Source organism: Minwuia sp., assembly GCF_048007105.1.
Lineage (GTDB): Bacteria > Pseudomonadota > Alphaproteobacteria > Minwuiales > Minwuiaceae > Minwuia.
The window spans coordinates 3,984,867-4,094,477 of sequence record NZ_CP180352.1 but is presented as its reverse complement, the minus strand read 5'-3'; the positions used below and the strand labels follow the sequence as shown (position 1 = coordinate 4,094,477).

Here is a 109,611-nt window from a genome sequence, read left to right as displayed (position 1 = left end):
GCGCCATCGTGCGCGCCTTCGACACCCGGCCAGAGGTGAAGCAGCAGGTCGAGAGCATGGGCGCCGAGTTCCTGGAACTCGACTTCGAGGAAGAGGGTTCTGGCTCCGGCGGCTACGCCAAGGAGATGTCGAAGGAGTTCATCGACGCCGAGATGGCGCTGTTCCGGGAACAGTGCAAGGACGTCGACATCGTCATCACCACCGCCCTGATCCCCGGCAAGCCTGCGCCGAAGCTGATCCTGGCGGACATGGTCGAGATCCTGAAGCCGGGTTCGGTTGTGGTCGATCTGGCCGCGGAGCAGGGCGGCAACTGCGAACTGACCGAACCGGGACAGGTCGTGGTCAAGCACGGCGTCACCCTGATTGGCCATGTCGACCTGCCCAGCCGGCTGGCGGCGCAGTCGAGCCAGCTCTACGCTTCCAACCTGCGGCACTTCCTGGACGATCTGACGCCCGAGAAGGACGGTCAGATCAACGTCAACATGGAAGACACCGTCATCCGCGGGGCGACCGTGATCAAGGACGGCGAGATCACCTGGCCGCCACCGAAGATCGAGGTTTCGGCCGCGCCGAAGGCGGCGCCGCCCAAGCCGAAACCCGAGAAGGACGAGAAGGCCGAGGCGCGCAATCGCGGCATCACCTCGCTGGCCATCATGGGCCTCGGCGCGGTTGCGATGATTGCGCTTGGCTCGGTCGCGCCGCCCGACTTCATGGCGCATTTCACCGTGTTCGTGCTGGCGTGCTTCGTCGGCTACCAGGTGATCTGGAACGTGACGCCGGCCCTGCACACGCCGCTGATGGCCGTGACCAACGCCATCTCCGGCATCATCGTCATCGGTGCGTTGCTGCAGGTCTCCAGTCCTTCATGGACAGTGACCGTTCTCGCCTTCGTCTCGGTGCTGATCGCGACGATCAACATCGCAGGCGGCTTCCTTGTGACCCAGCGGATGCTGGGCATGTTCCGCAAAGACTGAGGCGAGGGGTAGGACAGCATGGCTCAGGGTCTTGTCACCGTCGCCTATATCGCGGCGAGCATTCTCTTCATCCTCGCGCTGGGCGGCCTGTCGAAGCAGGAAACCGCGCGGCGCGGCAATGTCTACGGTATCGTCGGCATGGCGATCGCGATCATCGCGACCATCGCCGCACCGGAGGTCGTGTCCTACGGCGTTCTCGTACCGGCGATGATCATCGGCGCCGTGATCGGCGGCTATGTGGCGAAGAAGGTCGAAATGACCGGCATGCCGCAGCTGGTCGCGATGCTGCACAGCTTCGTCGGTCTTGCCGCGGTGCTGGTCGGTATCGCTTCCTACATCGACCCGCGCAGCGTCTTCGTCGGTGTCGAGGCGACCATCCACGAGGTCGAGATCTTCCTTGGCGTGTTCATCGGCGCCATCACATTCACCGGCTCGATCATCGCCTTCGGCAAGCTGGACGGCCGCATCGACGGCAAGCCGCTGATGCTGCCCTTCCGCCACGGGTTGAACGCCATCGCGGTGCTGATCTGCCTCTGGCTCGGCTACATGTTCCTGGGCATTCCCGACCATGGTGGCCTGTGGGCGCTTCTGATCATGACCGTGATCGCCTTCGCGGTCGGCGCACACCTCGTCATGGGCATCGGCGGCGCGGACATGCCCGTCGTGGTCTCGATGCTGAACAGCTACTCGGGCTGGGCGGCCGCTGCGACCGGCTTCATGCTGGGCAACGACCTGCTGATCGTGACCGGTGCGCTGGTCGGCTCCTCGGGTGCGATTCTCTCCTACATCATGTGCCGCGCCATGAACCGGCACTTCGTCTCGGTCATTCTGGGCGGCTTCGGCACAGGCGGCGGTTCGGCTGCTGCGGTGGAAGGCGAGGCGGTTCCGACCAGTCATGACAACGTCGCGGAGATGCTGTCGGAAGCCAACGAGGTCATCATCATTCCGGGCTACGGCATGGCGGTGGCGCAGGCGCAGAGCACGGTGTCCGAGATCACCAAGCGGTTGCGGGCGAAGAACATCAATGTCCGCTTCGCCATCCATCCGGTCGCCGGCCGTCTGCCGGGCCACATGAACGTGCTGCTCGCCGAGGCCAAGGTCCCCTACGACATCGTTCTGGAGATGGACGAGATCAACGAGGACTTCGGCCACACCGACGTGGTGCTGGTGATCGGGGCGAACGACATCGTCAATCCGGCCGCCCAGGAAGATCCGGGCAGCCCCATCGCGGGCATGCCGGTGCTGGAATGCTGGAACGCCCGGACAGTTGTCGTGCTGAAGCGTTCCATGGCGACCGGCTATGCCGGCGTCGACAATCCGCTGTTCTACAAGGAAAACACGCGGATGCTGTTCGGCGACGCCAAGGAGAGCCTCGATACGGTGCTTTCGAAGATCGAGTCCTGATCCGGCGAGGGCACTGCCTCAGGCGGTGTCCTCCCGGACGGCCTGTTCCGGGGCGCTCATGCGGAACCGGACTTCCAGGCCGCCGAGGTCGGAACGTTCGACCGTGAACTCGCCACCATAGCTTGCGACGAGTTCCCGCGTCAGCGTCAGGCCGAGGCCGGTGCTGCCCGGCTTGCCGGAGAGGCTGCGGCCGCGCTCCAGCGCCTCCGCAATCTCCGCTTCCGAAAGACCCGGGCCGTCGTCGGCGATCGAAACGGTGCCGCCGCCTGAAATCGTGCCACAGACGCGGACCGTGGCGCCCGCATGGCCGACCGCATTGTCCAGCAGATTGCCGATGACGTCGTGCAGGTCCGCCTCGTCAATGCGCAGGGCCAGACGATCGTCGATGTCCAGCCGGACATCCAGATCCCGGTCCTCGATCTGCGGGCGAAGCACACGCAGGATGGCGTCGACGACGGGCCCGACCGGGACCGGAGCGTGGCGGACCCCGGCGCCTGCCGACCGGGCCAGCACGAGGTGGTGCTGGACATGGGTCAGTGCTGCCTCCGCCTGATCCCGGATCGAACGAGAAGGCACGGTATCTGACCGTTCCGTGGCCTGGATGATGACGCTGAGCGGGGTCTTGAGCGAGTGGGCGAGGCTGCCGGCCTGGTCGCGGGCCCGGGTGATCAGGTTGGTCTGCGCCGTCTTCAGCGCGTTGACCTCCTGTGCCGCGATGGCGACCTCGCTGGGGAAGTCCTCGCTGACTTCGGTGATGTCTCCGGCCCGGAGGGCGGCGATCTCTCGAGTAAAGCGGCGGAGCGAATCGAGGCTGAGCCAGGCCACCAGCGACGCGGCGAGCAGGGCGAGGAATCCCTCGGCGATCAGCGCCAGCATGAAGAGCCGGCCCATCTCGCCCTCGAAGCGGTCGAACTCCGCCGTGTCCATGGCCACGGTCAGCCGCGCCTGGCCGGCTTCGGTCGGCAATTCCAGCGACATCGTCCGCAACGCCTGTCCGGCCGGGCCGGTGGCATCTCCCCAGTCCGGCCGGTCCGGGTCGGGCCGGACATCGCCCAGCCGGGTATCCCAGAGCGAGCGGGACCGGAGCGGTTCGTCGTCGCCGGCGTCGATCTGCCAGTAGGCCCCGGAATAGATCTCGGCAAACCGTGGCGGACCGAATGCGGCCTCGGTTAGACCGGACTGCAGGCCGTCGCGCGCGTCGGCTGCGACATGTTCGGCCAGCAGGTTCAGTTCACGGTCGCGAAGGCTGGAGATTTCCCGGATCAGCAGTTCGCGGGCGATCAGTGTCGAAATCAGCGTGACCGCCAGAACGCCGAGCGCCGACAGCAGCGCGACACGGAATGTCAGCGGCCAGCTCGACGGTCCGCGCATCACCCCGCGCCGGACTCCGCAGGCTTGAAGCGGTAGCCGAGGCCGCGCACGGTTTCGATCCGGTCGCGGCCGATCTTCTTTCGGATCCGGCTGATCAGCACCTCGGTGCCGTTGGAGAGCGCCTCGCTGTCGAGGTCGTGGACATGATCCATGATCTGGTTCTTTGAGATCACCCGTCCGGTGTTGTGCGCCAGATAGTTGAGGATGCGGTATTCATGCGCCGTCAGGCGGGCGTCCTGACCGGCCACGAAGACGCGCTGCGCAGCGGTGTCGATCTCGACGTCGCCGAAACGCATCGACGACTCGGTCTGGTTGCCGCTTCGGCGAAGCTGTGCCCGGACACGCGCCAGCAGCTCCTCCTGATGGAATGGCTTGGTGATGTAGTCGTCGGCGCCGGCATCGATGCCGGACACTTTCTCCCGCCAGCCGTCGCGCGCCGTCAGCAGGACCACCGGGGTGGATTTCTGGTTCCGCCGCCAGCCCTTCAGCAGGCTGACGCCGTCCTTTCCCGGCAGGTTGACGTCCAGAAGAACCAGATCGTAGGGGGCGACGGCCATGTAGTCGTCGGCCTCCTCGGCGCTCTCGGCGGCATCGACAGCGTAGGAGGCGTGTTCCAGCATGTCGCGCAGCCCCTCGCGCAGATCGGCATCGTCTTCAACGATCAGGATTCGCATCGTCCTTCACCGCTTGCTGACCCGGCCGGATTTCGCATCGGCGACGTATCGCTGAAGCTGTCCGTCCGGTGTGCGCCACAGGATTGTGTAGGCGCCGTTGCTGAACTTGATCGAGACCGCCTCGCCGCCCTGCTGGCCACGGATCTGGTCCACGATCCGGGACAGGGGCACGCCGTCTGCGCGGTCGCCGCCCTGGCCCTTGCCGCCCTTCTGCGCCAGGACCGGCTGGGCGAGGGCGACAGCGGCCGCGAGGATGACGGCTATCGAGATACTGCGCAGCAAGCTTCTTTCCTTTCCAGCGCAAACGTTACCGGTTCCGCGCACACTCGCCCGCGAACCTGTCCGGTTCGTGAACGGATCGGAGTCTAGGCCTGTTGGCGCGGAATGTCAGTCCGAAGGAGGGCGGCGGCCGGGAGAAGCTCCCGGCCGCTGCGGTCCGGCTCTCAGAGTACCCGGCCGGTGTCGGCGTCCACCCGGACGACGGTCCATTCGCGGTTCCGTGTCACGCCCCGGACGTCATAGACGCCGTTGTTCAGCGAGATCTCGCCGAAGCTGACGATACCTTCGCGGCGGGCGATCTGCTTGGCAGCCTCGATGCCGATCAGGTCTCCATCCGCGACACTCAGGTTCGTCCGTGTGTTCGTGGCCGCGGCAGCGCTCGCAGCCGGCGTCGCCGAGTAGGCGTTGTCGACGCGATAGAGCCGGAGCGCCTTGCCGGTGACGGCATCGACCTCGATGGCGACATGGCGGCTGCCGCGCGCGACGCCGAAGACCGTGTAGAGATCGCCGGTCCGTTCGACGCGCTTCACGTCCAGGGCCGAATAGTCATTGGCGGCCCGGGCAGCCTCCGCCGACGAGATCAGGCGGTTGTCGAAGCCGTGGCGGCTGCGCGGATTGACGGTCTGGATCACGTTGCCGGTCCGGGCATCGACCTTGACCAGGCCGCCACGGCGGCCATTGACGTGCCAGACGTCGCCATGCAGCCGTGCGTCGGCGACGCGGATCCGGGTGTTGTTGCGGGCGATCTCGATCGCCTCGCTGCGGTCGATGACCCGGCTGTTCGTCGCGAAGGAACGGACGATGTTGCCGTTGTGCGCGTCCACTTCGACGACGACTTCGCCGCGCGCATTGTTGATCCCTGTGACGCGGTAGAGGCCACGGTCCCGGTCGATGTCAGTGATGCGCATGTCGATGTGGCGCTGGGCGATCCGGCCGGCGCGTTCCGACGAGATGGCGCGTCCTGCATCGCGTCCGTCCAGATCCTCGACACCGACGACATCACCCGAAAAGGCATTCACCTGGACTTCGACCAGGCCCCGGCTGCGGCTTTGGCCGCGGACGAAATAGTGCGCGCGCTGGCGATCGATCTCGATCACGCGCATCGGCGTGTGCCGGCGCGCGATGTCGCCAGCGCGGGTCGGGGAGATGGCGTTGCGGCGATCCCTTTCGTCCTCGATGCCGAACAGGCCCTCGAAGAGCGGCGGCGCATCGCGGTCGAGCAACTGGACGCGGTGCAGCGTCGCGCCGGTTTCGATGGTGGGAAGTGCGGCAGCGGGTCCGGCATTGGCCGGCAGCGCCGTCAGGGCAGTGGTGGCGGTCAGCGCAAGCGCGGCAAGGGCAGTCTTTGTGTACGTCGACGACATGTTTTTTCTCCTCTCGGTACTTGTCGCTCCATTCAATCTGGATGCCGATGCTGAATGACCATTCAACCGGTCATTCAGAAAGCATTCAGGGATGACGGACCGGGGTCGTCTTTCTTTTACTCACACGCTAGATATGGGGCCGAAGACTTGGAATTCAGCCGGACGGGGGAGTGACTCAATGACCGAGGCCTTTGTATGTGACGCGGTACGGACGCCGTTCGGACGCTTCGGCGGCGGGCTCAAGTCGGTCCGTGCGGACGATCTGGCGGCGCATCCCCTGAACGTGCTGAAGGAGCGTCAGCCCGATGTCGACTGGGACAGCCTGGACGACGTGATCTACGGCTGTGCGAACCAGGCCGGGGAAGACAACCGCAACGTCGCGCGCATGGCGCTGCTGCTGGCGGGTCTGCCGGAGAAGGTGCCGGGGTCCACCGTGAACCGCCTCTGTGGCTCGTCGATGGACGCGGTCGGCACCGCGGCCCGCGCCATCAAGGCTGGCGAAGCCGATCTGATGATCGCCGGCGGCGTCGAGAGCATGACCCGCGCGCCTTTCGTCATGGGCAAGGCGGAGACGGCGTTCTCGCGTTCGGCCGACATCTACGACACCACCATCGGCTGGCGCTTCGTCAATCCGAAGATGAAGAAGCAGTTCGGTATCGATTCCATGCCGGAAACGGCCGAGAACGTGGCCGAAGAATTCCAGATCAAGCGCGAGGACCAGGACGCCTTCGCCGCGCGCAGCCAGCAGCGGGCTGCGGCGGCGCAATCGGCCGGCATCTTCGCCGAGGAGATCGCAGCGGTGTCGATCCCGCAGCGCAAGGGCGACGCCATCGTGGTCAGCGACGACGAGCATATCCGCGGCGACACCACTGCCGAAAAGCTGGCGAAGCTGCCGGCGCCCTTCCGCGAAGGCGGCAGCGTCACGGCCGGTAACGCCTCGGGCGTGAATGACGGCGCCTGCGCCATGCTGATCGCGAGCGAAGAGGCGGCCGCCCGCAACGGGCTCACCCCGCGGGCGCGGATTCTGGGCATGGCGACCCACGGCGTGCCGCCGCGGATCATGGGCTACGGCCCGGCGCCGGCTTCGGAGAAGCTGCTGGCGCGGCTCGGCCTGGAAGTCGGCCAGATGGATGTCATCGAACTCAACGAGGCCTTTGCAGCGCAGGCGCTTGCCGTCACCCGCCAGCTCGGCCTGCCGGACGACGCCGAGCATGTGAACCCGCATGGCGGCGCCATCGCGCTGGGTCATCCGCTGGGCGCATCCGGCGCGCGGCTGATCCTGACAGCGGTCAACCAGCTGCACCGCACCGGCGGCCGCTACGCGCTCTGCACCATGTGCATCGGCGTGGGCCAGGGCATCGCCGTGGTGCTGGAGAAGGTTTGAGGCCCGGGCTCAGCCCGCCTTTCCGGGGACGCCTAGTCCGATATCGACGTAGTCCCGTTCACGGACCTCGAAGATCGCGAGCGGCTGCGCGCGCTGATTGAGATCGGGCGCCAGCCGCTCGATCAGCTGATCGACGAACAGCATCATCGGCTGGCCCTTCGATCCGGTCAGCGGATATCCGATCGATTCAGCCAGGGTGCGCCGGCCGGACCGGTACCGAGCCTCGATGATGATCCGCATGCCGCAGGGGTGAGAAGCGGTGGTGATGAGTTCGCGGTAGGCCGACGGCCTGCGCTCCTCGGAGACGAACTCCATGTAGTCGCGGCCTGTCGGGTCGAGGCCGAAGCGCTCGGCGATTCCGGTGCCGCAGAGGCGCATGATCGACTTGCCCGGTTCGCCCATGTCGTGAAGCACGATGAAGGGCAGCGCCGCCTTGATCTCCGCAGGGTCGAAATCCCTGCGCGGCGGTACCCCGCCGCACGCGTCCCGCAGCCGCCACCAGTAGCTGTGGAACAGCCAGCAGAGTTCGCCGGTCAGCAGGGATTCCAGTTCTGAGCGGTTCATGGATCCGGCTTCAACTCCCGACGCCCGGGAACGCAATGCGGTTCGGCATGCACGAAGGACGTTCGGGATCGCCCATGCGCACAACCATCCCAGATTTCCGATAAAAGTTGAACAGCACCTTTGTTTCCGCTCAAATCCCTGTCGCAGACGCGCCGTCAGAATGTGCGTCGCAGGGAGGTAAGGTAATGGGTCGGAAAAAGGTGCTTCCGCGCTTGGCGGAGCGTCTTCGGTGAGCTTTTTTCTCCGGAAGCTGGGGCGTTTGCTCGGCGTCGTGTTCGCCGTATCGGTCCTGACCTTCATGATGGTGAGCTTCCTGCCGGGCGATGTCGCCTACGCCATTGCAGGCGAGGATGCGACACTCGAGGAAATCAACCACATCCGCGAACAGCTGGGTCTCAACGATCCCATCCTGATCCGCTACTGGGAATGGGTGACCGGCTGCCTTTCCGGCGATTTCGGCGAGAGCATCCGGACCGGCGAACCCGTTCTGGACGCCATCTTCAGCCGCCTGCCTGTGACCATCGAACTGATGATCCTGTCGCAGATCTTCGCCGTGCTGCTGGCGATCCCGCTGGGCCTCTACTCCGCCTACCGCGCCGGCTCGCCGCAGGACAAGTCGATCACCACCGTCGGTTTCGTCTTCGTCTCGATCCCGAACTTCGTCTTCGGCCTGATCATGATCTACTTCCTGTCGCTGAAGCTCGATCTCTTCCCCGTGTCCGACTACACGCGCATCGACGAGGGGCTCTTCGCCAATCTGCATTCCATGGCGCTGCCGGCGCTCGCCATCGCGTCGGCCGAGTGGGTCGTTCTGATGCGGGTGCTGCGCTCCGACCTGATCGGCGTGCTGAAGGAGGACTACATCGCCATGGCCCGTTCCAAGGGATTGCCGCCGGCCTATGTACTGTTCCGCCACGCGCTCCGGCCGGCCTCCTTCACCCTGCTTACCATCCTGGGGCTGCAGGTCGCGAACGTGATGAGCGGCGCGCTGGTTATCGAGACGCTGTTCGCGCTACCGGGGCTGGGGCGCCTGCTGGTCGAAAACATCTTCGCCCGCGATTTCATGATGGTGCAGGGCTGCGTGCTCTTCATCGCCGTCTTCTACACGGTGATCAATTTCACCGTGGACATGCTCTATGCGGTGGTCGATCCCCGCGTCAGGCTGGAGCGGCGTCATGGCTGAAGCGACCGTCGTATCCGCGCCGAAGCGCCGCCGCCGCCGGCTGGGCCTCACCTTCTGGCTGTCGGCGCTCTGGTTGTTCCTGGTCGGAGTCGGGGCGCTGACGATCGACTTCCTGCCGGTCGCGGAACCCAACAACATGGACTTCCTGGCGACTGCCGCGAAGCCGGGCGAAGTGGGCGAACAGCAGGTCCAGGGCACCGACGATTTCGTCGAGCACACCTACTGGCTGGGGGCCGACAATCTGGGCCGGGATATCTTCGCGCGGCTGCTGAAAGGCAGTCAGACCTCGCTGCTGATCGGCCTGCTGGCGCCGCTGATCGGTCTCGTCATCGGCGGCAGCCTTGGCATGATGGCGGGCTATTACCGCGGCTGGATCGAGGCGGCGGTCGTGGCGGGGATCGACGTCATTCTGGCGTTTCCGGCGCTGGTACTGCTGACGGCGGTGATTTTCTACGCCGGGGCGAGCACCTTCAATGTCATCGTATCGCTGGGGTTCCTCTCGGTGCCGGCGTTCACGCGCGTCGCCCGCGCGACGACGCTCTCCTTCGCCCAGCGGGAATTCGTGCTGGCGGCCCGGGCCAGCGGCGCCAGCGATTTCCGCATCCTGGTTCGCGAACTGCTTCCCAACGTCATCATTCCGATGCTGGTCTACGGTCTGCTGGTGACCGCGGTGCTGATCGTCGTCGAGGGCGTGCTGAGCTTCCTCGGACTTAGTGTGCAGCCGCCGGCCATGTCCTGGGGCACGCTGATCGAGGTCGGGCGCGATTATCTGGAAGAAGCCCCGCACATCACCTTCATCCCGGCCGCCGTGATGTGTCTGACCGTGCTCGCCTTCAACCTGATCGGCGACCAGTTGCGCAATCTCGGCGACACGCGGGAGAGCCGGCTGTGAGCGAACCTCTGCTGCAACTGGAGAATGTCGCGGTCCATTTCGACACGGCCCAGGGCCGGCTGCGGGCGGTGGACGGTGTCGATCTGGAGCTCGGCCACGGCCGGACGCTCGGCATTGTCGGCGAGTCGGGCAGCGGCAAGTCGGTGCTGTCGCGCATGATCATGGGGCTGTGGCCGTCCAACGCCCGGCTCGGCAAGGAAAGCCGGATCCTGCTGGAAGGGCGCGATCTCCTGACGCTGCCCGAGAAGGAACTGCGCAAGATCCGTGGGCCGGAAGTCTCGATGATCTTCCAGGACCCGATGACCTCGCTCAACCCGGTGATGACGGTCGGACGGCAGATCGCGGAAGGGCCGATCCGGCACCTGGGGAAATCCCGCGCCGAGGCCCGCGATCTGGCCGTCGAACTGCTCACCGCCGTCGGCATTCCGCAGCCCGAACAGCGGATCAGGTCCTATCCGCACCAGCTTTCCGGCGGCATGCGCCAGCGCGTCGCCATCGCCATGGCGCTCGCCTGCCAGCCGAAGCTGCTGATAGCGGACGAGCCCACCACCGCGCTGGACGTCACGGTCCAGGCGGAGATCCTCGACCTGCTGGCGCGCCAGACCCGTGACCGGCACATGGCGCTGATCCTGATCACACACGATCTGGGCGTCGTCGCCGGGCGAACCGACGAGGTCGCGGTGATGTATGCCGGCAAGGTGGTCGAGCGGTCCTCGACCCGCGAACTCTTCGCGGACATGCGGATGCCCTACACGGAAGCCCTGCTTCAATCGATTCCGCGCCTGGAGGATCCGCCGCACAAGCGCCTGAGCACTGTGGGCGGCCGTCCGCCCAACCTGGTGGCGCCGCCGCCCGGCTGCAGCTTTGCGCCGCGCTGCCCCTATGCCGACCGCAGCTGCGAGGCAGCCGAACCGCGGCTGGAGCCCGTGTCAAACGATCCGACCCACCAGTTCGCTTGCTTCAAGCCGCTCGAGCGAGGCGCGGCGGCATGACGGAGCCCGTGCTGGAAGTCGACGATCTGGTTGTGGAATTCGGCCCGGTCAAGGCCGTCTCGGGGGTCAGCTTCTCGCTGGCTGCCGGGGAGACGCTGGGGCTGGTGGGCGAATCCGGTTGCGGCAAGTCCTCGACGGCCCGCGCGGTCATGCAGCTGCCCCGGCCGACCAGCGGCTCGGTGAAGCTTCAGGGGCGGGAACTGACGACGGCGAAGGGCGAGGCACTGCGCGCACTGCGGCCGAAGCTGCAGATGATCTTCCAGGATCCGATCTCCTCGCTCAACCCGCGCCGGACCGTCCTAGAGATCGTCAGCGCGCCGCTGGAGGTCGTCGGCCGCGGCGACAAGGCGAGCCGGCGCGATGCGGTGATCCAGGCGCTGGAGGCGGTCGGCCTCGATCCCGACATCTCGCTCAACCGGCGCCCGCATGAGTTCTCCGGCGGCCAGTGCCAGCGCATTTCCATCGCGCGGGCGCTGGTGCTGGACCCGGAAATCCTTATCTGCGACGAGCCGGTCTCGGCGCTGGACGTGTCGGTACAGGCGCAGATCCTGAACCTGCTGCACGACATGAAGGCGCGCTACAGCCTGACCATGCTGTTCATCAGCCACGATCTGGCGGTCGTGAAGAACATCTGCGACCGGGTTGCGGTGATGTATCTCGGCAAGATCTGCGAGACGGCGGCGTCGGACGAGCTCTACCGCCACCCCCGGCATCCCTACACCCGCGCGCTGCTGGCCGCGGTTCCTGAGCCGAACCCGGAAGTGCGGCCCGAGCCGGTCAACCTGATGTCGGGCGAACTGCCGTCGCCGATGAATCCGCCGTCCGGATGCCGCTTCCGCACACGTTGTCCGAGAGCGGAAGCGAAATGCGCCGAAATCGAACCGCCGCTGACGGAACTGGCACCCGGCCACGGCGTCGCCTGTCATTTCCCGATTGCGGACGACGAGGCTGCCGACTAGGTCTCCGTGCCAGCAACGGAGACCGACAATGACCGAACGCCCGGACTTCCTGGACGACATCCTTTTCAATGCCGACGGGCTGGTGCCCGCCATCGCACAGCAGCACGACACGGGCGAGGTGCTGATGATGGCGTGGATGAACGCCGCCTCGATCGCCGAGACGATGCAGACCGGCCAGGTCTGCTACTGGTCGCGGTCGCGGCAGGCGTTCTGGCGCAAGGGCGAGAGCTCGGGGCATGTGCAGCGGCTGAAGGAACTCCGCTACGACTGCGACGGCGACACGCTGCTGCTGCTGGTCGACCAGACCGGACCGGCCTGCCACACAGATCGCCGCAGCTGCTTCTACCGGGCCGTGCGCAACGGGGCGGTCGAGGAAATCATGGCGCCCGAGAGGGCCTGACGGTTCACTCGGCTGCGGCGCGCAGGGTCCGCTCCGGCGGAAAGTGCAGCGTCACGGTGGAGCCCCGGCCCAGCGCCGAGCGGAATTCCAGGCGGCCCCCGTGCAGTTCGATCATCTGCTTGACCAGGGCGAGGCCGAGGCCTGTGCCCTGCTGTTCGGCCCGGTTGAGCGAGGATTCCACCTGCCCGAAAGGTCTGAGGATCTTCGGGATGTCCTCGGGCGCGACGCCGATGCCGCGGTCGATCACGCTCAGGGTGACGCCGCCCTCGTCATCGATGCCGCCGCGGACGATGACGTCGTCCTTGTGACGGGTGAATTTCACGGCATTGCCGATCAGATTGATCAGCATCTGTTTCATCACCCGCTTGTCGGCGAACAGCTCCGGCAGATCCGGCGGCAGCTCGACCTTCAGCGCGATGCCCTTCAGCGTCGCCCGTTCCAGCATCATCCGTACGGCGCTGCCGACGGGCGCGCTGACATCGACCGTCTCCTCCTGCAGTTCGAACTGTCCGGCCTGCACCTTCGACAGGTCCAGTAGTTCGTTGATGATCTGCAGCAGTTGTGTGCCGCTTTCGTGGATGTCTCCGGCATGGCGCTTGTAGCGCTCGTCCGAATGCGGGCCGAAGCCCTCGACCATGAACAGCTCCGAAAAGCCGAGAATGGAGTTCAGCGGTGTGCGGAGTTCGTGGCTCATCAGCGCCAGGAACTCCGACTTCGCCCGGTCCGCGGACTCGGCGCGGATCAGGGCGTCGTTCAGCCGGGTCTCCCGGTCCTTCAGTTCCGTCACGTCCAGGATAAGCGACACCACCCCGCCCTGGCGGGTCGGCGCATGGTGCAGGGCGATCCAGCGGCCGTCCTGCATGCGCACGATATCGCTGGCGTAACGCAGCTTCTGGTCGGCGACGGTGGTCCGGATCCAGCGCTCGTAACCGACCATGTCGTCGAGATAGTCCGCGGGGGTCATCCCCTGCCGCAACAGGCTCTCGAAGGTCTCCCCGGGGGTCACGTCCTCGGGGTCGAGCCCGAGCATGATGCGGAACCGGCTGTTGGCCACCTGCAGCCGGCCGTCACCGTCGAACTGCGCGAAACCCTCCGAGGTGCTCTCGATGGCGTCCATCAGATTGGTGCGTGCTTCTGAGAGGTCGGTCAGAAGTTCGTCATTGGCGACACGGGCGCGGATCATGTCGACGAAGGAGGCGTAGACGCTTCGGGCCATGACCAGCAGCACGGTGATGTAGACGACCGATATCGCGGCCAGCATGTAATAGAGGGGATCACCGACCGTGATGTAGCGGACGGTCAACGGAAGCACGCAACCGATGGTGAAGCCGATCGAGGCCGTCGGCACGGTCGCCAGGACCATCGCGCCGCCGGCACCCATCGCCGCAATGATCAGGCCGATGATCGCCTGTTCCGGCGACGCGCCCGCGGGCATCAGCCACGCGGCGCCGCAGCCCCATATCAGGCCCTGCACGACCGAGATCCGCGCCAGCCGGCGCGGTCCGCGCTTGCTGACATAGGTCGGCGTTTCCGACTTCTTTCGGGTTTGCCAGCGGATGAAGGCCAGGGCGGACATCAGCGTCAGCAGCCCGGCCCAGACGATCTCGAAGACGCGGTGGTCTTGGGTGTCGGCGATTGCCGCGGTCAGGATCGCATTGAATGCGACCGCGATGAACATGACAGGCGCGCGGCTGACGATAACGGCCATCTGCTGCACGCGGATCTGGACCGCTTCGGCGGTCTCGCCCTCGTCGTGTCTGATCCAGAATGTACGGTATCCCGCCATTCGCAGTTGCCGGCCCCCTGAACTTCAACCGCGAACAGCAGTCATCGGCGCACCGCTGTCCGGCCTGATCGCCTAGACCACCTGAAACCCGTGTGCGAAAGGATCGCGGCGGTCGATGAATATTGTGTTGAGCCCGTGAATTCTGGCCCAGCCCCGGATGCCGGGTCGTATCGTTATGATACCACCAATATCCCCTTCGTCTTCAATCGTCCCTTCGAACATGCTGCCGATGATGGATTCGTGGATGAACCGGTCGTCTGCGGTCAATGCGCCGCGGGCGTGCAACTGCGCCATCCGGGCCGAGGTTCCGGTGCCGCAGGGGGAACGGTCGATCGCCTTGTCACCGTAGAAGACGGCGTTGCGTGCCGTCGCACTCTTGCGCGTCGGCGCGCCGGTCCACATCACGTGGCTGACGCCGCGGATCGTGTCGTCCTCCGGGTGCACGGCATCGAACGTGGCGTTGACCAGATCGCGCACTGCGGGGCTCAGCCGCTGGATGTCGCCGGGGCTGAGGTCGGCCATGTCACGGTAGTTCTCCTGCGCCTCGATGATGGCGTAGAAGTTCCCGCCATAGGCGACATCGACGCTGAGCGGCCCCAGTTCCGGGCAGTCGATGGCGATGCCCGACGCGAACATGAAACTCGGCACGTTCACGATCTTGACCCATTCGACCATGCCGTCGCGCAGCACGTATTCGGCCTCCACCAGTCCCGCCGGCGTGTCGAGCGAGAGGACTCCTTCCGTCTTCGGCGCGACCAGCTTCCGTTCCAGAATAGCCGTGACGGTGCCTATGGTGCCGTGGCCGCACATCGGCAGACAGCCCGAGACCTCGATGAAAAGCACGCCGATGTCGCAGTCCTCGCGGCAGGGCGGGACCAGGATCGTGCCCGACATGACGTCGTGGCCGCGGGGTTCGTACATCAGACCGGTGCGGATCCAGTCGTAGTCCCGCATCAGATGCTGCCGTTTCTCGCTCATCGTCGCGCCGTGGAAGACAGGCGCCCCGCCGGTGACGACGCGGACGGGATTGCCGCAGGTATGTCCGTCGATGCAGAAGAAGGTGCCTTCGCCCTGGCTCAAGATGCGCTCCGGTGCTGCATGGCGTTCTGGGTTCGCGGACCCTATTCTGCACGGGGATCGAAGGGGGCCAATGACGAAAGACCGTCGATACGCGACCGAAACGGATCGCAAGCTGTTGTTGCGGCTGCTGGACGCGGCCATCGAGCGCGTCCGCCCGGCTCAATGTCTCGCCGGATTCATGCCCGGTCCGGTGGCGGGCAGAACCGTCGTCGTCGGCGCCGGCAAGGCGGCCGGCGCCATGGCCGAGGCGTTCGAAGCGGCATGGGACGGTCCGGTCGAGGGGGTTGTGGTCACCCGCTACGGCTATTCGAAGCCGACGCAGCACATACGGGTCGTCGAGGCGGCGCATCCGGTTCCCGACGATGCGGGGCTGGCTGCCGCGCGCGAGATCCTCGAGATGGTTCAGGGGCTTGGGCCGGACGATCAGGTGATCTGCCTGCTGTCCGGCGGCGGATCGGCACTGCTCACCTGTCCGGTCGAGGGCGTCAGCCTCGCCGACAAGCAGACGGTGACGCGGCAGCTGCTGCGTTCGGGGGCGCCGATCCAGGACATCAATGCCGTGCGCCGGCACCTTTCGGCCATCAAGGGCGGCGGTCTGGCACGGGCGGCCGCGCCGGCGAAGGTCGTCACCCTCGCGATTTCCGACGTGGTCGGCGACAATCCGCTCGTGATCGCCTCGGGTCCCACGGTGCCGGATCCCAGCAGCGGCGCCGATGCCCTGGATGTGCTGGCTAAGTGGAAGATCGATCCGCCCGATGCTGTCCGGCGGAAGTTGGCCGAGGACAAGGCGCAGCTGCCGGCCTTCGAGACCGACTACCGCCTGATCGCGGCGCCCAGGGATGCGCTGGATGCCGCCACTGAGGTTGCCAGGGCCGAGGGGCTCGAAGTGCTGGATCTGGGCGACGGGCTGGAGGGCGAGGCGCGCGACGTTGCCGCCCGTCACGCCGACATCGCCCGCCGCATGCAGCGCCGGCCGGGTGACAGGGTGATCCTTTCCGGCGGTGAACTGACGGTCACGGTAACGGGCGAGGGCGGGCTGGGCGGCCCGAACCGCGAATACGCGCTTTCGCTGGCCATCACGCTGGGCGGCGCGGGTGGAATCTCGGCTATCGCCGCCGACACCGACGGTGTCGACGGGCTGGGCGAGGCGGCGGGCGCGCTGATCGACCCGACGACGTGGATCCGGGCGCAGAAGGCCGGCGTCGATCTGGGCGCGGCGCTTGCCGCGAACGACAGCCACCGGGCGTTCGAGGCGCTGGGCGATCTTGTCGCAACGGGTCCGACCTTCACCAACGTCAACGACTTCCGTGCCATCATTGTCCGCTCACGCCATGAGAGGTTCCATGCACCGTAACCGCCAGACCAAGATTCTCGCGACGCTGGGGCCGGGCACTTCGACGGCCGCGCGCATCGCCAAGCTGTTCGACAACGGCGTCGACGTCTTCCGCTTCAACTTCAGTCACGGCAGTCACACCGACCACCGCCGCCGCCATGGCATCGTCCGGGCACTGGAGGAGGCGCGCGGGCTGGCAGATCGGCATTCTCGCCGATCTTCAGGGGCCGAAGCTCAGGGTGGGCGAGTTCAAGGATGGCGGCATCGAACTGAAACGCGGCCAGAGACTGAAGCTCGACCTGCTGGACCGGCCGGGCACGGACAAGCGGGTGCAACTACCCCATCCGGAGATCTTCGAGGCTCTGGAGCCGGGAGCGGCGCTGCTCTGCGACGACGGCCGGGTGCGGCTGAAGGTGCTGGACTGCTCGAAGCGGGGCGCCGAGGTCGAGGTCATTTCCGGGTCCCGGCTGTCCGACCACAAGGGGGTCAACGTCCCCGATATCGTGCTGCCGCTGGCGGCGCTGTCGGAGAAGGACCGCAAGGATCTCGACTTCGCCATTTCGCTGGGCGTCGACTGGCTGGCGCTGAGTTTCGTGCAGCGCCCGGACGACATCGCCGAGGCGCGCAAGCTGGCCGGCGGGCAGGCCGCGATCATGGCCAAGATCGAGAAGCCGTCGGCCGTCCGGCAGATCGACGAGATTCTGGAGATTGCCGACGGCATCATGGTGGCGCGCGGCGATCTTGGCGTCGAGACTCCGGTCGAGGGCGTGCCTGCGCTGCAGAAGGACCTTGTGCGGCGCGCCCGGTCCATGGGCAAGACGGTCGTGGTCGCGACCCAGATGCTGGAATCCATGGTCAATAGCCCCTTCCCGACACGCGCGGAGGTCTCGGATGTCGCAACCGCGGTCTATGACGGTGCGGACGCAGTGATGCTGTCGGCCGAAACCGCGGTGGGCGAATTCCCGAACGATGCCGTGGCCACGATGAACAGCGTCATCGAGGCGACCGAGGGCGATGTGCACTACCGTGCGATCATGGAAGCCGACCATGTCGTGCCCGAAATCGACGGCGGCCGACGCCATCACCGCAGCCGCGCGTCAGGTCGCCGAGACCATCAACGCCGCCGCGATCGTGACCTACACCACCTCCGGCTCCACCACGCTGCGCGCTGCGCGGGAGCGGCCGTCCATGCCGATCCTCTGTCTCACACCGAAGCTGGAAACCTCCCGGCGGCTATCGCTCGCCTGGGGCGTGCACCCGGTGCTTACCGAGGACGCGCGCGACATGGCCGACATGGTGGAGAGAGCCTGCCGCATCGCCCTGCGTGAGGGACTGGCCTCCGACGGCCAGCGGCTTGTGATCACGGCCGGCGTGCCCTTCGGTACCCCCGGCGCCACCAACATCCTCCGCATCGCCTGGGTCGACGGATAGGGCCATGCGTCGTCCCGGCCTTGATCCGGGACACCGGCCTGGGCTTCGCTGTGCACAGGGAGGAGGCAATTTGCCTCCGGAACAGGTGCCGGACAGTGTCCGGGGGCCGGTGCAACGTGGGAGGAGCATCATGAGCTGGAAGAGTGTCGAGATCGAACGACGGGACGGCATCGCCGTCGTCACCATGGACCGCAAGGAGAAGCTGAACGCGTTCAACCCGGCGCTGATCCGGGAAATGACCGCGGTCGCCAAGAGCTTTCATGACGATCACGAGACTCGCGCGATCGTGCTCGCGGGCAACGAGAAGTATTTCTCCTCCGGCGCCGACCTGACCGATACCGAGATGTGGCAGACCGAGGGCATGACGGATCTGCAGATCCGGGAACGCTTCTTTCTTGGCGGCAAGTTGTGCGACGCCTGGGAGAATTTGCCGCAGATCACGGTGGTTGCCATGGAAGGCCTCGCCGTCGGCGCCGGTCTCGCTCTGCCGCTGGCCTGCGATTGGCGGGTAATGGGGCGGTCCTGCTACTTCTATGTGCCCGAGATCAAGATCGGCCTGAACCTGCAGTGGAACGCCCAGCCGCGGCTGACGCGGCTTGTCGGACCGGCGCGGGCCAAGCGCATCATCATCCTCTGCGAGCGGATGCAGTCGGATCAGGCGCTGGACTGGGGCCTTGTCGACGAGGTCGCCGATGATGGCAAGGCCAAGGACAAGGCCATCGAGCTGGCCGAACGCGCGGCGGAGATGCCTGCCGTTGCGGTGCGCATGGTCAAGGAGGCGGTCAACAACACGGCCAACGCCTTCAACAAGGCCGCAAGTTATGCCGATGCCGACCAGAGCTGGCTGGCCGGCGGTCTGACGCCGGCGCTGGAAGCCCGGAAGACCTTCAGCAAGGGATGAGTGCGCCCTGCCGGATCGGCTGCGGCGCGGGCTTTTCCGCCGACCGCCTCGATGGCGCGGTGGATCTGGCGCGCGAGGGCGACCTCGACGCGCTGGTTTTCGAATGCGTCGGCGAGCGGACGCTGGCATTCGCTCACCGCGACCGGAAGGCCGATCCGGCGAAGGGCTACAACCCGCAGCTGGAGGCGCGGCTCGCCGCCGTCTGGCCGCTGACGCTGGCCGGCGGCTGCACCATCGTCACAAACATGGGCGTCGCCAATCCGCTGGCCGCGGCCCGCGCCGCCATGGGACTCGGTGTTGAGGGCGCGTCGGTTGCGGCGGTCACCGGCGACGACGTGACCGCGCTGATCGGACCGGAGACGCCGCTGGACCGGGGACGGATGACCGTCGCCGATGTCGACCGGGCGCTGCTCGGCGCCAACGCCTATCTTGGCGCGGACGCCCTGCTGCCGGCGCTGGAGACAGGCGCGTCGCTGGTGATCGGCGGTCGGCTTGCGGACCCGTCCATGTTCCTCAGCCTGCTCCGTCACCGCTACGGCTGGGCCGGGGACGACTGGACCCGGCTCGGGGCGGGGACCCTGGTCGGTCACCTGATGGAATGCGGCACCCAGATCACCGGCGGCTACTTCGCCGATCCGGGTTTCAAGGACGTGCCCGATCTGGCGCGCGTTGGCTATCCCGTCGCCGAGGTGGACGCGGACGGTAATGTCGCCATCACCAAGCTGGAGAGCGCCGGTGGCATGGTCACTGCGGCCACGGTTAAGGAGCAACTGATCTACGAGGTGCATGATCCCTCGGCCTATCTGACGCCCGACGTTACCGCCGATTTCAGCGGCGTGCGGATCGACGACCGGGGCGGCAACCGGGTGGCACTGTCCGGCGCGGGCGGGCGTGAGCGGCCCGAGACGCTGAAGGTCACGGTCGCCTTCGACGGGGGCTTCCTGGCCGAAGGCGAGGTCTCCTATGCCGGACGGGGCGCGGCGGACCGCGCCCGGCTGGCGGGCGAGGTGGCCGAAGAGCGGCTGCGGCGGGTACACGGTTTCACCGAGGAACTCCGCATCGACATGATCGGCGTCCGCAGCCTGCACGCCCATCAGGACTACGGCGTCCCGGCGGCGGAAACAGATGTCCGCCTGCGCATTGCCGGACGCTTCCGGGACAAGGCGCGGGCGGACCTGCTGCTCTGGGAAGTGGAATCCCTGCTCTGCTGCGGCCCGGCGGGCGGCGGCGGTTTCCGGGGGCGGGCGACGCCCTCGGTCGTCACCCATGATGCCTACCTGCCGCGCGGCGACGTTCCGACCGCCGTGGAGGTGTTCCGGTGAGCCGCACCATCCCGCTGCACCAGATCGCCCATGCCCGCGCTGGCGACAAGGGCAACACATCGAACATCTCGCTCTGGGTCCACGACCCCGCGGACTACGACCTCGTCCGCGAACAGGTGACCGCGGACGCCGTGAAGGCGCATTTCGGGGCGCAGGTTAAGGGACGCGTGACACGTTACGAACTGCCCCATCTGCACGGCCTGAACTTTGTGCTGGTGGACGCGCTGGACGGCGGCGTCAACGGCTCGCTGAACCTCGACGGCCACGGCAAGAGCTGGAGCGCCATCCTGCTGGATCTGAATGTCGAGGTCCCGCAATAGGCTTGCGGCCCCTGCGGCGATCTGCGTTCAGTCTGGTCTTTGAAACCTCGGAGACCTGCCATGCCCCTCGAGCTCTGGATCGCCTTCGTGCTCGCCAGTGCGGCGCTCCTTGCCATTCCCGGTCCGACGGTGACCCTGGTCGTGTCCTATGCGCTGGCGCGGGGGCGTTCGACCGGCTGGGCCAGCGTGCCCGGCGTGGCGCTGGGCGACTTCACGGCCATGACCGCATCGCTGGCCGGCGCGGGCGCGATCCTCGCCGCCTCGGCGACGCTGTTCACCGTGCTGAAGTTCGTCGGCGCGGCCTATCTGATCTGGCTCGGCATCAGGCTCTGGCGGGCGAAGCCGGATATCGGCGAACTGGAGGCCACAGCGGCAAGGGGCGGGCAGCGGGCGATCTTCTGGCACGCCTGGATCGTCACGGCGCTGAACCCCAAGGGCATCGTCTTCTTCGTCGCGTTCGTCCCGCAGTTCATCGATCCGGCGCAGCCCGTCCTGATGCAGTTCGTCATCCTGGAGGCGACCTTCGTCGTCATGGCGGCGGTCAACGTGGCGCTCTGGGTGGTTGCAGCGGGCACGCTGCGTCAGCGCTTCCGCAAGCCGCAGACGCTGCGGCTGGTCAACCGGATCGGCGGCGGCTTCCTGATCGGGGCCGGACTTGTGACTGCAGCGGTCAGGCGCGTCTGACCCAGGTCAGCCCTGAATTTCGTCGGTCCAGACCTGAAAGCCGATGAGTTCGTTCGGCCCGAAGGTGTGGACCAGCGGAACATCCGCGGCGTCGCGGCCGATGGCCATGAGCACACGGCCGATGCGCGGTTGGTTGTTCCGGGGATCGAAGACCCACCAGCGATTGTCGAGCCAGACCTCCATCCACGCGGCGAAGTCGCCGGGCGGATAGGGTGGCGGAACGCCGATATCGCCGAGATAGCCGGTGCAGTAGCGGGCAGGAATGTTCATGCATCGGCACAGCGCGATGGCGAGATGGGTGAAATCCCTGCAGACACCGACGCCCTCGGCCAGCGCCTCCGCCGCCGTGCGGGTGGCGCGGGAATGTTCGTATCCGAAGGTCAGGTGATTGTGGACGAAATCGCAGATGGCCTGGACACGGGGCCAGCCCGGCGGGGCGGTCTCGAACATCGACCATGCCTGATCCGACAGCCGGTCCGTTTCGCAGTAGCGGCTGCCGAGCAGATAGGTCAGCACTTCCGGCGGCAGGTCCTCGACGGCGTGTTGCCCGGCGTTCCAGTCGACCGGATCCGGCTCGCCCAAATCCCGGATCACCGTATCGGTCTGCACCGAAAACTCGCCGGCCGGCGCGACCAGCCGGCTGCACCAGTTGCCGAACCCGTCGCGATAGCTGCTGGTAGGGGTCGCCGGCTCGGTGATCAGATGGTCCGGCTGCTCCAAGGCTGCGAACACGTGAGTAGTGCACGTTCAGCAGCAATATCATCGGTACCGGCTGGGGCAGCCGGTAGGTCATTCTGGATCCGATATGTATGCGCAAGCTGCCCCCTCCCGCCCGGCTGCGGTTGTCTAGATCGCTCCTTCGTCAGGCGTGTACTTGCCGCCCTTTCGGAACGGCGAGAGGTCGGAGAGATAGTCGATCTCCCGCTGCACCTCGCGGCGTTCGTGTTCCAGATAGTCGTCGACCGCGCGCCGGAAGCCCGGATCGGCGATCCAGTGGATCGAGTGCGTGGTCACCGGCAGGTAACCCCGGGCCAGCTTGTGCGGGCCCTGCGCGCCGGCCTCGACGCGGCTCAGGCCGTGCCGGATCGCCCAGTCTATGGCGCGGTAGTAGCAGAGCTCGAAATGCAGGAAGCGGTGGTCCTCGATGCAGCCCCAGTAGCGGCCGAACAGCGTCTCCGAGCCGGCGAAGTTGAGCGCCCCGGCGATGTAGCGCCCCTCTCGCTTCGCCATCATCAGCACGACATTCTCGCCCATCCGATCGCCCAGCAGCGAAAAGAAGGTGCGGTTCAGATAGGGCCGGCCCCACTTGCGGCTGCCGGTGTCCATGTAGAAGCGGTAGAAGGCGTCCCAGTGATCCTCGTTAAGGTCGGCGCCGGTGATCTCCTCGACCTCGATATCGTTCTCCAGCGCGCCCTTGCGCTCCTTGCGGATGGCCTTGCGCTTGCGGGAGGCGAGGTCTTCCAGAAAGGCGTCGAAATCGGCGTAGCCGTTGTTCTCCCAATGGAACTGCTCGCCGGTCCGGAACAGCCAGCCCTCCGAGCGTCCGAGCCGCGCCTCGGCCTCGGTGGGGAAGGTGATGTGCAGACTGGAGACCTTCATCTGACTGGCGGCCTGCGCCGCGCCCTGTAACAGCATCCGCCGCGTCTGGACGAGATCCTCGCCATCGCGGACCAGCAGTCTCGGACCGGTGGCGGGCGTGAAGGGTACGGCGATCTGGAGCTTGGGGTAGTAGCGGCCGCCGGCGCGCTCCAGGGCATTGGCCCAGCCATGGTCGAAGACGTATTCGCCCTGGCTGTGCGACTTCAGGTACATCGGCGCGCAGCCGATCAGCCGCCCGGACGGGTCCTCCAGCAGCAGGTGCTGCGGCATCCAGCCTTCCTCGGCGCTGGCGCAACCGCTTTCCTCCAGCGCCTGCAGGAAGGTGTGGCAGACGAAGGGGTTCTCCTCGCCCGCGCAGGCATCCCAGTCTTCTGCGGCGACGGTCGAGATGTCGCCGCAGAGCTTCAGTACGTATTCGTCGGAGACGTCTTCACTCTCACCCATGCGGTCAGCCGACCATCCGTCCGCTATCCTTCCAGTATTGCGCGCGGATCGCCTTCTTGTCCGGCTTGCCGATCGGCGTCACCGGAATGGCGTCCACGAAATCGATGCTCTTGGGCGCCTGGTTGGAGCCCTTGCGGTCCTTCACCATCTGCATCAGCGCCTGCGGGTCGGGCGACTTGCCCTCGCGCGGCACGATCAGCGCCTTCACGGCCTCGCCCCATTTCTGATCCGGTACGCCGATGACCGCGGCCATGGCGACATCCGGATGCGAAGTCAGCACATCCTCGACCTCGCGGGGGAATACGTTGAACCCGCCGGAGACGATCATGTCCTTCTTGCGGTCGACGATATACAGGTAGCCCTCATCGTCGATACGGGCCACGTCGCCCGTATGCAGCCAGCCGCCCTTCAGCGTCTCCTCGGTCTGCTCCGGCCGGTTCCAGTAGCAGTCCATCACCTGCGGGCCGCGGACGCAGATCTCGCCGGGCTCGCCCTCGGGCACCTCGTTCAGGTCGTCGTCCAGCAGCCGGACCTGGATATTGGCCACCGGCCGGCCGCATGAGGCGAACAGGTCGGGCCGGCTGCTGTCGTGATCCTGCTTGCTCAGGAAGGAGACCGGATAGCCCTCGGTCTGGCCATAGAGCTGGCCGAAGACGGGACCGATTCGTTCCAGACCCTCCATCAGCCGGGTCGGCGACATCGGCGACGCGCCGTACATCAGATAATCCAGGCTGGAGAGGTCGAAGTCCTCCAGCTTCGGATGGTCCAGCAGCAGGTAGATCATCGTCGGGACCAGCAGCGTCATGGTGATGCGTTCGCGCTGGATGGTGTCGAGCACCTGCCCGGCGTCGAAGCCCTTCATGAAGGTGACGCGGCCGCCGCGGTGCAGTGTCGGCGGCAGCTTGGTGCCGCCGACATGGCTGATCGGGGCCACGGCGAGATAGTTGATGTCTCTCGGAAACTCGAAATCGGCCAGGATCGCCGTCACCATGCCGATATAGCTCGGATGCGTGCGCAGGCCGCCCTTCGGCTTGCCCGTCGTGCCGCCGGTGTAGCTGATCCAGACCGGATCCTCCGACTGCGCCTCGACCACCGGCGAGACGGCGCCGGCTGCCTCGGCTTCGGCGCGGATATCGACGCCGTAGTCCGCCGGACCCAGCGTGAACACGGTCTTCAGACGCTCGACGGTCTCGGCCAGCTGCCGTCCCCTGTCGGCGTAGTTGTCGACGTCGACGAACAGATAGTCGATCTCGGCGTCTTCCAGCGTGAACTGGTGGTCTTCCAGCGAGCCCAGCGTGTGCAGCGGCGTCATGGACAGCCCCAGCGCCTGCGCCGCCACGCCGGCGAGATAGGCCTCGGCCCGGTTGGCGTTGAGCAGCGAGATGCGCTCGTGCCGCTTCACGCCGTGCTTCTTGTAGACGGCCTGGTATCGCGCGATCAGGTCCAGCGCCTGGGCATAGGTCCAGGTCCCGCCATATCCGCTGAAGGCCACCCGGTCGCCCCAGCCGCGCATGTCGCGCAGCAGCGCCTCGGAAGCTGTCAGTCCTGCATAGGGCGCTGCCGTCATCGTTTCTCTCCCGCGTCTTCCCCGCGGCGAGTGTCGCAAGCTGCCGCGTCGCGGGCAATGGGCCGCGTCGGCCCCGCTCATCTGCCGGACGCCGGAATTGCCGTGACCTGCGCGCCGGTCTCACGCAAGAATGAACAAACAACCGGCCCCGGCGTTCATTCAAAGAGGGCGGGCGGCGCATCGGCGCCGCGTCAATTCGGCGTAGCGCAACTCGAAAGCGCCGGGCCTATGCCCGGTCAGTGACAGTCCGAACGCCGAACAATGCCGGGAGGATGGCATGAAAATCAGACGCATCAGCGCCCGCCCCGTTTCGATCCCGATGAACCGGCCGGTGATCACCGGCGGAGGCGCGGTCGAGGAAGCGGTCTTCGTGCTCATCGACGTGGGCACCGACAGCGAGATCGTCGGCCGGTCCTACGTCTTCGCGGTCTCGCCCTTGCTCGCGAAGGAACTCGTCGCCCTGATCGAAGGCATCGGCGGGCGGCTGACCGGCGAGGACATCGCGCCGCGCGCCCTGCACGAGAAGATGTGGAAATCCCTGCGCCTCGCCGGCGTCGAGGGGTTCATCGGCTGGGCGATCGCCGGGCTGGACATGGCGCACTGGGATGCCTTCGCCAAGCAAGCCGGCATGCCGCTCTATCGTGTGCTGGGCGGCCAGTCGCGGGAGATCGACGCCTACAATTCCAACGGTCTCGGCCTGATCGGTCCGGAGGCGGCCGCGAAGGAGGCCGCCGAACTGGCGAAGGGTTTTGGCGCGGTGAAACTCCGGCTCGGCTACGCGGATGTCGAGGACGACTGCGAGGTGATCGAGGCGGTGATGGACGCCGTGCCGCCCGAGATGCCGGTCATGTGCGACTACAACCAGTGCCTGACCCGCTCCGACGCCAAGGTCCGGATGGCCGCCATCGATGACATGGGTCTGGCCTGGATCGAGGAGCCGCTGGCCCATGACGATGTCGACGGCTACGCCTCGCTCTGCGCCTATACCGAGACTCCGGTCCAGCTTGGCGAGAACGCGCGCAGCCCGGCCGAGATCGCCCGGCTGATCGCCGCCGAGGCCGCGGACCTGCTGATGCCCGACGTGGCCAAGATCGGCGGCGTGACGCCCTGGATGAACGCGGCGGACCAGTGCGCGGCCTCCCATGTGCGCCTCTCGACGCATCTCTTCCCAGAGATCAGCGCTCACATGATGGCCGCCAGCCCCACGGCGCACTGGCTGGAATATGTGGACTGGGCGGAAGCGGTGCTGGCCGAGCCGCTCAAGGTCGAGAAGGGCAAGACCCGCCCCTCCGAGACGCCGGGCGCCGGCATCGACTGGAACGAGGACGCCATCGCGAAGTTCGCGATCTGACCCAGCTCCTGTTGCTGTGTGGGTCAGGGCTCACCCGAGCCTCCCCCTCGGAGGGGGAGGGACTTGGAGGGTTCTAACCGGAAGCCTGCATCCTGACGCGCTCGCGGCGGCGGCCCCAGTCGCCGGGCGGACCGGCGAAACGGCCGGGCAGGGGCGTGTCGCAGAAGGTGCAGCAGCCCCGGTGGTCCAGGTGCCAGTCCGACAACAAGTGCCAGTCGCGGCCGATCACCATCGCCCCGCAGCCTGAACAGTAGGTCGACTGCGCCGGCTTGTGGTGGATGTTGCCGACATAGGCGTGCCGGACGCCGTTCTTCAGCGCGATGGACCGGGCGCGGAACAGCGTGTCCGGCGGCGTCCGGTCCTTGTCGAGCATGCGGAAATCGGGATGGAAGGCGGTGAAGTGCATCGGCAAATCGGGCCCCAGCGTCCCGACGACCCACTGGGTCATCTCCTCGATTTCCGCCTCCGAGTCGTTCTCGCCCGGGATCAGCAGGGTGGTGATCTCGACCCAGACATCTGTCTCGTTGACGAGATAGTCGAGCGTCTCCTTCACCGGCTCCAGCGCCGAGCCCGTGACCTTGCGGTAGAAGTCCTCGGTGAAGGCCTTCAGATCGACATTGGCGGCGTCCATGTAGCGATAGAACTCGGCCCTCGGCTCGGCGCAGATGTAGCCCGCCGTCACCGCGACGTTCTTCACCCCGGCCTCGTGGCAGGCGATGGCGGTGTCGACCGCGTATTCCAGGAAGATCACCGGGTCGTTGTAGGTATAGGCCATGGAGACGCAGCCCAGCCGCTGCGCGGTCTCGGCCAGCATCCGGGGCGGGGCTGAGTCGGCCAGCGTGTCCATCTCCCGGCTCTTGGACATGTCGTGATTCTGGCAGAACTTGCAGGTCAGGTTGCAGCCCGCGGTCCCGAAGGAGAGGATCGGCGTGCCCGGATGGAAGTGGTTGAGCGGCTTCTTCTCGATCGGGTCGATGCAGAAGCCCGACGAGCGGCCATAGGAGGTGAGCACCATCTGCTCGCCCTCGCGCTGGCGGATGAAGCAGAGGCCGCGCTGGCCGTCGTTCAGTTGGCAATAGCGCGGGCAGACCTCGCAGCGGATGCGCCCATCCGGCTGCTTCGAATAGTACCGCCCGGGGACCGTTCCGACATGATCCAGCATGGCGCTATCGTGCCTGAGCGGCCCGTGTGGCACAATCGGGCGCAATACCTGAGGAGCGTTCCATGACCTCTCGATCCCCCGCCGTTGCGGGCGCGTTCTATCCGGCGGAACCGGAGAAGCTGAAGGTCGGCGTCGACGGGCTGCTGGCCGAGGCGAACCGGCGCATGGCGGGGCCGGTGCCGGCGCCCAAGGCGTTGATCGCGCCTCATGCGGGCTATGTCTATTCAGGCGCCGTGGCCGCCAGCGCCTATCAGCGCATCCAGCCGGCCAGGGAGAACATCAGGCGCGTGATCCTGCTCGGGCCGGCGCACCGCGTCGCGTTCCAGGGCTTTGCGCTGCCGTCGGTCGAGGCCTTCGATACGCCGCTCGGGCCGGTGAAGCTGGACCGCGCGGTGATCGACCGACTGGTCGAGGTCCGCGACGACTGCGCGCTGCGCGACGACGCCCATGCGCAGGAACACAGCCTTGAAGTGCATCTGCCCTTTCTGCAGCGGACGCTGCCGGACTTCACGCTGGTTCCGATCGTTGTCGGCGATGCCCATCCCGACCGCGTGGCGCATCTGCTGTCCCAGCTCTGGGGCGGGGAGGAGACGCTGATCGTCGTCTCGACCGATCTCTCGCACTACCACCCCTATGACGAGGCGCGGAAGATCGACGGCGACACGGTGAAGAAGGTCGAGCTGATGCAGGTCGGCAGCTTCGCCGGCCCGCAGGCCTGCGGCAGCCGGCCCGTGAACGGGCTGCTGAAACTGGCGGCACATCTGGGCCTGCGCATCACCGAACTCGACGTGCGCAATTCCGGCGATACGGCGGGGCCAAAGGACCGCGTCGTCGGTTATGCCTCATGGGCGCTGGAGCCGGCGGACACCGCGCGGCTGGCGGATGCCCACCGGACGCAGCTGATCCGCACGGCGGCGCAGGCCATCGGCATCCGCCTCGCGCGGAACAAGCGACCGGAGATCAATCTGGAGACCTTCCCCAACGAGGTCCGGACCATCGCGGCGACCTTCGTCACCATCAATCTGAAGGGGCGGCTGCGGGGCTGCATCGGGTCGCTGAAGGCCCACCGGCCGATGGCCGCCGACGTGGCCTGGAACGCGGTCTCCGCCGGGTTCGAGGACCCGCGCTTCAATACGCTGACGCCGGGCGAGTTCCAGGCCTCGGATCTGGAGATCTCGATCCTCTCCAACCCGGCGCCGCTCGCCTTCGAAAGCCAGGAGGACCTGCTGGCGAAGCTCCGGCCAGCACCGCGACGGGCTGATCCTGGAGAGCGCCCGCCGGCGCGGCACCTTCCTGCCCAAGGTCTGGGAAGGGCTGGAGACGCCGGAGAAGTTCCTGAACGGCCTGAAGGTGAAGGCCGGCCTGCCCCGCGACCACTGGGCCAGCGACCTGAAGATCTGGCGCTACACGACCGAAACCTTCGGCGCGCCGGTGCCGCAGGAGCTGTTCCGAAGGGCGGCGTGAACCGAGCAGGCGGGATGGGGATGGCTGGGTCGGCCATCCCGCCGACATCCAGAAGGTTTGATCCGAAACATTGAGCGGCGGAACCGCTCAGGAATGGGTCCCGGGTCAGGCCCGGGACGCCGTTCCGTGCTGGAAATCGGTCAGTCCGCCGCCTGATCGCCGATCTTGTCCTGCGTCTTCGTCTCGAAGTCGCTGGCGTCGTGGCGCTCGTGCAGCTGGCTGGCCGGGTCGCCCATGACCCGGTTGACCATGCGGCCGCGCTTCACCGCCGGGCGCGCGCCGATCTGGTCGGTCCATCGGACGACGTTCTTGTAGGACGCGCCCTGGATGAACTCGCCGGCCTCGTAGATCAGGCCCTTCACCAGCGCGCCGTACCACGGCCAGACGGCCATGTCGGCGATGGTGTATTCGTCGCCGCCCAGATACTCGCTCTCGGCCAGACGGCGGTCGAGCACGTCCAGCTGCCGCTTCACCTCCATGGTGAAACGGTTGATCGGGTATTCCATCTTGTAGGGCGCGTAGGCGTAGAAGTGGCCGAAGCCGCCGCCCAGATAGGGTGCGCTGCCCATCTGCCAGAACAGCCAGTTGATGGCCTCGGTCCGCCCGGCGTGATCCTCGGGCAGGAAGGCGCCGAACTTGTCGGCCAGGTAAAGCAGGATCGAGCCGCTCTCGAAGACCCGCACCGGCTTGTCGCCGCTGTGGTCGACCATGGCCGGAATCTTGGAGTTCGGGTTGGCGTCGACGAAGCCGGAGCCGAACTGGTCGCCGTCGCCGATCTTGATCAGCCAGGCGTCGTATTCGGCGCCGCTGTGACCGGTGGCCAGCAGCTCTTCCAGCATGACGGTCACCTTCACGCCGTTCGGCGTCGCCAGCGAGTAGAGCTGAATCGGATGCTTGCCGACCGGCAGGTCCTTGTCATGGGTGGGACCGGCGATGGGGCGGTTGATGTTGGCGAAGCGGCCACCGCTTTCCTTTTCCCAGGTCCAGACCTTCGGCGGTGTGAATTCGTCCTGCGCGCTCATCGGAGACTCCCCGTTCGAATGATTGGCTGAACCATGATCTAGGCAAGGATGCCGGATTGTCCATTCCGGGACGCAGCCCCTCGGTGTCCGGATGAAAACACCGGATGCCGTTGAAGCTGTCGGCCCCTATTCTGTCCGCATGGACGATCCGATTGCCAGCGACAGCGACACACTGCGTTTCTATGCCGAGGAAGCACCGGTCTACACGGCCAGCGGACCGGGCGGCGTCAGCCGGTTCCTTCCGCAGTTCCTGGAGCGTCTCGAGCCTGGCGCACGGATTCTTGAACTGGGCTGCGGCGGCGGACGGGACAGCGAAGAGATGCTGAAACGGGGCTTCGACGTCACGCCGACGGACGGGGTTGCCGAGATCGCGCGGCAGGCGGAACAACGGCTCGGCCGGCCTGTCCGTGTCATGGCCTTCGACGAGCTGCAGGATGTGGCGAAATATGACGCCGTCTGGGCGCATGCCAGCCTGTTGCATGTACCGCTCACGGCCCTCCCGGGCGTGCTGGCGCGCATCCACACGGCGCTGAGACCCGGTGGTCTGCATTTCGCCAACTTCAAGGCCGGCGGCGCGGACGGCCGCGACGAGTTCGGCCGCTATTACAACTACCTGTCGCTCGACCAGATGCTGGACGCCTACCGTGCATCGGCGGCGTGGGAAGTTGTCGAAAGCGACGAGTATCTCGGCGGCGGCTACAAGCAGGGCGAGATCCCCTGGGTCGCGATCACGGTCCGTAAGCCCACAGCACCGTCGTGAAGGTGGAAGACATCAAGGCGCTGCTCGGGTCGGACCCCGCATTCCGGCAAATGCTGGAAGCGGTCGCGGCGCTGGATCTGCCCGACGGCTGGATCGGCGCAGGCGCGGTCCGTAACCGGGTCTGGGATGCGTTGCACCGGCGCGATGGGCCGTTGCCGGATGCCGATGTGGATGTGGTCTATTTCGACCCGAACGTGCTCCTTCCGGACCAGGATCGACATCACGAGGCAGCGCTCGCGGGCTTGCTCCCCGGCCATGATTGGCAGGTCCGCAACCAGGCGCGCATGCATGCGGAAAACGGCGATGAGCCCTATCGCGACACCGCCGACGCCATGTGTCACTGGCCGGAGACCGCGACCGCCATCGGCGCGCGCCTTTCCGGCGTTCACATCGAGTTGCTGGCCCCGTTCGGCCTTTCGGACCTGCTCGGCCTGATCATTCGACCGACGCCGGCCTTCCGGGCGAAGCCGGAGATTTTCCGCGCGCGACAGGCGGCGAAGAACTGGCGCGAGCGCTGGCCGAAACTGGAAGCTGCGGCCTGACCGGCCCTACGCCGCCTGCAACTGCAGCGTCTTCGCCTTGGCGTAGGTCAGCTTGGCGACGATCTGGCCGTCTTCGTTGAAGTGCAGCAGATCGAGGCCGCGCCATCCCGTGCGGCCGCGTTTGGTGTCGAAGGAACAGAGCCAGCTGACCATGGTCTTGTTGGTCTCGGGATCGACGAAGATGTCCTCTTCGGCGAAGCGCATGGCGCCGAAGGAGCCTTCGAACTGCGGTCGGAAGGCCTCGCGGATGGCTTCCATGCCCTCCGCGGGCGAGCCATCGAACTGATCGTAGACGGCGCCGTCGGCGAAGTAGCTCATCACGCCGTCCAGATCGTCATTGTTGAAACAGGCGGTGAAGTCGAGTGTCAGATTCTTCAGCCGCTCGTAGCCCAGCGATTGCGTCATGGTGTGCTCCCTTGTCTCTGTCAAACCGGATCGTAGGGGAAGACGTCGGTGTAGTTGCCCAGATCGGTGAAGGCCGGGCGGAAGACCGGCATCGCATGATCCAGCACGGTGTCGACGGTCCAGCCCTCCAGCCGTGTCATGTTGCGGACCGGGCGCGGATGGCTCCAGACGAAGATCTCGTTGCCGCGGACCGAGAAGATCTGGCCGTTGATGTCCTTCGCCTCGTCGGCCAGCAGCGCCACTGTCGGCGGCGCGATCTGGTCGGGCCGCATCTTCTTCTGGATCATCTCCATGCGCCGCCGGGTGGCCTCGTCCTTGATCGGGATGGTGGCGATCATGCGGGTCCATGCCGAGGGCGAGATGACATTGCAGCGGACATTTTTGCGCGCATTCTCCTGCGCCACGATGTGCGACAGGCCGGCAATGCCCATCTTGGCGGCGCCGTAGTTCGCCTGCCCGACATTGCCGATCAGCCCCGACGTCGAGGAGAACAGCACGATCGACCCGTCTTCCTGCTCGCGAAAATGGTTGATGGCCGCGCGGCAGACGTTGAACGAGCCTTTCAGGTGCACCTCGATCACCTGATCCCAGTCGGACTCGGACATCTTGTGCAGCATGGCGTCGCGCAGGATGCCGGCTGGGCTGATGATCCCGTGCAGGCCGCCGAAGCTGTCCAGCGCCTGTTTGACCATGTCCTCGCAATGCGAAAGCTCGGAGACGCTGCCGCCGTTCGCGACGGCCTCGCCGCCATTGTCGCGGATTTCCTTCGCGACCTGTCCGGCGACGCTCTCGTCGCCCAGATCGCCGCCCTCGATCGAACCGCCGAGGTCGTTCACGACCACCTTCGCGCCTTCCCGCGCGGCCAGCAGCGCACATTCCTTGCCGATGCCGCGTCCCGCGCCGGTGACGATGACGACCTTTCCGTCCAGCTTGCCCATTGGCTCCTCCCCATGGCCCTGTCTATCGTCGGCAGTCTAGTGACCTTGGGGGAGGCGAAGCCATGTCCGAATTCGAAACCGTCCTATACGAAGAACCCGCGCCGCATATCGCGCGCATCGTGCTGAACCGGCCGGACGCCCGGAACGCGCAGAGCACGAAGCTGCTCTACGAACTCAACGCCGCCTTCGACCGCGCGGCCCATGACGACAACATCAAGGTGATCATGCTGGCCGGCGCCGGACCGCATTTCTCGTCCGGGCACGACCTGCGCGAGGCCGATCCCTACGACCGGATGGACGATTTCGAGACCGTCGGTACCTGGTGCGGCTGGCACTGCGCCGGGGCCGAAGCCCAGATGGCGAGGGAGAAGGAGATCTATATCGGCTTCTCCGAGCGCTGGCGGAACATCCCGAAACCGACCATTGCCGTGGTGCAGGGCAAGGTGATCGCTGGCGGGCTGATGCTGATCTGGCCCTGCGACATTATCATCGCGTCCGACAATTCCATGTTCCTCGACAACACGGTGGCGATGGGCGTCGGCGGGGTCGAGTACTTCGCGCATCCCTGGGAGGTCGGGCACCGCAAGGCCAAGGAGATGCTGTTCACCGCGGACTGGCTGAGCGCCGAACAGGTCGCGAAGCTGGGCATGATCAACCACATCGTCCCGCGCGACGAACTCGACGGATTCGCGCTCGGCATGGCGGAGAGGATCGCGCAGAAGCCGCTCTTCGCGCTGAAGCTCGCCAAGGAGGCGGTCAACGCCGCTCAGGACTGCTCGGGCCGCGAGAACGCCATGAAGACCGCCTTCGCCCTGCATCACGTGGCCCACAGCCACAACATGCAGGTGCACGGCATGCTGATGGACCCGAGTGGCGTCAGCCCGGCAGTCGCCGGCAAGGCGAAGAAGTAGCAACCTCGCGCTGTGGGCGGTCAGGCGGCGATGCCCGCCTTCCGGCGTTCGACCATGCCGAACAGGTCGCGGGGATCGTCCGGGTCGGCCAGCATGTCGAGCCGCTCGCAGAAGGGGTGCTCGGCGATGGTCGCGTGGATGTAGCGCAGCGCCGAGAAGTCCTCGATGGCGAAGCCGACGCTGTCGAACAGCGTGATCTGGCCGGTCGAGGTGCGGCCCGCGGCCTCGCCGCGCATCACCTGCCAGAGTTCGGTGACGGCGTGGTCGGGATCGAGTTGCTGGATCTCGCCCTCGATTCGCGTCTGGGGCGGGTATTCGACGAAGATGTCGGAGCGGAGCAGGATGTTGCGGTGCAGCTCCGTCTTGCCCGGGCAGTCGCCGCCGATGGCGTTGATGTGCACGCCGGCGCCGACCATGTTGTCGGTCAGGATGGTGGCGTACTGCTTGTCGGCGGTGCAGGTGGTGATGATCTCCGCGCCCTCGATGCAGTCCTCGGCGGTGGTGCAGGCGGTGACCTTCAGACCGGAACCGGCCAGGTTGCGCTTCGCCTTCTCTGTCGCCGCCGGATCGATGTCGTAGAGCCGGACCGCTTCGATCCCGCATAGCGCCTTGAAGGCGAGCGCCTGGAACTCGCACTGCGCGCCGTTGCCGATCATGGCCATCGTCTTCGCGCCCTTGGGAGCGAGATATTTCCCGACAAGCGCCGAGGTGGCGGCCGTGCGCAGCGCCGTCAGCACGGTCATCTCGGTGAGCAGCAGCGGATAGCCGTTGCCGACATCGGCCAGCACACCGAAGGCCGTGACCGTCTGGAAGCCCTGCTTCATGTTCTTCGGATGGCCATTCACATACTTGAAGCCGTAGCGCTCCTTGTCCGCGGTCGGCATCAGTTCGATCACGCCTTCCGCCGAGTGGGAGGCGACGCGCGGGGTCTTGTCGAACTCCTCCCAGCGCAGGAAATCGGCCTCGATATAGCCGGCCAGATCGCGGATCACGTTCTCGATGCCGATGGTGTTCACCAGCCGCATCATGTTGTCGACCGAAACGAAGGGGACATAGGCGAGATCGGAGGGGAGGGGGTGGCTCATGACGGTCTCCTTGTGCGTCAGAGATCGCGGCTGCGGCCGTCGAGGATGCGGCGGCCGAACAGGCTGGCGGTGAGGTCGGTCAGCAGGATCGCGGTCTTGCCGCGCTCGTCGAGGAAGGGGTTCAGTTCCACGAGATCGAGCGAAGTCACCAGACCGCTGTCGTGCAGGATCTCGGTGATCAGATGCGCCTCGCGGAAGGTCACGCCGCCGGGGACGGTGGTGCCGACGGCCGGCGCGATGCCCGGGTCGATGAAGTCGACGTCCAGGCTGACATGCAGGTGACCGTTCTCGGCCTTCACGCGCTCGATGAAGGCGTTCAGCGGCGCGACGATGCCGCGCTCGTCGATGGCGCGCATGTCGATCACTTCCATGCCGACCGACAGGATGCGTTCGCATTCGGCCGGATCGACCGAGCGGATGCCCATCATCATGACGTGCTTCGGATCGACCCGGGCTTCCAGTGCCGGATAGCCGTCGAAATCCTCCATCCCGGTGAAATAGGCGACCGGCGTGCCGTGCAGATTGCCGCTGGTGGTCGAGCCGAGGGTGTGCAGGTCGGGGTGGGCGTCGAGCCAGAGCACGAAGAGCGGGCGATCCTGATCGGCGGCGCGGCGCGCGAGGGCGGGCACGGTCCCGCCGGACAGGCTGTGGTCGCCGCCCAGGAAGATCGGCACGTCGCAGCCGGAAGCGACGTCATAGGCGACGTCTCCCAGGGTGCGGATCCAGTCGACGGTTTCAGCGAAATTGCGCAGGCGCGGGTTGGGATGGCTCGGCGCGGCGCCGCGTTCCGGCCCGATATCGCCGAGATCGTGCACATCGAGTTCCAGCTTCTTCAGCGTTTCGACGAGGCCGGCGGTCCGAAGCGCCGCAGGGCCCATCTGGCAGCCGCGGAGTCCGGCGCCGGATTGAACGGGCGCGCCTACGATCCTGCATGTCCTGGTCATTCCGGATCCTCCTTCTGGGTGGCTTCAATGTCGGTGTTTCCGCTGTTGCGCGGGAGTGAGAAAAGTGATCAATCTTCAAGGTCGATTGAGCATTTTGACAAGTGGAATGGTCAGAATGATGACTGATGCGCTGGAACTCACCGCGACCGACCGCCGCCTGATGGGTGAACTGCGCCGCAACGGCCGGGCGTCGATCACCGAACTCGCGGCGACGCTGGGCATCTCCCGCGCTACAGCCAAGGCGCGGCTGGAGCGTCTGATCGCAGGCGGCGCGATCCGCCGTTTCACCATCGAGACCGATCTGGACGAACGCGATCTCGTGCGCGCCATCACCACGATCGAGCTTCGGGGATCGATGTCGCAACAGGTGATCCGCAAGCTCCGGTCCCTGCCCGAGGTGGACCAGATCTACGCGACCAACGGCGCCTGGGATCTGGTCGCGGAGATTCGGGCCGATACGCTTGCCGCCTTCGACCGGGTGCTGCGGGAGATCCGCAACATTCCCGGCGTGCTGAACAGCGAGACCAGCCTGCTGCTCAACCGGGCCTGACGCCCGCCTCAGCCGGTCTGGTGTTTCCAGGGGCCGGAATAGCCCGTCGACCAGTCCGGCGGCAGTTCGCAGCCGCGCGGGTCATGGCTGGCCCAGCGCGCCGGTTTCCCGCGCACGATCTCGCCCTGATAGGGGCTGGGGATCGGGTTCACCACATAGGGCATGGAATCGGCCGAGCTGTAGACGTTGAGCAGCATGGGCCGCATCCGGCCGCTGACATTGGCTTCCGAACCGTGGATGACGCGGCAGTTGATCAGCACGGCGGATCCGGCGGGACCGGTCAGGCTGATCACGTCGTCGCGCCAGCCGGGCGCCAGGTCGTCCTCCGGGATGCGGAGGACCCAGTTGCCGTCGCGATCGTACATGGAGTGCATCGGCGGCTTGTGGCTGCCGCGGATCGCCAGCAACGGCCCTTGCTCGACGCCGCAATCCTCCAGATAGATGCCGACCGTGACGGGGCTGTAGTCGGTGTGCGGCCAAGCCGGAATGTCCTGGTGCCAGTCGAAGCGGTGGCCGCCGGAGGGCCATTTGAAGTTGAGCTTGGAGTGAAAGAACTTCACGTCCGGCCCGCAGACATCAGCTGCGACATCGGCGGATGGCGACTCCTTCGCGAAGGCCCAGAACTCCGGATGATGGCTGACGGGGCTGGTGAGGCGCCGGAGCCGCGGGTTGTCCGGGCCGTGCCCGTCTTCCAGAACGAAGGTGCCGTCGTCGGCGGAGACTTCGCGGCTGCGCTGCACCATCTCCTGCATGGCCGCCCGGAGACGGTGGAGCCAGCGGTCGTCGGCCACCCCTTCGACGACGAGGCAGCCATCCTCGAAGAACTGCTCCTGCTGCGCCTTCGTCAGTACGGTGGGCGAGTGTTTGAGAACGTCTTCTTCAAGCATGCCGGCCTCAGACCGCCGGGGGCCGGGCGCAGACCTGGTCGTAGGCGAAGCGCTGCGTCAGGCCGCCGGACTGCTGGTAGATGTCCAGCGTCGCCTCATAGGCCGCGTCGGTGATCTCGATATGCGGTGTCCAGTTGCCGAGCGCCTGATAGGTGGCGATGCACTTCGCCAGCACATCCTCGTCGGTGTCGGGGAAGTACGGCTTCTCGGCTTTCGCGACCTCGGCGGCCGGCGTCTCGTTCAGCCAGACCCTTGTCTTCCTGTAGGCGCGGGTGAAGGCCTTCGCCATGTCGGTTGCCAGCCATTCCGGTGTGGCGGCGAGACTGGAGAACCCGCAGGGGCCGACCTTCGGCCCGACCTGGGCGACGATATGACCGACGCCATCGGCTTCCAGCTGCTGCGGGAACGGGCCTTGCTGCTGCACGTACTGGCCTTGACCGTTACGGAAGGCCTCGTCGATGGCCGCGGCGCCGCCGGGCGTGATGGGCACCAGCTTGTCGAAATCGATGCCGGCCTTGTGGCAGCCGTAGCGGAACATGACCTGCGGCTGGCCGCCGCCGAACATCACCACTTCCGAGCCTTCCAGCTTCGACCAGGCGAAATCGGGATCGGGCTCCCGTGCGGTGATGAAGAAGCCGTCCATCTCGTTGACCTGAGCGAAGTGCTTCACCTTCGGCGTCTCGCCCATCGACAGCACGCCGAAGCCCTGGCTCAGCGCCGACTGCACGACATCGACTTCGCCCCGGCCGGCTGCCTCGATGGCGGATACGCCGGGCGGCGACACCGACCAGTCGGTTTCCAGCCCCTCTTCCTTGAGGAAGCCGCCGGCGAAGGTGGCGATCAACGGCGAATAGAAGGCCGAGAACAGCGTGAACTGTATGCGAATGGTGTCCATGGCCATGTCCTCCCCTGTGACCGGACCCGAGTGTGGCCCAGCAGACCGCCACGGTACAAGGCGGCAGGGCTTGGCGGCGGCGCATGGCAGTGCTGAAATGGGACCGGGGAGGACATGACAGTGACCAGTATCTTCAAGGCAGAACCGCTGCACCCGGAGTTCGGCGCCAGCTTGACGGGCGTCGATCTGAAGGGCGATCTCACGCCTGAGATCGTCGAGGCGATGCATGCGGCTATCGACGAATATTCGCTGGTGGTCTTCCCCGGCCAGTTCCTCGACGATAACGGCCAATTGCGGGTGACCCGTGCCCTGGGCGAGCCCGAAGCCGAACATGTCACGCTCGGCAACACCGGCCGGGTGGTCTATTTCGGCACCATCGGCAATGTCGATCCCGACGGGACCAAGCGCGGCAATACCGACCGCAAGGTCTTCTTCCAGACCGGCAACAACATGTGGCACTCGGATTCGTCGTTCCGTGAGGTGCCCTCCTATGTCTCGATCATGTCGGTGCACGAGGTGCCGGACGAAGGCGGCGAGACCCTTTTCGTCAGTCAGCGCGCCGCCTATGAGCGGCTGCCGGCGGCGAAACAGGCGGAGATCGATCCCCTGATCGCCGTGCACGACTACGTCTTCTCCCGCACGAAGGTGCATCCGGAGGCGGTATCGCCGTCGCATGCGGCCTCGCTGCCGCCGGTGCGGCAGAAGATGGTCCGCACCAACCCACGGACGGGACGGAGGAACTTCTATGTCGGCTCCCACGCCCGGGTCGTGGACGGCTGGGAAGATGCGCCCAGCCGCGCGCTGATCGAGGGCCTGCTCGAGGAGGCCATCGGCGAGGAACACATCTACAGCCACAGGTGGCAGCCGGGCGAGCTGGTGATCTGGGACAACAGGTGTCTGCTGCACCGCGGGGTCGGCTACGACGCGGACAAATACCGCCGTTACATGCGCCAGACCCGTGTTACCGGTGCAGGCAACACGCTGAGCGAGTAGGGGTCAGATTCCGAAGAGTTCGTTCAGCGTCAGGACGCGGTGCACGGCCATCGTCGAGGTCATCGGAAGATCGAAGGTGCCTGCCGGATTGAACTGTTCGAGCACCAGACGCGCGCTGTCGCGGCCGACCAGCTTCTTGCACCAGGCGGTGACTTCGCCCTCGGCGCCGGCCATCTGCACGACGACATAATCACCCGGACGGGCCGGCCGTCGGCCGGAGACGTAGATCAGTTCGCCTTCCTCGAACCGGGGCGCCATCGAGTTCGCCGACAACGTAGATGGCGTAGACATCGACCGCGGTGGCGATACCGGGCGGCCGGCGGACATGATCGATCGGCGTGTCCGATTCCAGCTGGAAGGCGCCGGTCAGGCTGCCGGCCGCCGTGCCCATGACGGGAATGTCCGCCGGCATCTGTTCCCTTGGCGGCATGCCGGGCGCATCCTCGGCCGACAGGGCTTGTTCGGGCGGGGCCATGGTGCCGCGCCCAGTGGCCAGCCATTCGAAGGAGCAGTCGAGGACGTTGGCCAGTTTTTCCAGCGTGTCGCGCCGCGGGTTCCTCGACAGGCCCCGCCTGATATTGCGGATGATCTCGGGCCGACCCGCCGCCAGCATGGAGGCGCGGTAGTCGGTCAGATCCATCGCCTTGAGGCGCTGGTCGATCCGTTCAAGCAATTCCTGATTCGCCATGATGGCACTATGCCACTACCGAACCGGTAACACCAGTATTGATACCGGTAACGTGAACGGAATGTTGCCGTATCTTTAGGCTCCGTTAACGAACCGTTCGCATGATATGCTGCAATGCACTCGGTGACCTGGCGGGCATGACCTTAGAACCGACATCACTGGACACGCTCTGGTTGGTCGTGGCGGCCGGCCTGGTGTTTCTCATGCAGGCCGGTTTCTGCGGCCTGGAGGCCGGTTTCGTCCGTTCCCGTAACACCATCAACGTTGCAGCCAAGAACCTCATCGACTTCTGCATCGCGGGCCTCGTTTTCTGGCTGGTCGGCTTCGGCCTGATGTTCGGGGAGAGCGGGCTGACGCCGGAAGCCGACGAGAACGGCTGGCTCTCCGCCTTCTTCCTGTTCCAGCTCATGTTCTGCGGCACCGCGACGACGCTTGTTTCCGGCGCGGTCGCCGAGAGGATCCGGTTCACCGGCTATGCCGTACTGGCACTGCTGATTGCCGGCCTGATCTATCCGGTCGCCGGAAACTGGGCCTGGGCGGGCCTGGACGGCGGCGAACCCGGCTGGCTCGCGGAGATGGGGTTTCTCGATTTCGCAGGCTCGACGGTCGTTCACTCCGTCGGCGGCTGGGTCGCGCTGGCCGCGATCCTGCTGATCGGTCCGCGCCATGGCCGCTTCGACCGGGGCGCCGAGGCGCCGCAGCCGCACAGTCTGCCGCTGGCTGCCGGCGGGCTGCTGTTTCTATGGCTCGGCTGGGTTGGCTTCAATGGCGGCTCGACGCTGGCGCTGAACGGCATGGTGGCGCCCATCATCGTCAACACCATGCTCGCGGCCTGCGCCGGCGGCGCCGCCGCCTCGGCGCTTTCGATGGCCCTTTACCGCCGGACCCGCGTCGATGCGCTGATCAACGGCATTCTGGGCGGTCTCGTCGGCATCACGGCCAGCGCCGACATCGCGAATGGCGGCACCTCGATCCTGATCGGCGCTGTCGGCGGCGCACTCGTGATTCCGTCGACCGAACTGCTGGTCCGGCTCCGGCTGGACGACGCCGTCGCCGCGGTACCGGTTCATCTGTTCGCCGGAATCTGGGGGACGCTCGCCGTTGCCCTTGCCGGGAACGCCGATGCCTTCGGCCAGGCCGTGGTACGAACAGCTCCAGATTCAGGCGCTGGGCGTCGCGGTCTACGGCGCTTTCGCCTTCGGCAGTTCGCTGGTTCTCATCTGGCTGCTGTCGAGGTTCATCCGCCTGCGCGCGACCGAAGAGGAGCAGCGCATCGGCCTGAACGCCACCGAGCACAACGCCGTCTCCGCCGCCCACGATCTGGCCATGGCGATGCAGGTGCATTTCCGCGAGGGGCAGGTCGGCGAGCCGGTTCATGTCGAGACCGGCAGCGATGTCGAGGTGGTCGCCCGCCAGTACAATCGCGTCGCCGCGCGTGTGAAGAGCGATACCGAACGGCTGGAGAAGACAGTCGAGCAACTGGCCGACGCGCGCGATCAGGCCGAACAGGCCAACCGCGCCAAGTCGGCCTTCCTCGCCAACATGAGCCACGAACTCCGTACGCCGCTGAACGCGATCATCGGTTTCTCCGAGATCATGACCACCCAGACCTTCGGGCCGATGGGCAATGAGCGTTACGGCGACTACGCCACCGACATCAACGAGGCCGGGCGCCATCTGCTCAGCCTTGTCAACGACATGCTCGATCATACCAGCATCGAGGCCGGCAAGATCGAGCTGAACGAGCGGGAGATCAATCTGCCCGGGCTCGTCGAATCGGTGTTGCGTAGCGTCCATACGCTGGCGGAGAAGTCAGAGGTGGAGATTTCGGCCGATTGCGCGCCCGGTCTGCCGGTGCTGATGGGGGACGAACGTATCGTGCGCCAGATGGCGCTCAACCTGGTCACCAACGCCATCAAGTTCACGGACCCCGGCGGACGCATCGCCCTGACCGTCAGGCTGGAGCCGGACCGCCGGATCGCGCTGGTCGTGGCCGATACGGGCATCGGCATGACCCGCGAGGAGGTCGAGCGGGCCATGGAACCCTTCACCCAGCTCAACCAGGACTACAACAAGTCCCAGGGCGGCACCGGTCTCGGCCTGCCGCTGGTCCGGTCCATGGCGCGGCTGCATGGCGGCTCGCTCACCATCGATTCGATGAAGGCGCACGGCACCACGGCGACCATCCGCTTCCCCGCCGACCGGACCCTCGACAATGCAGAGGCCGCCGACTGAGCCTCAGAGGCTGTTGGCGAACCCGATGACGGACTCGGCCAGACGTTCCGGTCGCTCGGCCGGGATCAGGTGACCGCAATCCGGCCAGTCCTGATGCCGCCCGTCCGGCAGCAAAGCCCGCAGTTCGGCGACCACGTCCGCGTCGTGGAAGACCCTGTCGCAGAGCCCGGTGATCGTCAGCACCGGCAGCCGCAGGTCCTGCCAAGGGACGTCCCAGTGGGTGCCGGCCTGTGTCTCCATCAGCCGGTAGTGGCCCGAAGACGGATCCTCCGGAATGTAGTCGGTGGTTTGTATGTGGTTCGGCCGGGCGGCTTCCAGGAAGTCCGGATTGGTCAGCAATGGCAGCATCATGTCGAGCATCAGCGGAAAACCGCCGACCCTGGCCGCGTGGAAGGTGGCGTCGTTGACCCAGCGCAGGCGCGGTCCGATCCGGCGCAGCGTGTTGAGCAGGATCAGCCCGGCGGCCTCTGAACCCTCCAGGACGGCGCGCGCGGCGTAGAGTCCGCCGATCGACAGGCCGCACAGGACCGGGCGGGCCGGCTTCAGTTCGGCGAGAATCAGCTTCAGGTCGTCGACGATGACCCGGTCGCTGAGCGTCACCTCTGCGGATAGCGGGCTGTCGACCTGGCCGCGGAAATTGTAGCAGAGCGTGCCGAACCCGGCAGCGCGGCAGGCCGGCGCCACATGCCCTTGCCAGGCGCCGGTGCTGCCGGTCAGCGCGTTGACGAAGACGATGGTCGGCGCGCCGTCCGGCGCCGGATCGTGCTCGTAGTAGAGGCCGTCGTCCGGGCCGATCTTCAGAAGTGCCATTTCCCCTCCCCGGAGACGGCCTGCATCCCGTCAGCCGCCCAGTTCGCGCTCCACGGCCTGCCGGACTTCGTCGGACATCGGCTCGGTCCGGTTGCTCCAGTTGGCGACGATGTTGCCCTCGCCGTCGATCAGATACTTGTAGAAGTTCCAGCGCGGCTGCCTGGCCGGGCCCAGCTGCTCGCCGATCCACTGATAGAGCGGATGCGCGCCGCGGCCGCTGACCACCTGCTTCTCGGTCATCGGGAAGTTGATCGAGAAGTTCACCTCGCAGAATTCCTTGATTTCCTTCTCGCTGCCCGGCTCCTGGCGGCCGAAATCGTTCGACGGCACGCCCAGAACCACCAGACCCTTGTCGCGGTAGGCGTCGTAGAGCGCCTGCAGCCCGTCATACTGGTAGGTGAAGCCGCACATCGAGGCGGTGTTGACCAGCAGCACCGGCTTGCCGCGGAACTGCGCCATCGGCAGCGGTGTGCCGTCGATATCGGTGAAGTCGAAGTCGTGGGCCGTGCCCGCGCGCGCTGGCTGCAGGGCGGCCATGGCCGCCAGCATCAGAAGCATCACACCGAGGGCGATGGCTTTCGCGGTCAGGCGTCTCATACCGGTCACTCCGCGTTGATTGGGTCCACACTACCATTACGGAGCGTCCGGCAGAACGGACTTCCCGCCGCAGTGCGTTAACCGATCGAAAAGGTTCCTTGGTTAATGATTCATGAGAGTAGTGCTCACAGGGATCCGGAACACCCATGCCATTCGCCGCGCTATCGATGTTTCATGTCGCCAGCGTCCTGTTCGCGACCGCCGCGGGAATCGCCGCTTTCCGCCTGATGCCGGACGCCGGTATCGAGAAGGCGGCGTTCGTCGGCGTCTGCGTTCTGCTGCTCGGCGTGCTACTGGCCGAGGGCGCCGCGCGCCGCATGGAGCGGTCCCATCTGCTGCAGCGGATCGACGAGGAGCGCCGCGAGCGCATTCTTCAAAGCCGCGTGATCGAGGCGCTGAACGAGCGCATTTCCGAGATCGGGGCCGGCGCGCCGGACGAGGCCCTGGTGGCGGAAATGCGGCTGGTCAGGTCCCAACTGGCCCGGCTGGCATTGCCGTCCCGTCGGGCGCCCGAACTGCCGCCCGCCGCCGTTCCGTCCGCTTCGGCGGCGCCAGCACCCCGCTCGGTCGCCGATCAACGTCTGACCGGTGAGCCCCTGCTGGCCGCCACGACCGAGGCGCTGAAGGAAAACCGTATCGATCTCTACCTGCAGCCCGTCGTCCGGCTGCCGCAGCGCCGCACCATCTTTCATGAGTGCCTGACCCGCCTTCGGGACCGGGAAGGCCGTATCATCACGCCCGACCAGTACCTGCCCATCGCCGAGGACGCGGGGATGACAACGGCGATCGACAACCTGTCACTGTTCCGCTGCATCCAGACGCTGAAGGCGCGGCGCGGCCCCGACTTCGCCGACATCGCCTTCTTCTGCAACCTGTCGCCGGCGACCCTGGGCGACGTCGAGTTCTTCGACCAGTTCACCGAGTTCCTGTCCGGCAACCGCGAGATGGCCGAACGGCTGGTGTTCGAGGTCGAGGCCCGGCATCTGCTGAGCGCCGAGGGCGAGGCCCAGAGCCATCTGGACACGCTGCGCACCATGGGCTTCCGGCTTTCGGTCGATCACGTCGATACGCTGGATCTCGACATGGCCGAACTGATCCGCCGCGGGGCGCATTTCATCAAGGTGGATTGCGATCCGCTGCTGAGCCAGGGCACCGGTTCTGCCGGGGATGTCAGGGCCATGCTCTCATCCTCCAGCGTCACGCTGATCGCGTCCAAGGTCGAGACCGAGGACCAGGTGGTCGAACTGGTCGAATCCGACATCCGCCTCGCCCAGGGCTACCTCTTCGGCGAACCGCGCCCGATGCGGGACGACGTCTGAGACCAAGGCGTTAAAACCTCAGCGAAAATGCCATGCGTATTCTGCATGGCTTGGTGTGATGACCGTCCATTGTGCACCTGCGAAATAGCGCTACCTTCGGCGTCATGGCTGACCTTTCGCTCAATCCCGCTCCGGCGCCCGTTGCCGCCCCTTCACGGCGTTTCGGGCTCAATCTTGACCCCACACTCCGGGGTATCGGGCTCTATTGCATTGCGCTGGTGCTGTTTACCGGGATGGGCGTGACGGCCAAGTCGCTCGCTGCCATCTACCCGATCGAGCAGGTGATCTGGGGACGCTATTTCTTCCACGTCCTGTTGATCGTGATGCTGTTCCCGACCCGGATCCTGTCGCTGTTCCAGACGAAGCGCGTCGGGCTCCAGATCTCGCGGTCGGTGCTGGTCTTCGCGGCGACGGTCTGCGGCTTCACCTCGCTTTCGGTGATGCCGATGGCCGAGGTATCCGCGATCGGCTACGTCGCGCCGCTGATGGTCACGGTGCTGTCGATCTTCGTCCTGAAGGAAAAGGTCGGACCCCGCCGTCTCGGCGCGGTGCTGATCGGCTTCGCCGGCGTGTTCGTCATCCTGCGCCCGGATCAGGCCAACTTCTCCTACTGGTCGCTGCTGCCGCTCGCCATGGCCGCCTGCTACGCCAGCTTCATGATCATGACCCGGATGATCCGGGACGCCGCGCCGCCCATCAATTCCCTGTTCTACACCGCGATTGTCGGCGCGGTCGTCGCGACCATCCCGCTGCCTTTCATCTGGGTGACGCCGGAGCCGATCCACTGGCTGGCCTTCGCCGCCATGGGCCTGATCGGCGGCACCGGCCATTTCCTGATGATCCGCGCCTTCGAGACCGCCGAGGCCTCGGCCATCGCGCCCTTCATCTACACCGAGCTCATCTGGGCGGTGCTGGCGGGCATGCTGGTCTTCGGCGACATGCCGACCGTCGAGATGCTGGCCGGTGCGGCCGTGATCATGGCCTCCGGCGGCTACGTCCTCTACCGCGAACGCAAGGTCGGCGCTAAGAGCTGAGCCCTGCCGGGTTGCCTCACGGCGGGTGAGGCCCCACCATCCCCATCGCAGTATCCGAGGGGGAGGAACCGGTGGAAGCATTCGGGAAGCTGGGCGTCTGGTACGCCACCCACAAGTTCGACGCATCGCAGCTCAGATCGTTCGCCCATCTGGTCGAGGGCAATGGCTACGGCACGCTCTGGTATCCGGAATCGGTCGGCTACGAGAGCATGTCGCAGGGTTCCTTCCTGCTGAGCCAGACCGAACGGCTGCGCGTCGGCAGCTCCATCGCCAGCATCTACGCCCGCGACGCCTTCGCCGCCCGGCAGGGACAGATGACGCTGAACGCCATCTCCGGCGGGCGCTTCATCCTGGGCCTCGGCGTCAGCCACGCGCCGATGGTCGAGCGCCTGCGTGGTCATCTCTACGGCAAGCCGGTCTCGGCGATGCGGGAGTATCTGCACGCGCTGCGCGGCGACGGCCCGGGACTGGACACCGAGAACCGCTGGACTGTCGTCGCGGCGCTGGGTCCGAAGATGCTGGATCTCGCCCGCGACGAGACAGCGGGCGCGATCCCCTACAATGTCACGCCGGAGCACACGAAGCGGGCGCGCGCCGCGCTGGGACCCGGCAAGTTCCTCGCGGTGGAGCAGAAGATCTGCATGACGACCGACCGCGCCGGGGCGCTGGATCTCGCGCGGAAGGAACTGCACCGCTACATGCCACTGCCGAACTACCGCAACAACTGGCTCCGGCTCGGCTTCACCGAGGACGAGCTGGCGGATGGCGGCAATGACCGTTTCCTCGATGCGATGGTGGTCAACGGCGACGCGGAGGCCATCCGCAAGGTCATCGACGAACACTACGCCGCAGGCGCCGATCACGTCGCCATCCAGCCGGTTCATGCGGAGGGCGACTGGACGTCGCTCACGCGCATGCTGGCCGCCTTCGCACCGGGACACTGAACCATGAGCAGCATATTGAGCTGGCAGATCGGCGACGTCCGCATCACGCGGATCCAGGAGCTCTACGCCGAACGGACGCCGGATTTCGGCTATATCGGCATGACCACCGAGGACATCCTGCGAGAGACCTGGCTGAAGCCGCACTTCGCCACCGAGGACGGCAAGCTGAAGACCTGCATCCAGGCCTTCATCGTGGAGGCCGGCGGCAAGCGGATCATGGTCGACACCTGCGTCGGCAACGACAAGCCGCGCGGCAATCCGGTCTGGAACATGCTGCAGGGACCGTTTCTCGACGATCTCCGCAATGCCGGTTTCGCGCCGGAGACCATCGACATCGTGCTCTGCACGCATCTCCACATCGATCATGTCGGCTGGAACACGGTGCTGGTCGACGGCAAGTGGGTGCCGACCTTCCCGAACGCCCGCTATCTGTTCGGCCGCGAGGAATGGGAGCACTGGAAGCAGGAAGTCACCGACGATATCCGCGGCGACATCGACGCCGAGACGGTCGAGATGGCCTTCAACACGAAGGACGTGAACGCCGACAGCATCCGCCCGGTGATCGAGGCCGGGCTGCACGAACTGGTCGAGACCGATCATGTCGTCACCGACGGGATCCGGCTGGAGCCGACGCCGGGTCACACGCCGGGGCATGTCAGCGTCGTCATCGAATCCGGGGGCCGGAAGGCGGTCATCACCGGCGACCTGATGCACCACCCGATCCAGAGCGCGCTGCCCCACGTTGCCAGCCGCTTCGACCACAATGCCGACCGCGCCCGCCAGACCCGCCGCGACTTCATGGCCCGCTATCAGGGTGGCGAGGTGCTGGTCTTCGGCACCCATTTCGCCCCGCCGACCGCCGGCCACTTCGTCGCGTACGGCGGTGCGTGGCGCTTCGAGGTCGACTGACCTTGCCCGGCAATCTGACATTCGAGGATCTGAAGGCCCGGGTGGCGACCGGCGAGATTGACACGGTTATTGCCGCCCAGACCGACATGCAGGGCCGTCTGGCTGGCAAGCGCTTCCACGCGCAGCACTTCGTCGACAGCGCCTGGGAAGAGACGCACAGCTGCGACTACCTGATCGCCACGGACCTCGAGATGGCGACAATCCCCGGTTACAAGGCCTCAAGCTGGGAGAAGGGGTATGGCGATCACGTCATGCGCCCTGATCTCAAGACGCTGCGGCTGGTGCCCTGGCTGGATGGCACGGCGCTGGTGCTCTGCGATGTGCTGGATCATCACGGCCATGCCGCGGTGCCGCATTCGCCGCGCGCGGTGCTGAAGCGTCAGATTGCCCGGCTGGAATCCCTCGGCCTGACGGCGATGGTCGCGACGGAGCTGGAATTCTACATGTTCCGGGAAACCTTCGAGGACCTGCGGAACGCCGGTTATCGCGGCATGACCACGATCAGCGCCTACAACGAGGACTACCACGTCTTCCAGACCACCAAGGAAGAGGACGTGATGCGGGCGATCCGCAACGGCCTCTTCGGTGCCGGCATTCCGGTCGAGAACTCCAAGGGCGAGGCCGATGCGGGCCAGGAGGAGATCAACGTCCGCTATTCCGACGCGCTCGATACGGCCGACAATCACGTCATCACGAAGAACGCGGTGAAGGAAATCGCCTTCCAGAAGGGGCGGGCGATCACCTTCCTCGCCAAGTGGAGCCACGACTACGCCGGTTCCTCCAGCCACATCCATCAGTCGCTGGCCGGGGCGGACGGCGCCAACGCGTTCCATGACGCGGAGGCCGGACACGGCATGTCCAGACTGGCGCGCCACTATCTCGCCGGGCTGTTGAAACACGCCAGCGAGGGCACCTTCTTCCTCGCGCCCTTCGTCAATTCCTACAAGCGCTTCGCCGCCGACACCTTCGCCCCGACCCGTGCGGTCTGGGGTGTGGACAACCGCACGGCCGGGTACCGAATCGCCGGGGCGGATACCAAGGCGGTCAGGATCGAGTGCCGTGTCGGCGGGTCGGATCTCAATCCCTATCTCGCCATCGCCGCGCAGATCGCCGCCGGCATCGACGGGATCGAGAACGAGCTGGAACTGGAATCCGAATTCACCGGCAATGCCTATGCCGCCCGGCGGGCGCGGCGCATCCCGGCGACGCTCCGCGAGGCCACGATGGCCATGAAGCGCTCGAAGATGCTGCGTGCCGCCTTCGGCGACGATGTGATCGACCACTATGTCCGCGCCGCCGAATGGGAACTGGAAGACTACGACCGCGTGGTCACGGACTACGAGATCGCCCGCGGCTTCGAACGCGCCTGAAGCATCGGTACCGCCGGGCGCTCACTGGAGCTGCCGCCGCTCTCGATGTGTCATGCCCGCTTCATGCGGGCATCCGGTCGGACCGTAGACCAGCGGCGAAGCCGCACCGGACCCCCGCACGAGGCGGGGGTGACAGCTGAGGTCTGCGAATACCGGTCTCAGATATCTCGAGAAACCTTGTTCGTTGCGGGGGTTGCAATCTCCGCCCGCCTGCCGATGATCCCGGCGCAACGGGCAGAGGGACCGAACTCCACATGAAATACCGCAAGCTGGGCCGCACCGATCTCGAGGTGTCCACACTGTGCCTCGGATCGATGAGCTGGGGCGCGCGCAATACCGAGGCCGAGGGACACGCGCAGATCGACCTCGCGCTGGATCGTGGCATCAACTTCATCGACACAGCCGAGATGTATCCCGCCGACCCGTTGCCCGAGGACCATTTCGGCCGCACCGAGGAAATCATCGGCACCTGGCTGGCGAAGACCGGACGCCGCGGCGACATCGTGCTTGCCTCCAAGATCAGCGGCGAGGGTGCGAAGCGCGGCACGGCTGGCGGGGCGCCGATCACGCCCGAGACCATCGGTCCGGCGCTCGACGCCTCGCTGAAGCGGCTGCAGACTGACTGCATCGACCTCTACCAGCTGCACTGGCCGAACCGGGGCAGCTATCACTTCCGCCGCTACTGGCATTACGACCCGACCGGCCGGAACCCGGAAGGGACCCGTCAGAACATCGCCGATGTGCTGGGCGAACTGCAGCGCCAGATCGAGGCCGGAAAGATCCGGCATGTCGGTCTGTCCAACGAGACGGCCTGGGGCACGGCGCAGTTCATCCGGGCCTCCGAGGAACACGGCCTGCCGCGCGTCGCGAGCATCCAGAACGAGTATTCGCTGATGTGCCGGATTTTCGACACCGACCTCGCCGAGCTTTGCTGCAACGAGGATGTCGATCTGATCTGCTTCTCCCCGCTGGCGGGCGGTATCCTGTCAGGGCAATACGCTGGCGACACGATTCCCAGGGGCTCCCGGCGCGAACGCAATCCGGAACTGGGCGGGCGGATCACGGGGAACCTCTGGCCCGCGCACGATGCCTACATGGCCCTGGCGAAGGAGCATGGCCTGTCGCCGGTTCAGATGGCGCTGGCCTTCTGCCTGACGCGGCCCTTCATGGGCGCTGCGATCTTCGGGACCTCATCGGTCGAGCAACTGGAGGAGGTGCTCGGTACTGCCGACCTCACGCTTTCCGACGAGGTGATGGACGGTATCGCCGCGGTGTACCGCCGGCATCCGATGCCGATCTGAGGCCGCCTACAGCTTCGACGGCAGCCAGGTCGCGACATCCGGGAACGCGATCATCAGGGCGGCGTAGATCAAACCGACCAGGACGAAGCCCGGCACGGACCGGAAAGCCCGCTCCGGCGCCTCGTCGATGACCGCCGCCGCCGTGTAGACGCCGACGCAGACCGGCGGGGTCAGCAGGCCCAGCCCCACGAAGGCGCCGAAGACCACGTAGAAGTGGACGATGTCGATCTGGAAGTGCGCGATCAGGGCAATGAAGACCGGGATCGTCAGGTAGATCACCGGCACAACCTCCAGGAAGGTGCCGAGCAGCAGACAGATGACGCCGACGATGATCAGGAAACTGAGCGGGCTGACGCCGAATTCGATGAAGTAGGCGACCAGGTCCTGCGGTGCGCGGGTGAAGGTCAGGATCACGGACAGGAAGGTCGCCATCGCGATGATCGAGAAGATCACTGTTGTCGTGATCGCGGTGGCGCGCAGGGCTTCCAGCAGGCCGCGCAGGGTCAGTTCGCGGTGGATGAAGAAGCCGACGAGCATGGCCCATACGGCGGCGACCGAAGCGGATTCGGAAGGCGTCAGGAAGCCGGCATAGATGCCGCCCAGGATGATCGCCGGTGTGGTCAGGCCGGGAATGGCGTCGACGAAGGCACGGCCGCGCTCGCCCCAGCCGTAGCGCTGGCTCCGCTCCATCTTCCAGCAGGCGATGACGACATAGACGATCAGCAGGCCCATGAAGACGAAGCCGGGCAGGATGCCGGCGGCGAAGGTCTTGGAGACCGGCACGTTGGTCAGGGCACTGAAGATGATCGCGCCGTTGGATGGCGGGATCAGGGCTTCCAGCAGGCCGGCTGCGGCCGCCAGAACCACCACGAAGCGCTTGGGATAGCCGCGTTCGACCATGGTCGGCATCAGGATCGAGCCGACCGCGGTGATCGCGGCCAGGATCGAGCCGCAGAAGGCGGCGAAGAACCCCATCGCCAGCACCATGGCGATGCCGAGGCCGCCGGGCAGGTGGCCGACCAGTGTGACCGACAGATGCACCAGCCGCTGCGCCACGCCGGCCTTCAGCATCACCAGACCGGCGAAGATGAACAGGGGGATCGACAGCATGACGTGCTTGGTAACCGCGCCGAAGGAGACCTGCAGCAGCGTTGTGAAGGGCTGGTTCAGCTGCAGCGTCGCGACCAGGCTGGAGCCGATGCCGAAGACCAGGAAGATCGGCACGGCAAGCGCCAGCAGCAGCAGCGACAGGATTGCGGCGGGCGCGATCATGAATTCGCCTCCACCGCTGCCTCGTCCATCGGACGGCCGCCCATGGCCAGCGCCGACCTCAGCATCGCCTCCAGCGCGAACAGGGCGAGTATGGCGAAGCCCGTCGGGAAGGCGGCATAGAGCGCCCAGAAGGGCAGGCGGATCTCGGTCTCGGTGACCTCACCGAGCATCCGGAAGAAGCCGGTCGCGTCGATGCCGGCATGGCAGAAATAGACTGCCGAGGAGAAGACGATGACGGAGATGGCGAATTCCAGCGCGTGCCGGCGATGGCCGCCCAGCAGGCTGGGCGCCACCTCGACCGAGATATGGCGGCCGGAGCGGTAGAGGACGCCCATCAACGGAAAGACGCACCAGGGCAGCAGGAAGGGCGGCAGGTCGTTCATCCAGGCGTAGCCCCGGCCTGAGACGTGCCGCTCGATCGCAGCCGCGAACAGCGATATTGCCGCGAACGCGACGATTGCCATGCCGAGCGCCATGGCAACCGCCGCAATCACGTCATTGATCCGCCGCAGGATGCGGTAGATCAGGACAACCGCGTTCACGCCGCGCCGCCTGCTGCGCGGACCGCCCCGGTCTGCATCGGGGTCAGCTGCCGGAGAACTTCTTCAGCGCCTCGAAGACGTCCTCGTCGACTTCTTCCGACAGCGCCGGGGCGACCTTGTCGGCCTCCAGCTTGCGCAGCTTGTCCAGTTCGGCGCCCGTCAGCGTGGAGACGGTGCCGCCCATCGCCCTGAACTCTTCATGCACCGCGTCGGAGGCCGACATGATGTCCGAGGTCAATTCCTGGCTCAGGATCGCGCCCTCTTCCAGCAGCACCTTCTGGATATCGGCGGGCAGGCCTTCGAACCAGGCCGTGTTGGTCATGATGTAGGCGTCCGCGAAGCTGATCCACGGCAACTGCGCCGACTTCAGATATTCCCACCAGCTGTAGGCCTTGATGGCGCCGGGCACGGTCGAGACCGTGTCGATGGTGCCGTTCTGCAGGCCGGTATAGACCTCGCGCGTCGGCATCGAGACCATCTTGCCGACGTCGAGCGCGTCCCAGCGGGCGCGGTCGGCATTGGTCAGCACGCGGGCGTTCAGGCCGGCGAGCAATTCGACCGTCGGCAGCTCGGCCTTCGTCGAGTAGATCGCGGCCGGACCGACCGGGTTGTAGGCCAGTACCGTGGTCCGCGTGCGGGTCAGGATGTCCTTCCAGACCTCGTTGCCGACGGGATCGTTCTCGAAGAAGTCCCGCTGGTTCTCGAAGCTGGAAAAATAGCCCGGGAAGGCCGTGACGTTGTAGTTCCGGTTGATCGGCGGAAAGCTGACGATGCCGACGACCGCGCCCATTTCCACGGCACCGGAGGCCAGCGCGCCCATGATCTCGCGGATGCCGAACAGCTGACCGGCGGGGAAGACCTCGATCTTCAGCTTGCCCTTCAGCTTCTCGTTCACCCGGTCGATATACTTGATCGCCTGGACCGAGGCCGGATGCTGCGGACCCCAGTGGGTCGAGAACTTGGCGACGATCTCCTCGGCGCTCGCCGCCGTCGAGGCGAGCATCGCCGCGGCGCCAAGTGCGGCGCCGATGAATGCGTGTTTCATGATTTCCTCCCTGAATGCCGTTGCCGGTTTCTTCTTTGTCAGGCGGCCAGGAACGGCCGGTCGCCCTTGATCGTGACGCGGTGGCCCTTGCGTTCTTCCGGCCAGTAGTCCCACAGCGCGCGGTGCTGGACGCAGCGGTTGTCCCACAGCGCCACGTCGTTCACCGACCACTTGAAGCGCACCTGGAAGAAGGGCTCCTGCATGTGGCCGAACAGGTACTTCAGCAGTACCTCGCTCTCCTTCTTCGAGAGTTCGTTGATCTTCGTCGTGAAGCCCCGATTGACGTAGAGCGCCTTGCGGCCGGTCTCGGGATGGGTCCGCACGACCGGATGCACGGCCGACGGGTAGACCTTGTCCTTGTCGTCGACGCCACGGTCGGAATAGCGGCCGCGATAGACATGCTCGGATTCGTGGCTGGCGGTCAGCGTCTGCAGGAACTGCTGCATCGCCGGCGAGAGCGCCTCGTAGGCCTCGTACATGCTGGCGAACATGGTGTCGCCGCCGGTCGACGGCAGCTTGTGGAGCTGCAGCATGGTCGCCATGGGCGGTGTCTCATCGCAGGAAACGTCGGTATGCCAGCCCTCGCCATTGGCGACCTTGGAATCCTTGTGCGCATGGATGACGAAGATGGGCGGATAGCCCTCCAGATGCGGCGCCGCCGGATGGAAATGCAGCGGCCCGAACATTTCCCCGAGCCCCACCTGGACGTCCGGCGCGATGGGCGACTGTTCCTTGAAGAAGACCACCTGGTTGTCCAGAAAGGCGCGCTTGACCTCGGCGAATTCGGTGTCGCTCAGGCCCTTCGCCAGGTCCACGCCCCGGATCTCGGCGCCGATGGACGGCGTCAGCTTGCGGACGTCGATGTTCGAGTAGGAAGGTGCAGTATCGGCCATCGCCAATGCTCCTCTTGCGGTTCTGACCGGATCAGAAGGGCCGGTCGCCCTCGACGGTGACCCGGTAACCGGTCCGGGTCTTCGGGAAGTAGTCCCACATCGCGTGATGCAGCGTGCAGCGATTGTCCCACATGGCCACCGACTTCGGCTTCCAGCGGAAGCGGCAGTGGAACTGCGGCTTCGCCATGTGGCGGTAGAGGAACTGCAGGATCGCGTCGCTCTCGTCGCGCGGGATGCCCTCGATGTGGCTGGTGAAGTTCTCGTTGACGAAGATGGCCTTGCGGCCGGTTTCGGGGTGGGTGCGGATCACGGGATGCACCGCGTTCGGGAACTCGCCGCCCTCGATGCCCTGCCGCGCCGAGCGGTCACGGTAGTTCGGCCCGCCGTCATGCACGGCCTTCAGGCCAGCCAGAAGCTGCTTCATCGGCTCGGAAAGGGCGTCATAGGCGGCATAGGTGCTGGCGAACAGCGTGTCGCCGCCGCTCTCCGGTACCGTATGAAGCTGCAGGATGCTGGCCATCGGCGGTTCCGGCTCGCAGGAGACGTCCGAGTGCCAGGTGTCGCCGGCCGTCCGCGTCGTCTTCTCGTCGGCATGGATGATCAGGACCTCGGGGTGTCCGTCGATGCCCTTGTAGCCCTTGCCGGACCTGGCCATCGGATGCACATGCAGCGCTCCGAAGCGTTTTCCGAACGCCTTGTGCTGGTCCAGCGTCATGTCCTGATCGCGGAAGAACAGGACCGAATGATCGAGAAAGGCGCGCCGTATCGCCGCGAAATCGTCGTCGTCGATCTGCGACAGCTGAATGCCGCTGATCTCCGCGCCGATGACGGGCGTGACAGGCGACACCTCGATGGGTTGCGCCATGATTTCCTCCCCAACCGCTAATGCGGTTGCCTTACGGTAGGGCAGGCAGGGGCGTTCGGCAAATGCTTCTGTCGAATTTCGCCCGTGTTGGACCCGGGAGAGCCGTCAGTCGCGCTTCACCTTGTAACCGACCGATTCCCTGTCCCAGGTGGCGGGGGTCAGGCCGCGGTCCCTTAGGTCCTTCTTCTTGATCTTGGACGACGGCGTCTTCGGAATCTCGTCGACGAATTCCAGGAAGCGCGGGACGGCGAAATAGGGCATGCGCGGCGCGCAGTAGTCCAGCAGGGCCGCGGGATCCGGCTTTTCGGCGCCTTCGGCCAGCACGATGCAGGCCATCACCTCGTCCTCGCCGCCCTGTTCGGCCTTCACGGCGATGGCGGCAACCTCGACGATGTCGGGGTGTTCGAGCAGCACCGCCTCGACCTCGTAGGAGGAGATGTTCTCGCCGCGGCGCCGGATCGTGTCCTTGATCCGGTCGATGTACCAGAGGTAGCCGCGCTCGTCGAAGCGGGCGGCGTCGCCGGTGTGGAACCAGAAGTTCCGCCAGGTTTCAACAGTCCGGTCATCCATGCCCTGATAGCCCTGCATGAAGCAGAAGGGCTCCTTCGGGCGGACCAGAATCTCGCCGACCTCGCCCACGGGCAGCGGCTCATCGGTCTCCGGATCGGCGACGATGACCTCGAAATACTCGTCCCAGACCTTGCCCGAGCAGCCAGCCTCGTTCGGGGCGTCGAGGGGCCGCCAGACCGGCAGGTTGCATTCGGTCATGCCGAACAGTTCGACGAACTTGTTCACGCCGAAACGCTCGGCCAGCGTCGTCATGGTCTCATGGGTGACGGGCAGGGCGCAGATGGCGCGGAGATTGTTGTCGGCGTCGTCATTGCGGCGCGGCTGCGCCAGCACGAAATCGTTCATCACGCCCAGCAGGTTGGTCACCGTCGCCTGGCTCTCACGGACATCGTCGATCCAGGTTTTCGGGCTGAAGTTCTTCTTCATCACCAGGCTGCCGCCGGCGATGGCCGTGCCGTAGGCCTGCATCATCAGCCCCTGTGCGTGGAACAGCGGCATCGCGGTGTAGTAGCGGTCGTCGGGCGTCAGGCCGATCGACTGCTTCATCGCCTCGCCCATCAGGTGCAGGTGGCCATGCGGCATCAGCACGGACTTGGACGGTCCCGTGGTGCCGGATGTGAACATGATGGTGCCGATGTCGCGATAGGTGACCTCGACATCGATGTCGTCCTCCGCGCCGCCGCGAAGGTCGTCGAAGTCAAGGATCTCGAGGCGCTTGAAGGCCGGTGCGTCCGCGGGCACGCCGTCCATGACGTAGACCCGCTCCAGATCCGGCACCGTGTCCTCGATATCGGCGATCCAGCTGAGGAATTCCGGCTCGACAACCGCGAAGCGCGATTTCGTGTTGGTCATGACATGGGTCAGGAAGCGGCCCTTGTAGGCGGTATTGACCGTCACCGCCGCGGCGCCGAGCCGGCTGAGCCCGTACCAGCACCAGATGTATTCCAGGCGGTTGTGCAGCATGACGATGACCTGTTCGCCGCGCTGGACGCCGATGCCCGCAAAGGCGTTGCCCATGGCGTTCGAAGCCCGGTGCGCCTGGGCGTAGGTGATCCAGTCGCCGTCCTCGTACTTGATGAAGTTGCTGTCGCCGCGCTCGCGCGCCTGCCGGGCCAGCGTCTTGCCGATGACCCATTCACTCTTGTCGGCAGCCATTCAAAGCCTCCCCGCTTCGTCTCGCCTTCTCCCGGCGTTGATACTATCGTCCGTCGGCAAAACGACAAACGCCGCTGGCGCAGGGGAGGCAACACTGAACGACACGATCTCGATTGCGGTTCTGCCGGGCGACGGCATCGGACCGGAAGTGATGGCTCCGGCCCTGCGCGTGCTCGGACGCGCCGCTGATCTGTACGGTTTCCGGGTGGAGACCGCCGAGCACCCGGCCGGTGCGGGCCACTATCGCGACCATGGATCGGCGCTGCCGCAGGCGACGGTCGATGCGGTGGCCGCTGCGGACGCGACCTTGCTGGCGGCCATGGGACTGCCGAACATCCGCTATGCCGACAACACCGAGATCGTGCCGCAGATCGATCTCCGCGAGATCCACGGCCTCTATGGCGGCGTCCGGCCGATCCGGGCCTGGCTGCCCGACGCGGTTCCGCTGAAGGACCCGCGCGGCGCCAGCATCGACTTCGTGCTGGTCCGGGAGAGCACCGAAGGCCTTTTCGTCGGACGCGGCAAGGAACAGACGGATGGCGACCGGGCGGTGCGGGACATCATGGAAGTGACCCGAGAGACCTCCGAGAAGCTCTTCCATTTCTCCTTCCGGCTGGCGCGGCAGCGCCGCAAGCATCTCACCCTGGTCGACAAGGCCAACGTCCTCGGTTCCATGGCCTTTTTCCGCCGCATCTTCGACGAGGTGGCCGAGCACTATCCGGATGTCGAGACCAGCCGGCTCTACGTCGACGCCTGCGCCATGATCATGGTGCAGCGGCCCTGGGACTTCGACGTGATGGTCACCGAGAACATGTTCGGCGACATCCTCTCCGACCTCGCGGCCGGTCTGGTGGGCGGGCTGGGTCTGGCGCCGTCCGGGGATATCGGCGATGGCTGCGCGGTCTTCCAGCCGAGCCACGGCACCGCGCCCGACATCATGGGCAAGGGCATCGCCAATCCGAATGCAATGATCCTGTCGGCGGCGCTGATGCTCGACTGGCTGGGCCGCAAGCGCGAGGACGAGCGCATGATCCGGGCCGGCGCCGCGATCGAGGCCGCCGTGGCCGCTGCGCTGAAGAGCGGTGCGGCGCTGACCGGCGATCTTGGCGGCTCGGCGGGCACCGAAGCGGCAGGCGACGCGGTGATCGCCGAACTGGGCACCCGACGGTGATTGCGTCGGAACTCACTGTCATGCCCGCTTCCTGCGGGCATCCGGTCAATCTATCGACCGGCGGCGAAGACGCACCGGCCCCCCGCACAAGGCGGGGGTGACAACGGAGGGCGTTCGAATGACCGGGCGAACTCTCAGAGTTCTGGGCATAGGCGCGGGCTACTTCAGCCAGTTCCACTATGACAGCTGGAAACGGCTCGGCCGCGCCGAACTGGCGGGCATCTGCGATCTCGACCGGCGGAGGGCCGAAGCCATCGGCGGCGCGCCGGTCTTCACCGATGTGGCTGAAGCCCTGGCGTCCAGCGACGCGGATCTGGTCGACGTGATCACGCCGCCCGCGGCCCGTCTGGCGGTAGCGGAGCAGGTTGCGGCAGCCGGCCTGCCGATGATCGTCCAGAAGCCGCTGGCCGACGATCTCGCCGGTGCCCGGGCGGTCGCCGCGCTGGCCAAGCGCTACGGCATCACGATGCTGGTGCACGAGAACTTCCGTTTCCAGCCCTGGTACCGCGAGGCGCGGCGGCTGCTGGACCGGGGGCTGCTGGGCGACCCGGTCTCCATCGTCTTCCGGATGCGGCCCGGCGATGGCCGCGGTCCGGACGCCTACATGGCGCGCCAGCCCTATTTCCAGCAGATGACGCGGTTCCTGATCCACGAGACCGCAATCCATTTCATTGACACCCTCCGTTACCTGATGGGGGAGGTCGGCGAGGTTTTCGCCGACCTCCGCCGCCTGAACCCCGTCATCGCCGGCGAGGATGCGGGGATCGTCCTGTTCCGGTTCCGGGGCGGCGGCCGCGGGACCTATGACGGCAACCGGCTGGGCGAGTTCGAGGCGGCGAACCCGCGCCTCACCATGGGCGAGATGTGGCTGGAAGGCTCGGATGCCCGGCTCCGGCTGGCCGGCGACGGATCGCTCTGGCTGAAGCCGAACGGGCAGCCGGAGCGCGAACACGTCTACAGATGGAGCGACCACGGCTTCGGCGGCGACTGCGTGCATGCTTTCCAGTCGCACGCCATTGCGCATTTCCTGGATGGCGCGGCGGCGGAGACGGATGTGTTCGCCTACCTTCGCAATGTGGAGATCGAGGAGGCCGTCTACCGCGCGGCCGGAGAAGGTCGGTGGATCGCGGTCTGATCTAGCCGCCGCAGTTCATCCCGGGCGTGCCGTCGTCTTTGAAGATGCCGTAGACGGCCTGCCGGATGGCGGTCCGCACCAGCATGCGTTCGGTGGTGGTCTGCACCATGACGATGACGATCAGATCGTTGACCGGATCGATCCAGAAGGTGGTGCCTGCATATCCGCCCCAGTAGATCGTGCCCGGCGGTCCCGCCAGCGCCCCGAACGCGTCCTCGGTCTTGACCGCGAAGCCGAGTCCGAAGCCGTGTCCCGGTCCCGGGACGTAGTACTTGCCCTTGCCCAGCCCGGCGCTGAAGACGTGATCGCGGCGCATCAGCGCCACCGTCTCCGGCCGGAGCAGCCGGACGCCGTCCAGTTCACCGCCATTGCGAATCATGCGGGTGAAGCGGTGATAGTCCTCCATCGTGGAGGCCAGCCCCCCGCCGCCCGATTTGAAGGGCCGGTCGACGGTGTAGTCGGGCAGGCTGCCATGCGGCTCGGCGATACGGTCCGCCTGCGGTTCCGGGATGACGAAGCCGGTGTCCGTCATGCCGAGCGGCGCGAACACGCGCTCCCACAGGAAGAGGTCCAGCGGCTGGCCGCTGACCACCTCGATCAGGCGGCCCAGCACGTCGGTCGAGAACGAGTATTCCCAGACCGTGCCGGGCTGGTGCTCCAGCGGCAGCGCCGCAATCTTTTCCACCAGTTCGGCATTGGTGTCCGCGGAAGAGCCAACGTCTTCGGCTTCGTAGGCGAAGCGAACCCGTCCGAAACCGAAGAAACCATAGGTTATGCCGGAGGTGTGCCGTAGCAGGTCGATGACCCGGATCGGCCGTTCGGCGCGGACGGTCCCGGTCAGTTCCTGGACCTCCATGTTATCGAACTCCGGCAGGTACTTGGAGATCGGATCTTCCAGCGCGATCCGATCCTCCTCGACAAGGATCATCGCGGCGGCGGTGGTGATCGGTTTGGTCATGGAGTAGATGCGGTAGATGGCGTCGGGCGGCAATGGCCGCTCATCGGCAACGTCCGGCGTCAGCCGTCCGATCTGGCTGTCATGGACGATCCGGCCGCCATGATCGATGCGGACCGCGATGCCGGGTGCGGCGCCGTTCGCAATCAGTTGCTGGACGCGCCGGTCGACATTGTCGAAACAGCCATTGCCGGCAAGCGCCTGCAGGGGGAGCAGCAGAAGCGCCGCGATCAGGCCGGGAATTCGTGCCATGCCGGCCCCCTCGGGATACGGATCAGACGCCTGCCGCCTCGGAGACGCCGGTCTTCTCGCGGCGGCCGCGTTCGCTGGCGGACTTCAACTGTCCGCAGGCAGCCATGATGTCCCGTCCGCGGGGCGTCCGCACCGGGCTGGAATAGCCGGCGTCGTTGACGATCCTCGCGAACTTCTCGATGGCCTCGGGCTTCGAGCATGCGTAGGGCGCGCCGGGCCAGGGATTGAACGGAATGAGGTTCACCTTGGACGGGATGCCCTTGATCAGCCGCACCAGTTCCCGCGCCTCGGCCGGGCTGTCGTTGATGCCGTCCAGCATCACGTATTCCCACGTGATCCGGCGCGCATTGTTCGCGGCAGGGTAGGCGCGGCAGGCGGCGATCAGTTCCTCGATCGGGTGCTTGCGGTTGATCGGCACCAGTACGTCGCGCAGCTCGTCGCTGACGGCATGCAGCGAGATGGCGAGGTTGACCTCCAGTTCCCGGCCGCAGCGCTCGATCATCGGCACCACGCCCGAGGTCGACAGCGTGATCCGGCGCTTCGACAGCGAGATACCGTCGCCGTCCATCACGATCTTCAGCGCCTTCGCGACGTTGTCGTAATTCAGCAGCGGCTCGCCCATCCCCATCATGACGATGTTGGAGATCATGCGGTTGCCGTCCATCGGCGTCGGCCATTCGCCGATGGTGTCGCGCGCAACCAGCATCTGGGCGACGATCTCGCCGGCGGTCAGATTGCGGACCAGCTTCTGTGTGCCGGTGTGGCAGAAGGAACAGGTCAGCGTGCAGCCGACCTGGCTGGAGACGCAGAGGGCACCACGGTCCTCTTCGGGAATGTGCACAGCTTCCGCCTCGTGGCCGTCGGCGAAGCGCATCAGCCATTTCCGGGTGCCATCGACCGACTGCTGGTAGGCGGTGACCTCGGGCCGTCCGATGACGAAACGCTGATCCAGATCGGCGCGCCAGGCCTTGGAGATCGACGTCATCTCGTCGAAGCTCATCGCCCCGCGGTGATAGATCCAGTGGAACAGCTGGTTCGCGCGCATACGCACCTTGGCCGGATCCTTGCCCGCGGTGCGCAGAGCCTCGGCCATGGCCGCGGTCCATGCCAACCAGATTGGGCCGAGGGTCGAAACCTGCGGCGTGCGGGCGGTCGGTGGCCCGGACCTCGGGTGTGACCGCTGCCGTCATCAGTTGCAGGCCTTGCCGATTGCGTCGTAAGCGGCGGTGAATCCGAGCAGCGAGTAGGTGTCGGTGGTCTTGGTGCCGCGGCTCGACAGTCCCTCGACCTTCATGTCCCGTCCGGCCTTCATGGCGTTCACAAAGCGGGAGTCATCCGCCGGATCGGCAGTCCAGGCGCGTTCGCCGTCGGTCCGCATGCCGAACTCGCTGCCGCCGATGCGGGCGATTGCTTCCTCGTTCTCGGCGAAGGGATAGCCGAGAATCATCGAGATCTCGCCCGTTACGCCCTGATCCGGCCGGTGGGAGACATAGAAATGGATGTCGCCCCGGTTCACGCCCCTCGGCAGCGTTTCCGTCGGCGAGGAGGTGATGTAGCAGACCTTGGTTCCGCTGTTGCGATACACCCAGGCGGACCAGTCCCGGTACTCGCCGATGGCCTGCGGCGCGTTCTGGGCCAGCGCAGCGCCGGACAGCATTGCCGTCAGACCCGCAATCGTCAGGATCAGAGCTCTTTTCATGGGCTGGAACATAGACACCGAATGCGGCAATTTCCAGACGCTCCGCGCCCGGTGAATGGCCGCATGCCGCACCGCCGGTTTGCTGCCGCCGCCTGCCGCCGCTAAAGGTTGCGGCGGATGCGAACCCGATGACACAGCAGCACGAGACAACCTTCCCGAACACGGCGCTCGGCGTGACGCTTGTCCTGCAGTCCGTGGCGGCGGTGATCTTCATGTCCGCGGCGGTGCTGGCGCCGGCCCTGCCGCCGGAGCTGGGTCTGGACGAGGCGGGCATCGGTCTGTTCGGCGGGGTCACTTTCGCAGGAGCCATGTTCGGCTCGCCGCTGGCGGCGGTCTTCATCCGCCAGCAGGGCGCGGTGCGTCTGACGCAGGCCGGGCTGCTGCTGTCGGTCGCCGGGTTGATGGCGCTGCTGCTCCAGAACTGGTGGATCGCCCTGGCCGGCGCGCTCCTGATCGGCCTCGGCTATGGACCGAATGCGCCGGGCGGCTCGCATCTTCTCGCCAGACACGCTCCGCCGGCGCGCCGCGGCCTCTACTTCTCGATCAAGCAGTCGGGCGTGCCGATCGGTGGGGCCATTGCCGGTCTCAGCCTGCCGCTGATCGAGGAGACCTTCGGCTGGATGTCCGCCGTTCTAGCGGTGCTTGCGCTGACCGCGGTCACGATTTTCATCGTGCAGCCCTGGCGGGCGCGGCTCGACCCCGAGCGGGACCTTCCGCGTCAGCCTGTCCGGGTCCGCTTCGGCGACATCATTCCGCTGGAAGGCATGAAGTCGCATCCGCTGCTGCCCTTCATCTCCTTCACCGCCTTCGCCTATGGCGGCGGGCAGATGATCATGTTCACCTACACGGTGATCTTCCTGACCGGGCAGGCGGGTTTCACACTGGTCGATGCCGGGGTCGCCTATGCCGTGATGCAGGGCTCCAGCTTCGCCATGCGCATTCTCGCCGGATGGATCAACGACCGCTGGCGGCGGCCGCGGCCGCTGCTTGCCGGCTTCGGCCTGGTCACCGCCGTCGGCGTCACGCTGCTGGCCTCCATCGGGCCGGATACGTCCTGGATGGCCGTACTGGCCATCGCCGCGCTCTGCGGTGCGGCGGCGGCTGGCTGGAACGGCGTCTACCTGGCCGAGGTGGCGCGGATCGTGCCGCAGGAGAAGATTGCCGCCGCGACGGGCGCGACCGTGTTCTGCACCTATTTCGGCCTGGTTATCGGCCCTGCTGTCTTCGGCGCTGCGGTGCAGGCGGGCGGCTACGGCCTGGCCTATGGCGGGCTGGCCGGTCTGGCGCTGATCGGGGCCGCTGCGGTCTTTGCCCGAAAGGCCGTCTAGCCGGTCCGGGTGGTGGTCACCCTTGGCAGCCGGGACCGCGGGTCGAGCGCATCGCGCAGCCCGTCACCCAGAAGGTTGAAGCCCAGCACGGCCGCTACGATGCACAGGCCCGGCCAGATGGCGAGCTGCGGCGCAAGGAACAGCAGCGTCTGGGCCTCCGCCAGCATGCGCCCCCAGGACGGGGTCGGCGGCTGCACGCCGAGTCCGAGATAGCTGAGGGCGGCCTCGGCCAGGATCGCCACCGCGAACTCGATTGTCGCCTGGATCAGCAGGATGGCGCCGATGTTCGGCAGCACGTGCTTCCAGGCGATGGCCCGCGTGGAGAGGCCCATGGCGCGGGCTGCCGTGATGTATTCCCGCACCCAGATCTGGTTCGCCGCGGCCCGGGTCATGCGTGCGAAGATCGGCACGTTGATGAAGGCGATGGCCAGGATCGCATTGGTCAGGGACGGTCCGTAGACCGCTGCCAGCATGATCGCGAACAGCAGCGCCGGGAAGGCGAAGGCGAGGTCGGCGGAACGCATGACCGCCTCCTCCAGCAGCCCGCCCCGCGCCGCGGCGGCCATGCCAAGCAACGCGCCGGTCAGCCCGCCGATACCGACCGACAGGAAGGCGACGAGCGCCGAACTCTGGGCGCCGGCCATCAGCAGGCTCATCAGATCGCGGCCCAGCTGGTCGGTGCCCAGCCAGTGTTCCGCCGACGGCGGCAGGAAGCGTTGCTTGACGTTGATGGCGGTCGGGTCGTGCGGCATCCAGACCAGTGAGACCAGCGCCGAGAGCAGCACGGTCCCGACCAGCAAACCGCCGATGATCAGGGAGATCCGTCTCATGGGCCGTCCCGCTTCACGCGGTCGCGCAGTCTCGGGTCGATCACGGCGTAGAGGACGTCGACGGCGAAGTTCACGAACACGACCGTGGCCGCGAAGAACAGCACCAGCGCTTGGACCACGAAGAGATCGCGGTTGGTGATGGCCTGGAACATCAGCCGTCCCAGTCCCGGCAGATAGAAGACGTTCTCGATCACGATGGCGCCGGTAACGACATTGGCGAACATCATGCCGATCACGGTGATGATCGGGATCAGCGCGTTGGGCAGCACGTGCCCGCGCATCGTCCGTCCCCGGCTCAGGCCCTTGGCGCGGGCCGTGTTTGCGTAGTCGAAGCGCATCACCTCCAGAACGCTGGATCGGGTGATGCGGGCAAGGATGGCCGACTGGACCAGTGCGATGGCGACGGTCGGCAGCACCAGCGCCGCGAAACCCGCCAGCGGGTCCGACCAGCCCGGAAAGCCGCCGGGCGGCAGCCAGCGGAGGTTCACCGAGAACAGGATGACCAGCAGGATCGCCAGCCAGAAGGCCGGAATGGCGATGCCGAGCTGGCTCAGACCCATGACAGCAAAGTCGCCGGCGCGGCCGTGACGCGAGGCAGCGAAGACCCCGAGCGCGAGCGCCGCCATCACCGTCAGCACGGTCGCCGAAAGGCCGAGCGGCACTGTGACCGGCAGGCGCTCGGCGATCAGCCCGCCGACGGGCACGCCGAAGCTGTAGCTTGTGCCGAAATCACCCTGCAGCGCGCCGATCAACCAGGCCAGGTAGCGCTGCAGGAAGGGATCGTCGAGGCCCAGTTGCGCCCGAAGGGCGGCGCGGGCGTCTTCGGTCGAATCCAGACCAAGTATCACCATCGCCGGATCGCCCGGCAGCGCGTTCATGGTCCAGAAGACGATGAAGGAGACCGCCAGCAGCGTCAGCGCCAGTGTCAGCACGCGGAGCAGCAGGAAGCGGGTCATGCGTAAAGGCAGCCCCCGCGCGCCCCATGCGTCGCGCGGGGGTCCGTAACGGCTTCGCCGCGGATCAGTTCCAGCGGAGCTCCATCAGCGGCGCGAACAGCACCGGCGACGACTTGCGGTAGCCCGACAGTTCCTTGCGCCAGACGCCGAGCAGCGGCAGCTGGAACAGGAAGCCGTGCACCGCGTCTCCGGTGATCATGCGCTGGCCGTCCTTCAGCAGGGCGTCCAGCTTCGCCGGATCGGTCTCGGTGGAGATCTTCTCCCACAGCGCGTTGAACTCCGGATTGTCGTAGCCGTAGAAATACTCCGGCCCGCGGGCGAAATTGCCAAGGTCGTTCGGCGAGGTGTGGGCGATGATGGTCATGTCGTAGTTGAGCTTCTTGTAGACCTCGCCGATCCAGAAGCCCCATTCGACCTGCTCGATCTTCACGTCGATGCCGGCCTCGCCGAGCTGGCTCTGCACGATCTCGGCCGAGCGGCGGGCATAGGGGAAATGCGGGGTGCGGAGCGTCACCGACAGGTTCGTCACGCCGGCCTCGGCCAGCAGCGCCTTTGCCTTCGCGGCGTCATGCGGATATTCGCCGGTCAGATCGACATAGGACTTGTGGTGCGGCGGGAAGAAGGATCCGATCGGCTGGCCGTAGCCGTAATAGGCGCCGTCGATGATCGCCTGACGGTCCAGCGCGTGGTTGATCGCGCGGCGGACGCGGATGTCGTTGAACGGGGCGCGGGCGTTGTTCAGCGCCAGTATGACCTCGCCCTCGGTGGTGCCGACCACCACGTTGAAGCGCGGATCCGCCTTGAACTGTTCCAGCACTTCGGGCGCCGGCATGCCGGGGAAGGCGTCGATCTCGTCCGACAGCAAGGCGGCGACGGCGGCGGCCGGGTCGGCGACGAAGCGGAAGGTGACCTTCTCGATCTGAACGTCCGCTGCCTTGCGGTAGTCGGCATTCTTGACCAGCGTCATCTCGGAACCGCGGGTCCAGCTGTCGAAGCGGTAGGCGCCGGTGCCGACCGGATTGGTCTTGTTGGTCTCGGCACTCTCCGGCGCGACAATCGACGCGTCGCCCTGGGCCATGTTGAACAGGAAGAAGGCGTCGGGGTTCTTCAGCGTGATGCGGACGGTGTCCGGATCGACGACCTCGACGCTCTCGATCGGCTTGAAGATGCCCTTGGTCGGGTTGACGCTGTCCTCGGCCATGGCGCGGTCGAAGGAGAACTTGACGTCATCGGCATCGAAGGTGGTGCCGTCATGATAGGTCACGTTGTCGGCGAGATTGAAGGTGAAGACCTTGCCGTCGTCGCTGATCGTCCAGCTGTCGGCCAGCGCCGGCACGATCTCGCCCTGCTCGGTGACCGAGGTCAGGCTTTCGTAGACGTTGTTGGTGAAGATTGAATCGATCGAGGCCGTGGCGTCGGCCGTCGGGTCGAGGACCGTCGGCTCCTGTTGCATCCCGATGATGATCGCGTTCTTGGCCTGGGCGGCACCGGCACCCAGCGATACCGCGGCGGCAAGCGCCAATGCGGTGGCATTGCATTTGGAAAACAGCATCTTCACCTCCTCCAGAGCTGATGCATCTTAACGCTATCAGCGATCCGCAACAGTTCCGTGACGCATTTTCCGGCGGCTCGTAACAGCTTCCCTGAAAGATTTTTTTCCACTGCATCCGGTCGCGAAGACCCGGCGTAGCTGAATCGACCTTTGGAAAAAGGTCCTGCGCCGCGGAGGAGCCAATCGGCCGGCCGCTGTCGCGGAATCGGGACGCGTACACGCAGCTGCACCGCGGAGGTTCAGGAATGCCGGAACGGGGGCAACACGGGCCAGCCGCAACGGTGTCCGGCCTGCAGGTACGGGGACCGAGCGAGTTTCATCAGAACAGGAGTTCCTGAAATGAAGTCCAAGCTAATCGTCACGGGTGTTGCGGCGGCCATGCTGTTGTCCGGCGCGGCGTTCGCGGGATCGCACGCCATGCTTTCGGTGAAGGCCGGCGACCAGAGCGTTGCAGGCGGCACCGTCTCCGCCTCGTCCATCGTGGCGCCGAAGAACGGCTGGATGGTGGTCCACCGCACGGACGCTTCCGGCAAGCCCGGTCCGGTGGTCGGTCACGCGCCGCTGAAAGCCGGCATGAACGAGAACGTCACGGCCATTCTCACCGAGCCGGTGAAGCCGGGCGACATGCTGATGCTGATGCTGCATGGCGAGAATGGCGGCATGAAGACCGGCATCTTCGAGTATTCGCTGGGCGCCAAGGAAGACGGCCCGGTGAAGGTGGACGGCAAGCTTGTCATGACGGTCGTGACGGCCCAGTAGCGTTCGGGTCCGAACGCCGCATGACCGGCGGGGCGCGTCTCCGGACGCGCCCCGTCTCTATTGCGGCCCGGTTCAGGGCCGCATGAAGGCGTATTCGCGCTCCGGATCGAGATTGTCGATGACGTATTGCAGTTCCTCGGCGATGGCCTCGACCTCGCGGTCCTCCCGGTAGATCGCCATGACGAAGGACAGCATGGACCGGGCGGTATCTTCCGCCGAATAGCCGGTCTCGGCCGCCTCGGCGACGGCCGCCTCGACATGTTTCTTCACGATGGACGATATGGACGCCATGGCGCGCTCCTTCCCTCTGATGTGGCGGCATTCTGCCTGTCCTGCAGGCGCGGGGCTTGATCCAGCGCAAATTTCCGGGAAGTTTCATGGCGCATCGATGCTTCGGGGAGGAACGCATTCATGAACGCCATTTCGCTCGCCAGCCCGCTGACACTGCCCTGCGGGGTCACGGTCAAGAACCGCTTCGGCAAGGCGCCGCTGACCGAGGGCCTGTCCGACGGCTGGAACCGCGCCACCGAACGTCATGTCAGCCTCTATGGCCGCTGGGCCGCCGGCGGGTCGGGTATCGTCGTCACCGGCAATGTTCAGGTCGACCGCCGCTATCTCGAACGGCCGGGCAATGTCGTGATCGACGGGCCGCAGGACGCCGAGCAGATGGCGCGCCTGAAGGCCTATGCCGAGGCCGGCACCGCCAACGACACCGTCCTGTTGATGCAGCTCAACCATCCGGGACGCCAGACGCCGCGCCGGGTCTGCGAGGCGCCGGTCGCGCCTTCCGCGGTCAAGCTGGCCCTGCCGGAAAGCGCCTTCGCGCCGCCGCGCGCAATGACCGCGGAAGAGGTCGACGACGTCATCGCCCGTTTCACGCACGCCTCGAAGGTCGCGCAGGATGCGGGCTTCACGGGCGTTCAGGTGCATTCCGCCCACGGCTACCTGCTCAGCCAGTTCCTGACGCCGCTGGTCAACCAGCGCACCGACCAGTGGGGCGGCAGCCTGGAGAACCGGGCGCGGCTGCTGCTGACCATCTGCCGCTCCATCCGCGAGGCTTGCGGTCCGTCCTATGTCATCTCAGTGAAGCTCAATTCGTCGGACTTCCAGCAGGGTGGTTTCGACAGCGATGACAGCCTGCAGGTGGTGCAGTGGCTGGAGCAGGCCGGGATCGACCATCTGGAGATCTCGGGCGGCAACTACGAGGAGCCATCGATGATGGGCTCAAAGACCAGCGAGGGCAGGAGCGTTGCCGAGAGCACGGTAAAGCGCGAGGCCTACTTCCTGGACTATGCCGAGAAGATCCGTGGCGTCACGAAGCTGCCGTTGATGGTGACCGGCGGCTTCCGCAGCCGCGCCGGCATGGAGGAGGCGCTGGCTTCGGGGGCGCTGGACATGATCGGGCTGGGCCGGCCCATGTGCGTCGATACGGATGCGCCGAACAAGCTGTTGGCCGGGGCCGAGACTGTCGGCACCTGGGAAAAGGAGATCAAGCCGCCCAAGGCCGGCATGGGCTGGTTCGCGCTGAACCTGATCCGTCACGGCGACGGCCTCGATCCGGACACCGCAATGACCGGCGAGGAGGCCATCAAGGCCTATGTCGCCAACGAGGAAGCCACCGCGCAGATGCTCGAAGGCCGGTAGTCCGGTCTGAAATCCCCGGGTCCGACCCGGGGACCTGAGACCGCAACCGTCTGTGCGGCGGAACCGTGAGGCCCCCGGGTCAGGTCCGGGGGCGACAGGTTGGTGGACTACCCCCTGGCCTTCGCCAGTTCGGCCATGGCGAGGACGTTCCGCGCCTGCTTGAGGTGCGGCATGTCGAGCATCTTGCCGTCCAGGCCGACGGTGCCGGTGCCGGGGTTCTGTTCGAAGACGTCGACCACGCGCTGCGCGAACTCGATGTCCTCGGCCGAGGGCGTGAAGGCCTCGTTGATGACTTCCGACTGGCCGGGATGGATCGCGATCTTGCCGATGTAGCCGGACCGCAGATCGTAGAGGCACTCCTTGCGGAGCCCTTCATTGTCGCGGAAGTCGGTGTAGACCACGCCCACCGGCTGTGCGCCGATGGCCCGCGCCGTCGAGAGGCAGAGCGTCCGCGCCAGCTGGAAGGGCGCATCGTATTCGCCGGTGACCGGGTGCCGGTTGGTGCTGGCGCCCAGCGCCGCCGACAGGTCCTCGCCACCCCAGGTCAGCGCCGTCAGCCGCGGCGAGACATTGTCCAGATAGGTGTGGAAGGTCGTCAGCGAGGCCGCGGTTTCGGTGGCGACGCAGCAGATCTTCGTCGCGCCTTCCTCGATGCCGTGCTGGCATTCCAGCACCTTCAACCGTTCGGCCAGCGTGTTCACGTCGGCGGCCGAGTAGACCTTGGGCAGCACGATCCCGTCCGGCGCGCCGGGCATGACCGCGATCAGGTCGGCCAGCGACAGCGGGTTGTCCAACGGATTGATGCGGACGTACAGGCGCTGCCGGTCACGGTCGGTGTGAGACTTCAGGAATTCCCGCGTCATCTCCCGCGCGATTTCCTGCCGGTCGTCGGCGACCGAATCCTCCAGATCGAGGATCAGCGCGTCGGCCGGGTTCTGCGGTCCCTTGATCTGCTTGCGCTCGCTGTCGCCGGGCACGAACAGCCAGGACCGGATGATCTCTGCGCTCATGCTTCGACGGGCCGCTTGCGCATGAAGCCGGTGCGGACGCAGTAGGCGACCTCCTTGCCATGCTGGTTGTAGCCGTAGTGCTCGAACTCGACCATGCCGGCGTCGGGCCGTGACTTGCTCTCGCGCTTGGACCGGATCTTGGTCACGCAGGTGATCGTGTCGCCGTGGAAGACGGGATTGGCGAAGCGGCAGTCGGTCATGCCCAGATTGGCGATGGTGGTTCCCAGCGTCGTGTCGCCGACCGAGACGCCGATGACCAGACCAAGCGTGAACAGGCTGTTGACCAGCCGGCCGCCGAATTCGGTCTTCTTGGCGAATTCCTCGTCCAGATGCAGCGGCTGCGGATTGTGGGTCAGCGCGCAGTACATGACGTTGTCCATCTCGGTGACGGTGCGGGTCAGCGCGTGCTTGAACTCCATGCCCACTTCGAACTCTTCGTAATACAGACCGGCCATTGGTTTCCTCCCCGGTTGGCAATGTCAGATTTCACAGATTGATCGGCTCGCTGCGGCCTGTCACCCCCGGCGTCCGGCAGTGCGGCCATGCCGCTCAGGGCTGCCAGAGCGCCTCCGGCAACCATGGTTCCGGCACGGTCAGGTCGCCGCTGATGGCTGCGTTCCCATCCAATGGCTGGAACTGCCACGCATCGCGCCATTCGTCCGGCAGTCTGTAGGGCGGGCGTACATCCCGGTCGGGCCGGAAGCCGAAGCGGCTGTAATAGTTCGGATCGCCCAGCACCTGGACACGGACGAACCCTGCCTTGCGCAACCGGTCCAGCCCGTCGCGGATCAGGGCGTCGCCGATGCCTTCGCCCTGCCGGCCGGGCGCGACTGCGGCGGGGCCGAGCAACGCGACCCGGTGATCCGTGCCGGCGATGCCGCAGGCGCTGAGGGCGAGGTGTGCGACAATCGAGTCTTCGAGGACGGCCACAAGAGACAGAATGCCGTCCCTGCCGTCCGCGAGTTGCCGCACGAGCGGCAGCAGGTCCTCTTCGGGGAAGGCCGCCGGATAGAGCGCCTCAAGGGCGGTCAGGTCGTCCGGCACGCTTTCGCGGATGCCGATGCGGCTGCTCATGCAGTGGCGCCGCTGGCCATCATCGCCTCGATGCGGCTGTCATCGAAGCCGGCCTCGCGCAGGATCTCGGCGGAATGCTCGCCAAGCCGCGGGGCGGGCCGTACGGGTTCCGGCTGCGTCCGGGACCATTGGCTCGGCACCGCCATGTCGCGGATGCGGCCCTCGGTCGGATGCTCGACCGTCCGGTAGAAGCCGGTGCCGTTCAGATGCGGGTCGTCGAGCAGGTCCTGGAGGCCGTTCATGGGCATCACGGGGACGTCGGCCTCGTCCAGCAGCGAGAGCCAATCGGCGGTGGTCCGGGTCTTGAGGATGGCCGCCAGGTCGGCATAGATCGCCGCGATATTGTCGTTCCTTGCCGTGATCGTGGCGAAGCGCGGGTCGGCGTCATAGTCCGCTTCCCGGCCGATGGCGCGGAAGAAACTGCGCCACTGTCTGTCGGTATAGATCAGCACGCAGACATGGCCGTCCGACGTGGCGTAGGGCCGCCGGTCGGGCGCGTGCATTCGCTTGTAGCCCGCCGGTCCGAGAGGTGGATCGAAGGCCGCGCCGCCCATGTGGTCGCCCAGGACGAAACTCGCCATCATCTCGAACATGGGCATGTCGATCCGTTGGCCCTCGCCGGTTCGGGCCTGATGGTAGAGCGCGGCGTTGATCTGCCCGACCGCCCAAAGCCCGACGCCGCGGTCGACGATGGCGGCGGGGACGTAGGTCGGGTCCTGGCCGTAGATCTCGGCCTGCATGCGCGGGATGCCGACGGCGCCCTGGATCAGGTCGTCGAAGGCCGGTTTCGCCGCATAGGGTCCGTCCTGGCCGTAGCCGAAGAGGCCTGCATAGACGATCCGCGGATTGATCTCGGACACTGTCTCGTAGCCGAGCCCCAGACGCGCCATGACATGCGGGCGGCGGTTGTAGATCAGCACTTCCGCATCCTTCAGCAGCGCCTTCATCGCGGCGAGACCGTCGGCGTTCTTCAGGTCGAGGACGATGCTGCGCTTGGAGCGGTTCACCGACAGGAAGATGTGGCCCATGCCGGGATTGCGCATCGGCCCGATCCCGCGCACCGGATCGCCCTCCGGCGCCTCGACCTTGATCACGTCGGCGCCCATGTCGCCCAGGATCTGGCTGGTGTAGGGCGCCATCAGCAGGTTGGTCAGGTCGATGACGCGGACGCCGTCCAGCGGGCGAGGGGCCATGGGTTCAGTAGCTCTTGGGCAGGCCCAGAACCCGCTCGGCGATGTAGCAGAGGATCAGGTGCGGGGTGATCGGCGCGATGCGGTGGATCAGGCATTCCCGGAGATAGCGTTCGACATGGTACTCCTTGGCGTAGCCCATGCCGCCATGGGTCATCACGGCGTTGGTGCAGGCCTTGAAGGCCGCCTCGCCGGCCAGGTACTTCGCCGCATTCGCCATCGCGCCGGCATCCTCGCCGCGGTCGTAGAGCTGGGCCGCCCGGAAGGCCATCAGGTTGGCCGCCTCCAGTTCCGCCCAGCTTTCGGCCAGCGGGTGCTGGATACCCTGATTCATGCCGATGGGCCGCCCGAAGACGACGCGCTCGTTGGCGTAGTCGGTCGCCCGCTTCAGCGCCGCGCGGCCGAGTCCGACCAGACCCGCGGCAATCAGGATGCGCTCGGGATTGATTCCGTGCAGCAGATAGCGGAAGCCCTTGCCCTCCTCGCCGATGCGGTTCTCGACCGGAATCTCCAGCCCGTCGAAGAAGACCGAGTTCGAATCCACGGCCTTGCGGCCCATCTTCGGAATGCGCTGGATCTCGACCTTCGAGCGGTCGAGGTCGGCATAGAACAGGCTCAGCCCGTCGATGGGTTTCTCGGTCTCGTCGGAGGTGCGGGCGATCAGCAGGATCTTGTTCGCGACCTGGGCTGTCGAGGTCCAGATCTTCTGCCCGTCGACGATGTAGCGGTCGCCCTTGCGGACCGCGCGCGTCTTCAGCCGCGTGGTGTCGAGCCCGGTATTGGGTTCGGTGACCCCGAAACAGGCAATGTCCTCGCGCGCGACGATCGGCGGCAGGAAACGCTGCTTCTGTTCCTCCGTGCCGAAGCGGACGACGGGATTGAGGCCGAAGGCCGTGATGGAGACCGACGAGACGCCGCCATTGCCTGCGCCGGACTGGCTGATCGCCTGCATCATCAGCGCCGCCTCGGTGATGCCCAGGCCCGAGCCGCCATATTCTTCCGGCATGGCGATGCCCATGAAGCCCTGATCGGCGATGGCCTTGCAGAAGTCCTCCGGGAAGACGCCGTCATCGTCCCGCGCCAGCCAGTAGTCGTCCCCGAACCGCGCGCAGAGCCTCTCCACGCTGTCGCGGATCTGCAGCTGGTCTTCCGTGAAATCGACGCTCACGACGCGTCACCCTTCCACCAGGCTGTCACCCCCGATTTGCGCAGCAAACTCGGGGGTCCGGCGTGAATCAGCCGCCAGCGCGTGCGTATGGCATGACCCTCGGCCCGGATCCCCGAGTGCCGCTTCGCGTCATCGGGGATGACCACCTTGATGGTCATTTGTAGTGCCTGCGGAAGTCGGGCTTGCGCTTCTCGTTCAGCGCGGTGACGCCTTCCTTGGACTCCTCGGTGTCGTAGTAGAGCTTGAGCGCCTGGAAGGCGAGGCCGCCGATGCCGCGGATCATCTCGGTGTCGGCGTTGAACGACTTCTTCGCCAGCGCGATCGCGGTGGGGCTCTTCTCGTTGATCTCGTCGCACCACTGGCGGACCTCGGCGTCCAGCTGGTCGTCGGGCACGACCTTGTTCACCAGACCCATGTCACAGGCTTCCTGGGCCGTGTAACGGCGGCAGAGATACCAGATCTCGCGCGCCTTCTTTTCGCCGACCGAGCGGGCCAGCAGGGCGGTGCCGTAGCCCGGATCGACAGAGCCCATCTTGGGGCCGACCTGGCCGAAGATCGCGCTTTCGGCGGCGATGGTCAGGTCGCACAGCGTCGCCAGCACGTTGCCGCCGCCGATGGAATAGCCGCGCACCTTGGCGATCACCGGCTTCGGCGTGTCGCGCAGCGCCGAGTGCAGTTCCTCCATCGGCATGCCCACCGTGCCGCGGATGCCGCCCTGGTACTGGCCGTCATGGTTCTTCTGGTCGCCGCCGGTGCAGAAGGCCTTGTCACCGGTGCCTGTCAGCACGATGGAGCCGACCGACTTGTCGTATCCGGCCTCGTAGAAGGCCTCGATCAGTTCGACCACGGTCTGGTAGCGGAAGGCGTTGTAGACGTCGGGCCGGTTGATCCGGATCGTGGCGGTCGCATCCTCGACCGAATAGACGATGTCCTTGAATTCCATGGGAACTCCTTGTGGTTTCTGGGGGTCAGCCGTTCATGGTCAGGCCGCCGGAGACGCTGATCACCTGGCCGGTGATGAAGGCGGCGTCGTCCGACAGCAGGAAGGCGATCATGCCCGGATAGTCCTCGGGCTGGCCCAGGCGGCGGAGCGGGATCGAGCGCTCCAGCGCCGCCTTGATCTTGCCTTCGGGGTCGAAGCCGGCGAACAGCGGCGTCTCGGTCGGGCCGGGGCAGACCGTGTTGCAGGTGATGCCCTGCTTTGCGTGTTCGCGCGCCAGCGTCTTCATGAACGCAATGACGCCGCCCTTGCAGTAGGAATAGACGCCCTCGCCGGTGGAGCCGACGCGGCCGGCGTCGGAGGCCACCGAGACGATCCGGCCGCCGCCGCGCTCGGCCATCTTCGACAGCACCGCGTGGGTGACGTTGACCGGGCCGAACAGGTTGATGTCGACGATCTTCTTCCAGAGTTCCGGATCGGATTTCAGGAAGGGCACCATCTTGTCCCAGCCGGCATTGTTCACCAGCCCCTCGATCGGGCCCATGTCGGCCTCGACCTGCTCGACCGCGGCTACGACTGCCGCGTGGTCGGTGATGTCGAGCGCATAGCCGCCGGCGCCGTTGCCGATCTCGCCGGCTGCGGTCTTCGCGCCGTCGCCGTTCAGATCGAAGATGGCGACCTTGGCGCCTTCCTCGGCCAGCCGTCCCGACAGCGCCCGGCCGATGCCGCTCGCCCCGCCGGTCACGATGATGGTCTTGCCCTTCAGTCCGCGCATGGCCGTCCTCCCCGATAGCCGCTGTTGTTCTCTTGGCTGCAATTGATACGCTAGCTTATCAATTTCCGAAAGGCGTTGGGGAGGCGCTGAAGATGACAGGCATGCTTGAGGGCCGTTCGGTCCTGGTCACGGGCGCGGCGGGCGGCATTGGCCGTGCGGCGGCCGTGCTGTTCGCGGCGGAGGGAGCGAAGGTGCTCGCCGCCGACCTGAACGAGGACGGGTTGAAGGAAACCGCCGAGATGGCGGGCGGCAAGGTCTCGATCATCACGGCGAATGTCGCAAGCGAGGACGAGGCCGCCAATCTGGTGAAGGAGACGATATCGCGCCATGGCACGATCGACGGCGCCTTCAACAATGCCGGCATCGAAGGCGACTGGGCCCGCACCGACGAATCGACGCTGGAGAACTTCAACCGCGTCGTCGGCGTGAACCAGACCGGCGTCTATCTGTGCATGCGCGCCGAGATCAGGGCGATGCTGGAAGCCGGCACCAAGGGCGCCATCGTCAACACCGCGTCCATCGCCGGCCTGGCGGGCGCCATGTACATGCCGGCCTATATCGCCTCCAAGCACGGCGTGGTGGGCCTCACCAAGGCCGCGTCGATGGAGTACGGCCGCAAGGGCATCCGCATCAACGCGGTCTGCCCCGGCCCGATCAAGACCAACATGCTGGACACGCTCACCGGCAAGCATCCGCGCGCGCTGGAGGCGATGAGCGACAGCACCTCGATGAAGCGGGTGGGCGAGGCGAAGGAGATCGCCGAGGCCGCCTGCTGGCTGCTTTCGGACCGCGCCTCCTTCGTCACCGGCATCGCCATGCCGGTCGATGGCGGCATGATCGCAGGTCCGTGACATTTTTCCGGCGCTCGGCGGATCAGGGGGCTTGCATGCCCCCCGGATTTGTCCTAAATGCAGCGCCTCGCGAGCGGGCGTAGCTCAGGGGTAGAGCACAACCTTGCCAAGGTTGGGGTCGTGAGTTCGAATCTCATCGCCCGCTCCAGTTTCCTTACCCCCACATGATTGACCGCACGTGCCGAGAGGCGCGAAGCGAGCGATATGTCTTGCTTAAAAGGTGCCAGCAATGGCGCCTTCTGATCTGGGTGATGGGGGCCGACTACAATCCTTTCAGGGAAGACCCTGCTTCCAACTCGAAATGGCGGACGAAACAGTCGTCTATCAACTCTTCGTAGCCATCCGGCATGTACGACACCTCCCAGTCATCGCCGAAACGGGCCTTCACCGCGTTAAGGTCGCGCCAAACCGAGACAAACATGACAGTATTCTCGCCGCCCTGGACGCATCTACCGAAGAAGTAACCATCGTTTCCGGGTTTGTCCCTGACCACATCGACTGATGTAGTGGCGAAATTGCTCAGGAGCGTGTCGACGCATCCCTCTTTCACCCTGACCTCGAACACACGCAAGACGCGGCCACTTCCGTCCATGCCACCTGTCCTTTCAGATCCATGGTCGACGTAGCGCGCCTGCTTCGGATTCCTACCTCCGCATGACAGTCAGGACCGGCCAAGAGGCGCTCCTAGACCTCCATCGGCTCTCCGCCGAGTTCGGTGATGACCGCCTTCAGCGCCTCGGTGGCGCGGTCGAGGAGGGCCTTGTCGGTCGAGCGCAGCACCAGGGTGGCGCCGAAGCGGCCGTCGCGCTGGAAGGGGTAGGAGCCGGCCTCGATGCCCGGATGGTCCTCCTCGATGGTCTTCAGCGGCGTGGCGATGATCCCCTCGGGCAGGAAGGCGCTGACGGCGCGGGAGAGCAGCGGGTCGCCGCCGGCCAGTTCGTGCGCGATGCTTTCGAACATGGCCTGCATGACCGCCGGGATGCCGGCGAAGGTGTAGACGTTCTCGACCCGGAAGCCGGGCGCTGTGCTGACCGGGTTCTCGACCAGCACGCCGCCATGGGGCACGCGGGTCATGCGCCGCCGGGCTTCGGTGAAGTCGGCGGGGTTCTTGTAGCGGGCCGAGAGCAGCTTCACCGCCTCGGGGTGCTCGGAAATGCCGACGCCGAAGGCCTGCGCGATGCAGTCGGCGGTGATGTCGTCATGGGTCGGGCCGATGCCGCCGGTGGTGAAGACGTAGTTGTAGCGGGCGCGGAGCGCGTTCACCGCCTCGACAATGTCCGCCGGAATGTCGGCGACGACACGGACCTCCATCATGCGGATACCCAGCTCGGTCAGCCGGTCCGCGATGTAGCCCATGTTCTTGTCCTTGGTCCGCCCGGACAGGATCTCGTTACCGATGATGATCAGCGCGGCGGTGACGATCTTGGGTCCGTCCGCCATCTCAGGCGCTCTTCTGCTGCATGATTCCCCGCTCCTCCAGGAAGCCGATCACGGCGTCGGTGAAGACGTCGTTGCGGTCGCCAGCAACCATATGCCCGGCCCCGCCGACGTCAACGAATCCCGCATCCGGCCGCAGCGCCTTCAGGTGATCGGCGCCTTCGGGGCTGACCACGTCCGAGAAGCGGCCCCGGACCAGCAGGATCGGGCAGTCGGCGTTGCGCACGGCCTCGTCCAGCTTCGGCCCCATGATGGCGCTGTCGCGGCCTGAGCGGTGGGTGATGGTCTTCGGGTCCCAGTGCCAGTACCAGCGGCCGTCGCGCTCCCGCAGGTTCTTGCGGATCGAGTTGAGGTCCACCTTGCGCTTGCGTTCGGGGGTGTAGGCGGCGACCTCGGCCGCGGCGTCTTCCAGAGTGGCGAAGCCGTCTTCCATGTTCCGCCGCATGAAATCGAGGATCCGCTCGGACCCGGCAGCCTCGATCTTCGGGGCGATGTCGACCAGCACCAGGGCGCGGGCCCTCAGCCTCGGCTCCTCGCCCGTCGCCAGCATGCCGGTGATGCCGCCCAGCGAGGCCCCGATGAAGACAGGTGAGCCGCCGAGCAGGTCGGCCCAGCCGCGCGCATCGTCGGCGGCGGCCTCGTAGGAGTAGTTGCCTTCGGCCGACCAGCCACTGTCGCCGTGGCCGCGGTGGTCGACGATCAGCGCCCGCCAGCCGCGCGCCGCCATGGTCCGGGCAGTACCGCCCCAGCTGTGACGGGTCTGTCCGCCGCCATGCATGAACAGCACGGGCGGGCCGCCCGCCGGTCCGAAGGCCTCGCCGACAAGGGTCAGCCCGTCATGCGTTTTCTGAGTTATGCGTTCACCTGTCATTTCACTCGACCTCGTCGGCTGCGGACCATATGTATCTGCGTATGCATCGGTTTCTGTTTCCAAAGCTGGGTGTGGCGCTGCTGGCGGTTCTGGCTCTGAGCGCCTGTGAGATTGTCGATACCGGCCGGTCCCGGATCGGCGGCACCAATTGCGGATTCTCGGATGCGCCGCCCGGCACGCCGGAGTACCGCAACTGCAATCAGCGGAACACGGGCGATCCGCGACAGACCACCCGCACGCCCGGCGGCAGCATCTTCTAGGCGGCTTCCTCCCCGAAGGCGCGGGCGATCTTCTCGTCAATGCCGGACTGGACGGCGCACTGCACCATCTCCTGCCAGGTCTGATCGTCGATCGGCAGCCCGTTGGCGCCGCGTTCGGCGGATGACTTCCGTTCCGGATCGCCGGGCACCATGACCGCGTCCACGCCGGGGGCCGGCGGCGAGGCTTTCACGTGGCGGATGAAGTCGTCGATCTCGGCGTAGAGCGCGCCGGTGTCTCCCAGCCGCGCCGGATCGACGATGATGGTCAGCATGTTGTTGATGATCGACCAGCCGTCCGAGCGCTCGGGCAGGAAGGTGCCGCCGCCCGACAGCCCGCCGGCCAGGATCTCGCAGATCAGCGCCAGACCGTAGCCCTTGTGCTGGCCCACGGACATCAGGGCGCCGGTCGGCTCCTCGAACATCACGGCGGGGTTGGTGGTCATCACGCCAGTGCTGTCGATCAGGCAGTCCGGCGGCACCTCGACGCCCTTGTTGTAGGCGACGCGGACCTTGCCTTGCGCCACCTTCGTTGTGGCCATGTCGAAGATGATGCGCGGATGATCCGGAGTCTCGGGGATGGCCGTGCAGTAGGGGTTGGTGGTGTAGCGGGCGTCGGAGCCGCCATACGGGGCCACCAGCGGCATCTTGGTGATGCCGTTGACCCAGTGGATCGAGATCAGCCCGGCGTCGGCGGCCATCTCGCCCCAGGCGCCGATGCGGCCGAGGTGGTGGCTGTTGCGCAGGCTCATCAGGCACAGGCCGTGGCTCTGCGCCCGTTCGATCCCCAGCCGCATGGCCTCGGCGCCGATCACCTGCCCATAGCCGGCATTGCCGTCCAGCAGCAGGATGGCGCCGTCATCCTTCACCACCGAGATATGGCGGTTCGGCCGCAGCTTGCCGTACTGGCGGGCATTCACATAGGTCGGCATCAGGCCCAGCCCGTGGCTGTCATGGCCCTTCAGATTGGCCTCGACCAGATTGACGGCGATCAGCCGGGCCTCGTCTTCGGACGAGCCATTGGCTTCGGCGATGGCGGCCACCATGGCCTCCATCCGCTCCGCGCGGATTGTCGGCATGCTTCCTCCCCAGGAACAATACCCCCGGAGTTTAGCCCGAGTTTGCCCGGGCTCAAACCGTCGGCGCAGGCCCGGCGCTGAATCGCTCCAGGATCCGCTTGCGCAGCTGGTCACGGACCTGTCGCCAGGCGTCCATTCTGCTCTCCCTGCTCCCCTCGATCAGGCTCGGGTCCATGGTCGGCCAGTATTCGACGTCGCAGGCCATGGTCCGGGTCAGTTCGATCGCCTTGTGCTGGGCTTCCGGCGACAGCGAGACGATGAGGTCGAAATAGCTGTCCTCGAGGTCGTCGAAGCTCTTGGAGCGGTGCTTTGAGATGTCGATGCCGAGTTCATCCATGGCGGCGATGGAGAAGCCGTCGACCTCGCGGGAGCGGACGCCGCAGCTGTCGACATAGATGGCATGGCCCATCAGCTGCTTCAGCAGCCCCTCGGCCATGGGCGAACGCACGCTGTTCTCGGTGCAGCAGAACAGGACTGCGCCGGGAAGCTCCACCGGCTCAGGCCCGAATATGCAATACGCAGATCAGGGTGAAGAGCCGGCGCGCGGTGTCGAAATCGATCTCGATCTTGTCCTGGAGCCGCTCCTGCAGCAGCTCCGAGCCCTGGTTGTGCACGCCGCGCCGGCCCATGTCGATCGCCTCGATCCGCGACGGCGACGCGTTCTTGATGGCCGCGAAGTAGCTCTCGCAGATCTTGAAATAGTCCCGCACCGTCCGCCGGAACGGCGACAGCGCCAGCACGACGCGGCCCTGTTCGGCGTCATCCTCCCCGTTGATCCGGATCGCCAGCCGGTCGTCCTCGACCGCCAGATGGACTTTGTAGGGTCCCGAATATTCCTCACCCAGCGGGCGGAAGCTGTTCTGCTCGATCAGGTCGAATATCGCCACGCGGCGCTCGTGATCGACGTCGGCGCCCCAGCTCTTGATCGAGCCTTCGTCCAGCGTGATCTCGACGATGCGTTCCGGATCCGACATCGTTCCCGCTACCGGTTCATGCGGATGCGGACGGAGAGCGCGTGGGCGGGCAGACCTTCCGAATCGGCCAGCGTTGCCGCGGCCGGTCCGATCTCGCCCAGGCTGGCCGCATCGCAGCGCACGAAGGTGGTCCGCTTCATGAAATCCAGCACGTTCAGGCCGGAGGAGAACCGGGCGCTGCGCGCGGTCGGCAACACGTGGTTGGGACCGGCCACATAGTCGCCGATCGCCTCGGGCGTGTAACGGCCCAGGAAGACGGCGCCGGCATTGCGCACACGATCGAATAGAGCTTCTGGGTCCGCGACCGCGAGTTCCAGATGCTCGGGCGCGAGGCGGTCGATCAGCGGCAAGGCGCCGTCGAGCGTTTCCGCCACGATGATCGCGCCATGATCGTTCCAGCTTGTCCGCGCGATGCGGTCGCGGGGCAGGGTGGTCAGGTGACCCTCCACCGCCTCGACCACGGCGTCGGCAAACCCGGCATCATCGGTGATGAGGATGGACTGGGCCGATTCGTCGTGCTCCGCCTGGCTCAGAAGATCGGCGGCGATCCAGGCGGGATCGTTGTCGCCATCGGCAACGACCAGGATTTCCGACGGCCCGGCGATCATGTCGATGCCCACCTGCCCGAAGACGCGGCGCTTGGCGGCGGCGACGAAGGCGTTGCCGGGCCCGACGATCTTGTCGACCGGCGCCACCGTGGCTGTGCCGTAGGCCAGCGCGGCGACGGCCTGAGCGCCACCGAGGCGGTAGATTTCGGAAACTCCGGCCAGATCGGCTGCCGCGATCACCAGCGGATTGATCTCGCCGTCCGGGGTCGGCACCACCATGGCGATACGCTCCACGCCGGCGACCCGAGCCGGAATCGCGTTCATCAGAACCGATGAGGGGTAGGAAGCGAGGCCGCCCGGGACGTAGAGCCCGACCGCGCCGACCGCGTTCCAGCGCGCGCCGAGCTCGACGCCCGCCGCGTCCGTCAGACGGTCGCCGGCGGGCAGCTGGCGCTCATGGAAGCTGCGGATGCGGTCAGCGGCGATTTCAAGTGCGGCGAGCGTTTCCGGTTCGCATCGCGAACGCGCTTCGGCGATCTCTTCGGGCGAGAACCTGAGCGTCTCCGGGTTCAGTTGAAGCCGGTCGAAGCGCGCCGTGTAGTCGATCAGCGCGGCATCGCCGCGGCCGCGCACGTCGGCAATGATGGCGGCGACAATGTCGTCGACATCCTGCGCCGTCTCCCGCTTGCTGTGCAGCAGGTCGTCGAAGGCCTCTGCGAAATCCGCGCTTCGGGTATCAAGCCGCCTTGGCATCGACGGCATTCCTGAAGCGATTGATCCAGAGCTGAATTTCTTCGGGGCGGGTCTTGAGCGCGGTGCGGTTGACGACCAGGCGCGAGGTGATGTCGGCGATGTGTTCGATCTCGACCAGGCCGTTCGCCTTCAGCGTCGAACCCGTCGAGACGAGATCGACGATGCGCCGGCAGAGACCCAGGTTCGGCGCCAGTTCCATGGCGCCGTTGAGCTTGATGCACTCGGCCTGGACGCCGCGGCGGGCGAAATGGCGCTGGGTGATGTTCGGATACTTGGTCGCCACGCGGACATGGGACCAACGCTTCGGATCGTCGGTCTTCGACAGCTCCTTCGGCTCCGCGACGGCAAGGCGGCAGTAGCCGATGCCCAGATCGAGCGGCGCGTAGATGTCGGAGTAGTCGAATTCCATCAGCACGTCGTTGCCGGCGATCCCCAGATGCGCCGCCCCGAAGGCGACGAAGGTCGCGACGTCGAACGAGCGGATGCGGATGATCGACAGGTTCGGGATGTTCGTCGAGAAGGTGAGCTGGCGGCTCGACGGATCGTCGAACGCGGCTTCGGGTTCAATGCCGGCGGCACGGACCAGCGGCATCGCTTCCTTCAGAATACGGCCCTTCGGAAGGGCGAGTACGAGCTTGTCCTGGCTGGACTGCTGGGCGTTCATGGCGCTTTCCGGTCATTCGCCGCCGCCGTCTTCGGTGTCGTGGCGCGGGCGGTTGGGCGTATACCAAGCGCGGCCCATATCGTCCACCAGCACATCCACGCATTCGACCGCCAGCCGGATCTGCGGTCCGCCGGCAAAGGTCAGCGTGACGGTCGCTTCCGGCGGCGTTTCGCCGGATTCGCATTCGACAGACAGCAGTTCCAGCACGGTTTCCTGATCGGCGCGGTTCAATCCCAGCGCCTGCACCGACTGCACGTCGCTGAAGCGGACGCCGGCGCGGATGCGGCTGCCGCCGGATGAATCCGGCACCTCGTCGCCCTCCCAGCGGAAGCGGTTGCAGACCAGCGCGAAGCGGCGCGCGCGCCGGTCCCAGGTCATGTCGCCGCGCTTCACTGTCGCGCTCGACAGGGCGGCAGAGACAGCCTGCAGATCCTCGGCGTCGGTGGCGTGCAGTCGCAATGGCGCGGGGGCCTTGCCCCGTCGATCAGTCATCGGGTTCTTGTTCCCTCTTGGCGGTTCTAGCCCTTGACCCGTTCGATATCGGCCCCGCAGGCGCCGAGTTTCTCTTCCAGCCGTTCGTATCCCCGGTCCAGATGATACACACGATTGACCTGTGTCTCACCTTCGGCCGCAAGACCGGCCAGAACCAGCGAGACCGAGGCGCGGAGATCGGTCGCCATGACCGGCGCGCCCTTCAGCCTGCGGACGCCGCGGACCAGCGCCGAGGCCCCGTGCACGGTGATGTCCGCGCCCATGCGGCCCAGTTCCGGAACATGCATGAACCGGTTCTCGAAGATCGTCTCGGTGATCATCGCCGCGCCGTGGCTCATGGCCATCAGGGCCATGATCTGGGCCTGCATGTCGGTCGGAAAGCCGGGATAGGGTTCGGTCATGACGTCGACGCCCAGAATGCCCGCGCCGTCGCGCCGGACGCGGATGCCGTCGTCCAGCAGGTCGACCGAGGCGCCGGACTGCCGCAGAGGGGCCAGGGCGGCCTCGACGATCTCGTGATTGGCGCCGGCCAGCATGATGTCGCCACCGGTGATCGCCGCTGCCACCGCGTAAGTGCCGGTCTCGATCCGGTCGGCGATGACCCGGTGCGCGGTGCCGTGCAGCTTCGCGGCGCCGGTGATCTTCAGCGTGTCGGTTCCACGGCCCGAGATTGTCGCGCCCATGGCGGTCAGCAGGTCGATCAGATCGCCGATCTCGGGTTCGCGGGCGGCGTTTTCCAGCACGGTGTCGCCGCTGGCGAGCGCCGCGGCCATCAACAGGTTCTCGGTGGCGCCAACGGATACGGTCGGGATGGCGATAGTCGCGCCCTTCAGGCCGCCGGGGGCTGTCGCATGGATGTAGCCGCCCTCGATCTCGATCTCTGCGCCCATCTCCTTCAGGCCCTGGATGTGGAGATTCACCGGTCGCGTGCCGATCGCGCAGCCGCCCGGCAGCGACACGGTCGCTTCGCGGCAGCGCGCCAGCAGCGGACCCAGCACCAGAACGCTGGCGCGCATCTTCCGGACGACGTCATAGGGGGCGAGGGTGCCGGTCACGTCGGCCGTGGTCAGGTCCCAGACGCCATCGCCGCGATCCTCGGCGCTGCAGCCGAACTCCGCCAGCAACTGGGCCATCGTCTGGATGTCCATCAGTCTCGGGACGTTGCTCAACGTCACCGTTTCGTCGGTCAGCAGGGTCGCCGCCATCAGCGGCAGCGCGGCGTTCTTGGCGCCGCTGATGTCGATCCGGCCGCGCAGCGGATTGCCGCCGCGTATCAGGATGCTGTCCATGGGGATGCTCCGCGCACTTCGTTCTTGTTTTGCATGTCACATGGGCAAGGAATGCGGCGACAGAAGGGCAGGCCGGCGCATGGCACCCCGCGTCAGAACTTTTCCGGGTTCTTGATCGGCTTCGGTTTGGGCGTCCGTCCGGCCGCGGTCTTCCGCCGCTGAAGATTCTCCCTGAGCCGCTCCGCCAGCCTGCGCGCCTTGTCGTCTGCTGGCTTCGGGGGCTCGCGCCGGTCGCCGTCCATCGCGCCTCACCGTCCCAGGCGGCTTCGGTTCTGCTCCACGGCCGCGCGGTCAAGCTGATAGCCGACGACGACCCGGTACTGGCTGGCCTCGCCGCCGCCTTCATAGGGGATGCGAATCTGGATCCGGTCTTCCTCGAAACCGCTCTGGCCGTCGATCGACACCGTCATGTCATAGTTCTGCTTGCCGGTGACAGTGCCGTCCGGCGCCACCGTGGCGACGACATAGGGCGTATCGACACGGCTGATCTGGGCACCCTGGTTGCGGGCGGCCGACGACCTCACCGTCAGCGTGAAGGACACCCGGCTGTAGCCGGTCCGCTGGGTATCGGTCTTGTCGTAGGCGCAGGGCGAATTCGCCGTGCTCAGCCGGGCAAGCGCCAGCAGCTGGCCGTTGTTGTCCAGAATCACCTTGTCGGCCGCGTCCGGAAGAACGCCGATCTTGGGGCAGGTGCCGAAGGCTGCGCTGCCCAGTCCGCAGGATGAAACGCCGACTGCGATGACCGTCAGCAGCGCCGCCGTCCATCCGAGTTGTGTTTTTCTCATGGTCTCAAAGCTTGTTGTGGGTCCCGTCGCACACAGGCGGCCTGGCGGTCCGCTTGCACGCGCAGAACCGGACGCGGCCGGTTCGGGGCGAAATGAACTCCATCGGGCTGAATTCCGTGCCCTTGTGCGACCCGTCGCAGAAGGGTTGCGAGCCGCTCCGCCCGCAGCGGCACCACCAGTAGGTCTTCCCCTCCTCGACCGGAACGGTGATGGACGCCTTTAGGGCGACGACGGGTTCGGGCATTCGGAATTTCCAGCACCTTGACTGACGGAAGGGGGCCACGACCTTGTGGTCAGGCGGCGGGCAATGTAGTTGAGGAACCGCCGGGCCTCAAGCCGCGCCGCAACCGCTCAAGGGAGTGCCAGCGTGAACGTCCACAATCGTCCCCCGCTCGAGATCCTTCTCGCCAACCCGCGAGGTTTCTGTGCAGGCGTCGAACGCGCCATCCAGATCGTCGAGCGCGCTCTGGAGAAGTACGGCGCGCCGGTCTATGTCCGCCACGAGATCGTGCACAACCGCTTCGTGGTCGAAGGGCTCGAGAAGCGCGGTGCGGTGTTCGTCGAGGAACTCGACGAGGTGCCGTCGGGCGCGGTCGTCGTCTTCTCGGCGCATGGCGTGCCGAAATGGGTGCCGCAGGACGCCGAACGGCGCGAGCAGTTCTATCTCGACGCCACCTGTCCGCTGGTCTCCAAGGTCCATGTCGAGGCCGAGCGCCATTTCCGGGACGGTCTGCACATCATCATGATCGGCCACGCCGGCCATCCCGAGGTGATCGGGACAATGGGACAGCTGCCGGAAGGCGCGATCACGCTGATCGAGACGGCCGCGCAGGCCGAGAGCGTGGTGGTGCCGGACGAGAACCGGATCGCCTTCATCACGCAGACGACGCTGTCCGTCGACGACACCAGCGAGATCGTCGATACGCTGAAACGTCGTTTCCCGTCGCTCAGCAGCCCGCGCAAGGAAGACATCTGCTACGCCACCACCAACCGTCAGAGCGCGGTGAAGCAGATCGCCGAGAACTGCGACATGCTGCTGGTCGTGGGCGCCACGAATTCCTCCAACTCCAAGCGGCTGGTCGAGGTTGCCGAACGGGCCGGCTGCCAGAGGTCGTTGCTCGTCCAGCGCGCGGCAGAGCTTGACTGGGACAGCATCGGCACGCCGGGCCGCATCGGCGTGACCGCCGGCGCGTCGGCGCCCGAGGTGCTTGTGCAGGAGGTGCTGGACGCCTTTCGCGAGCGGTTCGCCGTTCAGGTCACCGAAGTCGATGGCGTCTCCGAAGACGTGATCTTCAAGATCCCGCGCGTGCTCCGCGACTGAACCGCGCCGGGATGGCGGTCTACACCGAGATCGAGGACGACGAGCTCGACCGGCTTCTCGACGATTACGGGATCGGCAGGGCGCTGGCCTGCAAGGGCATCGCCGAAGGCGTCGAGAACTCGAACTTCCTGCTCCAGACCGAAAGCGGCGTCTACATCCTGACCCTTTACGAGAAGCGGGTTCGGGCCGGGGACCTGCCCTGGTTCCTGGACCTGATGAGCCATCTGTCGGCCCGGGGCATGGCTTGCCCGGTCCCCATCGCGCGGCGGGACGGGGGGACGCTGTCGCAGGCTGCGGGCCGTCCGGCGGCCATTGTCAGCTTTCTGCCCGGGCGCTGGCCCCGCAAGCCGAAGCCGCGGCATGCCCAGGGTCTGGGCGCTGCGCTGGCGCGACTGCACAGCCTGAGCGGGGACTACGCGCCGGTTCGCCCCAACGATCTGTCTGTGGCCGCCTGGCGCCCGTTGCTGGAGCGTTCCGGCGGCGCGCCGATTCGGTCCGGCCCGGTCTCTACGACGATCTGAGGCTGGAACTGGACGAGCTGGAGGCGGCGTGGCCTTCCGGTCTGACCGAGGGGGTGATCCATGCGGATCTGTTTCCGGACAATGTCTTCTTCATCGACGAAGAGGTCAGTGGCGTCATCGATTTCTACTTCGCCTGCAACGACATACTCGCCTACGACCTTGCAATCTGTCTCAACGCCTGGTGCTTCGAGCCGGACGGCGCCTTCAACATCACAAAGGCGCGTCTGATGCTGGGGGCCTACCGCGCCGGCCGCCCGTTGTCTGAAGCCGAGTTCGATGCCCTGCCGATCCTGGCGCGCGGCGCGGCCATGCGCTTCCTTCTGACGCGGCTGCACGACTGGCTGCACCATCCGGAAGGCGCCTTCGTGACGCCGAAGGACCCGATGGAATACTGGCGCAAGCTGAGCTTCCACCGTGGCGTCGGCGGCGCCTCGGCCTACGGGCTGGATTTCTGAGATGGCGCAGGTGGAGATCTGGACGGACGGCGCCTGTTCGGGCAATCCGGGTCCCGGCGGCTGGGGTGCGGTGCTCCGTTACGGCGACCGCGAACGCGAAATCAGCGGCGGCGAGGCCGCAACGACGAACAACCGCATGGAACTCCGCGCCGCGATCGAGGCGCTGTCGGCCCTGAAGCGCCCTTGCGACGTCATCCTTCACACCGACAGTATCTATGTGAAGGACGGCATCACCAGCTGGCTGCAGGGCTGGAAGGCCCGCGGCTGGAAGACGGCGGCGAAGAAGCCGGTGAAGAACGAGGATCTCTGGCGTGAGCTCGATGCCCAGAACGGCCGCCACCGTGTCGACTGGCGCTGGGTGAAGGGCCATGCCGGCGACGAGAACAATGAACGCGCCGACGCGCTGGCCCGCGAGGGGATGGCGCCATTTCTTTGATCGATCAATTTTCTTCGCTAATCTTCGGGTGTCGTTAACCATTCGGACGCTACGGACGGACGAACAGTCCTGAAGTCCTTCACCTTCGGATCATGGCGATGTCATCCGCGGCAGCATCCGGGCCGGCTCCTTCCAGAGAACTCGTAACGCTCGGTTGCGGGACGTTGCTGGTATTCCTGCTGGCGATTGCCGGCGTCGAGATGACGCGCGCCGCGGGCAATGTCGCGAGCATCTGGCTCGCCAACGCGGCCGCGCTGGGCATGGTGATGCGGCAGCGGGGTGGCTGGCGGATCGGCGGAATTGCCGGCATTTTGCTGGCCGTCGCCAGCGCCAACCTCGCCGAAGTGGTACTGGCGCTGTCGATCCTTCATGCGGCCGGCTTTTCCAGACCGGACATCGCGACGCTGGAGGGGTTCGGCAAATTTCTTCTGGTGGCCGGATTGATCGCACCGGCTCTTGCCGCGGTCCTCGGTGCCCTTTCCGTAAACGTCTTTTTCGGTGCGCCCTTCGCTGCCGTTTTCGAAACTTGGTACCTGTCCGGTCTTCTGGGCATGGTGATTGTCGGACCGGCCGCGGTTGCGGCGGGAGATCAATTGCTGGAGCGCCGGAAAGGCGTGGTCCTCAAGGCGGCGCTCTGGAGCGCGGCTGCGGCGGTTCTGCCCTGGGTGGCGCTGGAGACCGGGGCGCCACTGCTGGTCTACGCAGGACCGGTCATCGTGATTGTCGCCGTCGTCCGGAAGGGGCTTCTGGCGGCGGGACTTGCCGGCGGCGCGTTCGCGATCTCGACGGCCTGGGCGATGATCGTGGCGCCGGCGGGCGCCGCCCTGCCATTTTCCGGCGAGATGCTGGAAACGCAGGTCTTCCTGCTGGCATCGGGATTCATGGCCAACCTCATTGCCGTCCTCTGGCTGCAGCGCCGCCGCGACGCCCGTGAACTCGACGAACTGGAACGCGCGTTCCAGGCCACCAGCGACGGGATCATGCTGGCGGATGCGGATGGCCGGTTCCGCCGCTGGAATCCCGCGATCGGGCGGGTCTTCACACTTATCGAACAGAATGCCGATGGCGGGCAGGACGCCTACAAGGCCGAGAACGAAGCCATACGCGCCCGCCTGATGAAGGGCGAGAATCTGACGGATCTGCCCTTCACCCGGACCCTGGCCGATGGCAAGCAGGTCGACTACCGGATGAGCGCCTCCCCGATCTTCAAGGACGGTGTGTATGACGGCGCGGTCATCATCATGCGCGATGTCAGCGAGATCGAGCGCCTTCGCCAGGAGGCCCTTCGCCGGTCCAGCGAACTCGAGGCCTTCATCGACGCGACGTCGGAAGCGGTGATCGGGACGGATGCCGAAGGGAGGATCAACATCTGGAATCCGATGTCCGAGGCGTTCTACGGACAGACCCGGGCTTCCGTCCTGGGCACGGACATTCGCCATCTGCCCGGCGGTTCCTCGCTCGAAGTGCGCGCCAGGCGCTTCGAACGCCTCCGCGAGGGCATCTCCATCAGGGAACGCATTGCCGTCCAGAACTCGGCCGCAGGGGAGACACGCGAGGTCGAACTTGCAGCCAAACCGATTTTTGGCGGGGCTGGTGAGTTCCTGGGTACGGCCTCCATCCTTCACGACGTTACCCGACTGCTGGAATACCGGGCCCGGACCGACGACGCCGAACGGCTTCTGGCTCAGGCAATCTCGGCGATCTCGGGCGCTCTGGCCATCTACGACAAGAATGAGCGGCTGCAGATCTGCAACCAGGCCTACTCCGAAATGGTTGGCGCCGAGGACCCGCACGAACTGGAAGGCATCGAATGGGAGGCCCTCCTCCGCCGGAATGTGGCGGCCGGGATCATCGAAATGGATGGCAAGGATATCGACTTCTGGGTCGCCGAGCGCCGCCAGAAACGGCAGCGGCAGGGCGAGGCATTCATACTCCAGCTGCAGGACAACCGCTGGCAGCTCGGGAACGATTTTCCGATCCCGGAAGGCGGCTTCATCACGGTTCGCCAGGACATCACCGAGCTGAAGCGGACGCAGGAAGAATTGCAGCGGTCCAATCGGGATCTCGAGCAGTTCGCCTTCGTCGCCAGCCATGATCTGCAGGAGCCGCTGCGCAAGATCGTCTCCTTCGGCGGCATTCTGGAGGAGGAGTTCCGCGACAGCCTGCCGGAGGAGGGGCAGACCTACCTCGATTTCATGATCCGTGGCGCCGGGCGCATGCAGAATCTGGTCGAGGATCTTCTGACCTTCTCACGCGTCTCCACGAGCACAAGAGATCTGGAATATGTCTCTCTGTCCGCCCTCGCCGAGAGGGCGCGCGACGAGGTGCCGTCGCCCGAGGACGGGGCGGCGGCCTCGGTCGAGATCGGCGATCTCGGGATGGCGGAAGTCCGGCCCCTGGACATGGAGCGTCTGTTCCTCAACCTGATCTCGAATGCCGTGAAGTACCGGCATCCGGAACGGGCACCCGAGGTTGTGTTGCTGGCCGCTTGCCGCCGACGAGGGCTGGATCCGTTTCGAATGCGCCGACAACGGGCAGGGCTTCGACATGGAATATGCAGATCAGATCTTCCAGCCGTTCAAACGTCTGCATGCGCACACGGAGATCCAGGGCACCGGCATGGGGCTGCCCATCGTGCAGAAGATCCTGGCAAGACTTGGCGGACGGATCGATGTGAACTCGGTGCCCGGCGAAGGAACTGTGTTCACCATCTCACTTCCGGAACGAAGCCAATGAACCGGAGGCGATCAGCCTGAGCGTTAACCGCGCGTTAACGAATTGGCGAGAAACTTGACGTGGCAACAAGATCGGCGGCGGAACGCGAAAGAATGCAAGCTGCGAAGACTGCTGACATCGTGCGGCTCGTGCGAAACGAACCGGAGGCGCGACATCAGATGCGGGTCGTCATGATTGATGACGACTACGAGGACTTTGTGCTGGTCAAGCGGCTGCTGCGCTCGGTCGGGGACTACACGCTCACGCATGTCGGCAATGCGGACGAGGCCCGCCGCATCCTGCGCGCGTCCGATCACGATGTCGCTCTGGTCGATGGCCGGATTTCCGGCCGCTCAGGCATCGAACTGATCTCCGAGATGTCCGCACCGGTGCCGTGCATGCCGATGATCCTTCTGACGGGCCATGGCGACGAGGTCGTCGACGAAATGGCGCTGAAGGCCGGCGCCGCCGACTTCATCGACAAGAAGGATCTTTCCGCCCGGCTGCTCGCGCGCTCGATCCGCTACGCCCATGCCCAGTTCGAGTCCGAACGGCGGCTGCGCGCCAGCGAGCAGGCGATGCGCGCCGCGAAGGAGGAGGCCGAACTCGCCAGCGCCGCCAAGAGCCAGTTCCTGGCCCATATGAGCCACGAGCTCCGCACTCCGCTCAACGCCATCATCGGCTTTTCCGAACTGATGCTCCACGGCGTGTTCGGCGAAGTCGAGAACGAACGCTACCGCAGCTACATCAGCGACATTGGCGATAGCGGCCAGCACCTGCTGACGCTGATCAATGACGTTCTGGACCTCTCGAAGATCGAGGCGGGCCGGATGAGCTTCAACTTCGAACCCCTCAGCGTCTCCGAGATGATCGAGGAATCGGTGCGCATGATGAAGCAGCGCGCCGAAGACCACGGCATTGATCTGAAGGTGGATCTGCTCGGCGATGCCCGGCTGATGGTCGACCGTCGCGCCGCCAAGCAGATGCTGCTGAACCTTCTGTCCAACGCGATCAAGTTCACCCGTCCCGGCGGCCGGATCACTGTCGGCTTCCAGTCGAGCGGCGCCGAATACGGCATCAGCGTGCTCGACACCGGCCTGGGCATTCCGCCCGAGAAGCTGTCCTCGGTGCTGGAGCCTTTCGCCCAGGTGGAACAGGAACTGTACCTCTCCGAAGAAGGCACGGGCCTCGGCCTGCCGATCGTCAAGGCGCTGATCCAGGCCCATGGCGGTCATCTGGAAATCTCCAGCGCCGTCGGCCGCGGCACCCGTGTGACGCTCTATTTCCCCGGAGAACGCGCGGTCGGCTGAACCGCGCCGGACTCAGCCGGGCTTGTAGCCGGTCGTCCGGGTCAGCGTACCGGGCACGAATTCCACCGACGAGATCCGCTCGAATCCGGCCGCGGCCAGGTAGCCCTCGCATTCGGATATGGAATGCGCGTGTCCCTGGGAGCGCGGGATCGCCTCGTAGAGGCCCCAAAGGGCCGGTGCCAGCGGGCCCATCCGGTCGTTGTTCACCATCTCTCCGATCAGGTGATATTCGCCGCCGGGCTCCAGCGCATCGTAGATCCGCCGGATCAACTGGCCGATGACCTTGCGATCGTAGATCGGCAGGTTGGACGCCTGAATGGCCACGTCGCAGCCTTCCGGCAAAGGGTCCGCAGTGAAGTCGCAGGCCTTGGCGGTCACACGCCCGGCGACGCCGTTCTCGGCGATGTAGTCCAGCGCGACCGGCACCACCGGCGGCAGGTCCAGAACCACAGCCTCGATCTCCGGATATTTCTCCGCCGCGTTGATGCAATAGGCGCCCGAACCGCCGCCCAGATCCATGATCTTCCGGCGTCCGGTCAGGTCGACCTCACGGTGGAACTTGCGCGCCGCGCCCATGCCGATCGAGTAGGTTGCGGCGTGATACTTCCGGGCGCTCTCCTCGGTCAGGTCGTCATACATGCCCAGCCGGTCGCTCTCGTCGCCGGCCTTCATGATCTCGGCGATGCGGTTCCAGTCGCCCCAGTTCTCGCGCAGGAACGTCATCCATTCGCCGGCATAGCCCCGCCGCTCCTTGACCAGGAACCGGTCCACGTCCGGGGCGTTGCGATAGGCGCCGTCCTGGGCACGTTCCACCAGCGCCATGCCGGCAAGCGCATCGAGCAGGCGCTCCGCGTTCAGGGGGCCGATGCCTGCGGCCTGACCCAGCGTATCCACGCGGTTGTGTCCGGCGTCGATCAGCGTGAAGGCTTCCAGGTCGATCGCCGCGAACAGAGCGCCCGTTTCCCAGTAGGCCTTGGCAATCCGTTGCAGGCGCGTCGTATCCGGCCGTGGCGCAGTCATCAGTTCCTCCCCGAACTGCAGTCATTCCTTAACCATGTTGCGCCAGTCTTCGGGCGATGAACAAGCCACCGAAAGCTGCCGCCCGCCTTGCAGACAAGGGATGGGTGCTGATGGAACGCGGCCGCCCCGATCAGGCGCTGCAGCAGTTCCAGCGCGCCGTTCAGGCGGGACCAGGTGAGTTCTCTGCGCATCACGGGCTGGCGACGGCGCGCCAGGCGCTGGGCGATGCGGCCGGCGCTGTCGATGCCTTCGAAAGGGCGCTCTCGGTTGCGCCGGGCAACGCCGATACCCTGATCGCGCTTGGCAATCTGGCGCGCTCGCTCGACGCGCCGGAACAGGCCGCCGGCTTCTTCCGGGAGGCGGCGCTCACGGGATCCGGGTCGGTGCCGGCCCAGGCCGGCCTTGCCCACGCGCTCCGCGACCTCGGACGTCAGGAAAAGGCCGTCGACATGCTGCAATCGGCGATTCAGGTTCAGCCGGAGGCTGGTCCCCTCTGGACCGCGCTTGGCGCCGTCATGGCCGATCTCGAAGACCACGCCAACGCCGAGACCTTCCTGAAGGAAGCGCTGCGGCTCGACCCGAAGGACGGCGCGGCGGCGGGCAATCTGGCCGAGGTGCTGTTCGCCGAGGGGCGGCCCGACGAGGCTGCCGAGGCCTATGCCGGCGCGCTCCGGCTCCGCCCGCGCGACGCGGCGCTCCGCTTCAACCATTCGCTTTTCGCGCTGGCCCGCGGAGACCTGGCATCCGGCTGGCGCGACTACGAGGCGCGTCTTGACTCGGCCTATCCGAAACATGTTCGCCGGGATCTCAGACTGCGGCGCTGGGACGGGCGGCGCTTGCCCGAGGGGCGGTTGCTCGTGCTGGCCGAACAAGGTGTCGGCGACGAACTGCATTTCCTGCACTGCCTGCCGGATACCGTGGCGCGGGCCGGCGAGGTCTGGTGGGAATGCGATCCGCGTCTGACGGCGCTGCTGCAGCGGAGCTTCCCGGAGGTCCGCTTCGTGCCCTGGCAGAAGTCGGACAGGCCCGGCATTCACAGAGGCTACGACTGGCTGGCCGATGCGCCGAAGTTCGATGCCTGCATCGAGGCCGGCAGCCTGCAGACCATGTTCCGGACGACGCTGGAGGCCTTTCCCGCAGGTCCGCCATTGCTGGAGCCGGAACCTGCGGCGCAGCGCGGCGATGGCGGGTTGCGTGTCGGCATCTCGTGGACCAGCACCAGACGCAACCGGTTGCGCGACCGGGGCTATGTCCCACTGGAGTTCTGGGGACCGTTGTTTGCGGTGCCCGGCGTCCGCTGGGTGAACGTCCAGTACGGCGACGTCGCCGATGAGATCGCCGAGGCCGAAGCGCGTTTCGGCATCTCCATCGAGCGGACCCCGGGCCTCGATCTGAAGGACGATTTCGAAGGCACGGCCACCCTGATGGCCGATCTGGACGTCGTCATCGGTCCGACCAACGCGGCGCGCCAGCTCGCCGCCTCATGCGGGGTGCCGACGCTGGTTTTCTCCCGTTTGCCCTACGAATTCGCACTCGGCCAGCCGCTGAATCCCTTCTTCCCCGGGATGCGGGACTTCGTGCGCTTGCCGTCCAGGGACTGGGGCGGGGCCGTGGATGCGGTCGCGGCGGAGATCGTGCAGCTGGCGGCCGCTCAGGCTGCGGCCTGAATGGCCCGGACCCGGTCCGCGAGGCGGTAGAGCGCCCGGTCGTTCATTCCGAGTTCCTTCAGATGATCGACGGTGTTCAGCAGGTAGTCCGAGCAGGGACCGAGCCAGCCTGCGGCCTTCGCAATCATCTGGGCTTCCTCTTCGGGCGTCCGGACGCCGCAATAGCGTTCGCTCTTCCGGTTGATCACGAAGGTTGCTGCCCGGACCACGCCCTCGGACGTATGAACGCGGACCGTGCGCGCCCGGTAGGCGTCGCCCACGAGTTCGCGGCGGAAGACGATGTCGAGTTCGTGCAGCGCGTTCTCCGGTGGCAGCCGGAAAGCTATGCCGTGGCAGGAACCGCCGCTGTCCAGGCCCAGCACCAGTCCCGGACAGTCGGGCGAGCCGCGTCCGAGCGGCGTTTCCAGGCAGAACCGCCGATGATAGCCATGAATGCGGCCGCGCCGCTTCTCGGCGTAGTGGAACGCCGGGTTCCAGATCAGCGAGCCATAGCCGAAGACCCAGACATCGCCGGGGGGCATCTCGCCGTGGACCCTGTGCATCTCGGCGACACGGATTTCCTCGGGCAGACGGGTGAATAGGCCGGCCTTCTCGGCCTCCTGCAGGCGCTCCTCGACGGCGCCTTCAAGAATGCGTTCGCGGGTGATCTGGTGCTCGCCGCTCATCCGTCCACCGGTCTGCAGTAGCTTTCACGCATTACGAAGGAAATCAGGAATCCGATCCCTACAAGGATCGGCAGAACCGACAAGGCCGTGTCGAAATGCGCCGGCGAATAGTACGGGACCGCGCCGTCTGCTGTCACCGTGCCATCCCAGGCAAGGTCCAGCACGATGCCGACCAGCGGCTGCATCAGCGCGCCGCCGCCGACGAAGGCGCCGTTGACGAAGCCGGTGACCGCACCGCCGATCGAGGGCGGCGAGAGTTCGCGGGCGAGCGCCAGGGTCAGGATCATCGAGCCGCCGAAGAGGCCGACGAGGAAGATCATGATCTGATAGGTGAACAACGGCATCGGCGGGCCATAGAGCATGACCGCCCACAGCAGCAGCGACGTGCCGGCAGCGATCATCAGCGGCAGCTTGCGGCGGCGGAACCGGTCTGAAAGGAATCCGCCGAGCGGGCCGCCGATGGCAAAGCCGATCGTCATCAGCGAGGCGCTGAAGCCGGCGGTCTCGCGGCCCACATCGTAGATCAGCATGATGTGCGGCACGCCCCAGAGCAGGCCATAGCTCAGGAACGGGCCGGACAGGAAGCAGCCATAGACGCCCAGCACCCAGTTGTGGCGCAGGCTCATCGCCTGAAGCAGCGAGCGCCCGAGACTCTGGCTGCCCGTTCGCTGGACCCGGCCGCCGTCGGGTCGGTCGCGCACCACGATCCAGATCAGGACTGCCAGCGCGGCGCCCCAGACGGCCGTAAAGGCGACGGGATCGCGCCAGCCCATCTGCTCGACCACATGGCCGAGCGGCCCCTGCGCCAGAAAGCCGCCGAGCATGGCGTAGCCCATGGTCATGCCGGAAAACATGCCGAACCGTCCGGGCGTGTGCCAGGCGGCCGCCAGCGTCAATGCCGAGATGAAGCCGACGGCAGAGCCGGCGCCGATGGCCAGACGGCCGGCATAGGCGACCCAGATGTTCTCGGCGAAGGCGAAGGCGGCGGTGCCTGCCGCGGCCACCAGCATGCCGCCGGTCAATAGGATGCGCGGCCCCCAGCGGTCGAGCATCAGCCCGACGGGCAGCTGCAGCACGGCGTAGATGTAGAGATAGAGTGCGGCGAGATTGCCCATCACGCCCGCGCCGACGGAGAAGGTCGTCATCAGCGGATCGACCATGACGCTCGGCGCGGCGCGCTGGAAGAAAGCGAAGAAGAAGGCGTTCGCGGCCAGGAACCAGACGATCCAGGCCCGGCCGCCGCCGAGACGACTGCCGGCCGTGGGGTCTGCGCCTGCGGTAGCTGTGGTCACGCGGCGGCCTTCGCCTGCAGACCGAATTCGCGGGCAAGAAGTTCGTAGGACCGGACGCGGGCTTCGAAGTCGTGACTGATGGTGACGACCACAAGTTCGTCCGCCTGATAGGTGTCACGAAGCTCACTCAGTTGCCGGGCAACCTTGTCCGGAGTGCCCGCGATTGAGCGGCCCCGGTTGGCCTCCAGCATCTCCAGATCGTGGGGGCCGTACGTGTAGGCGTCGGCCTCCTCGGGCGTCGGAAACGGTCCCAGTTCGCCCTTCATCAGGCGGACCAGCCAGAGATTGCGCGACTTGACCAGATACTCGGCCTTCTCCTCGGTGTCCGCGGCCAGCGCGAACACACCGACGCTGAGGCGTGGCTCGGGATAGCGTTCCGACGGCCGGAAACGCTGGCGGTAGGCTTCAGCGACCATGTCGCCGCCGCGCGGGGTGATGAAGTGGGCGAAGGAGAAGGGCAGGCCGAAATGCGCGGCGTAGGCGGCGCTGTCCATTGACGATCCCAGCATCCAGACTTCAGGAACGGTCTCGCCGGCGGGCTGGGCGATGATGCCGCGGAAGGGGTGATCGTCCTCCAGCCGGTTTTCCATGAAGCCGATCGTGTCCAGGACCTGCCGGGGGTAGTAGTCGATGGAGGCGGAGCCCGGGCCCGCGCGCAGGGCCTGCATGGTCTTCTGATCGCTGCCGGGCGCCCGGCCGACGCCGAGGTCGATGCGGCCGGGATGCAGCGTCTCCAGCATGCGGAAGGTCTCGGCGACCTTCAGGGCGGAATAATGGCTCAGCATGACGCCGCCGGATCCGACGCGGATATTCTGCGTCGCCTGGGCGATATGGCCGATCAGGATCTCCGGCGCCGCGCCGGCGAGCCCGCCGGAAGCGTGGTGCTCGGCCAGCCAGTAGCGGTGATAGCCCAGCCGGTCGCAGGCTCTGGCGAGTTCGATGCTTTCGGCGATCGCGTCGGCCGGTGTCGCGCCGGAGCGGATCGGGCTCTGGTCCAGAACGCTAAGCCGCACGATTGATCCTCCCCGCCGCTACGTTAGGTTTGACGCCGTTCGGACTTAACGCGGAGGCGGCACTGATGGAAGACCTCGAGATTGCAAGGGTGCTCAGCTTCTGGTTTGGGGAACTGAGCGGCCGCGACTACTGGGACCGCAACGATGCGCTTGACCAGCGCATCCGGGAAGATTTCATGGACCTTTACGAAAAGGCGGCCTCCGGCGCGCTGGATCACTGGCAGGAAACGCCGGAAGGCGCGCTCGCCCTGGTGATCGTCCTGGACCAGTTCCCGCGCAACATGTTCCGCGAGGACCCGCGCGCCTGGGCGACGGACAGAAAGGCGCTGGCGGTTGCTGAAAGGGCCATCGAGCGTGGCCTCGACCGGCAGATTCCGGTCGAGAAGTGCCACTTCCTCTACATGCCCTTCGAACATTCGGAGGATCTGGCGGTGCAGACGCGTTCGCTCGATCTGTTCAAGCGGCTGGAGCTGGACGAGAACACCTACAGCTACGTCGTGCGTCACCACGAGATCATCGAGCGTTTCGGCCGATTCCCGCACCGCAACGCCGTGCTCGGCCGCGAAACCACGCCCGAGGAGGCCGAGTTCCTCAAGGAGCCGAAGAGTTCCTTCTGAGCCCTGTCAGACGACGCGGTTGTAGGCGAAATTGTCTGCGTAGGCCTTGATCTTCATCGGACGTTCGCGCGGCTCGAAGACCTTGGCGTCGATGCCGTGCTTCTTTGCATAGGCGACGGCCTCTTCCCTGGTGTCGAACTCCAGCTTGACCTGGCTCTGCGTGTCGGCCAGCGACGTCCAGCCCATCAACGGATCGGGATGCCGCGCGGCGTCGGCGCGGAATTCCAGCCGCCACCTGCGGGTTGCGGCCTTGCCGGACTGCATGGCCGTCTTGGCCGGCCTGAAAATGCGTGCGCTCATGTTTCGAACCCCATCTGGCTGGCGGGCTGGTCGGGGCGATTGGATTTGAACCAACGACCTCCGGTACCCAAAACCGGTGCGCTACCAGACTGCGCTACGCCCCGTAGCCCACCGGCTCCAGATAGCGAAGCCGCCTGTCTTGCGCAAGCGAACACGGCTACTCCAGCCGGTCGACGCGCAGCCGGTCGCCGGGCGCGATCCCCAGTTCCCGCGACAGGCCGCCGTTGATCTCGAGCACATAGCGGACAGGGACGGTCGACGGGATCGCAGTCGTGTCATGCGGCACGGCGTCGGGATGAATGTGACGGATCCGGCCCTCGGCATCGGCGAACAGCATGTCGAGCGGGATCAGGGTGTCCTTCATCCAGAAACTGACCCGGCGCTCCACGTCGAAATCGAACAGCATGCCGTGATCCTGCGGCAGGCTGGCCCGGTTCATCAGCCCCTGCGCCCGTTCCGCCGGCGTATCGACGACTTCGACCATGAAGAGCCGTTCGCCGGTTGACGTCTCGACCAGCAGGGTCTGGTAGTTCGCCTCCTGCGCAGCAGCCGGCAGGCAGAGGACGATCAGGAGGATGCTAAGCCACTTGCGCAAGACGCTGCTCTCTTTCTGCGAGGTCGAGGACCTCGGGGTGGATGTGGCTGCCGGCCTCCCGGTCGGCCAGGGTCGTGAACCAGTGTTCCGGGGGATTGCGGCCGGCGGCACGCTTCCAGGTGAGAGCGCGTAACACGGATTCGGCCCCTTCGGGCAGACGGTTCGGGCGGGCGAAGCCGGCGATCACACCCCATATCCCGGTCCAGCACCGGGCCACGGACCAGGGATTGTAGCCGCCGCCGCCCAGCACGATCATTTTCCCGGCGATCCGGTCGATCTGGCGGACCGCCCGCCAGAGCCCGCGATTGCTCAGGGACAGCTTGCTCAGCGGGTCGTCGGCCAGCGCGTCCGCTCCGGCCTGGACAATCACTGCGTCCGGTCCGAAGCGTTGCAGCCGCGGCAGAATCACACGCTCTGTCAGCAGACGGAGGTCCGCATCCGTCGCGCCGCGTGGCAGGGCGAGGTTCACGACGCTGGCGCTCTGCCGCTGGGGTGCCGATGCATCGTGCGGCCAGCGGCCGTGCTCGTGCGTCGAGATGGTCAGGACATCCGGATCGTCATGGGTCGCATCCTCGACGCCGTCGCAGTGGTGGGCGTCGAGATCGACATAGGCGATGCGGCGGACGCCCCGGTCCTTCAGCCGCAGGATCGCCAGCACCGGATCGTTGAAGTAGCAGAAGCCGCTGGCGCGGCCGGGCTGGCCGTGATGCGTGCCGCCGGCGGGCGTGTAGATGCGGTCTGCGCGGTCCGCGGCAATCATCTCGGCCGCCATCAGGCTGGCGCCGGCCGCCGTTGCAGGGCGGCGGAAGATTTCGCCGAAGACCGGGTTTTCCAGCTGGCCGATATTGTAGCGTTCCAGCAACTCCGGATCCGGCTTCTGCCGCGCCTCGGCGCGCTGCACGGCGGCGACGTAGTCGGGATCGTGAAAGCGGCAGAGCTCGTCGACGGACGCCACCGGGCTGTCCAGATAGACCCCCTCGGGCAGCCAGTGCAGCGCCCGGGTCAGGTCGATCACTGTCGAGACCCGCGGAATCGCCAGCGGGTGGCGGTTCGCATAGCGGGAATTGCGGTAGATCTCGCTGCCGATGAAGTAGGTACGTCTGCGCAAACCGGTCCGTCACCAAAATGAAACGGCCTCGACTCCGGGACCGCTCCTCCTATAGTGGCGTCATCCGGGGGAGCCGCAAGGGTGCGGCTGAGAGGTTCCCGTTTCGTGGAACGACCCCTTGAACCTGATCCGGACAGGCGCAGTGCGCCGACGCCGGCGGAGGGAAGGTAGGTACGATGCCCCAGGGGGCGGAGGGAGCCGCGCATGCGCCGGGCCTCTCGATCAGCGATATCACCGTCAGCTATGCCGGCCGCGACATCATCCGCGGACTCGATCTGGAGATTGAGGGCGGCCGCCTGACCGCGGTGCTCGGCCCCAGCGGCGTCGGCAAGTCGACGCTGCTCCGGCGCATCGCCGGGCTGGTCTCCGGACCCGGCCGGGTCGACGCGGACGATGGCGGCCCGCTCGCCGAACGTGTCGCCTTCATGGGGCAGACGGACCTGCTGCTGCCCTGGCTGACGGCCGCCGGCAATGTCGCCCTGGGATCCCGGCTGCGCGGCGAGGCCCGGGACGGCAAGCGCGTCGAAGGCCTGCTGCGGGCCGTGGGGCTGGCCGATGAGGCGGCCAAGCGGCCAGCGGCACTCTCGGGCGGGATGCGGCAGCGCGCGGCGCTTGCGCGGACCCTGATGGAAGACCGCGCCATCGTGCTGATGGACGAACCCTTCTCTTCGGTCGATGCCCTGACCCGGATCCGGCTGCAGGACCTCGCCGCCCGCCTTCTGAAGGGCCGGACGGTCATGCTGGTGACCCATGATCCGTGGGAGGCCATCCGCATCGCTGACCGGATCGTCGTTCTGGCGGGCGAGCCGGCCGCCGTGGTCCTGGATCGCACGCCCGAAGGCGCCGCGCCGCGCGCACCTGACAGCGCCGGCACGCAGGCGCTCTGGCGCGATCTCATCGATGCCCTCGGCCGGGATGCCGCGGCATGAGGAACTTCGGCTACGGGATCGTCAGTCTTGCCGTCCTCGTGTTCCTCTGGGGTCTCTATGTGCGGCTGTCCGGCATCGAGCCGTTCCTGCTGCCCGGCCCGCTCCAGGTCGCGGAGACGCTGGCCGAGCGGCATGAACTGATCCTACGGCACCTGGGGCCGACCGCGCTGGAGATCGTGCTGGGGCTGTTCTTCGGCACCGTCATCGGCTGTCTCTCCGCCCTGCTGGTCCACAGCTTCGAGTGGGCGCGCCGCTTCGGGCTGCCGGTGCTGGTGGCCTCGCAGGCGCTGCCGGTCTTCGCCCTGGCGCCGGTGCTCGTGCTCTGGCTCGGCTACGGACTCTGGTCGAAGGTCGCGATGGCGACGCTGATCATCTTCTTTCCCGTCGCCACGGCCTTTCTCGACGGTCTCCGCCGCACCGATCCCGGCTGGGTGGAACTGGCGCGGACAATGACCGGCAGCCGCTGGGCCGTCATACGCCATGTCCGCATCCCCGCCGCCCTGCCGTCGCTCGGGTCAGGTCTCCGGGTCGCTGCGGGCGTTGCGCCCATCGGCGCCGTGGTCGGCGAATGGGTCGGCTCCAGCGCCGGCCTCGGTTATCTGATGCTGCACGCCAACGGGCGCATGCAGATCGACCTGATGTTCGCCGCGCTGTTCGTTCTGGCGGTCTTCGCCGTGCTGCTCTGGCTCACTGTGGACCGCCTGTTGCGCTGGGCGCTGCCCTGGCAGCCCGACACCTTCTCTTCCAACGGAAAGGACTGATCCATGCTCCGTATCCTCGCCGCAGCCCTGCTGGCGCTCGCCCTGACCGGACCGGCCTCGGCTGCCGACAGGCTGACCGTTCTGCTCGACTGGTTCGTGAACCCGGACCACGGGCCGCTCTATGTCGCCGAAGCCCGGGGCGAGTTCTCGAAGCGCGGCCTGGAAGTCGAATTCATCGCCCCCGCCGACCCGAACGATCCGCCCAAGCTGGTGGCGGCCAGGAAGGCGGACCTCGCGATCTCCTATCAGCCGCAGCTTCATCTGCAGGTCGCCGAGGGGCTGCCGCTCCGTCGGATCGCGACGCTGGTGGCGACCCCGCTCAACTCACTCGTTGTGCTGGACGAAGCGCCGATCCGCTCGATCGGCGATCTCAAGGGCCGCAAGGTCGGTTACTCCGTCGGCGGCTTCGAGGACGCGATGCTGAAGGCGATGCTGGCGAAGCACGGGCTGACGCTGGACGACATCGAACTGATCAACGTCAACTTCTCACTCTCGCCGTCGCTGATTTCCGGCCAGGTGGACGCCGTGATTGGCGCCTTCCGCAATTTCGAGCTGAACCAGATGGATATTCTCGGCCGTCCGCCGGCGCCTTCTATGTCGAGGCGGAGGGTGTGCCGGCCTATGACGAACTCATCGTGGTCGCTCACAAGGACTCCGTGGCCGACCCCCGCTACCGCGCCTTCATCGAGGCGATCGAGGCGGGCGTGCAGTACATGGTCAACGAGCCGAAGAAGTCGTGGGAACTGTTCCTGGAGCAGAACCCGGATCTGGACGATGAGCTCAACCGCCGCGCCTGGGCCGACACGCTGCCGCGCTTCGCCCTGCGCCCCTCGGCGCTGGACCGCGCGCGCTATGACGGGTTCGCCAGGTTCCTGAAGGAACAGGGCATGATCGACGAGGCGCTGCTGGCTGAAGCCTACGCGGTCGAGCTCCGCTAGCCGAGCTTGAGGGCCGAGCGGATCTGTCCCTCGGCTTTCGTCAAGGCTCGGTCGTCATCGGCGTAGATGCGCGCGATGGCCTTCTTCGGGCCGGTGGTGAATCCTGCCGGCGCGAGCCGCCCGATGGCGCCGCGCGGGCCGAGGGTTTCCAGCGCCGCGCGCAGCGGCGCGCCCGACCAGCCGGAGACCGCGCCGCGCCGGTCGGCGACAACGTCGAGCCGCTGTTGCGCCAGCGGGGCGATGGAGGCGGGATCATCGAGCGCCTCGTCGCCGAAGATGAGCGCGAACCGCTCCGCGGCGGTGCCGGAACTCAGGGCGCCCTGCATGGCGTGAAACGCCGTCTGGCGGTCGAACTCCCTGAGTCCGGTCAGGATATAGGCGCCGGTCTGCAGCACCGCGTCCTCCAGCGGCCCGCCGGATGCCCGCCCGGTCAGGACGCCGACGACTTCGTGGAACCGCGCCTTGCCGAGGGTGCGCCCCACCGGGATTGGGCGGGTAAAGGGCGGTTCGCCGATCCAGAAGACCCGTTCCGCCGGCAGGCGGTCCGCCGCCGCCGGACCGCTGCAGCGGATCATCAGCAGACCGCCGGCATTCAGCCGGTCGGCATCGAAGGCGAGGAAATCGTCGACCGCCGCGGCCACGCGCAGCCCGGTCGCCGCCAATGCAGGCGCAAGCGCCAGAACCAGCGGCGAGGGCGGCTGTTCCGTGGAAAGCAGGCCGATCTGAACCATGCTCGCATGGTGGTGCGGCGTTCCTGATTCGTCACGTGGTCACGCGGGATCAACGACACTTGATACATGGCGCCGACGTCTTGCGCCGGAACAGGGCGGAGGGCACATCGGAGCCATGATCCGCGTCGCCGCATCGATGGTTCTGCTTCTCTGCCTCGCGGTCCCCGCTGCCGCTGCACCGGAGGCGGAACTCTGGCCGCGCTGGATCCCCGAGGGTCAGGCTGGCGATGTCGATCATTCCGTCTGGGCCCGGTTCCTCAATCGCCACCTCAGCATCGGCGGCGACGGGATCGCACGGATCGGCTATGGCGCGGTCGACGCCGCGTCGAGGCGGTCGCTGGACGCCTATGTCGAGGCGCTGACCCATGTCGATCCTGTTGGACTCGCGCGGGCAGCCGCCATGACCTACTGGATCAATCTCTACAACGCCCTGACCGTGAAAGTCGTGCTCGACCACTATCCGGTGACGAGCATCCGCGACATCGACATCTCGCCCGGTCTGTTCGCGAACGGCCCCTGGGGCGCGAAGCTGGTCCGCATCGGCGGCGAGGAACTGAGTCTGGACGATATCGAGCACCGCATCCTACGCCCCATATGGCGTGATCCTCGGGTGCACTACGCCGTCAACTGCGCCTCGATCGGGTGCCCGAACCTGCAGGCTGAACCCTTCACCGCCGGCCGGCTCGACGCACAACTCGATGCAGCGGCGCGCGACTTCATCAACCATCCGCGCGGCGCGGACTTCACGGATGACGGCCTGACTGTCTCGTCGATCTACGAATGGTTCGCCGACGACTTCGGTGGCGCGGATGAAGCTGTGATCGCCCATCTGAAGCTGTATGCGGCACCGGCGCTGGCGGCGAGGCTGGAGGGCGTAACCAGGATCGATGACGACAGCTACGACTGGCGGCTGAACGATATCCGCTGATCCACCGGGGCTTCACCCCGTGCGCGCTTGCCCATAGGCTCCCGATGCCATTCGAGAGGGGAGCCGCCGTGGACAAGGACACCGACTATTTCGAGCGCAAGCGCAAGCCAGGGGACCGCTACCGGGTCTTCGACGATCAGGATCCGCACGAGATCAATACCGGCCCCTTCTACTGGCGGAAGCGCGAGGACCGGTTGCGGTTCGCCTTCCTGGCCGAACCCAAGCACTGCAATTCCGGCGGGATCGTCCATGGTGGCCTGCTGATGACCTTCGCCGACCTGATGATGTGCGGCACCGCCACCCAGGGGACCGACGACCGCGGCGTCTTCACCGTGTCGTTCACCTCCGACTTCATGGCCAGCGGCATGGAGGGCGAACTGATCAAGGCGCGGGCCGAAGTCGTGCGGCGCACCGGCCAGATGGTCTTCGTCCGTGGCGAGATCTACACCGACGACAAGATCATCATGACGTGCTCGTCGGTGCTCCGCCGGATCCACGCTTACTGACAGCCGCCAGCACCGGATCCAGAAGCCGGTCAAGCATGTCGGGTTGATCCAGAGCGAGCCGGATATCGACCACGCCGACCCCATCGCGCATGTCGGGCGTGAGCCGGACAGCGTCCTTGGCCGTGGTGACAAGCTCTGCGCGGCTGTGCGCTGCGGCCTGTTTCAGGCGATCGACCTCCGCAGCGGTGTAAGGGTGGTGATCCGCGAAAGCCTCGAACCCGGTGATTTCCGCGCCCAGCTGCTCCAGCGTGTCCCGGAACTTCTGCGGCCGCCCGATGCCACTGAACCCCAGAACGCGGCGTCCCGAAAGCCGTTCGGCGTCATCGGATGGCACAAGCCGCCCCCGCAAAACCGGCAGGCTGGCGCGCTTGATCCGTGGATCGGGCATGCCGTCGCCGATGGCGATCAAGGCGTTGGCTCGCCCCAGACCTGCCGCGATGCTCTCCCGAAGCGGGCCGGCTGGAAGGATACGGCCGTTGCCGAAGCCGTCGACGGCGTCGGCTACGACGATCGAGAGATCCTTGATCAGGGCGAAGTTCTGGTGGCCGTCGTCCATCAGGATGACATCGCAATGCGCCGCCAGCGCCTCGGCGCCTGCCACCCTGGCCGTGCAGATCACGGTTGGAGCCAGTCGCGAATGCAGCAGCGCCTCGTCGCCGACTTCCGCAGCCGTGTGGGTCGCCGGATCGACCGGCACCGGCATGCTGCCCGAGAGGCTGCCGCCATAGCCGCGCAGCAGGACGCCGGGCGTCACGCCTCGGTCGCGAAACCACGACGCAATCAGCATCACCGTCGGCGTCTTGCCCGCGCCGCCGGCCGTCAGATTGCCGACGCAGACGACCGGACGCGGCGCCGTCCTGGGCCTGACGCCCATCCGCTTCAGCGCCGCGCCGGTCTGCCAGACCCAGCCGAGCGGCGACAGCAGCAGACCGGGCAGCCGGGCGCCGCCGCGCCGCCAGAAGCCCGGAGCTCTCATGACGCCGGGAGCAGCGGCTCGAGCCGCGCCAGAACCCGTTCCAGCACCGCCGCCTGCCGGCCGGCGACCAGTCGGGCGCGGGCGCCCAGGATGTCCGCTTCCCGTTTGTGCTGCAGCAGCCGGGCCAGAGATGCTGTCAGTTCCTCGGCGTTCTCGACCTCGATCATCGCATCCTCGCGGCGCATGTCGGCGATCACGTCGGCGAAGTTCTGCGTGTGCGGGCCGGTCAGGATGCAGCGGCCGAAGCGGGCGGGTTCCAGCACGTTCTGTCCGCCATGCGGGACCAGCGAGCCGCCCACGAAAACCGGCGCTTCCAGGCTGTAGAGCGTGCCCATCTCGCCGATGGTGTCGGCGATGTAGAACTCGCAACCCGCCGCGGGTGAGGCCGTCTCCGAGCGCCGGACCGTTGAGGTGCCGTCGGCCCGGAGCAGCAGCGCCATGCGTTCGGCGCGGTCAGGGTGCCGCGGCGCCATGATGGTCAGCAGATCGGGAAAGCGTTGCCGCAGCGCGCGGTGGACCTCCCCGGTGATCCGGTCCTCGCCTGGATGGATGCTGGCCGAAATCCAGCAGGGCCGGTCCGTCGTCAGCTCCTTCAGCGCCGCCAGCGCAACCGGGTCGGCGGGCAGCGCATCGGCCGCGTATTTCAGATTGCCTTCCATACGCACGTTCTCGCCGCCCAGCGCGGCGAAACGGTTCGCGGCCGCATCGTTCTGCGCCAGGATCAGGGCGAAGTTCGAGAGCAGTTGCCTCGCCGAGGCCCGTACCCTGCGCCAGCGTCGGTAGGAGCGGTCCGACATGCGTGCATTGATCAGGACCAGGGGCCGTCCGGCGAGACCCGCCGCCCGGATCATGTTCGGCCAGATCTCGCTTTCGATCATCAGGCTGAGATCGGGCTTCCAGTGCGCGAGGAACCGCTCGACAGCCGTGGGCAGGTCCAGCGGCGCGAACTGGTGCAGCACGCCGGCAGGCAGCCGCTCGGCCAGCATGCCGGCGCTCGTCACGGTGCCCGAAGTGATCAGAACGTGAGTGCCCGGCCGGCGCTGGCGGAGCTCCCTGATCAGCAACAGGACGGATTGCGCCTCGCCGACGCTGGCCGCGTGCAGCCAGACCAGCGGCCCTTCCGGACGGTCCAGCGAGGCTCGTCCGAAGCGTTCGCCAAGACGGTTGCGGTCTTCCTTGCCATTGCGCAGGCGCGAGCGGAGGAACAGCGGCGCCGCCGGCGTCAGCACGCGGCTTGCCAGACGGTAGGCCGTCAGGATCATTCCGCGCCGACGGCCTGCGCCAGCGGCGTCTCGTCGTCCGCACTGGCGTAGAGCGCGGCGTAGCGGCCGCCACGGGCCATCAGCTCGGCGTGGGAGCCGGACTCGACGACCGTGCCGCTCTCGATGACATAGATGCGGTCGGCGCCCATGACCGTCGACAGCCGGTGCGCGACGGTGATGGTGCTGCGGCCCTGCTGCAGCCGGTTCAGCGCCGCCTGGACCTTGCGCTCACTGTCGGTGTCCAGCGCCGAGGTGGCCTCGTCCAGCAGCAGGATCGGCGCATCGCGCAGCATGGCGCGGGCGATGGCGATGCGCTGGCGCTGCCCGCCGGAGAGCCGGAACCCGGCCGATCCGACGACGGTGTCGAAGCCGTCGGGCAGGGAGGCGATGAAGCCGTGGGCGTTGGCGGCCTGGGCGGCTGCCTCAACCTCCTCGTCGGTCGCGTCGGGCTTTGAATAGCGGATGTTGGCGCGGACCGTGTCGTCGAACAGGGCGGTCTCCTGGCTGACCAGCGCCATATTGGCGCGCAGGCTGGCGACCTCGACGCTGTCCACGGCCTGACCGTCGATCGACACTTCGCCGCTGCTGACATCGTAGAACCGGGCGACGAGGTTCAGGATCGTCGACTTGCCGCCGCCCGAGCCGCCGACCAGGGCGATCATTTCGCCGGGGCGGCACTCCAGATCGATGCCCTTCAGCGCCTCGGTGCCGTCGGGATAGGCGAAGCGCACGTCCGAGAAACGGACGTGGCCGCCATCGATAGCCAGCTTGCGGCCGCCGGACCGGTCCTCGATCTCAGGCAGGGTGTCCAGCGAATTGAACAGCCTGTCCGCGGCGGCAAGGCCGGACTGGAAAGCGGCGTTCAGCTTGCCCAGCCGCCGGATCGGCGCCGCCGTCATCAGCAGCGCGGTCAGGAAGGCGAAGAAGGCGCCCGGCGTGATCGCGCCGTCGATCACGCGCAGGCCGCCGAACAGCACCGCGCCCGCGATGGCGACCCCGGCGACCAGTTCGATCACCGGGCTGATCAACGCCCGGTCGCGCAGGTTCTTCAGCAGCGTCCGCTGGCGTTCTTCCAGCGCGGTCTCCGCGCGGTCGGTTTCGTAGGATTCACGGCCGTAGGCCTTCACCTGCCGCACGCCGGCCAGCGTGTCCGACAGGAAGGAGGCCAGTGTGCCCGAGGTCTTCTGGATGTTCTGGGACGATTTGCGCGCCAGCCGTCCGATCTTCGCCATCGGCAACGCCGCGACCGGCAGGATAACCATGGCGACGGCCGCCATCTGCCAGTCCTTGGTGAACATGACGATGATCAGCGCGGTGGCGGTCAGCGTGTCCTTGCAGAGCGCCACCGCCGTGGTGGCCAGCGCTTCCCGCATCAGCTGCGCGTCGGTCAGGAAGCGGCTGATCGATTGGCCCACGGTCTCCTGATAGAAATAGCGCAGGTCCGAGCGGATCATCCGGCTGTAGAGGTCGTTCTGCAGGTCGGTCGTCACCTTCACGCCGACGGCGCGCAGGATGTAGTGCTGGCCGTAGGTGGCGACGGCCATGACGGTGAAGATGCCCATGATCAGCAGCGGGATGGTGTAGAGCTGGGCAGCGTCCTTGTTGATGAAGATCTCGTTGATGATCGGTTCCATCATCGCCGCGATGGAGGCCGTCGTGGCGGCGACGACACCGACCGCGACGAGACCCAGGATCAGCATGCCCCTGTAGCGGGACATGTAGCCCGTCCAGACGCGCTTCACGAGCGGCCATGAGCCGGTCGGCGGCGCGTCGGCGGCGCGGGATGGAGCTTGGTCGGACACCGGCAGATTCGTTCCTTTCCGGAAAGCGGCGGACCATATCACCGCTGGCTGCGGGGGTTAAGCGAGGCCTTTTGGCGCTGCCGAGGGTGCTATTCGGTCCCTGCGGAGCCGTAGAGCGACAGCGCGATCTCCGTCCTGAGCAACGGCAGATCATTGTCGATCGCCTGCTTCAGGCGCCAGATCTCGGCCCGCGCGCCGGGGAAATCCCGCTCGCGCGCCTCGTCCGCCGCGCGCTTGAGCGCCTTGCCCCATTCGGTGATCGCGCCGCGCGCCGTCGCAGCTTTCTGGTCGAAGCGCCGGAAGATGCGGCCGATTTCCATCGCGACCATGTCGGCGATCAGGTCGGCGCGCTCGGCGTCCTCGTCGAGCAGGGGTTGATTCAGCACTTCGAGAAAGCCCTTCAGGCGTTCCGTATCGCCCGGCAGCGTCTCTGGATCGTACCGGCGGTCCACGGCGCCCAGCGCCTCGACATAGCGCAGCGCGCCTTCGAGATCCTCGGCGCTGACCGGATGAGCCATCATTGCATCGACATGGGCCAGAACGGCGTCGCGCACGGTCGCAGCGCTGCCGTCGTGGAGATAGGGCGCGGTCTCGGCCAGGCCGATCAGGCTCGGGGCTTCGAAATAGCCGCCGGTGCCGACGTCCCAGCGGTGGCCCTGTGCAAAGTCGCGCGCGCCGGCATGACACTGGACGCAATGCCGGTTGTAGGCGAGCAGCCCCGGAATGGCTGCGAACCTGCGCTCGTTCGGCGGCATGGACAGTTCGTGCATGTAGGCGGTCATGGCGTCGAGCTGCCATTCGGGCGGCGCCGGGCCACCGAACTCGATCATGATGACGTTGCGGCTGAACTGCCGGAGATCGGGGAACCGCCCGTCGCGGCCATAGGGCGCGGTAAAGCGCACGCCGCGCAAGCTGGGGATGTTCACCGGATTCCGGAGCC

General features: G+C 66.4%; 109 protein-coding genes, 2 tRNA genes, 8 pseudogenes and 1 riboswitch (2 of these 120 running past the window's edge). Of the genes and pseudogenes, 51 read left to right on the top strand and 68 right to left on the bottom strand.

What is annotated here, in order from left to right:
• Positions 1-974, top strand: partial view of a Re/Si-specific NAD(P)(+) transhydrogenase subunit alpha gene (locus ACMVY4_RS19890; protein ID WP_416900359.1) — the 3' portion only. The gene continues 583 nt to the left of window position 1, outside the view; the window shows 974 of its 1,557 coding nt (coding positions 584-1,557); the start codon falls outside the window, past its left edge; the stop codon is at positions 972-974.
• 18 nt (positions 975-992) lie between these two features.
• Complete coding sequence (gene pntB, locus ACMVY4_RS19885; protein WP_416897690.1) at positions 993-2,378, top strand: Re/Si-specific NAD(P)(+) transhydrogenase subunit beta; 1,386 nt, start codon at positions 993-995, stop codon at positions 2,376-2,378.
• Positions 2,379-2,396: 18 nt separating this feature from the next.
• Here the strand turns inward: pntB and ACMVY4_RS19880 are convergent, their stop codons facing one another.
• The 4 genes from ACMVY4_RS19880 to ACMVY4_RS19865 all read right to left on the bottom strand — a co-directional run bounded on the left by ACMVY4_RS19880 (position 2,397) and on the right by ACMVY4_RS19865 (position 6,066).
• The gene (locus tag ACMVY4_RS19880) at positions 2,397-3,749 is read right to left on the bottom strand and encodes a sensor histidine kinase (RefSeq protein WP_416897689.1); all 1,353 of its coding nucleotides are present in this window, start codon (positions 3,747-3,749) and stop codon (positions 2,397-2,399) included.
• Positions 3,749-4,423 (bottom strand): response regulator transcription factor, encoded by a 675-nt coding sequence (locus tag ACMVY4_RS19875; protein WP_416897688.1) that lies wholly within the window; start codon positions 4,421-4,423, stop codon positions 3,749-3,751. The genes ACMVY4_RS19880 and ACMVY4_RS19875 overlap by 1 nt, the downstream gene beginning before the upstream one ends.
• Positions 4,424-4,429: 6 nt before the next feature.
• The gene (locus tag ACMVY4_RS19870; RefSeq protein ID WP_416897687.1) at positions 4,430-4,705 is read right to left on the bottom strand and encodes a PepSY domain-containing protein; all 276 of its coding nucleotides are present in this window, start codon (positions 4,703-4,705) and stop codon (positions 4,430-4,432) included.
• Between the two features lie 161 nt (positions 4,706-4,866).
• Positions 4,867-6,066 carry a PepSY domain-containing protein gene (locus ACMVY4_RS19865; RefSeq protein ID WP_416897686.1) on the bottom strand — a complete coding sequence of 400 codons (1,200 nt, stop codon included), beginning with the start codon at positions 6,064-6,066 and terminating at the stop codon, positions 4,867-4,869.
• A 178-nt stretch (positions 6,067-6,244) separates the two neighbouring features.
• Here ACMVY4_RS19865 and pcaF point away from each other — a divergent pair, with 178 nt between their 5' ends.
• The gene (gene pcaF / locus ACMVY4_RS19860) at positions 6,245-7,450 is read left to right on the top strand and encodes a 3-oxoadipyl-CoA thiolase (RefSeq protein WP_416897685.1); all 1,206 of its coding nucleotides are present in this window, start codon (positions 6,245-6,247) and stop codon (positions 7,448-7,450) included.
• A gap of 9 nt (positions 7,451-7,459) precedes the next feature.
• Here pcaF and ACMVY4_RS19855 read toward each other — a convergent pair whose 3' ends face one another.
• Complete coding sequence (locus ACMVY4_RS19855; protein WP_416897684.1) at positions 7,460-8,014, bottom strand: PAS domain-containing protein; 555 nt, start codon at positions 8,012-8,014, stop codon at positions 7,460-7,462.
• A gap of 229 nt (positions 8,015-8,243) precedes the next feature.
• Here ACMVY4_RS19855 and ACMVY4_RS19850 point away from each other — a divergent pair, with 229 nt between their 5' ends.
• The 5 genes from ACMVY4_RS19850 to hisI are packed head-to-tail and all read left to right on the top strand — an operon-like array spanning position 8,244 to position 12,440.
• Positions 8,244-9,197 (top strand): ABC transporter permease, encoded by a 954-nt coding sequence (locus ACMVY4_RS19850; protein WP_416897683.1) that lies wholly within the window; start codon positions 8,244-8,246, stop codon positions 9,195-9,197.
• On the top strand, positions 9,190-10,089 hold the full coding sequence (locus tag ACMVY4_RS19845) for an ABC transporter permease (protein WP_416897682.1): 900 nt from the start codon (positions 9,190-9,192) through the stop codon (positions 10,087-10,089). Before ACMVY4_RS19850 ends, ACMVY4_RS19845 begins: the two co-directional genes overlap by 8 nt.
• Positions 10,086-11,081, top strand: a complete 996-nt coding sequence (locus ACMVY4_RS19840; protein WP_416897681.1) for an ABC transporter ATP-binding protein — start codon at positions 10,086-10,088, stop codon at positions 11,079-11,081. Before ACMVY4_RS19845 ends, ACMVY4_RS19840 begins: the two co-directional genes overlap by 4 nt.
• Complete coding sequence (locus tag ACMVY4_RS19835; protein WP_416897680.1) at positions 11,078-12,040, top strand: ABC transporter ATP-binding protein; 963 nt, start codon at positions 11,078-11,080, stop codon at positions 12,038-12,040. Before ACMVY4_RS19840 ends, ACMVY4_RS19835 begins: the two co-directional genes overlap by 4 nt.
• A 28-nt stretch (positions 12,041-12,068) precedes the next feature.
• Complete coding sequence (gene hisI / locus ACMVY4_RS19830) at positions 12,069-12,440, top strand: phosphoribosyl-AMP cyclohydrolase (RefSeq protein WP_416897679.1); 372 nt, start codon at positions 12,069-12,071, stop codon at positions 12,438-12,440.
• Positions 12,441-12,444: 4 nt separating this feature from the next.
• Here hisI and ACMVY4_RS19825 read toward each other — a convergent pair whose 3' ends face one another.
• Complete coding sequence (locus ACMVY4_RS19825) at positions 12,445-14,226, bottom strand: ATP-binding protein (RefSeq protein WP_416897678.1); 1,782 nt, start codon at positions 14,224-14,226, stop codon at positions 12,445-12,447.
• 72 nt (positions 14,227-14,298) lie between these two features.
• Positions 14,299-15,306, bottom strand: a complete 1,008-nt coding sequence (locus ACMVY4_RS19820) for a 4-hydroxyproline epimerase (protein ID WP_416897677.1) — start codon at positions 15,304-15,306, stop codon at positions 14,299-14,301.
• A 70-nt stretch (positions 15,307-15,376) separates the two neighbouring features.
• Here ACMVY4_RS19820 and ACMVY4_RS19815 point away from each other — a divergent pair, with 70 nt between their 5' ends.
• From ACMVY4_RS19815 to ACMVY4_RS19790, 6 genes and pseudogenes are all read left to right on the top strand, one after another.
• On the top strand, positions 15,377-16,660 hold the full coding sequence (locus ACMVY4_RS19815) for a glycerate kinase type-2 family protein (RefSeq protein ID WP_416897676.1): 1,284 nt from the start codon (positions 15,377-15,379) through the stop codon (positions 16,658-16,660).
• Positions 16,650-18,070 (top strand): annotated as a pseudogene (pyk, locus tag ACMVY4_RS19810) (pyruvate kinase). The gene ACMVY4_RS19815 and the pseudogene pyk overlap by 11 nt, the downstream one beginning before the upstream one ends.
• A gap of 130 nt (positions 18,071-18,200) precedes the next feature.
• Positions 18,201-18,971 carry an enoyl-CoA hydratase/isomerase family protein gene (locus ACMVY4_RS19805; protein ID WP_416897675.1) on the top strand — a complete coding sequence of 257 codons (771 nt, stop codon included), beginning with the start codon at positions 18,201-18,203 and terminating at the stop codon, positions 18,969-18,971.
• Entirely contained in the window at positions 18,968-20,293 is a 1,326-nt protein-coding gene (locus ACMVY4_RS19800; protein ID WP_416897674.1) for an acyclic terpene utilization AtuA family protein, read from the top strand. The genes ACMVY4_RS19805 and ACMVY4_RS19800 overlap by 4 nt, the downstream gene beginning before the upstream one ends.
• The gene (locus ACMVY4_RS19795; protein WP_416897673.1) at positions 20,290-20,613 is read left to right on the top strand and encodes a hypothetical protein; all 324 of its coding nucleotides are present in this window, start codon (positions 20,290-20,292) and stop codon (positions 20,611-20,613) included. The genes ACMVY4_RS19800 and ACMVY4_RS19795 overlap by 4 nt, the downstream gene beginning before the upstream one ends.
• A 60-nt stretch (positions 20,614-20,673) precedes the next feature.
• A complete protein-coding gene (locus tag ACMVY4_RS19790; RefSeq protein WP_416897672.1) occupies positions 20,674-21,297 on the top strand; it encodes a LysE family translocator in 624 nt (207 codons plus the stop codon).
• Positions 21,298-21,303: 6 nt separating this feature from the next.
• On the opposite strand, the pseudogene ACMVY4_RS19785 reads toward ACMVY4_RS19790, so the two are convergent.
• The 3 genes and pseudogenes from ACMVY4_RS19785 to ACMVY4_RS19775 all read right to left on the bottom strand — a co-directional run bounded on the left by ACMVY4_RS19785 (position 21,304) and on the right by ACMVY4_RS19775 (position 24,907).
• Positions 21,304-22,114: pseudogene (locus tag ACMVY4_RS19785) on the bottom strand (transglutaminase-like domain-containing protein).
• Between the two features lie 29 nt (positions 22,115-22,143).
• Positions 22,144-23,340, bottom strand: coding sequence for a GNAT family N-acetyltransferase (locus tag ACMVY4_RS19780; RefSeq protein ID WP_416897671.1), 1,197 nt, complete (start codon positions 23,338-23,340; stop codon positions 22,144-22,146).
• A 4-nt stretch (positions 23,341-23,344) separates the two neighbouring features.
• Entirely contained in the window at positions 23,345-24,907 is a 1,563-nt protein-coding gene (locus ACMVY4_RS19775) for an AMP-binding protein (RefSeq protein WP_416897670.1), read from the bottom strand.
• 277 nt (positions 24,908-25,184) lie between these two features.
• Between ACMVY4_RS19775 and ACMVY4_RS19770 the strand changes: the two genes are divergently transcribed.
• Positions 25,185-26,258, top strand: a complete 1,074-nt coding sequence (locus tag ACMVY4_RS19770) for an enolase C-terminal domain-like protein (RefSeq protein ID WP_416897669.1) — start codon at positions 25,185-25,187, stop codon at positions 26,256-26,258.
• 73 nt (positions 26,259-26,331) lie between these two features.
• Here the strand turns inward: ACMVY4_RS19770 and amrS are convergent, their stop codons facing one another.
• Positions 26,332-27,420: an AmmeMemoRadiSam system radical SAM enzyme gene (gene amrS, locus ACMVY4_RS19765; RefSeq protein WP_416897668.1), complete on the bottom strand. Its 1,089-nt coding sequence runs from the start codon at positions 27,418-27,420 to the stop codon at positions 26,332-26,334.
• A gap of 62 nt (positions 27,421-27,482) precedes the next feature.
• Between amrS and amrB the strand changes: the two are divergent.
• Positions 27,483-28,604, top strand: a pseudogene (gene amrB / locus ACMVY4_RS19760) (AmmeMemoRadiSam system protein B); the annotation flags it as partial.
• Positions 28,585-28,884: an AMMECR1 domain-containing protein gene (locus ACMVY4_RS19755; protein ID WP_416900358.1), complete on the top strand. Its 300-nt coding sequence runs from the start codon at positions 28,585-28,587 to the stop codon at positions 28,882-28,884. The pseudogene amrB and the gene ACMVY4_RS19755, both read left to right, overlap by 20 nt.
• A 140-nt stretch (positions 28,885-29,024) precedes the next feature.
• Here ACMVY4_RS19755 and yghU read toward each other — a convergent pair whose 3' ends face one another.
• Positions 29,025-29,906 carry a glutathione-dependent disulfide-bond oxidoreductase gene (gene yghU, locus ACMVY4_RS19750; RefSeq protein WP_416897667.1) on the bottom strand — a complete coding sequence of 294 codons (882 nt, stop codon included), beginning with the start codon at positions 29,904-29,906 and terminating at the stop codon, positions 29,025-29,027.
• 139 nt (positions 29,907-30,045) lie between these two features.
• Here yghU and ACMVY4_RS19745 point away from each other — a divergent pair, with 139 nt between their 5' ends.
• Both ACMVY4_RS19745 and ACMVY4_RS19740 read left to right on the top strand, forming a co-directional pair.
• Positions 30,046-30,666 (top strand): class I SAM-dependent methyltransferase, encoded by a 621-nt coding sequence (locus ACMVY4_RS19745; RefSeq protein ID WP_416900357.1) that lies wholly within the window; start codon positions 30,046-30,048, stop codon positions 30,664-30,666.
• Positions 30,667-30,716: 50 nt separating this feature from the next.
• Positions 30,717-31,208 carry a nucleotidyltransferase family protein gene (locus ACMVY4_RS19740; protein WP_416900356.1) on the top strand — a complete coding sequence of 164 codons (492 nt, stop codon included), beginning with the start codon at positions 30,717-30,719 and terminating at the stop codon, positions 31,206-31,208.
• A 6-nt stretch (positions 31,209-31,214) separates the two neighbouring features.
• Here ACMVY4_RS19740 and ACMVY4_RS19735 read toward each other — a convergent pair whose 3' ends face one another.
• Together ACMVY4_RS19735 and ACMVY4_RS19730 are read right to left on the bottom strand one after the other, a co-directional pair.
• Positions 31,215-31,613: a nuclear transport factor 2 family protein gene (locus tag ACMVY4_RS19735; protein WP_416897666.1), complete on the bottom strand. Its 399-nt coding sequence runs from the start codon at positions 31,611-31,613 to the stop codon at positions 31,215-31,217.
• A 20-nt stretch (positions 31,614-31,633) separates the two neighbouring features.
• Positions 31,634-32,551 (bottom strand): SDR family NAD(P)-dependent oxidoreductase, encoded by a 918-nt coding sequence (locus tag ACMVY4_RS19730; protein WP_416897665.1) that lies wholly within the window; start codon positions 32,549-32,551, stop codon positions 31,634-31,636.
• A 62-nt stretch (positions 32,552-32,613) separates the two neighbouring features.
• Here ACMVY4_RS19730 and ACMVY4_RS19725 point away from each other — a divergent pair, with 62 nt between their 5' ends.
• On the top strand, positions 32,614-33,462 hold the full coding sequence (locus tag ACMVY4_RS19725; protein ID WP_416897664.1) for an enoyl-CoA hydratase: 849 nt from the start codon (positions 32,614-32,616) through the stop codon (positions 33,460-33,462).
• Positions 33,463-33,482: 20 nt separating this feature from the next.
• Here the strand turns inward: ACMVY4_RS19725 and ACMVY4_RS19720 are convergent, their stop codons facing one another.
• Together ACMVY4_RS19720 and rocF are read right to left on the bottom strand one after the other, a co-directional pair.
• Positions 33,483-34,547 (bottom strand): ornithine cyclodeaminase, encoded by a 1,065-nt coding sequence (locus ACMVY4_RS19720; RefSeq protein ID WP_416897663.1) that lies wholly within the window; start codon positions 34,545-34,547, stop codon positions 33,483-33,485.
• 17 nt (positions 34,548-34,564) lie between these two features.
• The gene (rocF, locus tag ACMVY4_RS19715; protein ID WP_416897662.1) at positions 34,565-35,491 is read right to left on the bottom strand and encodes an arginase; all 927 of its coding nucleotides are present in this window, start codon (positions 35,489-35,491) and stop codon (positions 34,565-34,567) included.
• A gap of 115 nt (positions 35,492-35,606) precedes the next feature.
• Between rocF and ACMVY4_RS19710 the strand changes: the two genes are divergently transcribed.
• Complete coding sequence (locus tag ACMVY4_RS19710) at positions 35,607-36,041, top strand: Lrp/AsnC family transcriptional regulator (protein WP_416897661.1); 435 nt, start codon at positions 35,607-35,609, stop codon at positions 36,039-36,041.
• An 8-nt stretch (positions 36,042-36,049) separates the two neighbouring features.
• Here ACMVY4_RS19710 and ACMVY4_RS19705 read toward each other — a convergent pair whose 3' ends face one another.
• Both ACMVY4_RS19705 and ACMVY4_RS19700 read right to left on the bottom strand, forming a co-directional pair.
• Positions 36,050-36,928: a phytanoyl-CoA dioxygenase family protein gene (locus ACMVY4_RS19705; protein WP_416897660.1), complete on the bottom strand. Its 879-nt coding sequence runs from the start codon at positions 36,926-36,928 to the stop codon at positions 36,050-36,052.
• Positions 36,929-36,935: 7 nt separating this feature from the next.
• Positions 36,936-37,823 (bottom strand): ABC transporter substrate-binding protein, encoded by an 888-nt coding sequence (locus ACMVY4_RS19700; RefSeq protein WP_416897659.1) that lies wholly within the window; start codon positions 37,821-37,823, stop codon positions 36,936-36,938.
• Between the two features lie 114 nt (positions 37,824-37,937).
• Here ACMVY4_RS19700 and ACMVY4_RS19695 point away from each other — a divergent pair, with 114 nt between their 5' ends.
• A complete protein-coding gene (locus ACMVY4_RS19695; RefSeq protein WP_416897658.1) occupies positions 37,938-38,816 on the top strand; it encodes a TauD/TfdA dioxygenase family protein in 879 nt (292 codons plus the stop codon).
• A 3-nt stretch (positions 38,817-38,819) separates the two neighbouring features.
• Here the strand turns inward: ACMVY4_RS19695 and ACMVY4_RS19690 are convergent, their stop codons facing one another.
• The gene (locus ACMVY4_RS19690) at positions 38,820-39,074 is read right to left on the bottom strand and encodes a S24 family peptidase (protein WP_416897657.1); all 255 of its coding nucleotides are present in this window, start codon (positions 39,072-39,074) and stop codon (positions 38,820-38,822) included.
• Entirely contained in the window at positions 39,007-39,504 is a 498-nt protein-coding gene (locus ACMVY4_RS19685) for a hypothetical protein (protein WP_416897656.1), read from the bottom strand. Before ACMVY4_RS19685 ends, ACMVY4_RS19690 begins: the two co-directional genes overlap by 68 nt.
• Positions 39,505-39,605: 101 nt before the next feature.
• On the opposite strand from ACMVY4_RS19685, the pseudogene ACMVY4_RS19680 reads away from it, so the two are divergent.
• Positions 39,606-40,568: pseudogene (locus ACMVY4_RS19680) on the top strand (ammonium transporter); the annotation flags it as partial.
• Positions 40,569-40,626: 58 nt separating this feature from the next.
• Positions 40,627-41,739, top strand: a complete 1,113-nt coding sequence (locus ACMVY4_RS19675; protein ID WP_416897655.1) for a sensor histidine kinase — start codon at positions 40,627-40,629, stop codon at positions 41,737-41,739.
• A gap of 3 nt (positions 41,740-41,742) precedes the next feature.
• Here the strand turns inward: ACMVY4_RS19675 and ACMVY4_RS19670 are convergent, their stop codons facing one another.
• Together ACMVY4_RS19670 and ACMVY4_RS19665 are read right to left on the bottom strand one after the other, a co-directional pair.
• Positions 41,743-42,549: an alpha/beta fold hydrolase gene (locus ACMVY4_RS19670; protein ID WP_416897654.1), complete on the bottom strand. Its 807-nt coding sequence runs from the start codon at positions 42,547-42,549 to the stop codon at positions 41,743-41,745.
• A gap of 30 nt (positions 42,550-42,579) precedes the next feature.
• Entirely contained in the window at positions 42,580-43,146 is a 567-nt protein-coding gene (locus tag ACMVY4_RS19665) for a glutathione peroxidase (RefSeq protein ID WP_416897653.1), read from the bottom strand.
• Between the two features lie 146 nt (positions 43,147-43,292).
• Here ACMVY4_RS19665 and ACMVY4_RS19660 point away from each other — a divergent pair, with 146 nt between their 5' ends.
• The 6 genes from ACMVY4_RS19660 (at position 43,293) to ACMVY4_RS19635 (ending at position 50,023) form a co-directional block, all read left to right on the top strand.
• The gene (locus tag ACMVY4_RS19660) at positions 43,293-44,465 is read left to right on the top strand and encodes an EAL domain-containing protein (RefSeq protein WP_416897652.1); all 1,173 of its coding nucleotides are present in this window, start codon (positions 43,293-43,295) and stop codon (positions 44,463-44,465) included.
• Positions 44,466-44,569: 104 nt separating this feature from the next.
• A complete protein-coding gene (locus ACMVY4_RS19655) occupies positions 44,570-45,499 on the top strand; it encodes a DMT family transporter (RefSeq protein ID WP_416897651.1) in 930 nt (309 codons plus the stop codon).
• A gap of 71 nt (positions 45,500-45,570) precedes the next feature.
• Positions 45,571-46,443, top strand: a complete 873-nt coding sequence (locus ACMVY4_RS19650) for a TIGR03620 family F420-dependent LLM class oxidoreductase (RefSeq protein ID WP_416897650.1) — start codon at positions 45,571-45,573, stop codon at positions 46,441-46,443.
• Positions 46,444-46,446: 3 nt separating this feature from the next.
• Entirely contained in the window at positions 46,447-47,352 is a 906-nt protein-coding gene (locus tag ACMVY4_RS19645) for an MBL fold metallo-hydrolase (RefSeq protein WP_416897649.1), read from the top strand.
• 2 nt (positions 47,353-47,354) lie between these two features.
• Positions 47,355-48,722, top strand: a complete 1,368-nt coding sequence (locus ACMVY4_RS19640; protein WP_416897648.1) for a glutamine synthetase family protein — start codon at positions 47,355-47,357, stop codon at positions 48,720-48,722.
• A 254-nt stretch (positions 48,723-48,976) separates the two neighbouring features.
• Positions 48,977-50,023, top strand: a complete 1,047-nt coding sequence (locus ACMVY4_RS19635) for an aldo/keto reductase (protein WP_416897647.1) — start codon at positions 48,977-48,979, stop codon at positions 50,021-50,023.
• Positions 50,024-50,029: 6 nt separating this feature from the next.
• Here ACMVY4_RS19635 and ACMVY4_RS19630 read toward each other — a convergent pair whose 3' ends face one another.
• The 6 genes from ACMVY4_RS19630 to ACMVY4_RS19605 form a co-directional block, all read right to left on the bottom strand.
• Positions 50,030-51,295 (bottom strand): TRAP transporter large permease, encoded by a 1,266-nt coding sequence (locus ACMVY4_RS19630; protein ID WP_416897646.1) that lies wholly within the window; start codon positions 51,293-51,295, stop codon positions 50,030-50,032.
• Positions 51,292-51,837, bottom strand: coding sequence for a TRAP transporter small permease (locus ACMVY4_RS19625; protein WP_416897645.1), 546 nt, complete (start codon positions 51,835-51,837; stop codon positions 51,292-51,294). The genes ACMVY4_RS19630 and ACMVY4_RS19625 overlap by 4 nt, the downstream gene beginning before the upstream one ends.
• Positions 51,838-51,880: 43 nt before the next feature.
• Entirely contained in the window at positions 51,881-52,882 is a 1,002-nt protein-coding gene (locus ACMVY4_RS19620) for a TRAP transporter substrate-binding protein (RefSeq protein WP_416897644.1), read from the bottom strand.
• A gap of 38 nt (positions 52,883-52,920) precedes the next feature.
• Complete coding sequence (locus tag ACMVY4_RS19615) at positions 52,921-53,775, bottom strand: TauD/TfdA dioxygenase family protein (protein WP_416897643.1); 855 nt, start codon at positions 53,773-53,775, stop codon at positions 52,921-52,923.
• A 31-nt stretch (positions 53,776-53,806) separates the two neighbouring features.
• Complete coding sequence (locus ACMVY4_RS19610) at positions 53,807-54,640, bottom strand: TauD/TfdA dioxygenase family protein (protein ID WP_416897642.1); 834 nt, start codon at positions 54,638-54,640, stop codon at positions 53,807-53,809.
• Positions 54,641-54,745: 105 nt separating this feature from the next.
• A complete protein-coding gene (locus ACMVY4_RS19605; RefSeq protein ID WP_416897641.1) occupies positions 54,746-56,365 on the bottom strand; it encodes an AMP-binding protein in 1,620 nt (539 codons plus the stop codon).
• A 37-nt stretch (positions 56,366-56,402) separates the two neighbouring features.
• On the opposite strand from ACMVY4_RS19605, the gene ACMVY4_RS19600 reads away from it, so the two are divergent.
• Both ACMVY4_RS19600 and ACMVY4_RS19595 read left to right on the top strand, forming a co-directional pair.
• Complete coding sequence (locus ACMVY4_RS19600) at positions 56,403-57,536, top strand: isocitrate/isopropylmalate dehydrogenase family protein (protein ID WP_416897640.1); 1,134 nt, start codon at positions 56,403-56,405, stop codon at positions 57,534-57,536.
• A gap of 118 nt (positions 57,537-57,654) precedes the next feature.
• On the top strand, positions 57,655-58,671 hold the full coding sequence (locus ACMVY4_RS19595) for a Gfo/Idh/MocA family protein (RefSeq protein WP_416897639.1): 1,017 nt from the start codon (positions 57,655-57,657) through the stop codon (positions 58,669-58,671).
• 1 nt (position 58,672) lies between these two features.
• Here the strand turns inward: ACMVY4_RS19595 and ACMVY4_RS19590 are convergent, their stop codons facing one another.
• The 3 genes and pseudogenes from ACMVY4_RS19590 to ACMVY4_RS19580 all read right to left on the bottom strand — a co-directional run bounded on the left by ACMVY4_RS19590 (position 58,673) and on the right by ACMVY4_RS19580 (position 61,577).
• Entirely contained in the window at positions 58,673-59,878 is a 1,206-nt protein-coding gene (locus ACMVY4_RS19590; protein ID WP_416897638.1) for a serine hydrolase domain-containing protein, read from the bottom strand.
• Between the two features lie 22 nt (positions 59,879-59,900).
• Positions 59,901-61,068: pseudogene (gene rlmN, locus ACMVY4_RS19585) on the bottom strand (23S rRNA (adenine(2503)-C(2))-methyltransferase RlmN).
• Positions 61,068-61,577, bottom strand: a complete 510-nt coding sequence (locus ACMVY4_RS19580) for an invasion associated locus B family protein (RefSeq protein ID WP_416897637.1) — start codon at positions 61,575-61,577, stop codon at positions 61,068-61,070. Before ACMVY4_RS19580 ends, rlmN begins: the two are co-directional and overlap by 1 nt.
• Before the next feature lie 128 nt (positions 61,578-61,705).
• Between ACMVY4_RS19580 and ACMVY4_RS19575 the strand changes: the two genes are divergently transcribed.
• Complete coding sequence (locus ACMVY4_RS19575) at positions 61,706-62,905, top strand: MFS transporter (protein ID WP_416897636.1); 1,200 nt, start codon at positions 61,706-61,708, stop codon at positions 62,903-62,905.
• Here ACMVY4_RS19575 and ACMVY4_RS19570 read toward each other — a convergent pair.
• From ACMVY4_RS19570 to ACMVY4_RS19560, 3 genes are all read right to left on the bottom strand, one after another.
• Positions 62,902-63,735, bottom strand: coding sequence for an ABC transporter permease (locus ACMVY4_RS19570; RefSeq protein ID WP_416897635.1), 834 nt, complete (start codon positions 63,733-63,735; stop codon positions 62,902-62,904). The two genes, ACMVY4_RS19575 and ACMVY4_RS19570, sit on opposite strands and share 4 nt — an antisense overlap.
• A complete protein-coding gene (locus ACMVY4_RS19565) occupies positions 63,732-64,691 on the bottom strand; it encodes an ABC transporter permease (protein WP_416897634.1) in 960 nt (319 codons plus the stop codon). The genes ACMVY4_RS19570 and ACMVY4_RS19565 overlap by 4 nt, the downstream gene beginning before the upstream one ends.
• A gap of 64 nt (positions 64,692-64,755) precedes the next feature.
• A complete protein-coding gene (locus ACMVY4_RS19560; protein ID WP_416897633.1) occupies positions 64,756-66,243 on the bottom strand; it encodes an ABC transporter substrate-binding protein in 1,488 nt (495 codons plus the stop codon).
• 339 nt (positions 66,244-66,582) lie between these two features.
• On the opposite strand from ACMVY4_RS19560, the gene ACMVY4_RS19555 reads away from it, so the two are divergent.
• A complete protein-coding gene (locus ACMVY4_RS19555; protein ID WP_416897632.1) occupies positions 66,583-67,002 on the top strand; it encodes a DUF7282 domain-containing protein in 420 nt (139 codons plus the stop codon).
• 72 nt (positions 67,003-67,074) lie between these two features.
• Here ACMVY4_RS19555 and ACMVY4_RS19550 read toward each other — a convergent pair whose 3' ends face one another.
• On the bottom strand, positions 67,075-67,293 hold the full coding sequence (locus ACMVY4_RS19550) for a hypothetical protein (RefSeq protein WP_416897631.1): 219 nt from the start codon (positions 67,291-67,293) through the stop codon (positions 67,075-67,077).
• A gap of 120 nt (positions 67,294-67,413) precedes the next feature.
• On the opposite strand from ACMVY4_RS19550, the gene ACMVY4_RS19545 reads away from it, so the two are divergent.
• Complete coding sequence (locus tag ACMVY4_RS19545) at positions 67,414-68,646, top strand: NADH:flavin oxidoreductase/NADH oxidase family protein (protein ID WP_416897630.1); 1,233 nt, start codon at positions 67,414-67,416, stop codon at positions 68,644-68,646.
• Positions 68,647-68,753: 107 nt separating this feature from the next.
• On the opposite strand, the gene ACMVY4_RS19540 is transcribed toward ACMVY4_RS19545, so the two are convergent.
• The 7 genes from ACMVY4_RS19540 to ACMVY4_RS19510 form a co-directional block, all read right to left on the bottom strand.
• Positions 68,754-69,656, bottom strand: a complete 903-nt coding sequence (locus tag ACMVY4_RS19540; RefSeq protein WP_416897629.1) for an HpcH/HpaI aldolase/citrate lyase family protein — start codon at positions 69,654-69,656, stop codon at positions 68,754-68,756.
• On the bottom strand, positions 69,653-70,111 hold the full coding sequence (locus ACMVY4_RS19535; RefSeq protein WP_416897628.1) for a MaoC family dehydratase: 459 nt from the start codon (positions 70,109-70,111) through the stop codon (positions 69,653-69,655). Before ACMVY4_RS19535 ends, ACMVY4_RS19540 begins: the two co-directional genes overlap by 4 nt.
• A 94-nt stretch (positions 70,112-70,205) precedes the next feature.
• The gene (locus ACMVY4_RS19530) at positions 70,206-70,730 is read right to left on the bottom strand and encodes a GNAT family N-acetyltransferase (RefSeq protein ID WP_416897627.1); all 525 of its coding nucleotides are present in this window, start codon (positions 70,728-70,730) and stop codon (positions 70,206-70,208) included.
• On the bottom strand, positions 70,727-71,923 hold the full coding sequence (locus ACMVY4_RS19525) for a CaiB/BaiF CoA transferase family protein (RefSeq protein WP_416897626.1): 1,197 nt from the start codon (positions 71,921-71,923) through the stop codon (positions 70,727-70,729). Before ACMVY4_RS19525 ends, ACMVY4_RS19530 begins: the two co-directional genes overlap by 4 nt.
• Before the next feature lie 4 nt (positions 71,924-71,927).
• Positions 71,928-73,088, bottom strand: a complete 1,161-nt coding sequence (locus ACMVY4_RS19520; RefSeq protein WP_416897625.1) for an acyl-CoA dehydrogenase family protein — start codon at positions 73,086-73,088, stop codon at positions 71,928-71,930.
• Positions 73,089-73,242: 154 nt separating this feature from the next.
• Complete coding sequence (locus ACMVY4_RS19515; RefSeq protein WP_416897624.1) at positions 73,243-74,031, bottom strand: enoyl-CoA hydratase-related protein; 789 nt, start codon at positions 74,029-74,031, stop codon at positions 73,243-73,245.
• A 25-nt stretch (positions 74,032-74,056) separates the two neighbouring features.
• Positions 74,057-74,803: an SDR family oxidoreductase gene (locus ACMVY4_RS19510; protein ID WP_416897623.1), complete on the bottom strand. Its 747-nt coding sequence runs from the start codon at positions 74,801-74,803 to the stop codon at positions 74,057-74,059.
• Positions 74,804-74,895: 92 nt separating this feature from the next.
• Between ACMVY4_RS19510 and ACMVY4_RS19505 the strand changes: the two genes are divergently transcribed.
• The gene (locus ACMVY4_RS19505) at positions 74,896-75,654 is read left to right on the top strand and encodes a glucose 1-dehydrogenase (protein ID WP_416897622.1); all 759 of its coding nucleotides are present in this window, start codon (positions 74,896-74,898) and stop codon (positions 75,652-75,654) included.
• A gap of 73 nt (positions 75,655-75,727) precedes the next feature.
• Positions 75,728-75,802 (top strand) — tRNA-Gly (locus ACMVY4_RS19500).
• A gap of 114 nt (positions 75,803-75,916) precedes the next feature.
• Here the strand turns inward: ACMVY4_RS19500 and ACMVY4_RS19495 are convergent.
• The 3 genes from ACMVY4_RS19495 to ACMVY4_RS19485 all read right to left on the bottom strand — a co-directional run bounded on the left by ACMVY4_RS19495 (position 75,917) and on the right by ACMVY4_RS19485 (position 77,962).
• Positions 75,917-76,246: an antibiotic biosynthesis monooxygenase gene (locus ACMVY4_RS19495; RefSeq protein ID WP_416897621.1), complete on the bottom strand. Its 330-nt coding sequence runs from the start codon at positions 76,244-76,246 to the stop codon at positions 75,917-75,919.
• A 92-nt stretch (positions 76,247-76,338) separates the two neighbouring features.
• Positions 76,339-77,094 carry a competence/damage-inducible protein A gene (locus tag ACMVY4_RS19490; protein WP_416897620.1) on the bottom strand — a complete coding sequence of 252 codons (756 nt, stop codon included), beginning with the start codon at positions 77,092-77,094 and terminating at the stop codon, positions 76,339-76,341.
• 1 nt (position 77,095) lies between these two features.
• Positions 77,096-77,962 carry an alpha/beta fold hydrolase gene (locus ACMVY4_RS19485; protein ID WP_416897619.1) on the bottom strand — a complete coding sequence of 289 codons (867 nt, stop codon included), beginning with the start codon at positions 77,960-77,962 and terminating at the stop codon, positions 77,096-77,098.
• Between the two features lie 41 nt (positions 77,963-78,003).
• On the opposite strand from ACMVY4_RS19485, the gene ACMVY4_RS19480 reads away from it, so the two are divergent.
• Positions 78,004-78,222 carry a hypothetical protein gene (locus ACMVY4_RS19480; protein WP_416897618.1) on the top strand — a complete coding sequence of 73 codons (219 nt, stop codon included), beginning with the start codon at positions 78,004-78,006 and terminating at the stop codon, positions 78,220-78,222.
• Here the strand turns inward: ACMVY4_RS19480 and ACMVY4_RS19475 are convergent.
• From ACMVY4_RS19475 to ACMVY4_RS19430, 10 genes are all read right to left on the bottom strand, one after another.
• A complete protein-coding gene (locus ACMVY4_RS19475; protein ID WP_416897617.1) occupies positions 78,219-79,298 on the bottom strand; it encodes a malate/lactate/ureidoglycolate dehydrogenase in 1,080 nt (359 codons plus the stop codon). The two genes, ACMVY4_RS19480 and ACMVY4_RS19475, sit on opposite strands and share 4 nt — an antisense overlap.
• A gap of 52 nt (positions 79,299-79,350) precedes the next feature.
• Entirely contained in the window at positions 79,351-79,791 is a 441-nt protein-coding gene (locus tag ACMVY4_RS19470; RefSeq protein WP_416897616.1) for a low molecular weight phosphatase family protein, read from the bottom strand.
• A 4-nt stretch (positions 79,792-79,795) separates the two neighbouring features.
• Entirely contained in the window at positions 79,796-80,272 is a 477-nt protein-coding gene (locus ACMVY4_RS19465) for a UPF0262 family protein (protein ID WP_416897615.1), read from the bottom strand.
• 8 nt (positions 80,273-80,280) lie between these two features.
• Positions 80,281-81,573, bottom strand: coding sequence for a histidinol dehydrogenase (gene hisD / locus ACMVY4_RS19460; protein ID WP_416897614.1), 1,293 nt, complete (start codon positions 81,571-81,573; stop codon positions 80,281-80,283).
• On the bottom strand, positions 81,557-82,237 hold the full coding sequence (gene hisG, locus ACMVY4_RS19455) for an ATP phosphoribosyltransferase (RefSeq protein WP_416897613.1): 681 nt from the start codon (positions 82,235-82,237) through the stop codon (positions 81,557-81,559). The genes hisD and hisG overlap by 17 nt, the downstream gene beginning before the upstream one ends.
• A 12-nt stretch (positions 82,238-82,249) precedes the next feature.
• Entirely contained in the window at positions 82,250-82,729 is a 480-nt protein-coding gene (locus ACMVY4_RS19450; RefSeq protein ID WP_416897612.1) for a DUF2948 family protein, read from the bottom strand.
• A 26-nt stretch (positions 82,730-82,755) separates the two neighbouring features.
• Positions 82,756-84,018 (bottom strand): UDP-N-acetylglucosamine 1-carboxyvinyltransferase, encoded by a 1,263-nt coding sequence (murA, locus tag ACMVY4_RS19445; RefSeq protein WP_416897611.1) that lies wholly within the window; start codon positions 84,016-84,018, stop codon positions 82,756-82,758.
• Between the two features lie 92 nt (positions 84,019-84,110).
• A complete protein-coding gene (locus ACMVY4_RS19440; protein WP_416897610.1) occupies positions 84,111-84,260 on the bottom strand; it encodes a hypothetical protein in 150 nt (49 codons plus the stop codon).
• Positions 84,261-84,266: 6 nt separating this feature from the next.
• Entirely contained in the window at positions 84,267-84,803 is a 537-nt protein-coding gene (locus ACMVY4_RS19435; RefSeq protein ID WP_416897609.1) for a hypothetical protein, read from the bottom strand.
• Between the two features lie 4 nt (positions 84,804-84,807).
• Entirely contained in the window at positions 84,808-85,047 is a 240-nt protein-coding gene (locus ACMVY4_RS19430; protein WP_416897608.1) for a CDGSH iron-sulfur domain-containing protein, read from the bottom strand.
• A gap of 123 nt (positions 85,048-85,170) precedes the next feature.
• Between ACMVY4_RS19430 and ispH the strand changes: the two genes are divergently transcribed.
• From ispH to ACMVY4_RS19400, 6 genes and pseudogenes are all read left to right on the top strand, one after another.
• The gene (ispH, locus tag ACMVY4_RS19425; protein ID WP_416897607.1) at positions 85,171-86,124 is read left to right on the top strand and encodes a 4-hydroxy-3-methylbut-2-enyl diphosphate reductase; all 954 of its coding nucleotides are present in this window, start codon (positions 85,171-85,173) and stop codon (positions 86,122-86,124) included.
• A gap of 11 nt (positions 86,125-86,135) precedes the next feature.
• Positions 86,136-87,100 (top strand): annotated as a pseudogene (locus ACMVY4_RS19420) (homoserine kinase).
• Between the two features lies 1 nt (position 87,101).
• Complete coding sequence (rnhA, locus tag ACMVY4_RS19415) at positions 87,102-87,536, top strand: ribonuclease HI (protein WP_416897606.1); 435 nt, start codon at positions 87,102-87,104, stop codon at positions 87,534-87,536.
• Positions 87,537-87,628: 92 nt separating this feature from the next.
• Positions 87,629-89,782, top strand: a pseudogene (locus tag ACMVY4_RS19410) (PAS domain S-box protein); the annotation flags it as partial.
• 301 nt (positions 89,783-90,083) lie between these two features.
• Positions 90,084-90,272, top strand: coding sequence for an ATP-binding protein (locus tag ACMVY4_RS19405; protein WP_416900355.1), 189 nt, complete (start codon positions 90,084-90,086; stop codon positions 90,270-90,272).
• Positions 90,273-90,430: 158 nt separating this feature from the next.
• Positions 90,431-91,561, top strand: a complete 1,131-nt coding sequence (locus tag ACMVY4_RS19400) for an ATP-binding protein (protein ID WP_416897605.1) — start codon at positions 90,431-90,433, stop codon at positions 91,559-91,561.
• A 12-nt stretch (positions 91,562-91,573) separates the two neighbouring features.
• On the opposite strand, the gene ACMVY4_RS19395 is transcribed toward ACMVY4_RS19400, so the two are convergent.
• The gene (locus ACMVY4_RS19395; RefSeq protein WP_416897604.1) at positions 91,574-92,581 is read right to left on the bottom strand and encodes a methyltransferase; all 1,008 of its coding nucleotides are present in this window, start codon (positions 92,579-92,581) and stop codon (positions 91,574-91,576) included.
• 56 nt (positions 92,582-92,637) lie between these two features.
• Here ACMVY4_RS19395 and ACMVY4_RS19390 point away from each other — a divergent pair, with 56 nt between their 5' ends.
• The gene (locus ACMVY4_RS19390) at positions 92,638-94,248 is read left to right on the top strand and encodes a tetratricopeptide repeat protein (RefSeq protein WP_416897603.1); all 1,611 of its coding nucleotides are present in this window, start codon (positions 92,638-92,640) and stop codon (positions 94,246-94,248) included.
• On the opposite strand, the gene ACMVY4_RS19385 is transcribed toward ACMVY4_RS19390, so the two are convergent.
• From ACMVY4_RS19385 to ACMVY4_RS19375, 3 genes are read right to left on the bottom strand one after another with little or no spacing between them, the layout of a single operon-like run.
• The gene (locus tag ACMVY4_RS19385; RefSeq protein ID WP_416897602.1) at positions 94,233-94,913 is read right to left on the bottom strand and encodes a gamma-glutamylcyclotransferase; all 681 of its coding nucleotides are present in this window, start codon (positions 94,911-94,913) and stop codon (positions 94,233-94,235) included. The genes ACMVY4_RS19390 and ACMVY4_RS19385 overlap by 16 nt on opposite strands.
• A complete protein-coding gene (locus ACMVY4_RS19380; RefSeq protein WP_416897601.1) occupies positions 94,910-96,205 on the bottom strand; it encodes an MFS transporter in 1,296 nt (431 codons plus the stop codon). The genes ACMVY4_RS19385 and ACMVY4_RS19380 overlap by 4 nt, the downstream gene beginning before the upstream one ends.
• Complete coding sequence (locus tag ACMVY4_RS19375; RefSeq protein ID WP_416897600.1) at positions 96,202-97,218, bottom strand: LLM class flavin-dependent oxidoreductase; 1,017 nt, start codon at positions 97,216-97,218, stop codon at positions 96,202-96,204. Before ACMVY4_RS19375 ends, ACMVY4_RS19380 begins: the two co-directional genes overlap by 4 nt.
• Positions 97,219-97,283: 65 nt before the next feature.
• Here ACMVY4_RS19375 and ACMVY4_RS19370 point away from each other — a divergent pair, with 65 nt between their 5' ends.
• Positions 97,284-97,835 carry a DUF924 family protein gene (locus ACMVY4_RS19370; protein ID WP_416897599.1) on the top strand — a complete coding sequence of 184 codons (552 nt, stop codon included), beginning with the start codon at positions 97,284-97,286 and terminating at the stop codon, positions 97,833-97,835.
• A 6-nt stretch (positions 97,836-97,841) separates the two neighbouring features.
• Here the strand turns inward: ACMVY4_RS19370 and ACMVY4_RS19365 are convergent, their stop codons facing one another.
• The 4 genes from ACMVY4_RS19365 to ACMVY4_RS19350 all read right to left on the bottom strand — a co-directional run bounded on the left by ACMVY4_RS19365 (position 97,842) and on the right by ACMVY4_RS19350 (position 99,838).
• Positions 97,842-98,135, bottom strand: a complete 294-nt coding sequence (locus tag ACMVY4_RS19365) for an ETC complex I subunit (RefSeq protein WP_416897598.1) — start codon at positions 98,133-98,135, stop codon at positions 97,842-97,844.
• 27 nt (positions 98,136-98,162) lie between these two features.
• Positions 98,163-98,239 (bottom strand) — tRNA-Pro (locus tag ACMVY4_RS19360).
• A 53-nt stretch (positions 98,240-98,292) separates the two neighbouring features.
• Positions 98,293-98,730, bottom strand: a complete 438-nt coding sequence (locus ACMVY4_RS19355) for a DUF192 domain-containing protein (protein WP_416897597.1) — start codon at positions 98,728-98,730, stop codon at positions 98,293-98,295.
• Positions 98,714-99,838 carry an acetoin utilization protein AcuC gene (locus ACMVY4_RS19350; protein ID WP_416897596.1) on the bottom strand — a complete coding sequence of 375 codons (1,125 nt, stop codon included), beginning with the start codon at positions 99,836-99,838 and terminating at the stop codon, positions 98,714-98,716. Before ACMVY4_RS19350 ends, ACMVY4_RS19355 begins: the two co-directional genes overlap by 17 nt.
• A gap of 56 nt (positions 99,839-99,894) precedes the next feature.
• Positions 99,895-100,020, top strand: a riboswitch (TPP riboswitch).
• On the opposite strand from ACMVY4_RS19350, the gene ACMVY4_RS19345 reads away from it, so the two are divergent.
• From ACMVY4_RS19345 to ACMVY4_RS19335, 3 genes and pseudogenes are all read left to right on the top strand, one after another.
• A complete protein-coding gene (locus tag ACMVY4_RS19345) occupies positions 100,015-100,767 on the top strand; it encodes an ABC transporter ATP-binding protein (protein ID WP_416897595.1) in 753 nt (250 codons plus the stop codon). It overlaps the preceding riboswitch by 6 nt.
• The gene (locus ACMVY4_RS19340; protein WP_416897594.1) at positions 100,764-101,528 is read left to right on the top strand and encodes an ABC transporter permease; all 765 of its coding nucleotides are present in this window, start codon (positions 100,764-100,766) and stop codon (positions 101,526-101,528) included. Before ACMVY4_RS19345 ends, ACMVY4_RS19340 begins: the two co-directional genes overlap by 4 nt.
• A 3-nt stretch (positions 101,529-101,531) precedes the next feature.
• A pseudogene (locus ACMVY4_RS19335) lies at positions 101,532-102,466 on the top strand (ABC transporter substrate-binding protein).
• Here the strand turns inward: ACMVY4_RS19335 and ACMVY4_RS19330 are convergent.
• Positions 102,463-103,197 (bottom strand): hypothetical protein, encoded by a 735-nt coding sequence (locus tag ACMVY4_RS19330; RefSeq protein WP_416897593.1) that lies wholly within the window; start codon positions 103,195-103,197, stop codon positions 102,463-102,465. The pseudogene ACMVY4_RS19335 and the gene ACMVY4_RS19330 overlap by 4 nt on opposite strands.
• 115 nt (positions 103,198-103,312) lie before the next feature.
• Here ACMVY4_RS19330 and ACMVY4_RS19325 point away from each other — a divergent pair, with 115 nt between their 5' ends.
• Positions 103,313-104,125: a DUF547 domain-containing protein gene (locus ACMVY4_RS19325; protein WP_416897592.1), complete on the top strand. Its 813-nt coding sequence runs from the start codon at positions 103,313-103,315 to the stop codon at positions 104,123-104,125.
• A gap of 68 nt (positions 104,126-104,193) precedes the next feature.
• Positions 104,194-104,631, top strand: a complete 438-nt coding sequence (locus ACMVY4_RS19320) for a PaaI family thioesterase (RefSeq protein WP_416897591.1) — start codon at positions 104,194-104,196, stop codon at positions 104,629-104,631.
• Here the strand turns inward: ACMVY4_RS19320 and lpxK are convergent.
• The 4 genes from lpxK to ACMVY4_RS19300 all read right to left on the bottom strand — a co-directional run.
• Positions 104,588-105,607, bottom strand: a complete 1,020-nt coding sequence (gene lpxK / locus ACMVY4_RS19315) for a tetraacyldisaccharide 4'-kinase (protein ID WP_416897590.1) — start codon at positions 105,605-105,607, stop codon at positions 104,588-104,590. The genes ACMVY4_RS19320 and lpxK overlap by 44 nt on opposite strands.
• Positions 105,604-106,869, bottom strand: a complete 1,266-nt coding sequence (locus ACMVY4_RS19310; protein ID WP_416897589.1) for a 3-deoxy-D-manno-octulosonic acid transferase — start codon at positions 106,867-106,869, stop codon at positions 105,604-105,606. Before ACMVY4_RS19310 ends, lpxK begins: the two co-directional genes overlap by 4 nt.
• On the bottom strand, positions 106,866-108,671 hold the full coding sequence (locus tag ACMVY4_RS19305; RefSeq protein WP_416897588.1) for an ABC transporter ATP-binding protein: 1,806 nt from the start codon (positions 108,669-108,671) through the stop codon (positions 106,866-106,868). Before ACMVY4_RS19305 ends, ACMVY4_RS19310 begins: the two co-directional genes overlap by 4 nt.
• An 89-nt stretch (positions 108,672-108,760) precedes the next feature.
• Positions 108,761-109,611: the 3' portion of a hypothetical protein gene (locus ACMVY4_RS19300; RefSeq protein WP_416897587.1), read on the bottom strand. The gene runs 397 nt beyond the window's last position; 851 of the gene's 1,248 nt are visible here — the last part of the coding sequence; its start codon lies off the right edge, out of view; its stop codon occupies positions 108,761-108,763.

Excerpts from the sequence above, each read along its gene's own strand:
- ACMVY4_RS19865 (WP_416897686.1), bottom strand. The coding sequence starts at position 6,066 with ATGTCGTCGACGTACACAAAGACTGCCCTTGCCGCGCTTGCGCTGACC.
- ACMVY4_RS19615 (WP_416897643.1), bottom strand. The coding sequence starts at position 53,775 with ATGGCCGATACTGCACCTTCCTACTCGAACATCGACGTCCGCAAGCTG.
- ACMVY4_RS19345 (WP_416897595.1), top strand. The coding sequence starts at position 100,015 with ATGCCCCAGGGGGCGGAGGGAGCCGCGCATGCGCCGGGCCTCTCGATC.
- ACMVY4_RS19565 (WP_416897634.1), bottom strand. The coding sequence starts at position 64,691 with ATGACCCGCTTCCTGCTGCTCCGCGTGCTGACACTGGCGCTGACGCTG.
- yghU (WP_416897667.1), bottom strand. The coding sequence starts at position 29,906 with ATGAGCGCGCAGGACGAATTCACACCGCCGAAGGTCTGGACCTGGGAA.
- ACMVY4_RS19735 (WP_416897666.1), bottom strand. The coding sequence starts at position 31,613 with ATGACGCAATCGCTGGGCTACGAGCGGCTGAAGAATCTGACACTCGAC.
- rnhA (WP_416897606.1), top strand. The coding sequence starts at position 87,102 with ATGGCGCAGGTGGAGATCTGGACGGACGGCGCCTGTTCGGGCAATCCG.
- amrS (WP_416897668.1), bottom strand. The coding sequence starts at position 27,420 with ATGCTGGATCATGTCGGAACGGTCCCCGGGCGGTACTATTCGAAGCAG.
- ACMVY4_RS19630 (WP_416897646.1), bottom strand. The coding sequence starts at position 51,295 with ATGATCGCGCCCGCCGCAATCCTGTCGCTGCTGCTGCTGGCGCTTGCC.
- ACMVY4_RS19740 (WP_416900356.1), top strand. The coding sequence starts at position 30,717 with ATGCTGGAAGCGGTCGCGGCGCTGGATCTGCCCGACGGCTGGATCGGC.
- ACMVY4_RS19665 (WP_416897653.1), bottom strand. The coding sequence starts at position 43,146 with ATGAGACGCCTGACCGCGAAAGCCATCGCCCTCGGTGTGATGCTTCTG.
- ACMVY4_RS19560 (WP_416897633.1), bottom strand. The coding sequence starts at position 66,243 with ATGCTGTTTTCCAAATGCAATGCCACCGCATTGGCGCTTGCCGCCGCG.
- ACMVY4_RS19525 (WP_416897626.1), bottom strand. The coding sequence starts at position 71,923 with ATGGCCCCTCGCCCGCTGGACGGCGTCCGCGTCATCGACCTGACCAAC.
- ACMVY4_RS19855 (WP_416897684.1), bottom strand. The coding sequence starts at position 8,014 with ATGAACCGCTCAGAACTGGAATCCCTGCTGACCGGCGAACTCTGCTGG.
- hisD (WP_416897614.1), bottom strand. The coding sequence starts at position 81,573 with ATGCCAAGGCGGCTTGATACCCGAAGCGCGGATTTCGCAGAGGCCTTC.
- rocF (WP_416897662.1), bottom strand. The coding sequence starts at position 35,491 with ATGACCAGGACATGCAGGATCGTAGGCGCGCCCGTTCAATCCGGCGCC.
- ACMVY4_RS19575 (WP_416897636.1), top strand. The coding sequence starts at position 61,706 with ATGACACAGCAGCACGAGACAACCTTCCCGAACACGGCGCTCGGCGTG.
- ACMVY4_RS19475 (WP_416897617.1), bottom strand. The coding sequence starts at position 79,298 with ATGCCGACAATCCGCGCGGAGCGGATGGAGGCCATGGTGGCCGCCATC.
- ACMVY4_RS19720 (WP_416897663.1), bottom strand. The coding sequence starts at position 34,547 with ATGAGCCACCCCCTCCCCTCCGATCTCGCCTATGTCCCCTTCGTTTCG.
- ACMVY4_RS19690 (WP_416897657.1), bottom strand. The coding sequence starts at position 39,074 with ATGGCGCCCCGGTTCGAGGAAGGCGAACTGATCTACGTCTCCGGCCGA.
- ACMVY4_RS19495 (WP_416897621.1), bottom strand. The coding sequence starts at position 76,246 with ATGGACGGAAGTGGCCGCGTCTTGCGTGTGTTCGAGGTCAGGGTGAAA.
- ACMVY4_RS19620 (WP_416897644.1), bottom strand. The coding sequence starts at position 52,882 with ATGAAACACGCATTCATCGGCGCCGCACTTGGCGCCGCGGCGATGCTC.
- ACMVY4_RS19550 (WP_416897631.1), bottom strand. The coding sequence starts at position 67,293 with ATGGCGTCCATATCGTCCATCGTGAAGAAACATGTCGAGGCGGCCGTC.
- ACMVY4_RS19725 (WP_416897664.1), top strand. The coding sequence starts at position 32,614 with ATGTCCGAATTCGAAACCGTCCTATACGAAGAACCCGCGCCGCATATC.
- ACMVY4_RS19745 (WP_416900357.1), top strand. The coding sequence starts at position 30,046 with ATGGACGATCCGATTGCCAGCGACAGCGACACACTGCGTTTCTATGCC.
- ACMVY4_RS19780 (WP_416897671.1), bottom strand. The coding sequence starts at position 23,340 with ATGGGTGAGAGTGAAGACGTCTCCGACGAATACGTACTGAAGCTCTGC.
- ACMVY4_RS19395 (WP_416897604.1), bottom strand. The coding sequence starts at position 92,581 with ATGACTGCGCCACGGCCGGATACGACGCGCCTGCAACGGATTGCCAAG.
- ACMVY4_RS19555 (WP_416897632.1), top strand. The coding sequence starts at position 66,583 with ATGAAGTCCAAGCTAATCGTCACGGGTGTTGCGGCGGCCATGCTGTTG.
- ACMVY4_RS19535 (WP_416897628.1), bottom strand. The coding sequence starts at position 70,111 with ATGGCCGGTCTGTATTACGAAGAGTTCGAAGTGGGCATGGAGTTCAAG.
- ACMVY4_RS19660 (WP_416897652.1), top strand. The coding sequence starts at position 43,293 with ATGCCATTCGCCGCGCTATCGATGTTTCATGTCGCCAGCGTCCTGTTC.
- ACMVY4_RS19390 (WP_416897603.1), top strand. The coding sequence starts at position 92,638 with ATGAACAAGCCACCGAAAGCTGCCGCCCGCCTTGCAGACAAGGGATGG.
- ACMVY4_RS19635 (WP_416897647.1), top strand. The coding sequence starts at position 48,977 with ATGAAATACCGCAAGCTGGGCCGCACCGATCTCGAGGTGTCCACACTG.
- ACMVY4_RS19605 (WP_416897641.1), bottom strand. The coding sequence starts at position 56,365 with ATGGCTGCCGACAAGAGTGAATGGGTCATCGGCAAGACGCTGGCCCGG.
- ACMVY4_RS19845 (WP_416897682.1), top strand. The coding sequence starts at position 9,190 with ATGGCTGAAGCGACCGTCGTATCCGCGCCGAAGCGCCGCCGCCGCCGG.
- hisG (WP_416897613.1), bottom strand. The coding sequence starts at position 82,237 with ATGAACGCCCAGCAGTCCAGCCAGGACAAGCTCGTACTCGCCCTTCCG.
- ACMVY4_RS19365 (WP_416897598.1), bottom strand. The coding sequence starts at position 98,135 with ATGAGCGCACGCATTTTCAGGCCGGCCAAGACGGCCATGCAGTCCGGC.
- ACMVY4_RS19590 (WP_416897638.1), bottom strand. The coding sequence starts at position 59,878 with ATGGCACGAATTCCCGGCCTGATCGCGGCGCTTCTGCTGCTCCCCCTG.
- ACMVY4_RS19400 (WP_416897605.1), top strand. The coding sequence starts at position 90,431 with ATGCGGGTCGTCATGATTGATGACGACTACGAGGACTTTGTGCTGGTC.
- ACMVY4_RS19435 (WP_416897609.1), bottom strand. The coding sequence starts at position 84,803 with ATGAGAAAAACACAACTCGGATGGACGGCGGCGCTGCTGACGGTCATC.
- ACMVY4_RS19545 (WP_416897630.1), top strand. The coding sequence starts at position 67,414 with ATGAACGCCATTTCGCTCGCCAGCCCGCTGACACTGCCCTGCGGGGTC.
- ACMVY4_RS19825 (WP_416897678.1), bottom strand. The coding sequence starts at position 14,226 with ATGGCGGGATACCGTACATTCTGGATCAGACACGACGAGGGCGAGACC.
- ACMVY4_RS19510 (WP_416897623.1), bottom strand. The coding sequence starts at position 74,803 with ATGCGCGGACTGAAGGGCAAGACCATCATCGTGACCGGCGGGGCGAGC.
- ACMVY4_RS19645 (WP_416897649.1), top strand. The coding sequence starts at position 46,447 with ATGAGCAGCATATTGAGCTGGCAGATCGGCGACGTCCGCATCACGCGG.
- ACMVY4_RS19340 (WP_416897594.1), top strand. The coding sequence starts at position 100,764 with ATGAGGAACTTCGGCTACGGGATCGTCAGTCTTGCCGTCCTCGTGTTC.
- ACMVY4_RS19685 (WP_416897656.1), bottom strand. The coding sequence starts at position 39,504 with ATGGCGAATCAGGAATTGCTTGAACGGATCGACCAGCGCCTCAAGGCG.
- hisI (WP_416897679.1), top strand. The coding sequence starts at position 12,069 with ATGACCGAACGCCCGGACTTCCTGGACGACATCCTTTTCAATGCCGAC.
- ACMVY4_RS19325 (WP_416897592.1), top strand. The coding sequence starts at position 103,313 with ATGATCCGCGTCGCCGCATCGATGGTTCTGCTTCTCTGCCTCGCGGTC.
- ACMVY4_RS19580 (WP_416897637.1), bottom strand. The coding sequence starts at position 61,577 with ATGAAAAGAGCTCTGATCCTGACGATTGCGGGTCTGACGGCAATGCTG.
- ACMVY4_RS19505 (WP_416897622.1), top strand. The coding sequence starts at position 74,896 with ATGACAGGCATGCTTGAGGGCCGTTCGGTCCTGGTCACGGGCGCGGCG.
- ACMVY4_RS19530 (WP_416897627.1), bottom strand. The coding sequence starts at position 70,730 with ATGAGCAGCCGCATCGGCATCCGCGAAAGCGTGCCGGACGACCTGACC.
- pntB (WP_416897690.1), top strand. The coding sequence starts at position 993 with ATGGCTCAGGGTCTTGTCACCGTCGCCTATATCGCGGCGAGCATTCTC.
- ACMVY4_RS19405 (WP_416900355.1), top strand. The coding sequence starts at position 90,084 with ATGGAATATGCAGATCAGATCTTCCAGCCGTTCAAACGTCTGCATGCG.
- ACMVY4_RS19815 (WP_416897676.1), top strand. The coding sequence starts at position 15,377 with ATGACGAAAGACCGTCGATACGCGACCGAAACGGATCGCAAGCTGTTG.
- ACMVY4_RS19430 (WP_416897608.1), bottom strand. The coding sequence starts at position 85,047 with ATGCCCGAACCCGTCGTCGCCCTAAAGGCGTCCATCACCGTTCCGGTC.
- ACMVY4_RS19710 (WP_416897661.1), top strand. The coding sequence starts at position 35,607 with ATGATGACTGATGCGCTGGAACTCACCGCGACCGACCGCCGCCTGATG.
- ACMVY4_RS19440 (WP_416897610.1), bottom strand. The coding sequence starts at position 84,260 with ATGGACGGCGACCGGCGCGAGCCCCCGAAGCCAGCAGACGACAAGGCG.
- ACMVY4_RS19835 (WP_416897680.1), top strand. The coding sequence starts at position 11,078 with ATGACGGAGCCCGTGCTGGAAGTCGACGATCTGGTTGTGGAATTCGGC.
- ACMVY4_RS19485 (WP_416897619.1), bottom strand. The coding sequence starts at position 77,962 with ATGACAGGTGAACGCATAACTCAGAAAACGCATGACGGGCTGACCCTT.
- ACMVY4_RS19480 (WP_416897618.1), top strand. The coding sequence starts at position 78,004 with ATGCATCGGTTTCTGTTTCCAAAGCTGGGTGTGGCGCTGCTGGCGGTT.
- ACMVY4_RS19875 (WP_416897688.1), bottom strand. The coding sequence starts at position 4,423 with ATGCGAATCCTGATCGTTGAAGACGATGCCGATCTGCGCGAGGGGCTG.
- ACMVY4_RS19570 (WP_416897635.1), bottom strand. The coding sequence starts at position 63,735 with ATGAGACGGATCTCCCTGATCATCGGCGGTTTGCTGGTCGGGACCGTG.
- ACMVY4_RS19610 (WP_416897642.1), bottom strand. The coding sequence starts at position 54,640 with ATGGCGCAACCCATCGAGGTGTCGCCTGTCACGCCCGTCATCGGCGCG.
- ACMVY4_RS19540 (WP_416897629.1), bottom strand. The coding sequence starts at position 69,656 with ATGAGCGCAGAGATCATCCGGTCCTGGCTGTTCGTGCCCGGCGACAGC.
- ACMVY4_RS19770 (WP_416897669.1), top strand. The coding sequence starts at position 25,185 with ATGAAAATCAGACGCATCAGCGCCCGCCCCGTTTCGATCCCGATGAAC.
- ACMVY4_RS19670 (WP_416897654.1), bottom strand. The coding sequence starts at position 42,549 with ATGGCACTTCTGAAGATCGGCCCGGACGACGGCCTCTACTACGAGCAC.
- lpxK (WP_416897590.1), bottom strand. The coding sequence starts at position 105,607 with ATGAGAGCTCCGGGCTTCTGGCGGCGCGGCGGCGCCCGGCTGCCCGGT.
- pcaF (WP_416897685.1), top strand. The coding sequence starts at position 6,245 with ATGACCGAGGCCTTTGTATGTGACGCGGTACGGACGCCGTTCGGACGC.
- ACMVY4_RS19310 (WP_416897589.1), bottom strand. The coding sequence starts at position 106,869 with ATGATCCTGACGGCCTACCGTCTGGCAAGCCGCGTGCTGACGCCGGCG.
- ACMVY4_RS19655 (WP_416897651.1), top strand. The coding sequence starts at position 44,570 with ATGGCTGACCTTTCGCTCAATCCCGCTCCGGCGCCCGTTGCCGCCCCT.
- ACMVY4_RS19775 (WP_416897670.1), bottom strand. The coding sequence starts at position 24,907 with ATGACGGCAGCGCCCTATGCAGGACTGACAGCTTCCGAGGCGCTGCTG.
- ACMVY4_RS19675 (WP_416897655.1), top strand. The coding sequence starts at position 40,627 with ATGCCTTCGGCCAGGCCGTGGTACGAACAGCTCCAGATTCAGGCGCTG.
- ACMVY4_RS19330 (WP_416897593.1), bottom strand. The coding sequence starts at position 103,197 with ATGGTTCAGATCGGCCTGCTTTCCACGGAACAGCCGCCCTCGCCGCTG.
- ACMVY4_RS19880 (WP_416897689.1), bottom strand. The coding sequence starts at position 3,749 with ATGCGCGGACCGTCGAGCTGGCCGCTGACATTCCGTGTCGCGCTGCTG.
- ACMVY4_RS19805 (WP_416897675.1), top strand. The coding sequence starts at position 18,201 with ATGAGCTGGAAGAGTGTCGAGATCGAACGACGGGACGGCATCGCCGTC.
- ACMVY4_RS19515 (WP_416897624.1), bottom strand. The coding sequence starts at position 74,031 with ATGGAATTCAAGGACATCGTCTATTCGGTCGAGGATGCGACCGCCACG.
- ACMVY4_RS19730 (WP_416897665.1), bottom strand. The coding sequence starts at position 32,551 with ATGGGCAAGCTGGACGGAAAGGTCGTCATCGTCACCGGCGCGGGACGC.
- ACMVY4_RS19595 (WP_416897639.1), top strand. The coding sequence starts at position 57,655 with ATGACCGGGCGAACTCTCAGAGTTCTGGGCATAGGCGCGGGCTACTTC.
- ACMVY4_RS19800 (WP_416897674.1), top strand. The coding sequence starts at position 18,968 with ATGAGTGCGCCCTGCCGGATCGGCTGCGGCGCGGGCTTTTCCGCCGAC.
- ACMVY4_RS19700 (WP_416897659.1), bottom strand. The coding sequence starts at position 37,823 with ATGGACACCATTCGCATACAGTTCACGCTGTTCTCGGCCTTCTATTCG.
- murA (WP_416897611.1), bottom strand. The coding sequence starts at position 84,018 with ATGGACAGCATCCTGATACGCGGCGGCAATCCGCTGCGCGGCCGGATC.
- ACMVY4_RS19705 (WP_416897660.1), bottom strand. The coding sequence starts at position 36,928 with ATGCTTGAAGAAGACGTTCTCAAACACTCGCCCACCGTACTGACGAAG.
- ACMVY4_RS19790 (WP_416897672.1), top strand. The coding sequence starts at position 20,674 with ATGCCCCTCGAGCTCTGGATCGCCTTCGTGCTCGCCAGTGCGGCGCTC.
- ACMVY4_RS19450 (WP_416897612.1), bottom strand. The coding sequence starts at position 82,729 with ATGACTGATCGACGGGGCAAGGCCCCCGCGCCATTGCGACTGCACGCC.
- ACMVY4_RS19385 (WP_416897602.1), bottom strand. The coding sequence starts at position 94,913 with ATGAGCGGCGAGCACCAGATCACCCGCGAACGCATTCTTGAAGGCGCC.
- ACMVY4_RS19695 (WP_416897658.1), top strand. The coding sequence starts at position 37,938 with ATGACAGTGACCAGTATCTTCAAGGCAGAACCGCTGCACCCGGAGTTC.
- ACMVY4_RS19490 (WP_416897620.1), bottom strand. The coding sequence starts at position 77,094 with ATGGCGGACGGACCCAAGATCGTCACCGCCGCGCTGATCATCATCGGT.
- ACMVY4_RS19465 (WP_416897615.1), bottom strand. The coding sequence starts at position 80,272 with ATGTCGGATCCGGAACGCATCGTCGAGATCACGCTGGACGAAGGCTCG.
- ACMVY4_RS19370 (WP_416897599.1), top strand. The coding sequence starts at position 97,284 with ATGGAAGACCTCGAGATTGCAAGGGTGCTCAGCTTCTGGTTTGGGGAA.